Source organism: Mycoavidus sp. HKI (genome assembly GCF_020023735.2).
GTDB lineage: Bacteria > Pseudomonadota > Gammaproteobacteria > Burkholderiales > Burkholderiaceae > Mycoavidus.
The window spans coordinates 1769927-1885269 of record NZ_CP076444.2; the positions used below are offsets into that span (position 1 = coordinate 1769927).

General features: G+C 51.2%; 94 protein-coding genes and 1 pseudogene (1 of these 95 cut by a window edge). 28 read left to right on the forward strand and 67 right to left on the reverse strand.

What is annotated here, in order from left to right:
- Positions 1-60 precede the first annotated feature (60 nt).
- From acpP to KMZ15_RS06950, 7 genes are all read right to left on the reverse strand, one after another.
- Positions 61-300, reverse strand: coding sequence for an acyl carrier protein (gene acpP / locus KMZ15_RS06920; RefSeq protein WP_223691984.1), 240 nt, complete (start codon positions 298-300; stop codon positions 61-63).
- Between the two features lie 133 nt (positions 301-433).
- A complete protein-coding gene (fabG, locus tag KMZ15_RS06925) occupies positions 434-1180 on the reverse strand; it encodes a 3-oxoacyl-ACP reductase FabG (protein ID WP_223691986.1) in 747 nt (248 codons plus the stop codon).
- A 31-nt stretch (positions 1181-1211) separates the two neighbouring features.
- Positions 1212-2141 (reverse strand): ACP S-malonyltransferase, encoded by a 930-nt coding sequence (gene fabD / locus KMZ15_RS06930; RefSeq protein ID WP_223691989.1) that lies wholly within the window; start codon positions 2139-2141, stop codon positions 1212-1214.
- A gap of 22 nt (positions 2142-2163) precedes the next feature.
- Positions 2164-3153, reverse strand: coding sequence for a beta-ketoacyl-ACP synthase III (locus KMZ15_RS06935; RefSeq protein ID WP_223691992.1), 990 nt, complete (start codon positions 3151-3153; stop codon positions 2164-2166).
- On the reverse strand, positions 3153-4328 hold the full coding sequence (gene plsX, locus KMZ15_RS06940; RefSeq protein WP_223691997.1) for a phosphate acyltransferase PlsX: 1176 nt from the start codon (positions 4326-4328) through the stop codon (positions 3153-3155). Before plsX ends, KMZ15_RS06935 begins: the two co-directional genes overlap by 1 nt.
- Positions 4329-4478: 150 nt before the next feature.
- Positions 4479-4658, reverse strand: coding sequence for a 50S ribosomal protein L32 (gene rpmF, locus KMZ15_RS06945; protein WP_223691999.1), 180 nt, complete (start codon positions 4656-4658; stop codon positions 4479-4481).
- A gap of 59 nt (positions 4659-4717) precedes the next feature.
- Entirely contained in the window at positions 4718-5248 is a 531-nt protein-coding gene (locus tag KMZ15_RS06950; RefSeq protein WP_223692002.1) for a DUF177 domain-containing protein, read from the reverse strand.
- A 147-nt stretch (positions 5249-5395) separates the two neighbouring features.
- On the opposite strand from KMZ15_RS06950, the gene KMZ15_RS06955 reads away from it, so the two are divergent.
- Together KMZ15_RS06955 and KMZ15_RS06960 are read left to right on the forward strand one after the other, a co-directional pair.
- The gene (locus KMZ15_RS06955) at positions 5396-6004 is read left to right on the forward strand and encodes a Maf family nucleotide pyrophosphatase (RefSeq protein ID WP_223692003.1); all 609 of its coding nucleotides are present in this window, start codon (positions 5396-5398) and stop codon (positions 6002-6004) included.
- A complete protein-coding gene (locus KMZ15_RS06960; protein WP_223692005.1) occupies positions 6001-6717 on the forward strand; it encodes an SAM-dependent methyltransferase in 717 nt (238 codons plus the stop codon). Before KMZ15_RS06955 ends, KMZ15_RS06960 begins: the two co-directional genes overlap by 4 nt.
- Before the next feature lie 89 nt (positions 6718-6806).
- Here KMZ15_RS06960 and KMZ15_RS06965 read toward each other — a convergent pair whose 3' ends face one another.
- A complete protein-coding gene (locus KMZ15_RS06965) occupies positions 6807-7169 on the reverse strand; it encodes a hypothetical protein (protein WP_223692006.1) in 363 nt (120 codons plus the stop codon).
- A gap of 63 nt (positions 7170-7232) precedes the next feature.
- Here KMZ15_RS06965 and KMZ15_RS06970 point away from each other — a divergent pair, with 63 nt between their 5' ends.
- On the forward strand, positions 7233-8108 hold the full coding sequence (locus tag KMZ15_RS06970; RefSeq protein ID WP_223692007.1) for an IS982 family transposase: 876 nt from the start codon (positions 7233-7235) through the stop codon (positions 8106-8108).
- On the opposite strand, the gene KMZ15_RS06975 is transcribed toward KMZ15_RS06970, so the two are convergent.
- From KMZ15_RS06975 to KMZ15_RS07005, 7 genes are all read right to left on the reverse strand, one after another.
- Positions 8105-8824 carry a methyltransferase gene (locus KMZ15_RS06975; protein WP_223692008.1) on the reverse strand — a complete coding sequence of 240 codons (720 nt, stop codon included), beginning with the start codon at positions 8822-8824 and terminating at the stop codon, positions 8105-8107. The genes KMZ15_RS06970 and KMZ15_RS06975 overlap by 4 nt on opposite strands.
- A gap of 54 nt (positions 8825-8878) precedes the next feature.
- Entirely contained in the window at positions 8879-10570 is a 1692-nt protein-coding gene (locus KMZ15_RS06980; RefSeq protein ID WP_223692009.1) for a carbamoyltransferase C-terminal domain-containing protein, read from the reverse strand.
- 141 nt (positions 10571-10711) lie between these two features.
- Positions 10712-27532 carry a non-ribosomal peptide synthetase gene (locus KMZ15_RS06985; RefSeq protein WP_223692010.1) on the reverse strand — a complete coding sequence of 5607 codons (16821 nt, stop codon included), beginning with the start codon at positions 27530-27532 and terminating at the stop codon, positions 10712-10714.
- Between the two features lie 184 nt (positions 27533-27716).
- On the reverse strand, positions 27717-29354 hold the full coding sequence (locus tag KMZ15_RS06990) for a phenylalanine aminomutase (D-beta-phenylalanine forming) (protein WP_223692011.1): 1638 nt from the start codon (positions 29352-29354) through the stop codon (positions 27717-27719).
- Between the two features lie 884 nt (positions 29355-30238).
- On the reverse strand, positions 30239-31246 hold the full coding sequence (locus tag KMZ15_RS06995; protein ID WP_223692014.1) for a S49 family peptidase: 1008 nt from the start codon (positions 31244-31246) through the stop codon (positions 30239-30241).
- Positions 31247-31381: 135 nt separating this feature from the next.
- Positions 31382-31888 carry a CCDC90 family protein gene (locus KMZ15_RS07000; protein WP_223692017.1) on the reverse strand — a complete coding sequence of 169 codons (507 nt, stop codon included), beginning with the start codon at positions 31886-31888 and terminating at the stop codon, positions 31382-31384.
- Between the two features lie 46 nt (positions 31889-31934).
- Positions 31935-32966: an RluA family pseudouridine synthase gene (locus KMZ15_RS07005; RefSeq protein WP_223692019.1), complete on the reverse strand. Its 1032-nt coding sequence runs from the start codon at positions 32964-32966 to the stop codon at positions 31935-31937.
- Positions 32967-33454: 488 nt separating this feature from the next.
- On the opposite strand from KMZ15_RS07005, the gene KMZ15_RS07010 reads away from it, so the two are divergent.
- From KMZ15_RS07010 to KMZ15_RS07020, 3 genes are all read left to right on the forward strand, one after another.
- Positions 33455-36322 carry an Rne/Rng family ribonuclease gene (locus KMZ15_RS07010; RefSeq protein ID WP_223692021.1) on the forward strand — a complete coding sequence of 956 codons (2868 nt, stop codon included), beginning with the start codon at positions 33455-33457 and terminating at the stop codon, positions 36320-36322.
- Positions 36323-36445: 123 nt separating this feature from the next.
- The gene (locus KMZ15_RS07015) at positions 36446-37657 is read left to right on the forward strand and encodes a DUF2863 family protein (protein WP_223694769.1); all 1212 of its coding nucleotides are present in this window, start codon (positions 36446-36448) and stop codon (positions 37655-37657) included.
- Positions 37658-37847: 190 nt separating this feature from the next.
- Positions 37848-38732 carry a response regulator transcription factor gene (locus tag KMZ15_RS07020; protein WP_223692024.1) on the forward strand — a complete coding sequence of 295 codons (885 nt, stop codon included), beginning with the start codon at positions 37848-37850 and terminating at the stop codon, positions 38730-38732.
- Positions 38733-38757: 25 nt separating this feature from the next.
- Here KMZ15_RS07020 and KMZ15_RS07025 read toward each other — a convergent pair whose 3' ends face one another.
- On the reverse strand, positions 38758-40587 hold the full coding sequence (locus KMZ15_RS07025; protein WP_223692027.1) for an aminopeptidase P family protein: 1830 nt from the start codon (positions 40585-40587) through the stop codon (positions 38758-38760).
- A 128-nt stretch (positions 40588-40715) separates the two neighbouring features.
- On the opposite strand from KMZ15_RS07025, the gene hemA reads away from it, so the two are divergent.
- Positions 40716-42020, forward strand: coding sequence for a glutamyl-tRNA reductase (gene hemA, locus KMZ15_RS07030; protein WP_223692029.1), 1305 nt, complete (start codon positions 40716-40718; stop codon positions 42018-42020).
- A 125-nt stretch (positions 42021-42145) separates the two neighbouring features.
- On the opposite strand, the gene KMZ15_RS07035 is transcribed toward hemA, so the two are convergent.
- From KMZ15_RS07035 to KMZ15_RS07085, 11 genes are all read right to left on the reverse strand, one after another.
- On the reverse strand, positions 42146-42499 hold the full coding sequence (locus KMZ15_RS07035) for a c-type cytochrome (RefSeq protein ID WP_223692032.1): 354 nt from the start codon (positions 42497-42499) through the stop codon (positions 42146-42148).
- A gap of 62 nt (positions 42500-42561) precedes the next feature.
- A complete protein-coding gene (locus tag KMZ15_RS07040; RefSeq protein WP_223692034.1) occupies positions 42562-42891 on the reverse strand; it encodes a cytochrome c in 330 nt (109 codons plus the stop codon).
- 95 nt (positions 42892-42986) lie between these two features.
- Positions 42987-43856, reverse strand: a complete 870-nt coding sequence (rapZ, locus tag KMZ15_RS07045) for an RNase adapter RapZ (RefSeq protein ID WP_223694771.1) — start codon at positions 43854-43856, stop codon at positions 42987-42989.
- Between the two features lie 13 nt (positions 43857-43869).
- Positions 43870-44817, reverse strand: coding sequence for an HPr(Ser) kinase/phosphatase (hprK, locus tag KMZ15_RS07050; RefSeq protein WP_223692036.1), 948 nt, complete (start codon positions 44815-44817; stop codon positions 43870-43872).
- Positions 44814-45290 carry a PTS sugar transporter subunit IIA gene (locus KMZ15_RS07055; protein WP_223692038.1) on the reverse strand — a complete coding sequence of 159 codons (477 nt, stop codon included), beginning with the start codon at positions 45288-45290 and terminating at the stop codon, positions 44814-44816. Before KMZ15_RS07055 ends, hprK begins: the two co-directional genes overlap by 4 nt.
- Positions 45287-45619, reverse strand: a complete 333-nt coding sequence (gene raiA, locus KMZ15_RS07060; protein ID WP_223692040.1) for a ribosome-associated translation inhibitor RaiA — start codon at positions 45617-45619, stop codon at positions 45287-45289. The genes KMZ15_RS07055 and raiA overlap by 4 nt, the downstream gene beginning before the upstream one ends.
- 151 nt (positions 45620-45770) lie before the next feature.
- Positions 45771-46553, reverse strand: coding sequence for an LPS export ABC transporter ATP-binding protein (gene lptB, locus KMZ15_RS07065; protein WP_223692042.1), 783 nt, complete (start codon positions 46551-46553; stop codon positions 45771-45773).
- Complete coding sequence (gene lptA / locus KMZ15_RS07070) at positions 46550-47218, reverse strand: lipopolysaccharide transport periplasmic protein LptA (protein ID WP_223692045.1); 669 nt, start codon at positions 47216-47218, stop codon at positions 46550-46552. The genes lptB and lptA overlap by 4 nt, the downstream gene beginning before the upstream one ends.
- A gap of 9 nt (positions 47219-47227) precedes the next feature.
- Positions 47228-47824 (reverse strand): LPS export ABC transporter periplasmic protein LptC, encoded by a 597-nt coding sequence (lptC, locus tag KMZ15_RS07075; RefSeq protein WP_223694773.1) that lies wholly within the window; start codon positions 47822-47824, stop codon positions 47228-47230.
- Positions 47825-47829: 5 nt separating this feature from the next.
- A complete protein-coding gene (locus tag KMZ15_RS07080) occupies positions 47830-48378 on the reverse strand; it encodes an HAD family hydrolase (protein ID WP_223692047.1) in 549 nt (182 codons plus the stop codon).
- Positions 48378-49358 (reverse strand): SIS domain-containing protein, encoded by a 981-nt coding sequence (locus KMZ15_RS07085; protein WP_223692050.1) that lies wholly within the window; start codon positions 49356-49358, stop codon positions 48378-48380. The genes KMZ15_RS07080 and KMZ15_RS07085 overlap by 1 nt, the downstream gene beginning before the upstream one ends.
- Before the next feature lie 88 nt (positions 49359-49446).
- Here KMZ15_RS07085 and KMZ15_RS07090 point away from each other — a divergent pair, with 88 nt between their 5' ends.
- From KMZ15_RS07090 to KMZ15_RS07100, 3 genes are all read left to right on the forward strand, one after another.
- Positions 49447-51141: a glutamine--tRNA ligase/YqeY domain fusion protein gene (locus tag KMZ15_RS07090; protein WP_223692053.1), complete on the forward strand. Its 1695-nt coding sequence runs from the start codon at positions 49447-49449 to the stop codon at positions 51139-51141.
- A gap of 34 nt (positions 51142-51175) precedes the next feature.
- Positions 51176-51820 carry a pyridoxamine 5'-phosphate oxidase gene (gene pdxH / locus KMZ15_RS07095; RefSeq protein WP_223692056.1) on the forward strand — a complete coding sequence of 215 codons (645 nt, stop codon included), beginning with the start codon at positions 51176-51178 and terminating at the stop codon, positions 51818-51820.
- A gap of 168 nt (positions 51821-51988) precedes the next feature.
- A complete protein-coding gene (locus KMZ15_RS07100) occupies positions 51989-53218 on the forward strand; it encodes a cyclopropane-fatty-acyl-phospholipid synthase family protein (RefSeq protein ID WP_223692059.1) in 1230 nt (409 codons plus the stop codon).
- On the opposite strand, the gene msrA is transcribed toward KMZ15_RS07100, so the two are convergent.
- Positions 53215-53766, reverse strand: a complete 552-nt coding sequence (gene msrA, locus KMZ15_RS07105) for a peptide-methionine (S)-S-oxide reductase MsrA (protein WP_223692061.1) — start codon at positions 53764-53766, stop codon at positions 53215-53217. The genes KMZ15_RS07100 and msrA overlap by 4 nt on opposite strands.
- Positions 53750-55540 carry an ABC transporter ATP-binding protein gene (locus tag KMZ15_RS07110; protein ID WP_223692064.1) on the reverse strand — a complete coding sequence of 597 codons (1791 nt, stop codon included), beginning with the start codon at positions 55538-55540 and terminating at the stop codon, positions 53750-53752. The genes msrA and KMZ15_RS07110 overlap by 17 nt, the downstream gene beginning before the upstream one ends.
- A gap of 126 nt (positions 55541-55666) precedes the next feature.
- On the opposite strand from KMZ15_RS07110, the gene KMZ15_RS07115 reads away from it, so the two are divergent.
- From KMZ15_RS07115 to KMZ15_RS07125, 3 genes are read left to right on the forward strand one after another with little or no spacing between them, the layout of a single operon-like run.
- Positions 55667-55969, forward strand: a complete 303-nt coding sequence (locus tag KMZ15_RS07115; RefSeq protein WP_223692067.1) for a YqjD family protein — start codon at positions 55667-55669, stop codon at positions 55967-55969.
- Between the two features lie 17 nt (positions 55970-55986).
- Positions 55987-56364, forward strand: a complete 378-nt coding sequence (locus KMZ15_RS07120; protein ID WP_223692070.1) for a phage holin family protein — start codon at positions 55987-55989, stop codon at positions 56362-56364.
- Positions 56339-56701 carry a DUF3318 domain-containing protein gene (locus KMZ15_RS07125; protein WP_223692072.1) on the forward strand — a complete coding sequence of 121 codons (363 nt, stop codon included), beginning with the start codon at positions 56339-56341 and terminating at the stop codon, positions 56699-56701. Before KMZ15_RS07120 ends, KMZ15_RS07125 begins: the two co-directional genes overlap by 26 nt.
- A gap of 22 nt (positions 56702-56723) precedes the next feature.
- Here KMZ15_RS07125 and KMZ15_RS07130 read toward each other — a convergent pair whose 3' ends face one another.
- The 5 genes from KMZ15_RS07130 to KMZ15_RS07150 all read right to left on the reverse strand — a co-directional run bounded on the left by KMZ15_RS07130 (position 56724) and on the right by KMZ15_RS07150 (position 59693).
- Positions 56724-57161, reverse strand: coding sequence for a type IV pilin protein (locus KMZ15_RS07130; RefSeq protein WP_223692074.1), 438 nt, complete (start codon positions 57159-57161; stop codon positions 56724-56726).
- A gap of 117 nt (positions 57162-57278) precedes the next feature.
- Entirely contained in the window at positions 57279-57836 is a 558-nt protein-coding gene (locus KMZ15_RS07135) for a pilus assembly protein (protein ID WP_223692076.1), read from the reverse strand.
- Positions 57830-58678 carry a PilW family protein gene (locus tag KMZ15_RS07140; RefSeq protein ID WP_223692078.1) on the reverse strand — a complete coding sequence of 283 codons (849 nt, stop codon included), beginning with the start codon at positions 58676-58678 and terminating at the stop codon, positions 57830-57832. Before KMZ15_RS07140 ends, KMZ15_RS07135 begins: the two co-directional genes overlap by 7 nt.
- Positions 58679-58680: 2 nt before the next feature.
- Positions 58681-59085, reverse strand: a complete 405-nt coding sequence (locus tag KMZ15_RS07145; RefSeq protein ID WP_223692080.1) for a hypothetical protein — start codon at positions 59083-59085, stop codon at positions 58681-58683.
- 17 nt (positions 59086-59102) lie between these two features.
- On the reverse strand, positions 59103-59693 hold the full coding sequence (locus KMZ15_RS07150; protein ID WP_223692083.1) for a GspH/FimT family protein: 591 nt from the start codon (positions 59691-59693) through the stop codon (positions 59103-59105).
- Between the two features lie 210 nt (positions 59694-59903).
- Between KMZ15_RS07150 and KMZ15_RS07155 the strand changes: the two genes are divergently transcribed.
- Genes KMZ15_RS07155 through KMZ15_RS07165 form a run of 3 tightly spaced genes read left to right on the forward strand, consistent with a single transcriptional unit; the run spans position 59904 to position 62465 of the window.
- Positions 59904-60842 (forward strand): metal ABC transporter solute-binding protein, Zn/Mn family, encoded by a 939-nt coding sequence (locus tag KMZ15_RS07155; protein ID WP_223692087.1) that lies wholly within the window; start codon positions 59904-59906, stop codon positions 60840-60842.
- Positions 60839-61684, forward strand: a complete 846-nt coding sequence (locus KMZ15_RS07160; protein ID WP_223692090.1) for a metal ABC transporter ATP-binding protein — start codon at positions 60839-60841, stop codon at positions 61682-61684. The genes KMZ15_RS07155 and KMZ15_RS07160 overlap by 4 nt, the downstream gene beginning before the upstream one ends.
- A complete protein-coding gene (locus tag KMZ15_RS07165; RefSeq protein ID WP_223694775.1) occupies positions 61677-62465 on the forward strand; it encodes a metal ABC transporter permease in 789 nt (262 codons plus the stop codon). Before KMZ15_RS07160 ends, KMZ15_RS07165 begins: the two co-directional genes overlap by 8 nt.
- 126 nt (positions 62466-62591) lie before the next feature.
- Here KMZ15_RS07165 and KMZ15_RS07170 read toward each other — a convergent pair whose 3' ends face one another.
- Positions 62592-65930, reverse strand: a complete 3339-nt coding sequence (locus KMZ15_RS07170) for a pentapeptide repeat-containing protein (RefSeq protein WP_223692092.1) — start codon at positions 65928-65930, stop codon at positions 62592-62594.
- Positions 65931-65987: 57 nt separating this feature from the next.
- Entirely contained in the window at positions 65988-67484 is a 1497-nt protein-coding gene (locus tag KMZ15_RS07175) for an NACHT domain-containing NTPase (protein ID WP_223692094.1), read from the reverse strand.
- Between the two features lie 21 nt (positions 67485-67505).
- On the opposite strand from KMZ15_RS07175, the gene KMZ15_RS07180 reads away from it, so the two are divergent.
- Positions 67506-68828, forward strand: a complete 1323-nt coding sequence (locus KMZ15_RS07180; RefSeq protein WP_223692096.1) for an IS5 family transposase — start codon at positions 67506-67508, stop codon at positions 68826-68828.
- A 22-nt stretch (positions 68829-68850) separates the two neighbouring features.
- Here KMZ15_RS07180 and KMZ15_RS07185 read toward each other — a convergent pair whose 3' ends face one another.
- Positions 68851-69306: a hypothetical protein gene (locus KMZ15_RS07185; RefSeq protein ID WP_223692098.1), complete on the reverse strand. Its 456-nt coding sequence runs from the start codon at positions 69304-69306 to the stop codon at positions 68851-68853.
- Between the two features lie 315 nt (positions 69307-69621).
- Here KMZ15_RS07185 and KMZ15_RS07190 point away from each other — a divergent pair, with 315 nt between their 5' ends.
- Together KMZ15_RS07190 and KMZ15_RS07195 are read left to right on the forward strand one after the other, a co-directional pair.
- Positions 69622-69768 (forward strand): hypothetical protein, encoded by a 147-nt coding sequence (locus KMZ15_RS07190; RefSeq protein WP_258134779.1) that lies wholly within the window; start codon positions 69622-69624, stop codon positions 69766-69768.
- Between the two features lie 331 nt (positions 69769-70099).
- Entirely contained in the window at positions 70100-71113 is a 1014-nt protein-coding gene (locus KMZ15_RS07195; protein ID WP_223692100.1) for a hypothetical protein, read from the forward strand.
- A 151-nt stretch (positions 71114-71264) separates the two neighbouring features.
- On the opposite strand, the gene KMZ15_RS07200 is transcribed toward KMZ15_RS07195, so the two are convergent.
- The 7 genes and pseudogenes from KMZ15_RS07200 to KMZ15_RS07230 form a co-directional block, all read right to left on the reverse strand.
- Positions 71265-72590, reverse strand: coding sequence for an IS4 family transposase (locus KMZ15_RS07200; protein WP_223691058.1), 1326 nt, complete (start codon positions 72588-72590; stop codon positions 71265-71267).
- Between the two features lie 253 nt (positions 72591-72843).
- Positions 72844-74298: an efflux transporter outer membrane subunit gene (locus KMZ15_RS07205; protein WP_223692101.1), complete on the reverse strand. Its 1455-nt coding sequence runs from the start codon at positions 74296-74298 to the stop codon at positions 72844-72846.
- 17 nt (positions 74299-74315) lie between these two features.
- Positions 74316-77513: an efflux RND transporter permease subunit gene (locus KMZ15_RS07210; protein ID WP_223692102.1), complete on the reverse strand. Its 3198-nt coding sequence runs from the start codon at positions 77511-77513 to the stop codon at positions 74316-74318.
- Positions 77514-77542: 29 nt separating this feature from the next.
- Positions 77543-78751: an efflux RND transporter periplasmic adaptor subunit gene (locus tag KMZ15_RS07215; protein WP_223692103.1), complete on the reverse strand. Its 1209-nt coding sequence runs from the start codon at positions 78749-78751 to the stop codon at positions 77543-77545.
- A 127-nt stretch (positions 78752-78878) separates the two neighbouring features.
- A complete protein-coding gene (locus KMZ15_RS07220) occupies positions 78879-79718 on the reverse strand; it encodes an FTR1 family protein (RefSeq protein ID WP_223692104.1) in 840 nt (279 codons plus the stop codon).
- A 69-nt stretch (positions 79719-79787) separates the two neighbouring features.
- Positions 79788-80054 (reverse strand): annotated as a pseudogene (locus KMZ15_RS07225) (cupredoxin domain-containing protein); the annotation flags it as partial.
- Positions 80055-80318: 264 nt separating this feature from the next.
- Positions 80319-81383 (reverse strand): glycosyltransferase family 4 protein, encoded by a 1065-nt coding sequence (locus KMZ15_RS07230; RefSeq protein ID WP_223692105.1) that lies wholly within the window; start codon positions 81381-81383, stop codon positions 80319-80321.
- A 379-nt stretch (positions 81384-81762) separates the two neighbouring features.
- Here KMZ15_RS07230 and KMZ15_RS07235 point away from each other — a divergent pair, with 379 nt between their 5' ends.
- The 3 genes from KMZ15_RS07235 to KMZ15_RS07245 all read left to right on the forward strand — a co-directional run bounded on the left by KMZ15_RS07235 (position 81763) and on the right by KMZ15_RS07245 (position 85449).
- Positions 81763-83595 carry an ABC transporter ATP-binding protein gene (locus KMZ15_RS07235; RefSeq protein WP_223694779.1) on the forward strand — a complete coding sequence of 611 codons (1833 nt, stop codon included), beginning with the start codon at positions 81763-81765 and terminating at the stop codon, positions 83593-83595.
- 764 nt (positions 83596-84359) lie between these two features.
- Complete coding sequence (locus KMZ15_RS07240; RefSeq protein WP_223692107.1) at positions 84360-84983, forward strand: SCO family protein; 624 nt, start codon at positions 84360-84362, stop codon at positions 84981-84983.
- A gap of 16 nt (positions 84984-84999) precedes the next feature.
- A complete protein-coding gene (locus tag KMZ15_RS07245; RefSeq protein WP_223692109.1) occupies positions 85000-85449 on the forward strand; it encodes a copper chaperone PCu(A)C in 450 nt (149 codons plus the stop codon).
- Positions 85450-85462: 13 nt separating this feature from the next.
- Here the strand turns inward: KMZ15_RS07245 and rfbD are convergent, their stop codons facing one another.
- From rfbD to rfbB, 4 genes are read right to left on the reverse strand one after another with little or no spacing between them, the layout of a single operon-like run.
- Positions 85463-86356, reverse strand: a complete 894-nt coding sequence (gene rfbD, locus KMZ15_RS07250) for a dTDP-4-dehydrorhamnose reductase (protein WP_223692112.1) — start codon at positions 86354-86356, stop codon at positions 85463-85465.
- A gap of 37 nt (positions 86357-86393) precedes the next feature.
- Entirely contained in the window at positions 86394-86945 is a 552-nt protein-coding gene (gene rfbC, locus KMZ15_RS07255; RefSeq protein ID WP_223692114.1) for a dTDP-4-dehydrorhamnose 3,5-epimerase, read from the reverse strand.
- Positions 86930-87820 (reverse strand): glucose-1-phosphate thymidylyltransferase RfbA, encoded by an 891-nt coding sequence (rfbA, locus tag KMZ15_RS07260; RefSeq protein WP_223692116.1) that lies wholly within the window; start codon positions 87818-87820, stop codon positions 86930-86932. The genes rfbC and rfbA overlap by 16 nt, the downstream gene beginning before the upstream one ends.
- Before the next feature lies 1 nt (position 87821).
- Positions 87822-88895, reverse strand: a complete 1074-nt coding sequence (rfbB, locus tag KMZ15_RS07265) for a dTDP-glucose 4,6-dehydratase (RefSeq protein ID WP_223692120.1) — start codon at positions 88893-88895, stop codon at positions 87822-87824.
- Positions 88896-89205: 310 nt separating this feature from the next.
- On the opposite strand from rfbB, the gene KMZ15_RS07270 reads away from it, so the two are divergent.
- Positions 89206-90051: a symmetrical bis(5'-nucleosyl)-tetraphosphatase gene (locus KMZ15_RS07270; protein WP_223694781.1), complete on the forward strand. Its 846-nt coding sequence runs from the start codon at positions 89206-89208 to the stop codon at positions 90049-90051.
- 66 nt (positions 90052-90117) lie between these two features.
- Here KMZ15_RS07270 and KMZ15_RS07275 read toward each other — a convergent pair whose 3' ends face one another.
- Positions 90118-90333 (reverse strand): hypothetical protein, encoded by a 216-nt coding sequence (locus KMZ15_RS07275; protein ID WP_223692123.1) that lies wholly within the window; start codon positions 90331-90333, stop codon positions 90118-90120.
- Positions 90314-90889 (reverse strand): recombinase family protein, encoded by a 576-nt coding sequence (locus KMZ15_RS07280; protein ID WP_223692124.1) that lies wholly within the window; start codon positions 90887-90889, stop codon positions 90314-90316. The genes KMZ15_RS07275 and KMZ15_RS07280 overlap by 20 nt, the downstream gene beginning before the upstream one ends.
- Positions 90890-91108: 219 nt before the next feature.
- Between KMZ15_RS07280 and KMZ15_RS07285 the strand changes: the two genes are divergently transcribed.
- A complete protein-coding gene (locus tag KMZ15_RS07285) occupies positions 91109-96331 on the forward strand; it encodes an NACHT domain-containing protein (protein WP_223692125.1) in 5223 nt (1740 codons plus the stop codon).
- Positions 96332-96759: 428 nt separating this feature from the next.
- Here KMZ15_RS07285 and KMZ15_RS07290 read toward each other — a convergent pair whose 3' ends face one another.
- The 14 genes from KMZ15_RS07290 to surE all read right to left on the reverse strand — a co-directional run bounded on the left by KMZ15_RS07290 (position 96760) and on the right by surE (position 108712).
- On the reverse strand, positions 96760-97551 hold the full coding sequence (locus tag KMZ15_RS07290) for a 1-acyl-sn-glycerol-3-phosphate acyltransferase (RefSeq protein ID WP_223692126.1): 792 nt from the start codon (positions 97549-97551) through the stop codon (positions 96760-96762).
- Positions 97552-97650: 99 nt separating this feature from the next.
- The gene (locus tag KMZ15_RS07295) at positions 97651-98934 is read right to left on the reverse strand and encodes a dihydroorotase (protein ID WP_223692127.1); all 1284 of its coding nucleotides are present in this window, start codon (positions 98932-98934) and stop codon (positions 97651-97653) included.
- 61 nt (positions 98935-98995) lie between these two features.
- Positions 98996-99994, reverse strand: coding sequence for an aspartate carbamoyltransferase catalytic subunit (locus KMZ15_RS07300; RefSeq protein WP_223692128.1), 999 nt, complete (start codon positions 99992-99994; stop codon positions 98996-98998).
- A gap of 91 nt (positions 99995-100085) precedes the next feature.
- The gene (gene pyrR / locus KMZ15_RS07305) at positions 100086-100601 is read right to left on the reverse strand and encodes a bifunctional pyr operon transcriptional regulator/uracil phosphoribosyltransferase PyrR (protein ID WP_223694783.1); all 516 of its coding nucleotides are present in this window, start codon (positions 100599-100601) and stop codon (positions 100086-100088) included.
- A complete protein-coding gene (gene ruvX / locus KMZ15_RS07310; RefSeq protein WP_223692130.1) occupies positions 100588-100995 on the reverse strand; it encodes a Holliday junction resolvase RuvX in 408 nt (135 codons plus the stop codon). The genes pyrR and ruvX overlap by 14 nt, the downstream gene beginning before the upstream one ends.
- A gap of 75 nt (positions 100996-101070) precedes the next feature.
- The gene (locus tag KMZ15_RS07315) at positions 101071-101646 is read right to left on the reverse strand and encodes a YqgE/AlgH family protein (protein WP_223692131.1); all 576 of its coding nucleotides are present in this window, start codon (positions 101644-101646) and stop codon (positions 101071-101073) included.
- 90 nt (positions 101647-101736) lie between these two features.
- Positions 101737-101907 carry a rubredoxin gene (locus tag KMZ15_RS07320; protein WP_223692132.1) on the reverse strand — a complete coding sequence of 57 codons (171 nt, stop codon included), beginning with the start codon at positions 101905-101907 and terminating at the stop codon, positions 101737-101739.
- 218 nt (positions 101908-102125) lie between these two features.
- Complete coding sequence (gene groL / locus KMZ15_RS07325; protein WP_223692133.1) at positions 102126-103772, reverse strand: chaperonin GroEL; 1647 nt, start codon at positions 103770-103772, stop codon at positions 102126-102128.
- Positions 103773-103817: 45 nt separating this feature from the next.
- On the reverse strand, positions 103818-104111 hold the full coding sequence (locus KMZ15_RS07330; protein WP_223692134.1) for a co-chaperone GroES: 294 nt from the start codon (positions 104109-104111) through the stop codon (positions 103818-103820).
- Between the two features lie 246 nt (positions 104112-104357).
- On the reverse strand, positions 104358-105137 hold the full coding sequence (locus KMZ15_RS07335; protein WP_223692136.1) for a 3'-5' exonuclease: 780 nt from the start codon (positions 105135-105137) through the stop codon (positions 104358-104360).
- Positions 105134-106225 (reverse strand): RNA polymerase sigma factor RpoS, encoded by a 1092-nt coding sequence (gene rpoS, locus KMZ15_RS07340; protein ID WP_223692139.1) that lies wholly within the window; start codon positions 106223-106225, stop codon positions 105134-105136. Before rpoS ends, KMZ15_RS07335 begins: the two co-directional genes overlap by 4 nt.
- Positions 106226-106245: 20 nt before the next feature.
- Entirely contained in the window at positions 106246-107112 is an 867-nt protein-coding gene (locus tag KMZ15_RS07345; RefSeq protein WP_223692141.1) for a peptidoglycan DD-metalloendopeptidase family protein, read from the reverse strand.
- Positions 107113-107117: 5 nt separating this feature from the next.
- Entirely contained in the window at positions 107118-107957 is an 840-nt protein-coding gene (locus KMZ15_RS07350) for a protein-L-isoaspartate(D-aspartate) O-methyltransferase (RefSeq protein WP_223692143.1), read from the reverse strand.
- Positions 107954-108712: a 5'/3'-nucleotidase SurE gene (gene surE / locus KMZ15_RS07355; protein WP_223692145.1), complete on the reverse strand. Its 759-nt coding sequence runs from the start codon at positions 108710-108712 to the stop codon at positions 107954-107956. Before surE ends, KMZ15_RS07350 begins: the two co-directional genes overlap by 4 nt.
- Positions 108713-108743: 31 nt before the next feature.
- On the opposite strand from surE, the gene KMZ15_RS07360 reads away from it, so the two are divergent.
- The 3 genes from KMZ15_RS07360 (at position 108744) to KMZ15_RS07370 (ending at position 111847) form a co-directional block, all read left to right on the forward strand.
- Complete coding sequence (locus tag KMZ15_RS07360; RefSeq protein ID WP_223692147.1) at positions 108744-109601, forward strand: 23S rRNA (adenine(2030)-N(6))-methyltransferase RlmJ; 858 nt, start codon at positions 108744-108746, stop codon at positions 109599-109601.
- 196 nt (positions 109602-109797) lie between these two features.
- Complete coding sequence (locus KMZ15_RS07365; protein WP_223692150.1) at positions 109798-110757, forward strand: LysR family transcriptional regulator; 960 nt, start codon at positions 109798-109800, stop codon at positions 110755-110757.
- The gene (locus tag KMZ15_RS07370) at positions 110750-111847 is read left to right on the forward strand and encodes an ABC transporter substrate-binding protein (RefSeq protein ID WP_223692153.1); all 1098 of its coding nucleotides are present in this window, start codon (positions 110750-110752) and stop codon (positions 111845-111847) included. Before KMZ15_RS07365 ends, KMZ15_RS07370 begins: the two co-directional genes overlap by 8 nt.
- A gap of 57 nt (positions 111848-111904) precedes the next feature.
- On the opposite strand, the gene KMZ15_RS07375 is transcribed toward KMZ15_RS07370, so the two are convergent.
- Together KMZ15_RS07375 and KMZ15_RS07380 are read right to left on the reverse strand one after the other, a co-directional pair.
- Positions 111905-112966: an ABC transporter substrate-binding protein gene (locus tag KMZ15_RS07375; protein ID WP_223694785.1), complete on the reverse strand. Its 1062-nt coding sequence runs from the start codon at positions 112964-112966 to the stop codon at positions 111905-111907.
- Between the two features lie 33 nt (positions 112967-112999).
- Positions 113000-113938, reverse strand: coding sequence for a LysR family transcriptional regulator (locus tag KMZ15_RS07380; protein ID WP_223692155.1), 939 nt, complete (start codon positions 113936-113938; stop codon positions 113000-113002).
- Between the two features lie 303 nt (positions 113939-114241).
- Here KMZ15_RS07380 and KMZ15_RS07385 point away from each other — a divergent pair, with 303 nt between their 5' ends.
- Complete coding sequence (locus KMZ15_RS07385) at positions 114242-114769, forward strand: copper chaperone PCu(A)C (protein WP_258134745.1); 528 nt, start codon at positions 114242-114244, stop codon at positions 114767-114769.
- Between the two features lie 307 nt (positions 114770-115076).
- Here the strand turns inward: KMZ15_RS07385 and KMZ15_RS07390 are convergent, their stop codons facing one another.
- Positions 115077-115343 carry the 3' end of an IS1634 family transposase gene (locus KMZ15_RS07390; protein WP_223691866.1) on the reverse strand. 1413 nt of this gene lie beyond the right edge of the window, so 267 of the gene's 1680 nt are visible here — the last part of the coding sequence; the start codon falls outside the window, past its right edge; it ends in the stop codon at positions 115077-115079.

Genomic DNA, 115343 nt, shown 5'->3' on the forward strand with positions numbered 1-115343 from the left:
CAGAGTTCACAGAGAAAACCTCTGCGAGCTCTGTGGCCCACTTAAACCAATGTAAGGTGATTAAGCCTTAACGTTGGCACGTGCGTAATCAACTGCTTGCTGCACCGTAGTAATCGATTCAGCTTCCTCGTCAGGAATTTCCATACCGAATTCATCCTCAAGGGCCATGACGAGCTCGACTGTATCTAGCGAATCTGCCCCAAGATCATCAACAAATGATGATTCATTTTTGATTTCAGCTTCGGGAACACCAAGTTGTTCGGCTACAATTTTCTTGACACGTTGTTCAATATTGTCCATTCAGACCCCTCCGGGATAAGTTTATAAAGTTTCGAGTGCGCGCATTCTATCAGGTTTAAACAACAAATTATCACTTTGACAATATGGGTTGAATAACGCGCAGAATCAGGTTATATGAAATACAAAAGATGAATTAAGCCATAAACATCCCACCATTTACATGCAAAGTGGTTCCAGTAATATAAGCCGCCCGCGCAGAGGCCAGGAAAGCGACCGCATGAGCGATATCTTCCGGACTACCAAAGCGCCCAAGCGGGATCTGCGATTTGATTGCGGTTTGCTGTTCGGCAGGCAGAGCGTTGGTCATATCGGTCTCGATAAAGCCAGGCGCGATACAATTCACGGTGATGCCACGGCTGCCAACCTCACGTGCCAGTGCTCGTGTCATGCCCGCAACGCCGGCTTTGGCCGCTGCATAGTTCACTTGCCCTGCGCTGCCCATCGACCCCACCACGGAGGTGATGTTGATAATGCGCCCGCTACGGGCTTTGATCATCGGCCGCAGGACTGCACGCGATAGGCGGAAGACGGCTTTTAAGTTGGTATTGAGCACATCATCCCACTCTTCCTCTTTCATCCGCAAGATCAGTTGATCTCGCGTGATGCCTGCGTTATTGACTAGAATCTGCGGTGCGCCGAATTCTTTAGTCAAGTCTTCGATACGCTGATCTAGCGCTGGGTCATTCACGTCCAGCGCAATACCGCGGCCAGCAAAGCCAGACTCCGCTAAAGCTGTGGTAATAGAAGCCGCGCCCTCGGCGCTGGTTGCGCTACCAATCACCGTGGCGCCAGCACGCGCCAATTCAAGCGCTAGCGCACGGCCAATGCCACGAGAGGCGCCTGTCACCAGCGCGATTTGTTGATCCAGTATTTTTTCCATTGAGTCTCTATTTTTCAGCAAAATAAAGCTGCTAACGCAATAGCAGCAAAGCCTCGTCAAGCGAGGCAGTATCACATAAAGCTGCGCTCACGAGCGTACTATCAATACGTTTTGTTAAACCAGTTAGAACCTTGCCAGGGCCACATTCTACGATATGCGTCATGCCGGCATGCGCAATCGCTTGAATTGACTCAACCCAACGTACAGGCCCGGCGGCTTGTCGAGCTAGCGCGTTTTTAATCTCCGCTGGCTCAAACGCCATTGCAACATCAATATTATTGACGACCGGAATCTGCGGCGGGCGCACTTCAACCTGTGACAAATAGTCACGCAATTGATCCGCAGCGGGCTGCAGTAAAGATGAGTGAAACGGCGCCGATACCGGCAACAGCAACGCACGCTTCGCCCCTTTAGCTTTGGCTAATTCGCAAGCAGCTTCAACCGCCGCCTTATGTCCTGCGATCACGATTTGCGCCGGCGCGTTGAAATTGACTGGCTCTACCACGCCAGCCGCACTTGCTGCAACACAGACTGCGCTCACCGCAGCAGCGTCCAGGCCGAGGATAGCAGCCATGCCGCCCACCCCTACCGGCACCGCTGCTTGCATTACTTGCGCGCGAAAGCGCACCAACGACACAGCGTCGCTAAAGGTCAAGGCGCCGGCTACCACCAACGCCGTATACTCGCCCAGGCTATGGCCTGCGACCATAGCTGGCACAGGCCCGCCTACGCTAGACCAGGCGCGATAAACGGCATAAGCTGCGGTCAACATAGCTGGCTGCGTGTGGGTGGTGAGATTTAACGTATCAACCGGACCCTCAGCAATCAATTTGCCGATATCCTGATTCAATGCGTCGGACGCTTCTTGCAACGTCTCACGCACCACTGGCCAATCGGCAAAGGTCCCAAGCATGCCCACTGACTGCGAGCCTTGGCCGGGAAATACAAAGGCAAATTTCATCTTATTTTAAATCCTGACTCAATCAAAAACGAATAACCGAAGCGCCCCAAGTAAAACCGCCGCCAACGCCTTCGATCAAAATGTGATGGCCTCGTTTGATACGGCCATCCCGCACCGCCTGATCTAAGGCAAGCGGAATTGAAGCCGCAGAAGTATTGCCATGCTGATCGACAGTGACCACCATGCGCTCAAATGGTAAGCCAAGCTTACGGCAGGTACCTTGCATAATGCGGATATTGGCTTGGTGAGGAATCAACCAGTCAAGGTCCGCCGGCGACAGTTGCGCCTTAGCAAGGGCCTCAAGGGCAACCTTTTCAAGCACATTGACCGCCAACTTAAGAACCGCCCGCCCATCCATATGTAAAAACGCATTACCCGCAATCACGCCGGCATTCACCCGACCTGGCACACAGAGAATATCCGCATGACCGCCATCTGCATGGAGCGCGCTGGCCAAAATACCTGGCTCTTCAGAAGCGCGCAGAACAACGGCGCCAGCACCATCGCCAAAGAGCACACACGTTGAACGGTCATTAAAATCCAGTAAGCGCGAAAAAGTTTCTGCCCCGACCACCAATACCGTACTATATGTGCCGCTGCGGATAAACTGATCGGCTACCGTTAATGCATATGCAAAACCAGAGCACACTGCCTGCACATCAAATGCGGCACAGTTATTGCGAATGCCGAGCTTGTTTTGCAACAAACAAGCCGTGCTTGGAAAAATGCAATCCGGCGTTGAGGTCGCAACCAAAATTAAATCGACTGTTTGTGGATCAACCCCAGCAGCTTCCAGCGCCTGTTGAGAGGCGGTCAACGCCAGATCACTGGTATTTTGCTCAGCATTCACAAAATGCCGAGCACGGATGCCGGTGCGCGTGAAGATCCATTCATCGCTGGTTTCAATGCCACGCGTCGCTAGTTGGCTAGCTAACTCTTCGTTAGTGACACGCATTGGCGGCAAACAACTGCCCGTGCCAATAATGCGGGAATAAAGATTTGTGTGTGTCATTATGATTTGGATACAACTGTTTCTAGCTGCGTTCTGTGTCCATTATGAACTACAGTTTGGCTCGCTTCATAGCCTACTGCAGAAGATAGATTCGTGCCATCAGTCAATCGATCGCTTGCACCTGCCTGATTGGCCTGATGATCCGTTGGCGCGATGCGCTCGTCGCGGCCAAGATTGTTTTCCTCGATGGCGCGCTCAAGACGCTCTTGCAGATTATTTTTAATCGCATCATAACCGCGTTTAATCGCCCATTTAAAAGCATAGACATCCGCTGAACCATGGCTTTTGATGACTAAACCGCGCAGGCCAAGCAGCGCTGCCCCATTATAGCGCCGGTGATCAACTCGGCGCTTAAGGCGTGAGAGCACAGGCCAAGCCAAGCATGCCATCAATTTACTTAACCATGAGCGTGAAAATTCTTCTTTAATGATGCTATTGAGCATCTGCGCCAGCCCTTCGGAGGTTTTCAGCGCGACATTACCGGCAAAACCATCGCAGACAATCACATCCGTGGTACCTTTATAGATATCATTGCCTTCTACATTGCCATAAAAATTGAGGGTGCTGGCGCGCAATAATTCGCCCGCGCGCTTAATCGCCCCATTGCCTTTAATCGTTTCTTCGCCAATATTCAGTAAGCCAATCGTAGGCCTTTCTTTGCCTTCAACGGCCGCGACTAGGGCGTGGCCCATTTCAGCAAAGCTCAACAAATGATGGGGCTCGCAATCGACATTCGCCCCTAAGTCCAGCATCGTCGTATAGCCATACTGATTCGGCATGACCGCGGCAATTGCCGGGCGCTCAATGCCGGCAAGCGTTTTGAGCATATAGCGCGAAACCGCCATTAAAGCCCCGGTATTGCCGGCTGAGACACAGGCTTGCGCGTGGCCCTCTTTAATGAGACTGAGCGCCACTCGCATCGATGAATTTTTTTTCTTACGCAACGCGACTTCGATCGAATCATCCATAGCCACAACTTCAGTCGCAGCATATACGGATAGCCTAGGCTCATTCAGCGCCTTACATTTTTTGAGCTGAGCGCGAATCGAATCTTCCAAGCCGACCAGCAACAACTCAAGATCGTCATGCGCGCGCAGAAAACTGATCGCGGCAGGAACAGTCACGGACGGGCCATAATCGCCGCCCATACAATCAATGGTGATTTTAATCGTCATACTATTTGACGGCTTTTAATACAAAAGAGCGGCACACGAATGCCGCTCTTGCGCTGAACCGAAAACACTTGTAAGGCTGAAAATCTATCTTCACTGCAGACCAGCAAGCACGCAATAGAACCGCCGGCAACTTTATGCAATGAACCGTTCTTAGTCGTTATTAGACTTAACCACTTGCTTACCACGATAATAGCCGTTTGGGCTTACATGGTGGCGGCGGTGAACCTCACCTGACGTAGGCTCAATCGCCAGCGCCACGCCGCTCAAGAAATCGTGTGAACGATGCATGCCGCGTTTTGACGGCGATTTTTTGTTTTGCTGAACTGCCATGATTCACTCCGTAACTTTGAAAATTTTTCGGATTTTAACATAAGCTAACCGGGTTAGCTTCAATTAGATGTTTGCGCCCCATGTTCTGCGAGAGACTCATGTAGGAATGGACACACTGCATGCTTAGGTACAAGCGGTAAAGAGAGCAACAGTTCTTCATCAATCAGATCGATCAAATCAAAGCGACGCGACCCAACGATCACATCAACCTGCTCATCATTCACCGACACTGCATCAGCCTGCGCATTGCTTTCTACAATGCGATACCAGATATCAATGGCTAGCTGCTCCTCATAGGGTTCAAGGCAGCGCTGGCATGCAAGCCATAGTTGTCCTTGCAAGGCCAACCTTAAATAAGATACCGCAACTGTTTTGCCGCCGGTGGCCAGCTCCTGGCGTATTTCGCCGGTCACCGTCCAGCGCAACGCCGAATGATGGGCTAGCGTATCTGGCGTAACTTCGTTTAAGATTCGTGGCAGATCCTGCACTAAGACTTCACCGCATGCCTGCTGTTGATTGCGTACAAACGCAAACACATCAAACACACGCGGGTTGTCAAGCGCAGCCGAACTGCTTGGAGATTGACTCATGGATGCGACTCACCAACAATCAGCAGCCTCATGGCGGACACTACCGCTTAAGAAAAGCTAATGAAACTATGAAAAGCCCATCAGCTTATCGATTTTTAATTTTCAAGTCAAACTCTGAATATTTCTTTTTGTATTAACAAACGAATAATGTCCTCTTCGCTAACTCATCACACACGCTTAATTCTCGCTTCAAGCTCCCCCTACCGCCGCGCCCTGCTTGACAGGTTACGGCTCCCATTTGAAATCATTCTGCCCAATCTGGACGAAACGCCTCTGCCCAACGAAACGCCAGCCGCAACTGCCTTACGGCTGGCTGAAGCAAAAGCGCGCACGGTTGCAAATCATGCGCCAAACGCGCTGATCATCGGTGCCGACCAAGTGGCTCTTTGTGAGGGCCAACAGCTTGGCAAGGCCGGCACTCATAGCAAAGCGCTGATCCAACTACAATCTATGCGTGGCCGCATGGTTGAATTTCATAGCGCCCTGTGCGTTTATGACGCCCCGCGAGAGATCATGCAAAGCGCCGACATTATCACGCGTGTGCGAGTTCGCAACTTACCTGATGATGAACTGGATGCTTATTTGCGTTTAGAACAACCCTATGATGTTGCCGGTAGCGCAAAAGCGGAAGGACTTGGCATTGCTCTGCTTGAATCGGTTGAGAGCAATGACCCGACCGCCTTGATCGGCTTACCGTTGATTGAATTAACCCGCATGCTACGCGTCGCGGGTCTTAAACTCTTTGAGATGCAATGACAGGTATACTTTATTTAGTCCCCAATACGCTTGGCACAGGGGATGCCGACTCGCTCGCGGCGGTACTGCCACAAGGAGTTTGCGCACAAGCCGCTCAGCTAACCTATTACATCGGTGAAAATGCAAAGGCAACCCGCGCATTTTTGAAAAGAATCGGTACCGAACACGCGATTCAAAATATTGAAATTCGTGAATTGAACGTGCATACCCCCGCCGCCCAAATTCATGCATTGCTAGCGCCGATTGTCGCCGGCACAGATGGTGGTTTAGTCTCTGACGCCGGTTGCCCAGCCGTGGCTGACCCTGGTGCGTTACTGGTGCGCTATGCTCATCAATGTGGTGTACGCGTTGTGCCATTGGTTGGGCCTAGCTCGATTTTGCTTGCCTTAATGGCATCTGGCTTGAATGGGCAAAGCTTCGCTTTTCATGGATATTTGCCAGTCAATGCTAATGAGCGAGTGCGCGCTTTGCAGACCCTTGAGAAACAATCGCGCGAGACCCAGCAAACCCAAATTTTTATTGAAACGCCTTATCGTAATCAGGCTTTATTAGATGCGCTGCTGACGCATTGTGCAGCATCAACCCAACTATGTGTCGCAGTGGATTTGACCTTACCGAGCGAGTGTATTGTCAGTCGTACCGTGAGCCAGTGGCAGAGCAATTTGATTGATGTGTGTAAACGGCCAGCTATTTTTTTAATGCTGGGCTCATAAAGCAGAACCGCAGAATATATAGTGCGGTCAATATTCTGCGGTTCCGGCTGAACCCTCCTTGGCGCCTCTCCTCCTCCACTCTGGAGCCATCAATCCGCTACAGCTAATGCCATCATAGGCGACTCCTCTCCCAATGGAGAAGTCCAATCTTCATATACTTTGCGAGCGCTTATCTCGTTGATCACACCACACCTGCCCTTTTTATATTTCAATACAAGCATATGTAGATGAGTGACCCCATCATCATATGCGGTTTTTTTCATATGATTGATGACATCATCGGCGTAACCAAAAATATTCTTGAATCTGTCGACAAAATCAGAATAAAGAATCGGCTGTAGATCCAGCACGATATCCACTCCAAGCCCCGGCAGATACTTTTCTAACCTGAATTCGGGATAAGGAAATGCAGAGGTAAGGGAAGAAATTTTTCTAGAAAATGAAGCGGGCACTGAGTATTTCGAAGAGAATATAAGTTTTGCGAACAGAAACCTCTAAGAAAAAACGGAGCGCCCGTGGATAATCTTACAGAACTTTATTGCTTGATGGATGATTTTTGCAAAGAATTTGAGCCGGAGCTCAACAAAAAGTTGTTATCTAGCGGAAAACGCAAACGCTTGCGTGCTACAAGCCTATCTTTAGCAGAACTGATGACGCTAGTCGTGCTTTTTCATCAAATTCGCTATCGGCAATTCAAGTCATTCTACAGCAATCATGTTTGCCAGCATCTGCGTGAAGCCTTTCCGAATCTGCCTTCGTATAATCGCTGTATTGAACTGCTACCACGCTGTAACCTTGCTTTGGCCGCTCTGTTTGAAACCCTCAAAGGGCAATGTTCAGGGATTTCTATTGCAGACTCTACGCCTATTGCAGTGTGCGACAATCTGCGTATTAGTCGCCACCGTGTATTTGACGGCATGGCAGCGCGTGGTAAGAGTTCCACAGGATGGTTCTTTGGCTTCAAGCTGCATGCAATCATTAATCACCAGGGTGAACTGCTGAGTATTCGACTCACGCCGGGTAATGTCGATGATCGTAAGCCTTTGCCTGAACTAGCGCACTCACTGTTCGGCACACTTTATGCGGATAAAGGATATCTTTCAAAAAAACTCTCGCAGACCTTAAAAGAACTCGGCATTGATCTGATTACCAAGGTTCGACGCAATATGAAGCGCGTTACCTTGTCTGCTTTCGATCAAGCTTTATTGTGCCGCCGTTCAATTATCGAAACCGTCTTTGATGAACTGAAAAATCTTTGCCAGATTGAGCATACTCGACATCGCTCTCCTATTAATTTTGCCGTCAACTTACTCAGCGGCATCATCGCTTACTGCCTTATGCCAAATAAGCCTAAACTCCCTTTGGGACCTTGCCAGAATGCGTTGGCTTAACCCGAATTGAGGTTTTCTATGATCTCATATAGTTTGAACGGTTTCGTTGCATTTCCAGGCGCCATGGTCACCATCTGAAGTACCCCATCATCAACCAAATGTCGATCAACATTGGCTAAGATTTTATCTACAAAATCTAAGCCATAAATACCTGCTGCTGAGTTGATATAGTAATTAACGTCCGGAGGAGTAGGTTCAAATGGTGGATTAGAGCAGATAAATTCAAATTTTTTGTTAGCAACAGACCGAAAAATATCGAAAGGATCGCCATCAATCATCAAGAAATCTTTATCGATATTATTGATCATAGCGTTGTATCCAGCAAATAGCTTCGCCCGCGGATTGATGTCGAGGCCGATGCAAGATGCCGCTCCATTCAGCAAACAAAAAATACTGAGTGCACCTGACCCAAGTCCTATATCCAACACATTGGCATTTGCTAGATCCTCTTTGGACGTGTAGTCCATAAAAAACAATTGCTCTGGTTGTATCGGGAGGACTTGGTCATCGTGAAGATAATCAAAAGAATCGGTGACTATCCTCATGGAGCATGACGATAGAGGATTTCTGTTCTCATCAGCCCAGCGATTAAAAGCATTCTGTAATTGCCCTTGCTTGGTGACAAGCAAGGAATTTTCCACCTCATGGGAGTCATGCATCTGATCGTTCTTTTTAGTGATGGAGAAAAGAACTTTTTTCTGATTTGTATTGCTCATGCAACCTACTCCTTTTACTTAATCTGTCATTAGTCTCTATAGACGAAGGCTTTTTTATCTGGTGACAAACCTATCACCGATAAATAAAGCATCAATTGCTGTGCCCTGAAATGTTTTTATGGCATCAGATGGGGTGCAAACAATCGGCTCGCTGTCGTTGAATGAGGTATTCAGCACGAGCGGCACTCCCGTTTTATCAAAAAAATGCGAGATCAATGCATGGAACTCCGGATTGCTCTCTTTGCGCACCATTTGAACCCGGGCTGAATCATCTTTGTGTAATATCGCGGGGATCATTTTTCGACGATCCTGTTTCGCTGGACAGGTGAAAAGCATATATTGGTGGCTCAAAGAGTCTTGTCCCAACTCAAACCAGTCAGCTGCCTCTTCGGCCAACACGCTCGGCGCAAAAGGACGAAATTCCTCGCGGTGTTTAACCTTCACATTCAGCACTTCGCGGATTAACGGATTGCGCGGATCCGCTAGCAATGAGCGATTGCCAAGCGCACGTGGACCGAACTCCATCCGACCTTGGAACCAGGCAACAATCTTGCCATCGGCGATCATATGCGCTACGTCGTGTGCGGGATTGTTGGACTGCTTTGCCTGCAAACCAGCCTCCTGAAAGGCCTGCACAATATCGACATCTGAGAATTTCGGGCCAAGATAGGGATTACTATCCACATGCAATGAGCGTATATCGGAGTGAGAATAATAATGGTGAAGTGCCGCTCCAACCGCCGTCCCAGAATCATGCGGAGCAGTAGGGATATAGATATTTGAGAATATCCCGCTGTCTTTAAGCACCGAATTGCTCACGCAGTTCAGTGCTACGCCCCCTGCATAACATAGATTATCTGCCCCTGACAGCGCGCGAAGCTCGCGAGCCAGGCCGAGTATTGCTTGATCGGTCGCCTCTTGCAGCGCGGCAGCAAGATGGTAATGACGGTCCGTAATCGGCTCATGATCCGAACGAGCTACGCCGAATAATTTCTCGAGTTGACCGAAATCTGGCAGACGAAAACATGCAATCGCCGGATCAACCTGATATCGACCTTCGTTCAGATGCAAAAGCTTTTGGAAGTCTTCTCTAAAGACAGCCGGATCCCCATAAGCTGCCAAGCCCATGACTTTGCACGCATCATATTCTGAAAACCCTAAATATTTACTGAGCTTCTCCCACAAAAATCCGAGTGAATGCGGGTAATAGATTTGATCTAGGGTTGCGATGTGCGTCCCTTTCCCATGCGCAAACAATGTACATCCGGCTTCGCCAATGCCGTCAACAACTAGGATTGCGGCCTGCTCAAAGCCAGATGGGTAAAAACTGGAAGCTGCATGGGCGATGTGATGAGGCACAAATGAAAATTGATCACCAAAGTGTCGACCCAAGAATTGATCTATTGCTTTAGGGATTTGGCGAAGTTCGGAGAGAAATATTTTTTCACCCTCAGCACTTCCCCAATCACCTGGCTGGCTTAATGAATCGAGCTCAAATTCTTGCTGCCTCATGGAGGGATCAAATGAATACGCAACCCCATCTAAATCAGCGGCCGTCAAGCCTGCATGAGCAAGACAAAAACGAATACTGTTTTCAGGTAGTTCAGTTGGGCTAGTGACGCTTGCCTCTTTAGCATGTTTTTTTCGTGTGAATCTCTCTTCTTCTACAGCCGCTATGATTTTGCCATCTATGACAAGTGATGCGGATGACTCGTGATAGGCAGAATTAATTCCTAGAATACGCATAATCTTACTTCTCCTCCATTAGAAAATTGAATAATACGAACCTCTAAATGAGCTAAGCTTCCTAAAAAATACATCCCAATAGAACGCTCACTTCTTTATCTGCAAAGCAAAGACACGCCTATGATCCTCCAGTAGAATGGGTTAAGTTAAAAACTCCTCCTCGTTTTGGGGAGGCTGACGCCTCATTAACTCATTTAGCTTCTGTGCCAGAATACGACCCATTTCAATCATTGGCGCCGGCTGATCCATGTCATCGTGTGTACAGTGGATATCATAAGCTTCAATATCCCCAAGAACATAAGGCTTCCATAAATCAGGTGAGGGGAGCGGGATAGATTCATCCTCTTCTATTGTTGCCCTAAAGAAGAGCATGTCGCCGCAATAAATACGTGGGGAAAAACTCTTTAAAAGGTGTATATTATTTTTTAACGCATCTCGGGTTTTTTCCCATAAATATTCTCCCGCATCAGGCATATTTTCATCGCCATAGCGAGCAAGAAGCTTAATATAGAAAGCCTCTTGCATCGTTTCTAGTTCATCATCCTGCTGCGCAGAATCTGGGTAACTATCCAACAAAGCCAACAACGCTACTTTTTCACCTTGTTGCTCGAGTTGAGTGGCCATGGCGTGCACAACTTTGCCGCCAAAGGACCAGCCCAACAAATAGTAAGGTCCATTAGGCTGAATACGGCGGATTTGCCGGATATAGTCTGATGCCATGGCATCGATGGTTTCCGCAAGCGGCGGCACGCCATTAAGCCCACGGGCTTGCAGACCGTAGACCGGTTGGTCTGCGTCAAACTGGCTAACCAGGCCCATATAATGCCAACTCAAGCCATTAACGGCGTGCACGCAAAAAAGAGGCGGCTGGGTGCCTGTGGGTTTGATCGGAAGCAAGACATCAAATGAATCGTCTTGGGTACCATCTCGCTTAAGAAGGCGTTGTGCTAAACCTGCAATAGTAGGCACATCAAACAGCATGCGGATGGTGATCTCGATACCCAATGTGGAACGAATACGACTGATCAAGCGCACAGCGAGCAGCGAATGGCCACCGAGCGCGAAGAAGCTGTCGTGACGGCTGATTTGCTCGATATTGAGCAACTCGGCCCAGATGTCCGCGAGAGTAGTCTCGACCTTGCCTTGCGGGGCCTCATACGCCTGGCGGGCAAAGGCTTCACCATCCGGCGCGGGCAGCGCCCGGCGATCGAGTTTGCCATTAGGTGTCAGGGGCAGTGCATCCAAGCGCACGAAGGCGGCTGGCATCATATACTCAGGTAACCGGGTCGTGAGGTACGAACGTAGCGTGCTGGCGAGCTGTTCGTCAGGTTCCGCCACAACATAGGCAATGAGCCGCTTGTCGCTACCCTCGCCCAGCGCGAGCAGAGCAGCTGCGCGCACCTGCGGATGCTCAACGAGGCGTGCCTCGATCTCACCCGGCTCAATCCGAAAGCCACGGATCTTGACCTGATCGTCATTGCGGCCAAGGTATTCGAGAACGCCATTAGACAAGTAGCGAGCCAAGTCGCCTGTCTTGTACATGCGCGCCTCTTCATTCTTGCTAAACGGATCGCGAAGGAAGCGCTCTGCGGTCAATTCAGGACGATTCAGATAACCACGCGCGACACCAGCGCCACCAATGTACAGTTCACCTATCGCGCCCAGCGGCACGGGCTGGCCATAAGCATCCAGTAAATAAACCTTAAGATCCGGAATCCGCACCCCAATCAGGCTACCGGTTTGATGACTATCCTGTGGTTGCAACGGTCGATAGGTGACATGCACAGTGGTTTCCGTAATGCCATACATGTTCACCAATTGGGGAGAGTGTTCAGAGCGGGTGGCGTACCACGTCTGCAAGATGGTAGGCTCAAGCGCCTCGCCGCCGAAGATGACATAACGTAAACTGTCCTGTAATTCACTTTGCGCTTGGCTGACGATGAATGTCTTAAAAGCACTGGGCGTCTGATTCAATACAGTGATCCCTTGTTCGCACACCAAGCGGTAAAATTCCTGCGGCGAGCGGGCAATATGATGTGGTACGAGCACGAGCTTGCCGCCATAGCGTAAGGCTCCCCATAGCTCCCAAACAGAGAAATCGAAGGCGAACGAGTGAAATAGGCACCAGGTATCATGCGAGTTAAAGTGATACCAAGATTCTGTGGCGTCAAATAGTCGAACAATCTGAGCGTGTTCGACCATCACTCCCTTGGGCATGCCGGTGGAGCCGGAAGTGTAGATCACATAGGCAAGGTGATGAGAGGTCAGCTCAGGGACCTGCGGATTGGTAATAGGCAATTCCGGCAGTCTATTCGGATCAAGCACGGTCAACGAGGCAAGCGCCGTCTTGCCCAGTGCAGTGCGTCCAGCCACATCAGCGATCAGGATCGACGGCGTCGCATCGGCGAGGATGTGCGTAAGACGCTCGCTCGAATACGCTGGATCGAGTGGCACATAGGCGCCACCTGCTTTCAAGATCGCCAGTACCCCCGCCACTATCGCCGGTGAGCGCTCGACACAGATCGCCACACGCGTATCAGGTTGAACGCCCAACTCAATCAGCTGATGCGCAAGGCAGTTGGCGCGCGCATTCAATTCAGCATAGCTTAATACTTGATCCTCATACACTAATGCGGTGGCTTCTGGGGTGCGTTCGACTTGCTCTTCAAACAATTGGTGAATGCATGGGTATTCTGGAGAAGATACTGCTGTCGTGTTACAGCTCTGAAGCAAATGCTCGCGCTCCTCAATTGGCAATACCTCCAGTCGCCAAACCGGCATATCAGGTTCGTGCTCCAGCGCTTCAGCTAGGCTTTGCAGCGTTTGCTGCATATAGCCACACACCCGGGCCGAGTCGAGTGGCTGCACGACCTGGGCGGTCAGTCCGAGCGCTGTTCCAAAATCCTCTACAGACAACATGAACGGGTAGTTAGTACGTTCCTGTGCACCGAGGAATTCAATACCAGTCGCAATCGTGCTCTCGTTCGACGACATCGCATTATGCCGATAATTCAGGAGCGCGCTAAACAACGGCGTGCCAGCCGGCACGCTACTGCAGCGTTGCGCTAACGCGAGCGACGCGTGTTCATGCTCAAGCAACGCAGCCAGGTGCGCATGGACCTGGCGCACGCTGTCTTGAACACTGCGATTGTCCAAGTCAATACGCAGCGGCAATGTATTGATGAATAGACCCATGGCACGGTCAGCTCCCTCGCCGGCTTGCATGCGCCCGAATAACACGGTACCAAACACCACTCGCTGTTGGCCGCTGGCGCGGGCAATCACCTGAGCCCAGGCTAGATGGCATAAACTGGCCAAACTCACGCCCAACCGTTTGGCCTGAGCACGTAGGCGATTATTTAAATCCTGCGGTAGCATCCGGTGCGATTCTGTGACTTGAGATCCATCGCGATAGATTTCGGCCAGTCCAAAGGGCAGCGTGGACTCATCCACGTCGGCTAACATGTCTGTGAAGAAGCGCTCGTGCGCTTGCTGGCTCAACCCTAAACGCGCCCGCGCTACCAGGTTGCGAAAGGGTTGAGGAGACTGCAGGGCATCGCCCCGACCGTCAAGGAACGCCTGAATCTCAACACACATCTCTTCAGCCGTCGAGTGATCACCGATCAGATGATGCAGCAACTGGAACAATAACCAGCGACCATCACTATCTTGCGCAACTACGAAGCGCAGCAACGGGGCTTGAGTCAAATCAATGCGATGGTAACGGGGATCGAAACGCTGGGCTAATTGTTCAGTGATCAGTCCATTGACTAGATCCAAGGAGAGTTCTGTGATCGACAGCGGCGCGTGACGCCAGACCACCTGGGCGGGCGTAGATAAACCCTCCCAAACAAAGGCAGTGCGCAGGATGTCGTGGCGCTTGACTACCTGCCGGACAGCGTCCAGGTAGCAATCGAGCCGCTCTCGGTCGGCAAAAGCCATCTGAGAGGTCAGCAAATACGGATCACCTTTAGTCGCCAGCAGGTGGTGGAACAAAATGCCATCCTGCAGTGGAGACAATGCATAGATATCCTGGATATTGGCCACCCCATCTGGGGTTTGTTCTACGATACAGTCGATCTCAGCTTGAGCGAAGTCGATCAACGGCAACAAGTCGGGCGTTAGCTTAACAGTGTTAGGTGTAATGAGATTGGGCGGGGTGGGCACTTCGTGGTGTTGACCCAGAGATTGAGCCAACACACTGAGCGTGGGCGTATCGAACAGCGTGCGCACCGAGACTGTTAGGCCAAGGTGACGCAGGCGTTCGATCATCTGCACGGCAAGCAGCGAATGTCCGCCGAGTTCGAAGAAGCTGTCGTGACGGCTGACATGCTCCAGACCCAACAATTCAGTCCAGATCGCGGCGAGCGCAGTCTCGATCTCGCCTCGTGGCGCTTCATACGCCTGACGAGCAAAAGCCTCGTTGTCCGGAGTTGGTAGCGCTCGGCGGTCAAGCTTGCCACTGGGGGTCAGTGGAAGCATATCCAAGCGCACGAAAGCGGCCGGCACCATATACTCAGGCAATCCAGTCGCGAGGTACGCGCGCAGGGCACTCGCGAGCTGCTCGTCCGGTTCAGCTACGACATAAGCGACGAGGCGCTTGTCGCTGTGCTCGCCCAGCGCGAGTACAGTAGCCTCGCGCACCTGCGGATGCTCGACAAGGCGCGCCTCGATCTCGCCGGGTTCGATTCTAAAGCCGCGGATCTTGACCTGATGGTCGTTACGGCCCAAGAACTCCAAATTTCCGTCGGGCAGATAGCGGGCCAGGTCACCTGTCTTATACATGCGTGCCTCCTCACAATCGCTGAAAGGATCAGGGCGGAACCGCTCCGCGGTCAATTCTGGGCGATTCAAATAACCGCGCGTGACACCCACTCCACCAATGTATAGTTCGCCGACCGCACCCAGCGGCACGAGCTGCCCGTATGCGTCCAACAGGTAAATTCGTGTGTTCGCAATCGGTCGGCCAATAGGGACCGCTTTACTATTGAGGTCATGTGAGTAACGCCATATAGTAGCGCTAACGGTTGTTTCCGTTGGGCCGTAGGCATTGAAGATGACACCTTGGTGACTCAAGTTTCGAAGCAATGGTGCAGTGGGCGCTTCCCCCCCCAGAATCAGTGTCAGAGATATGCTCAGGCTAGGCAAATTCTCACCATTTCCGAGCAGCGCAGGCGTTAAATTAGCGTGAGTGATTGTATATCTTGCCAAATAGTCCCATAAAGCATTTCGATCACGACGGACACTATCGGGAGGTAGATACAAGCCGGCGCCGCAGCCTAAGGTCATGAAAATTTCCCCTACACTTATGTCGAAACTGAGAGAGGCAAACTGCAAGACCCGGCTGGATGGGAGAATCCCAAAATGAACCGTCTGCGCCTGGGCGAGATTCACTATCCCTCGATGCTCGACCATCACGCCCTTGGGCATGCCGGTGGAGCCGGAGGTGTAGATCACATAGGCAAGGTGATGTGGAGTCAGATCTGGGATCTGCGGATTGGTAATGGGCGCTTCCGGCACTCTATTTGGATCAAGCACCGTCAGCGAGGCAAGGGCCACCTCGCCCAGCGAGGCGCGTCCAGCCGCGTCGGCTAGCAAGATCGCCGGCGCCGCATCGGTGAGAATGTACGTAAGACGCTCGCTCGGATATGCCGGATCAAGCGGGACATAGGCACCGCCCGCTTTCAGGATCGCTAACAGCCCCACCACCAACGCCGGTGAACGTTCCACACAGATCGCTACGCGCACGTCCGGCGCAACCCCCAACTCAGTGAGTTTATGCGCGAGGCGATTGGCGCATGTATTGAGTTCAGCATAACTCAATACTTGATTCTCATATACTAGTGCGGTGGCATCCGGCATGCACTCGACTTGTACTTCGAACAACTGGTGGAGGCACAGACGTGCCGGATACGGTGCTGCTGTTGCGTTCCACGTCTGAAGCAACAACTCTCGTTCAGTGTCAGGTAACACCTCCAGTTGCCGCGCCGGGGTTTGGGGGGCGTGCTCTAGCGCCTTAACGAGACTTTCTAGCGCCTGCTGCATATAGCTACACACCCGATCAGGATCAAACGGTTGCACGATCTGAGCAGTCAGTCCCAGCGCCTCACCGAAATCTTCCACCGATAACCCGAACGGGTAGTTGTCACGCTCCTCTGCGCGCAACAATTCGATGCCTGGCATCATTTGACTCTCACCCGACGGCATTGCATTGTGCCGATAGTTCAGCAACGCGCTAAAAAGGGGGGTACCGGGCGGTACGCTACTGCAGCGTTGTGCTAATGCCAGCGACGCATGTTCATGTTCGAGCAGTGCGGCCACGCGCGCATGGGTATCGCGCACGCTGTCCTCGACACCGCGATCATCCAAATCAATGCGCAACGGCAGAGTATTGATGAACGGACCCATCGCGCGGTCAGCTCCCTCACCGGCTTGCATGCGCCCGAACAGGACGGTGCCAAATACCACCCGCTGCTGGCCACTAGTGCGCGCGAGCACCTGAGCCCAGGCCAGATGGCATAGACTGGCTAAGCTCACACCTAGCCGTCTGGCCTGAGCCCGCAGACGATCGTTCAAATCCTGCGACAGCATCCGATGCGAGTCAGTAACTTGGGATCCGTCGCGATGGATCTCGGCCAACCCAAAGGGCAGCGTGGGCTCTTCCAAGTCAGCCAATATGTCGGTAAAAAAGCGTTCGTGCGCTTGTTGACTCAATCCTAAGCGTGCCTGCGCCACCAGGTTGCGGAACGGCTGAGGAGCCTGCAAAGTGCCGCCATGACCTTCGAGGAATGCCTGAATTTCGGCATTCATCCTCTTCAGCGATGAGTTATCATCAATGAGATGGTGCAGCAACTGGATTAGCAACCAGCGGCCATGATTGTCCTGCGCAATCACGAAACGCAACAATGGCGCCTGGGTCAAATCGATACGATATTGGCGAGGATTAAAGCGCTGGGCTAGTTGTTCAGTGATTGGTCCATTGGCTGGATCCAAGAAGAGTTCCGTAATAGACAGCGACGCCTGACGCCAGACTACCTGGGCTGGCGTGGACAGATGCTCCCAGACAAAGGCGGTACGCAGGATATCGTGGCGATTGACCACCTGCTGAACTGCCTCCAGATAACGATCAAGCAACGCCCGGTTGGCGAAGGCCATCTGGGCGATCTGCAGATAAGGATCGCCCTCAGTTGCCAGTAGGTGGTGAAACAGCATCCCGTCTTGCAGCGGAGATAGTGCGTAGATATCCTGGATATTAGCCACCCCGCCAGGAGTCTGTTCAACGATACAATCGATCTCTGTTTGAGTAAGGTTGATCAGTGGCAACAGGTTTGGCGTCAGCGTAGCGGTGTCAAGCGTAATGAGATTGGGCGGTGCGGCCACTTCTCGATGTTGGCCCAAAGTCTGAGCTAACACGCTAAGCGTAGGCGTATCGAACAGTGCACGCACAGAGACCGTTAAACCGAGGCGACGCAAGCGCTCAATCATCTGCACGGCAAGCAGCGAATGGCCGCCGAGTGCGAAGAAGCTGTCGTGACGACTGATCTGTTCGATATTGAGCAGCTCGACCCAGATGTCCGCTAGAGCAGTCTCGACCTTGCCTTGCGGGGCTTCATACGCCTGACGGGCAAAGGCCTCACCATCCGGCGCGGGCAGCGCCCGGCGATCGAGCTTGCCATTGGGTGTCAGGGGCAGTGCATCCAAGCGCACGAAGGCGGCTGGCATCATATACTCAGGCAACCGGGTCGTGAGGTGCGAACGTAGCGTGCTGGCGAGCTGTTCGTCAGGTTCCGTCACAACATAGGCAATGAGCCGCTTGTCGCTACCCTCGCCCAGCGCGAGCAGAGCAGCTGCGCGCACCTGCGGATGCTCAACGAGCCGTGCCTCGATCTCACCCGGCTCAATCCGAAAGCCACGGATCTTGACCTGATCGTCATTGCGGCCAAGGTATTCGAGAACGCCATTAGACAAGTAGCGAGCCAAGTCGCCTGTCTTGTACATGCGCGCCTCTTCATTCTTGCTAAACGGATCACGCAGGAAGCGCTCAGCGGTCAATTCAGGACGATTCAGATAACCACGCGCGACACCAGCGCCACCAATGTACAGTTCACCTATCGCGCCCAGCGGCACGGGCTGGCCATAAGCATCCAGTAAATAGACCTTAAGATCCGGAATCCGCACCCCAATCAGGCTACCAGTTTGATGACTATCCTGTGGTTGCAACGGTCGATAGGTGACATGCACAGTGGTTTCCGTAATGCCATACATGTTCACCAATTGGGGAGAGTGTTCAGAGCGGGTGGCGTACCACGCCTGCAAGATGGTAGGCTCAAGCGCCTCGCCGCCGAAGATGACATAACGTAAACCGTCCTGTAATTCACTTTGCGCTTGGCTGACGATGAATGTCTTAAAAGCACTGGGCGTCTGATTCAATACAGTAATCCCTTGTTCGCACACCAAGCGGTAAAATTCCTGCGGCGAGCGGGCAATATGATGTGGTACGAGCACGAGCTTGCCGCCATAGCGTAAGGCTCCCCATAGCTCCCAAACGGAGAAATCAAAGGCGAACGAATGAAATAGGCACCACGTATCATGCGAGTTAAAGTGATACCAAGATTCTGTGGCGTCAAATAGTCGAACAATCTGAGCGTGTTCGACCATCACCCCCTTGGGCGTGCCGGTGGAGCCGGAAGTGTAGATCACATAGGCGAGATGATGAGAGGTCAGCTCAGGGACCTGCGGATTGGTGATAGGCGATTCCGGCAGCCTATTCGGATCAAGCACGGTCAACGAGGCGAGAGCCGTCTTGCCCAGTGCAGTGCGCCCAGCCACATCAGCGATCAGGATCGACGGCGTCGCATCGGTGAGGATGTGCGTAAGACGCTCGCTCGAATACGCTGGATCGAGTGGCACATAGGCGCCACCTGCTTTCAAGATCGCCAGTACCCCCACCACTATCGCCGGTGAGCGCTCGACACAGATCGCCACACGCGTATCAGGTTGAACGCCCAACTCAATCAGCTGATGCGCAAGGCAGTTGGCGCGCGCATTCAATTCAGCATAGCTTAATACTTGATCCTCGTACACTAATGCGGTGGCTTCTGGGGTGCGTTCGACTTGCTCCTCAAACAATTGGTGAATGCATGGATACTCTGGAAACGACGCTGCTGTCGTATTACAGGTCTGGAGCAAATGCTCGCGCTCCTCAATTGGCAATACCTCCAGTCGCCAAACCGGCATGTCAGGTTCGTGCTCCAGCGCTTCAGCTAGGCTTTGCAGCGTTTGCTGCATATAGCCACACACCCGGGCCGAGTCGAGTGGCTGCACGACCTGGGCGGTCAGTCCGAGCGCTGTTCCGAAATCCTCTACAGACAACATGAACGGATAGTTAGTACGCTCCTGTGCGCCGAGGAATTCAATACCAGTCAAAGCAGGGCTCGCGCTCGACGATATCGCATTATGCCGATAATTCAGGAGCGCGCTAAACAACGGCGTGCCAGCCGGCACACTACTGCAGCGTTGCGCTAACGCGAGCGACGCGTGTTCATGCTCAAGCAACGCAGCCAGGTGCGCATGGACTTGGCGCACGCTGTCTTGAACACTGCGATTGTCCAAGTCAATACGCAGCGGCAATGTATTGATGAACAGGCCCATGGCACGGTCAGCTCCCTCGCCGGCTTGCATGCGCCCGAATAACACGGTACCAAACACCACTCGCTGTTGGCCGCTGGCGCGGGCAATCACCTGAGCCCAGGCTAGATGGCATAAACTGGCCAAACTCACGCCCAACCGTTTGGCCTGAGCACGTAGGCGATTGTTTAAGTCCTGCGGTAGCATCCGGTGCGATTCTGTGACTTGAGATCCATCGCGATAGATTTCGGCTAGCCCAAAGGGCAGCGTGGACTCTTCCACGTCGGCTAACATGTCTGTGAAGAAGCGCTCGTGCGCTTGCTGGCTCACCCCTAAACGCGCCTGCGCTACCAGGTTGCGAAAGGGTTGAGGAGACGGCAGGGCATCGCCCCGACCGTCAAGGAATGCCTGAATCTCAACACGCATCTCTTCGGCCGTCGAGTGATCACCAATCAGATGGTGCATCAACTCGATCAATAACCAGCGGCCATCACTATCCTGCGCAACTATGAAGTGCAGCAACGGAGCTTGAGTCAAATCAATGCGATGGTGACGGGGATCGAAACGCTGGATGAGTTGCTCGATGACCGGTCCATCGGCTGGATCTAAGGTGAGCTCCGTGATCGACACTGGCGCGCGACGCCAAACTACCTGAGCTGGCATAGACAAGCTCTCCCAGACAAAGGCGGTGCGCAGGATATCGTGGCGCTTTACCACCTGCTGGACAGCGTCCAGGTAGCAATCGAGCCGCTCTCGGTCGGCAAAAGCCATCTGAGAGGTCAGCAAATACGGATCACCTTTAGTCGCCAGCAGGTGGTGGAACAAAATGCCATCCTGCAGTGGAGACAATGCATAGATATCCTGGATATTGGCCACCCCACCTGGCGTTTGTTTAACAATACAGTCGATATCCGCTTGGGTGAGGTCAATCAGTGGCAGCAAGTCTGGTACCAGATTCAACGTATTGAACGTTATAGCATTGGGCGGTACAACTACTTTCTGGTGCTGGCCCAGAGATTGGGCCAACATGCTGAGGGTGGACGTATCAAACAGAGCGCGTACTGAAACTGTCAGGCCTAGGCGACGCAGACGTTCGATCATCTGCACAGCAAGCAGCGAATGGCCACCAAGCGCGAAAAAACTGTCGTGACGACTAACGCGCTCGACCCCGAGCAGTTCGGCCCAGATCGTGGCAAGCACAGTCTCGATCTCGCCTTGCGGGGTTTCATACGTGGGACGGGCAAAAGCCTCATCATCCGGCGTTGGCAGCGCCCGGCGGTCGAGCTTGCCGTTGGGTGTGAGCGGCAACGCATCCAACTGCACGAAGGCGGCCGGCACCATATACTCAGGCAACCCAGTCGCAAGGTGCGCGCGCAGGGTGTTTGCAAGCTGTTCGTCCGGTTCGGCCACGACATAGGCGACCAAGCGCTTGTTGCTGTGTTCACCCAGCGCTAGCACGATAGCTTCGCGCACCTGCGGGTGCTCAACAAGGTGCGTTTCGATCTCGCCAGGTTCGATCCGAAAACCGCGGATCTTGACCTGATGATCATTGCGCCCGAGGAACTCCAGATTGCCATCAGGCAGATAGCGAACCAAGTCACCCGTCTTATACATCCAGGCATCCTCACAATCGCTGAACAGATCGGGAAGAAAACGCTCAGCGGTCAATTCGGGACGGTTCAGATAGCCGCGCGCAACACCAGCCCCACCAATATACAGTTCTCCAGCCACCCCTACCGGGGTCAACTGCATTGATGTGTCCAAAATATAGATACGTGTGTTCGCTATCGGTCGACCGATCGTGCGCCAGCGGCAATCACCAGCTGTCACCTCATGGACCGTGGCGCTAATCGTTGTTTCGGTCGGACCGTAAACATTCAACAAGCGCGGTCTATGGCCGGCGACAGCAAACCACGCGGCACGCGCTGATGCACTTAAAGCATCTCCACTAATCATGATCACGCGTGCGCTGCTCGCGATAGGTACACTTTCCTGGGCCAACTGCGTCCAGAATTGGGTAGGCAAATCCATCACGCTGATGCGGTTGGCCTCGCACAGAGACCAGAATTGCTGAGCCCCAGCCAACCAAGCATCAGTGCGCAGCAGCAAGGCTGCGCCAGAGATCAACGTGACAAAAACCTCTCCAACTGAGGCATCGAAGGACAGCGAAGAAAATTGCAACACCCGGTCCTGCGAGCTAAGCTCAAGCCGCTGAGCCATTGCCGTCACTAGGTTAACCACGCTCCGGTGTTGGACCATGACCCCTTTGGGCCGACCTGTAGAACCTGAGGTATAGATCACATAGGCCAAATGCTCGGCACTCAGTGCAAGCTTATGCGGATTAGGATTGCGACTGCTTCGGCGCTTCCATTGACCTGCGTCAGCCTGCAAATCCAGAACTGGCACATCGACTCCCAGACATTGGACCACAGCAGCGTGCGGCGGACCGATGCTGAGTAGGACCACCGGCGCACTGTCCGTCACCATGTCAACTAAACGTTCAGGGGGATAGTTAGGGTCCAACGGCACGTAGGCTCCACCCGCCTTGAGCGTGGCGAGCATCCCCACGACCATCTCTATGCTGGGCTGTGCGTACAGGGCTACGCGGCTGTCAGGGCACACGCCTAGGAGTATCAAATGGTGGGCGAGGCAGTTAGCCCGCGCATTCAATTCCGTATAACTGATTACCTGGTCCTCATGCACCAGTGCAGTATTGTCCGGTGTGCGCTTGACCTGCGCTTCGAACAACTGGTGGAGACACTGATGTGCCGGATACGGCGTCGCCATCTCGCTTCCCATCTGAAGCAGCAATTCACGTTCGGTGACAGGCAATACTTCCAGCTGTCGCGCAGGGATTTGAGGGGTGTGTTCTAGCGCCTGAGCTAGGCTTTCCAGCGCTTGCTGCATATAGCCACATACCCGATCGGGATGGAACGGCTGAACGATCTGGACAGTCAGCTTCAGCGCCTGTCCAGAGTCATCTATCGATAGCCCTAACGGGTAATTATCACGTTCCTCTATATGCAACAATTCGATGCCGGGCATCGTTCGACTTTCGCCCGATAACATCGCATTGTGCCGGTAGTTCAACAGCGCACTAAAGAGAGGAGCACCGGCCGGCACGCTACTGCAGCGCTGGGCTAATGCCAGTGACGCATGTTCATGTTCGAGCAATGCAGCCAGACGTGCATGGGTATCGCGTACGCTGTCCTCGACACCGGTGTCATCTAGATCAACGCGTAGCGGCAGCGTGTTGATGAACAGCCCCATCACACAATCGGCTCCCTCACCGGCTTGCATGCGCCCAAACAGGACTGTGCCAAATACCACCCGCTGTTGGCCGCTGGCGCGCGCGAGTACCTGAGCCCAAGCCAAATGGCACAGACTAGCCAAACTCACGCCTAACCGTTTTGCCTGAGCCCGCAGACGATCGTTTAAGTCCTGCGGTAGCACCTGGCGCGTTTCGGTGACCTGGGATCCGTCGCGATGGATCTCAGCCAGTCCAAACGGCAGCGTGGGCTCTTCAATATCGGCCAGCATCTCCGTAAAGAAGTGCTCGTGCATTTCCTCGCCTAGTCCTAAGCGCACCTGAGCTATCAGGTTGCGGAACGGCTGTGGAGCTGGCAGCGCATCGCCCCGGTTTTCCAAGAAAGCTTGCACTTCGGCATTCATCAATTCCAGCGTCGAGTGATCGCCAATCAGATGGTGCAGCAGTTGGACCAGCAGCCAGCGGCCATCGCTGTCCTGTGCGATTATGAATCGCAGTAGTGGAGCCTGAGTCAAGTCGATACGATATTGGCGGGGGTCAAAGCGCTGAACCAATTGCTCGATGACCGGTCCATCGGACGGATCCAGGGTGAGCGTCGTGATCGACAGAGGCGCCTGACGCCAGACCACCTGGACTGGTGTGGATAAATTTTTCCATACAAAGGCGGTACGCAGGATATCGTGGCGCTTAACCACTTGATGGACCGCGTTTAGGTAACGATCGAGCAACGTCCGGTTGTCAAAAGCCATCTGGGCAACCAATAGATATGGATCGCCCTCGGTCGCCAGCAGGTGATGGAACAGAATACCGTCTTGCAGCGGTGACAAGGCGTAGACGTCCTGGATATTGCCCACCCCGCCTGGGGTGTGTGCAACAATCCAGTCGATTTCAGTTTGCGTGAGGTCGATGAGCGGCAGCAGGTCTGGCGTTAGCGTGCTAGTGTCAGGGGTAATAAGATTGGGGGGGGCAGCCACTTCGCAATGTTGACCTAGAGATTGAGCCAGCACGCTAAGCGTAGGCGTGTCGAACAGGGCGCGCACAGAGACCGTTAGGCCGAGGTGACGCAAACGTTCGATCATCTGCACAGCGATCAGCGAGTGGCCGCCGAGCGCAAAGAAACTGTCATGCCGACTGATGCGCTCCAGACCGAGCAGCTCAGCCCAGATTAAGGCCAGCGCGGTCTCGATTTCGCCTTGCGGTGCCTCATACACCTGACGGGCGAAAGCTTCATCGTCTGGCGCCGGTAGCGCATGGCGGTCGAGTTTACCGTTGGGCGTTAGCGGGAAGGAATCCAAGCGCACGAAGGCAGCCGGCACCATGTATTCGGGTAGCTTAGCCGCGAGGTGCACGCGCAGGGTATAGGCGAGCTGCTCGTCGAATTCGGCCACGACATAGGCAACCAGCCGTTTGTCACTGTTCTTGCCTAACGCAAGTACAATAGCATCATGCACCTGTGGCAATTCAACCATGCGCGCCTCGATCTCGCCGGGCTCGATCCGAAAACCGCGGATTTTGATCTGGTGGTCGTTACGGCCAAGGAAAACCAGATTGCCGTCAGGCAAGTAGCGGGCCAGGTCCCCTGTCTTGTACAAGCGGGCATCTTCAAGATCGCTGAACGGATCAGGAAGGAAGCATTCAACTGTCAATTCAGGTCGGTTCAGATAGCCGCGCGTGACACCAGCACCGCCAATATACAATTCTCCCACCGCGCCTGACGGTACCGGCTGGCGATTGGCATCTAACAGGTAGAGCCGGGTGTTAGCAATCGGCCGGCCAATCGGAACCACTTCACTGCTGAAATCGCGCGAGCAACGCCATACTGTTGTGCCAGCAGTCGTTTCAGTTGGGCCGTAGGCATTGAAGACGGCGCATTGATGGATCAAGTTTCGGAGTAATGTCGTACTAGGCGCCTCAGCTGCCAGAATCAACGTCAGAGGAGTGTCCAGACGGGGCAAATCCTCACCATTCTGCAGCAGCGCGGGGGGTAAGGTAGCGTGGGTGATTGTATGTTTCGCCAAATAATCCCATAGTTTATTCCGATCAAGACGGACCGTATCAGGAGGCAGATATAAGCCTGCGCCACAGCCCAAGGCCATGACGATTTCCCAAACGCTTACATCGAAACTGAAAGAGGCAAACTGCAAGACCCGGCTTGATGAACAAACCCCAAAACAAGCAATCTCCGCCTGGGTGAGATTCACAACGTTTCGATGCTCCACCATCACACCCTTGGGCATGCCAGTAGAACCGGAAGTGTAGATTACATAGGCGAGATGATGGGGAGTAAGCTCAGGGATCTGTGGATTAGTGACGGCCAACTCTGTTAGCGCATGTGGATTGAGTATGGTCAGTGACGCGAGGGCCGCTTCATCTAACGCGGCCCGGCCAGCTGTATCAGCTATCAGGATTGTCGGTGCCGCGTCAGCAAGCATGTGCGCGAGTCGCTCGGGTGGATATGCTGGATCAAGCGGTACATAAGCGCCTCCTGCTTTTAGGATCGCCAGCAGCCCGACCACCATTGCTGGTGAGCGTTCCACACAGATCGCCACGAGCATATCCGGCTTGACGCCCAATTCGATTAATTGGTAAGCAAGGCAGTTAGCCCGCGCATTCAGTTCCGCATAAGTCAGTACCTGATTCTCGTACACGAGCGCAACGGCTTCTGGCGTGCGCTCGACCTGCTCCTCGAACACCTGATGAATGCACTGGTGTTTCGGATACGGCGCTGCCGTTGCATTCCAATCGACTAGCAATTGTCGCCGCTCTGCGGCATCGAGCAGGTCGATGTCACCAATTAGTTGCGTGGGCTCAGTGGCAAAGGCGTTTAGGAATTTTAAAAAACGCCGTTGGTGTGCACTCAGTTCATCTGCTGTATAAAGCGCGGGGTTCGCTTCGAAGTCGATCCGTAACGAACTGTCCTCGGGTAGTACATAGACCGAGATCATCAGATCTTCGACTGGCCCATTGACAAGATTATGATTGGTCGACGAATGCTCGCCAAAAGATAGGCCGCAATCAAATAACATGAGATTGATCATAGGACCAAACAATAGTTGGCTTGACGCTAGCCCAAGCCCTCGCCTTAAGTCTTCACTGCGATAGCGTTGGTGCTGAAGTCCACCTTGAATCTCTTGCGCCGCCTGTTCAAGCAATGAGGATAGGCTCATATCCGACCGCACGGTGAATCGCAGAGGCACAATATTAGACACCATGCCGGGAATGCACCGATTTTCACCAAAACGGGCCGTCACCGGAAGGCCCAACACCACGTCCTGAACGCCTATCCAACGATGAAGATACGCCGCCATGGCAGCCGTCATCAGCTGCGCCAAAAAACGCTTTGCACCAGCAGCGTGAGTGCGCATCGCTTGAGAGGAAAGATAAGTTGTCTGACGAAGATGATAATACAAAGCGGGGGCTTGCCGATTTGCAAGCGTCACCGGTTCGGGCCAGTCCACGCAGTGCTTAAGCCAATAGGTATGATCTTTCGTAAACTGTGCAGAAGCGCGGTAATGAATATCACTTTTCAGCAGTACCGATACCGGTCCGAAGGGGCACTTGTTCGCCACCAAACCGTTGGCCAGCGCGCTATACACCTGCGCCATGCGTTGCACAATGAGGGCACGTCCGGTTCCATCGATCACAATATGGTGATAGCGCTGATACCAAAAAAAACGCTGCGGTGCGATTTGTAACAATGCATAGCCAAACAGCGGGCCATGCAGAAGGTCAATTGGCTGATTGTAGTCGGCTCTCATCCAAGCTTCAGCGGCCGCCTGAGGATCAGCGTCTGCACTGACATCAATCAAAGGTAACGACCAATCCGGTGAACCGACAAATTGTTGAAAGCCATCACCACTTTCAATGAACTGAAGGCGTAAACTTTCTGCTTCTTCGACCACCTGCCGCAAAGCTGCCTCAAACAAAACCGGGTCAACAGCACCCTGGATTTCCGTAAACTGACCAATATTGTAAGCCGGGCTATCGAGATTGAGTTGCTGCGCGAGCCATATCTCCGTTTGCGCAGCAGATAAAGGATAGACTACCGGATTGGAGCAAGCAGGCATAAGTCACCTAGAGAAAAAGTTAGAGGTCGGCCACAGATTGGTGGACCGTACTAAAAAAACTTAAACCACTACAGAATTAAACAGATGCCAGCACACCAACCGAAGAATCAGCGCGCTTGGTAAACAATACTATTTCAAACTCACATATCAATCATTTCACTTTTATACGGTGGCTGAACTGAAATTAATGGAATTCGGGAGTCAGCGTACACCCTACCTTATTAAAGCCCTGGGACACGTTCACTCTCTCGGTCGGCACTGAAAGTTGAATCATCCCACCCCGGATAAAGCTGGCAATATTTTCCAGATATGGAGTGAGCGGCTTATCCTGATCAAAGAACGGTACAAAACGTCGCACAGCATTGTAGAGCGTAGTCGTGTGGGTCCCGAGTTTATCCGCACCACGAATGTCGGCGGCTTGACATCCGCACAGAAGTTCAAAGCTTATGACATAAACCGCATTGTCAAAGATTTCTCGGGCACGCCGAGCCGCTACAAGACCAAGCGAGACAATATCTTGAAAGTCAGCCGTGGAAGGTAGCGACTGAATGGAAAGTGGCACACACAGAGACCGATTTTCCGAGGTGAGGGATGCACTCATGAATTGACCTCCCATTAATCCCAAGCGAATTCCCTGCTCGCTAGCACAGAGAAAGGGCGGCAAACCATTACTATTATTGCTGTCCATGAATCGATCAATACGTCGGTCTGATAAATTACTCAATGTCGTTAAAGCAAGAGACAAATGGTCCATCGCCATGGCGATGTATTGGCCATGGAAATGACCATTATGATAAGCATCACCATGTTTCGGGATAATCAGTGGATTATCGCTACTAGAATTTAACTCATTTTCCACGACACGCTTAACATACTCGACGGAATCCCTGATTGGCCCAAGAATCTGTGGTGTGCAGCGCAAAGAATAGGCATCTTCAATTTGGTCCTCTGCACTATCGACCACATCATCAGAAAGCTTTGACCGAAGCTCTTTTGAAACACTATCTTCATCACTGAGCATGGTACTGTCTGCAAGTAGATTATAGATATTCGTTGCGGATGCCATCTGGCCTGGATGTGGCTTTTCTGCGTGTACCAACGGTGAAAATGCTTTGCGTTTTCCTTTTAACGTCTCCAGCGTTAAGGCCGTAATCGATTCATACGATTCAATAATTTTTTCTGTATCGTTTATCGTCAGACAGGCGAGCCCAGTCATGGCTGAAGTACCATTGATCAATGCCAGACCTTCTTTATAACTAAGTTTTAGGGGTTCGATCCCTGCCGCTTTGAGTGCGTCTGACGCGGCCATGACTTCACCACGATACCGGACCTGCCATTTTCCAGTTAATGCCAATGCAATTGCGGCAAGCGGCCCCAAATCACCGCTTGTGCCGAGAGAACCCTTCTGCGGTATGCAAGGACATATGCCATGATTAAATATCGCGACAAATTTTTTCATATTATCCAGCGAGATCGCAGATACGCCACGGGCGAGCGAGTTGATGCGCGCCAACATCGCCGCGCGGACTATAGGATCGTCGAAATATGAGCCGACGTTTGTTGCAACTGCCGCGATGAGATTGTCTTGCATGTGTGCAGCATGCTTTTCTGGGATGAGATATTTGACGAAGCCTCCCATGCTTGTATTCACGCCATAAATTACTTTTCCTTGTGCCAGGAGATCGTCTAATAACTGACGTGACTTCACAATGGCTTCACACGCACCTTCACTCAGCTTGATCTTAATATCAAAATCATAGGCTACTCTAGCAATGTCCGCAGCCTTCATCGATTCGCCGGAAATTTCAAAAATATTACTCATTTAATGTCTCCTTTAATTAGAATAGTTAAGATAGGTTGCTGGATTGACGCAAGCAGACATGAGCACCTAGAGCAAAAGTTAAAGGGGCGCTCTATGCTGATGAGCCGTACAACAGACATCAATACGACAGGCGAAAAATATGAATTAGAAAGATCTCAATCGTATTCCCAGTTTTATTCAGACTGTGAACAGTTCCGCTTTCTTTAGACAACGTAAAGTAGGCGCGGCAGTACTTAGCCGATTTAAAAATATGCTGGTTTTCTTGATCCATCGTGCAATTACCTTTCTTCTTGTTTCGGGTGGGCTCTCAACCCTGCACGTATTCATTTAGGCGACGATACTCAGCCTGCACAGATACTCCTTCCCTGCACTTGCCAAGCAACATTCTCCACCTATCTCCACGCTCGACTTTTACGACTGAGAGCAGCCCCTAGTTATATTAAAGAGGTCAGACAACAGTACTTTTTTTACTTTGAAGCTAATTTTCAGACGACTATAGCAAAGGACTTAAAGTTTAACAAGACGAAACTTCAGCTTTGTCAACCCAAAATAGATGGAATGGAAGGCTCCCTCTCTACGGGGAAATATGATATGGGGAAATATGAAAGCCGTTAAGACTAAATCGAGGTAAGTGTAATGGACAGCTTAAAGCTCAGGGGAATTAAAGAGCGCTCCAGGACCGAACGGCATCAATGTGTCGGAGTGGAAATGCTACTTACCACTAGAGAAACGGAGCGCTCAAATGAATGCTACTACATACGGGTTGGATATTGCAAAACGTTGTCCCGCTTTGCAGCATATAGATTGTTTGTTTTTTAAGCGTTATACATAACGTGTCCCCATCTACATACTACGACACGGCTGTTGTCCCCTACGCATAGCTATTAATGCCACTGCACCTGCTCTTGAACGATCAACGCGCGCACGGCCGAGGCTCCTGCTGACAGCCCAAATTTGCGGGCGAACCGGTCGAACACCCCTTCTTTCACCGTGTAATCAACCAATTTTTCCGCTTTTAAGACGTCACGGGCAACCGAGCGCGTATCGCCCAAACCATCTACCAGCCCAAGCTCAATGCTGCGTTGACCGGTCCACACTAGACCCGAGAAAATTTCTGGTATTTCCTTTAAGCGCTTACCGCGGCCCTGGCGGACTACATCAATAAACTGCTGATGAACCTCATTCAGCAAGCTTTGCATGTATTTCTTTTGCGCGTTGTCTGCTGGTAAAAAAGGATCGTTCAGCGCTTTGTTACGGCCAGCGGTTAACAACCGGCGCTCAACGCCGAGCTTATTCATTAAGTTGGTAAAGCCAAAACTATCCATGCGCACCCCGATTGAGCCAACAATACTTGCCTTATCAACGAAGATTTTGTCAGCCGCAACAGCAATGTAATACGCACCCGATGCGCAGATATCATCAACCACAACATAGAGTGGCTTATGCGGATAGCGAGCCCGTAGCCGGCGGATTTCGTCATTGACCATGCCGGCTTGGACTGGACTACCCCCTGGGCTATTCATTTGCAACACCACGCCCGCTGCTTGTTCAGCGGAAAATGCCCGCTCGAGCGCAGCATTCAGGTTGGCTGCATTGCTTTGCTTATCCGCCGCAATTTCGCCTTCAAGCGTAACCAGCGCCGTATGCTTGCCCCCCGCCCCGCCAGCTTTGCCGCTTGAAACAGAAACGGTGCGCCATGACATGACGACAAAAATAATTAAAAATGCTAAGCGGAAAAATATCTTCCAGCGCCGTGCCGCCCGTTGTTCATGCACGGCAGCCAGCACAGTTTTTTCGAGTAACTCGCGTTCCCAGGGTAGCGCCACTGGCGCTGCCGTGTCAGTTCCTACCTTGCCAGAACTAGAATTGGTAATCGAATTATCGTCAGACATGGTAAAAATGATCGGTTGCAGTTAAAGATAAGCTACGATAGCACACAACCTCACAGAATTAAAAAACTATCATCTAAAACCCTGCTGTTACCTAAAGTAGGCTCGTTTGAGCGAACTCTTTATCAATGGCCGAAACTATAAAATTTTTATGAGGGTTACCGTCGCACTGACAACAATACCGGCCACACTTGCTAGCATTATCCCCATCTTAACGAGTAAGCTCATTTCAAGTTTTTCGAGCTTGATGTCAAAGCGCTGCTCCATGCTCACCATATCTTTACGGACGTCTTGAATTTCGTGTCGCACATCTTGGATTTCATGTCGCACATCCTTAATTTCAGCTTTGACTTCATCGCGCAGTTCATTTATGTCGGCTTTGACTTCATCGCGCAGTTCATTTATTTCACTACGAACCTCTTTAATTTCATGCCGCAACTCTTCTTTAACTGCCTGCAAATCTTCTTTAGTCGGCAGCTCTTGCAAATTGACCGCAAATATCTCCGACAAAACTTCCGCTTCAGCCTCGGCTTGAGCACTCGGAACACCTGCTTCTTTTAAGCGTTTAGAAAATTTTAAAGTATCAAATATAACCATAGCCATCACAAGTCTCCTGAGCCCTTTCAAATCCAACACATGCGCCATTTTTACCTCACACACCGTCTTAACTGGTTAAATTATCAACCAAAATTTAAAGGGGTGCAAGTGATTTTTTGTCGCTCATGTGTTTTTTTTGCGGCGGGCTCAATTGCGCAAGAAAGCGCTCGCACTCTTTCGGCAAAGGCGCTTCGAGCGCCAGCACGGCGCCGCTGACGGGGTGCACAAAACTAACCTTATACGCATGCAAAAACATCCGTTTAAGCCCGGGCTTAGCTCCCGCGCGGGCGAGCTGGCGATTCAATGCAAAGTCGCCATATTTGTCATCCCCCACAATCGGCGCGGCTAAATGAGCCAGATGCACACGGATCTGATGCGTACGCCCGGTTTTTAACTCGGCTTCTAGCAATGCATACCCGGCAAAACGCTGAATCAAATTAAATACCGTATGAGCCAATTGACCTTGTTCGTGGATGCACACCCGCCGCTCACCTTCAGGCGTCAGAAATTTATGCAACCGTTCTTTTACAATTTGCCGCGGCGCCTGCCAATCAGCGTGGACACAGGCTAAATAACGTTTATCAACTTTATTGTCGCGTAATTGAGCATGCAATGCAGTCAATGCCGAACGTTTTTTAGCCAATAACAAAATACCCGATGTTTCGCGATCAAGTCGATGCACCAATTCGAGAAATTTGAGTTTGGAGTAGGTCTGCCGTAATTGTTCGATGACCCCGAAGGCAATGCCACTGCCACCATGTACCGCCACTCCGGCTGGCTTGTTAATGACCAGGAGACAATCGTCCTCGTACAGCACTGGAAAGTTCGCCACAGGCGCGGTGCTGCCTAAGCGCTGAGTCCCCTCATTATCTTTGTGCGCGATACGCATCGGTGGTAAGCGTATAATATCCCCTATTGCCAATCGATACGCGGTATCTACCCGGCCTTTATTGACTCGCACTTCACCGCTGCGCACAATGCGGTAAATATGGCTTTTGGGTACGCCCTTGCAGATGCGCAGCAGAAAATTGTCGATGCGTTGTCCAGCAGAAGCATCGTCAATTGTGAGCAGTTTGACCGAGTCGGATAATGGGCGCTGCACAGATATTTTGCCTAAGTTATTCATTCTGCATATAATTTGCCTTCAGCAAGTCCGCGTAGAGAGTGAATGTGCCCTCTACCCGTAGATTGCACCCGGCATGAGCATTCAACAGCCCGCCATTTTACTTGGATAACCGGAGGCTGTCGCTTATTTAAGCCGGGCAATATGTTGCACGCACGGATTTTATTTTAGCAAGAACACCCTTATAGGCAAGTTCAGCTAAGAAAAAGTACCGAAAGGCAACGAAGATTTGGTTGAAAAGAATTTTTATTGATTAGCCTTTAGCTTAGCTAGTCAATTGCGAAAATCGATACGACGCTTGGCGCGGAACAGATAAAAACTCAGCGCCAGCGAATTCGCATACGCCCTTACGCCGCTCAAAATAAGAGCCGCCAGGAAGGCAATTCTTTACCAAATCTTCGGCCCTAGCGTGTTTTTAGACACTAAAAGTGCAGCGTGCCATGCTTTGCCACCTAGCGCAAAAATTGGCCCAGCTGCTCCGGAGCCGTTCCATGAAACGCATACTTTTTAACGCCACGCAACGAGAAGAACTCCGTGTGGCCATCGTCGTTGGACAAAAGCTCATCGATATTGATATTGAAACGATTGGCCAAGAACAACGCAAAGGCAATATTTATAAAGGGGTGGTCACTCGGATTGAACCTTCGCTCGAGGCTTGCTTTGTCAACTACGGCGAAGAACGCCACGGCTTTTTACCCTTTAAAGAAGTCGCGCGCCAGTACATGAAAGAAGGGATCGATATGCGCTCGGCGCGGATCCAAGATGTACTGCGTGAGGGGCAAGAACTGATCGTTCAGGTCGAGAAAGAAGAGCGCGGCAATAAAGGCGCCGCTCTGACAACCTTTATTTCGCTTGCCGGCCGTTATTTGGTGCTCATGCCAAATAACCCACGTGGCGGTGGCGTCTCACGTCGCATTGAAGGCGATGAACGCCAAGAGTTACGCGACATCATGGCGCAACTGCAACTGCCAGATGGCATGAGTATGATCGCCCGCACGGCAGGCATTGGCCGTAATATCGAAGAATTGCAATGGGATCTCAATTATCTGATGCAATTGTGGCGCGCCATTGAGGAGGCGGCCAACGGCATGCAAGGCCCGCTCCTGATTTATCTTGAATCCAGCTTAGTGATCCGGGCAATCCGCGACTACTTCCAGCCAGATATTGGCGAAATCTTGATTGATACGGCAGAGATTGAAGAACAGGCACGCGCCTTCATGGGCATCGTAATGCCCGACAATCTGCATAAGGTCAAGCGTTACCACGACGATGTCCCGCTTTTTTCCCGCTTTCAGATCGAGCACCAAATTGAGACGGCTTATGCACGTACCGTCTCTTTACCTTCTGGCGGCGCGGTCGTCATCGACCATACTGAAGCATTGGTTTCAATTGACGTCAATTCCGCCCGCTCAACGAAAGGTGCTGACATTGAAGAAACGGCGCTGCGCACCAACTTGGAGGCCGCGGATGAGGTTGCACGTCAACTTAGACTACGAGACCTAGGCGGATTGATCGTTATCGATTTTATCGATATGGAGTCAACCAAAAATCAGCGTGAAGTCGAGCAGCGCCTAAAAGACGCGCTAAAACATGATCGGGCACGCGTGCAGATGAGCAAGATCTCGCGCTTTGGGCTGATGGAACTCTCCCGCCAGCGACTACGCCCGGCCTTGTCTGAAGGCAGCCACGTCACATGTCCGCGCTGTAATGGTACTGGCCATATTCGTAATGCTGAATCTTCAGCGTTGCAGATATTGCGTATCATCCAAGAAGAAGCCATGAAAGAAAACACCGCGGCCATTCATTGCCAGGTGCCAGTCGAAGTAGCGGCCTTCTTGCTCAATGAAAAACGGCAGGAAATCAACAAAATTGAAAGCCGCTTTAAAGTTGGGATCATTTTAATCCCTAACAAATATCTCGAAACTCCGCACTATAAGCTAGAAAGATTGCGTCACGACGACCCTCAGATGGATGAGGTGCATGTCAGCCACCGGATGGCCGAAAAAGCAGCTCTTGAGATGGAAATGGAAATGGGCTACAGCAAGCGCACTGAAGAGACCCGCCCTAAACAGGAGGCAGCCGTTAAGGGGATTTCGCCTGAGCGGCCTGCGCCACGCAGCAAACCCGGCCGTACAGCTGGGGCACACGCACTAGAGATAAAAGACACGGGTTTATTCAATTGGTTTAAGCGCTGGTTTAGTTCTGCATCAGCAGACTTGCCAGCTGCCACCGACAAACCCACAGCGCAACAAACACGCACCGCAACTGCTGCCGCTGAGAGCGCTGCGAATCAAGGTAGCGGACACGAACGTAATCAAAGCGGCCGCTCGCGCCGCGGTAGCAACTCTAACCGTACCGGCGAGCATAGCAGTGGCCGTACGCCGCGTAGCAGTTCACGTACTGCGCAAGCGGAAACTCCCGACTCTACAGCTACAGCCCAGGAGCATAGCGAACGTCAAGAGCGCGGTGGACGCCAAGAACGTGGTGAGCGTCAAGAACGTGGCGAACGTCCAGAGCGCGGTGAGCGTCAAGAACGTGGTGAACGTCAAGAACGTGGTGAACGTGGTGAACGTCAAGAACGCGGCGAACGTCAAGAGGACGGTGAACGTCAAGAACGCGGCAGACGTCAAGAACGGACCGGACGCCAGGATCCTAAACGAGCACAAACCGCTGCTACCGCTAATCAGGCTGTCGGCTCGCCCCCACTTGATGCGCCAACAGACCGTTCCCAAGCAAATAGTACTCATGAATTTGCCGAATCCTCAACGGCACAGCCAAGTCACACGCCGGCGTTCGTTCCACACACTACGGTGGCCCCCGAAGGCGAAGAACGCCGTCGCCGCCGGCGTGGGCGTCGCGGTGGGCGCCGTGAACGCGATGACACACATGTTCGCACCTCAGATGCAGGCTCTACTGAAGTTGCCGGCGCCGTGTCCGTGGAGCAAGCGACAGACTATGCGCCCTCCTCGCAGACTCAACCGCAGCAATCTGTGCAACCACAGTTAGAGAGTACGCAGTCAAGCAATCAATCGAGTAGGCCTGCCGCCGCCCCATTACCTGAAATCGCCGTGGCTTCTAGTCAACCGGCTTTTAAGGATGCTAATCCGGTGCAAGCTATCAGCCGCCCTGCTGCAGCTAGGCCCGCGCCTGAGGTGGTGTCAACCTCGAAAATGCTTGAGTCCACAGGCCTTGTCCTAGTCAATACAGATAGCAACAAACTGCGTAGCGCCGATGAAGCAAGCGCCTCAACCACTAAGTCCCGGCATGTCGGGCGCGAACGTAAGCGCTTGCCGTCAACAGACGCAGCCCCAATACAACAAGTTGAGACCTCAAAAACGTCAGATACAAGTCAGGAATGAGAGGGTTGAAATAAGTAGTGAAACCCAGCCTAGTGCACAATACGGCTAGGCTGGGTTTTTTGCATTCTTATAATTCCTCATAAAAACGCATAAAATACTTAAACTTGTGTTTAAAAATTTTCCATACGCTCGCAAATGACCAAACGCCTTTCTCCGGATGCCGAAAAACTCGTCGGCTTATGCCTTGCATCTTATGCGTCAGGCAGCCGCACTGAAGACCTTTTTTGGGAAGCTCAAACCGATATCCTCTTGTCAAAAATTCTGCGTAATGGGAATCAAGTTATCCTCGATACCGTGCTTGATCATCTGCAGCAGAATCATCCAGGTGCGTACGGTGTTTTAGCCGATATTGCCGATGCCCACAGCGAATCGTTCACGCTCTCTCACGAGAATCACAACTGGGACGCCGTGCTCATCGCGGCGCCCGTGCTAGCCTGGACGCGCTACACGATACCCTCTGGCCCGCTCAAACCCGATGCAGTCAATGCGCTCCATACTCATTTGCAAGCCCATGTACTAGCCAGTGGTGCCCGGCTAGCCATGGCCCCTTATTTATACAGTATCGATCAGCTGCCACAGCAACATATTGAGACCTATCGACTTACCCAACAGTTGGCTCAAGCCGCGATTGACCAGCGCCCAGTTCAACTGCAACCTAATCTCCGAGAGTTGCCGGAAACTTCTGCAGTCCTTGCGGACCCCCGCTTTCTATTAGCGGTTGCCGTTGCCCCCAAGACTCATGCCCTCTTTCGCTGGCAAGAAGAAGAAAACGGCATCCGCATCGAGCGTCATGATTGTCTTAAGCAGTGGGCCGTCCAAGGGGGGGCGAATTTCACACAGATATTACCTGGTTGTGAATTAGAATGCCTCTTGCCTGATGCTTACCATTCAGCCTGCCGCAATGCAGACGAGCAAATTCGGCCGCACACTTTGCGCACCGCGATACGCTATCTGAACGATGCCCTCGCGCCCAATGCCAACGGGCTGCGCGCCGTTATCGCGGGCTTTGGCGAACACCGCGTTGATGAATACCGCATTGGTTTTACCCAGCGAGGCGATAATACTGTGCTGTATGGTATTGTCTGGCCGCTTTACGGTCACGAAGATATTGCTGCGCTGGCGGCCGAACAAGATGAAACGGCGAATAGCCCACTTGAAGATATTGTCGCGCTCTTAAAAGCTGCGAATATCCTTGATATCCGCCGCCATGCGGGCCGCTTTGAACCCGAGTACTGCGAAGATTGTAATGGCCCGCTTTATGCCAACCCGCTTGGCGAAATCGTTCATGCAGAAATGCCTGCAGATATTGAACCCGCGCAACCACATTTTCATTAAATTTTTAGGCGTCGCCCACGGCTGGCCGCGATACAAAATTATGCCTTTTGGATAGGAGGCAAACATCCAGAAAATTTGTCAAGATACGCCCTAGGTTGCAATCTATCGATTGCAACCGTCTTGACACTTGAAAACCGGGCTTTTACAGCACAATCACCGTTAGCAATATTAAATTGGAGGGGGCATTCCAATGAAATTCTTTGTTTTAAACGACCAACCCGAACGGCGCGAGGGCCTCAAAGCACTGCTGCGTCAAATTGATCGCCGCGCTAACTTTTCCGAAGCAAAAGACTGGCGACAGGCAAGTCATCGATTAAAACGCGATTTACATGATTTATTTGTGATTGATTGGCAACTGCGTTGGATGCGAGTGGCTGATTTATTATGTTTATTACGCGAGCATCCAGCGCTACCCGTGGCGATTTTAACAGACGACACCACGCGTGCCACGGTCAATGCACTACTGCATGTGGGGGTGCTCGGGATCATTCCACGTAGTCTGAATCCACACCTGATTTTACGAATCTTTGAACTGGTTCTGCTAGGCGGACATTACGTCCCCGTATGCGCGTTGAACCCTACTTTATCCAGCGCCTTCCGAGTACCTGCTAGCTGCAGCGAGTTGCCAGCTGCACCTAAACCTCTACCGCGCAATACGCCGGTAAAGCTTTCGCCGCGCCAGCATCAAATTATGCGTCTGTTAATTATGGGTAATACCAATAAAGTGATTGCGCGGGCTCTCAATATCAGCGAAGGCACCGTCAAAATTCATTTAACTAGCATCTTTAAAATGCTAGGGGCCGCCAATCGAGCAGCAGCTGTAGCCATTTATAATGGCTGGCAATTCCAGACCCTAGAGGTGCTGCACAATACTGCGCAGACGATCAAGCCTAATGCTATCCACGATCTACGCTCACCGATTCCACTGAGGCAGTCTAAGCTAGCCCCAGCCGCGACATCAGAAAATGGGCCGGCGCTACTGATTGCAGCGCAAACAACCACCCCTTACAATGCGCTAGAGACGCAATCCGTCTCACCACAAAACGCGCCGACCCTGGCTCATGACAACGAGTGAAATCAACCCTGTGCGCGTACCCATTTTAGGAACCGCCATTTAACTCAAGCGGGCAGGTGCGCGCCTTTAGCCATTCTCGTGCAGCCCCGCTAACATGAGGCGCAAGCCGTGCATGCACCATTCTATGGTAGTCATTAAGCCAAGTTATGTCGCTAGCATTTAATAGGCTTGGCTCAATACAGCGTGTGTCAATCGGACATAACGTCAGGGTTTCAAATTCGAGGAATTCGCCAAATTCAGTAGGTGGCGCAGAGCGTGTTAACACCAGGTTTTCAATCCGTATGCCCCATTGCTCTGGCCGATAAATCCCCGGCTCAATTGAGGTGATCATGCCGGCTTCCATGGCGGTAGTAGGCTCAGCGGCCGCATAATGGGAAATAGCGTGCGGGCCTTCATGCACATTCAAAAAATACCCCACGCCATGGCCAGTACCGTGTCCATAGTCCACCCCTGCCGCCCAAATCGGCGCGCGCGCCAGCGCATCTAACATGGGCGCGCGAATAAAACGGGGAAAACGTGCGGCAGACAGCGCAATCATGCCTTTTAAGACGAGCGTAAAATCGTGCTTTTGCGCGGCGCTCGGGATGCCCACAGGCACCACGCGCGTAATATCGGTGGTTCCCCCCCAATACTGTCCGCCTGAATCGATCAACAATAGTCCTTGCCCCGCGATGGTGGCATGTGCCGCCGTTGACGCGCAATAATGCGGCATCGCTCCATTCGCGTTAAAACCTGCAATCGTACTAAAACTGAGGGTCACAAAACCCGGCCGGCGCGCACGCGCAGCACTCAGTTGCTCGTCAATGGTTAACTCGGTAATCTCCTCATGACCGAGCGCTTGCTCAAACCAGGCAAAAAATTCACACAAAGCAGCGCCATCTTGCTCCATCGTCGCACGAATATGCGCCACCTCAAGCTCGCTCTTACGAGATTTAAGTAAGGTGGATGGATTAATCGTTTCGATCAAGCTCACCTGAGCCGGAACATATTTGAGCATCTGATAATTGCTCCGGCGCGGATCGGCCAGTAACTTTGCACCAGTTGGCAGGCACGCCAATGCTGCGGCAGCCTGCTCATACGGCGCCAGAGTTACGCCATCGGCGAGCAGGGCGCGCTTGAGTGCCGCCGGCACTTTGCCGGCGGCAATAAATAAGGTTGCAGAACTTGGACCGATCAGGGCATAGGCTACAAACACCGGGTTATAGCTCACATCAGCCCCCCGCAGATTAAAAATCCACGCGATGTCATCAAGGGTTGATAGCCAATGCCAATCCGCTCCCTGCGCACGGCTTTGGGTCCGTACGCAGGCCAGTTTAGCCGTGCGCGTCATTGAGATATATGGCGCCGGATGCTCAAACACCTCTGCTGTCGGTAAGGCTGGACGATCTCGCCAAATCTCAGCGAATAGATCAAGGTCTGTGCGTAACGTAATCTTGCGAGCACTCAGTGCGCTCTGCAACGTCGACGCGGCCAAGACGCTGAGTACCAAGCCATCGACACCCACCACGCCGCCCGCTGGCACCTGCGTGGCGAGCCAAGCAAAATGCGCGTGTGCTTGACCTGGGACGATTTTCATTAAGGTGATGCCACTTCCTGCGAGTTGCGTATCGGCTTGACTCCAGTAACGGCTATCCACCCATAAACCAGCGAAGTCTGCAGTCACGACTAAAGTACCCGCCGAGCCTGTAAAACCGGATAACCATGCGCGGCTTTGCCAGTGCATTGGCGGATATTCCGAAAGATGCGGATCAGCCGATGGCACCAGATAGGCATCAAGGCCTGCCCGCTGCATCACGGCGCGCAATTGCGCAATCCGCTCAACCACAGGGGTGGTGGCTTGCTTGGTTAAATTCATTAAAATTAGCTCCTGTTTGACACACGCTCGATGAATCAATAAAAAGAATACTGCAGACGAAGAACATAAACATCAAGCAAAAGTTAGAAAAAGTTATAATTGCGTTATTCTTTTTAAAATACTTTCTAATGCAACTGCTTGCCATTGGGGTTAATCATCACACGGCGCCTATCGCCTTGCGCGAGCGGCTGGCTTTTTCGGTTGAGCAGATCAAGCCGGCACTGCAGATGCTGAAATCCGCATGGCTTAAGCGCGAGCATGCGCAAATTAAGCATGGCGTCTCGCCCTCACTGCTGGAAGCGACGCTCCTCTCGACGTGCAATCGCACCGAAATTTACTGCGTCACACATGGCCAGACGGCACGTGAGCACGCCATTTCTTGGCTGGCAGAATATCATCAATTTCCGGCTGACAAACTCGCTTCTCATATTTACACCTTGCCGCAATCCGAGGCAGTCCGCCATGCATTTAGAGTTGCCTCAGGGCTTGATTCGATGGTGTTGGGCGAAACTCAGATTCTTGGGCAATTAAAAGAGGCAGTGCGCACCGCCGCTGAGGCCGGGGTGCTTGGCACTTATTTAAATCAGTTATTCCAGCGCACCTTCGCCGTGGCTAAAGAAGTTCGCGGCCAGACCGAAATTGGTGCTCACTCCATCTCCATGGCGGCGGCTGCAGTGCGGCTTGCGCAGCGCATTTTTGAAGATATCGCCAACCAACGTGTACTGTTCATCGGCGCAGGTGAAATGATCGAGCTCTGCGCCACCCACTTCGCCGCTCATAAGCCGCGTACGCTGGTGATCGCGAATCGCACTCCCGAGCGTGGCAAAAAATTGGCCAACCGCTTAAACGGCCAAGCGATCACTCTGTCAGAACTGCCTGCTCGGTTGCATGAATTTGACATCATTGTCTCTTGCACGGCCAGCACCCTGCCGATTATTGGCCTCGGCGCAGTCGAGAGTGCGTTGCGGGCGCGGCGGCGGCGGCCCATCTTTATGGTTGACCTGGCGGTACCACGCGATATTGAACCTGAAGTGATGAAACTACAGGATGTCTTTTTATATACCGTTGACGACCTCGGCGCGATCGTGCGCGAAGGCCATGACTTACGACAAGCTGCCGTCACCCAAGCAGAAGCGATTATTGAAAGCCGGGTGCAGCATTTTATGCAATGGTTAGAAGCGCGTAGTGTCGTACCCGTGATTCGCGCGCTACAAAACCAAGCCGACACCTTCAAGCGCATTGAACTCGAACGCGCGCAAAAAATGCTGGCGCGCGGCAGCGACCCCGCTACCGTACTTGCCGCACTCGCTCAAGCCCTGACGAATAAATTCATGCACGGCCCAATGCAAGCGTTAAATCAGGCGCAAGGCGATAAACGCGAGCAGATTACCGAACTGCTGACGCAGTTAATTAAGCAAACCAAGGCCGAGTGACGGGCCTTGAGGCGACTTGCGCACACCTATAACTTGCTCACTATATATACGCTAGCAGATTCAGCTCTGCTTGCTTTAGATTCAATTCTACTTGCTTTAGATTCAACTCTACTTGATCTGCTCAATCATTTCTGCAAGATCAAATCGCTAGGCAACGCTTGCAAATAGGCCGCAATATCGTGCAAATCCCGCTGAGATAGGCCCTGCATTTGCGCAATCATAATTGGATTATTGCGCCCAAAAAGCGGATTATTGCTGCCGACTTGATATGAGCGCATCGCAAAATAGGCATAGTCAGCATGCTGACCGGCAAGCTTAGGGTATTCAGGAGTGATCGGATGATTCATGCTCAGGCCATGACAAGCGGCGCAATTGTTACGTTCTACTAACAGCTTGCCATTGGCAATATCGGCAGCATCCGCGCGCACGCTCAGGTGCATTGCACCGATTGCCGCCAGCGCCAACAAAAACTTTTTCATCGTTCTTATCCCGTGTACTTTAAAAGGCACCAAAATTATTTATTTGGATGGTTTGGGCTCAATCACTTTTGCGCCGCATAATACTCAGCAATGTCAGCGATATCCTGGTCACTCAGTGAAGCCGCAATCGCATACATGGTTGAATATTTACGGTCGCCATTCTTGTAACCGTGAAGCGCCATTTCAATGTATTTCGCATTCTGTCCACCGAGTATCGGCACCCGATAGACTTCAGGAAAAGCCGTGCGATAGCCGGCAATCCCGTGACAGCCAATACACATTGCCACTTTGTTTTGGCCAGCCTTTGCATTGCCGGTTATTTCGGTCGCAACGGCGCTGGCTGTGGCGGAGGAAAGCAGCACCAACGCAGCCATGGTAAGAGTTTTTTTCATAGGGCCCCAAGCGCAAACTAAAAACCGGGCTATTGTAGCTTGCTTGGCACTTAACCGTCCATATACAGACGCCCGGCATACCTTAACAGCGACAGCTAGCCATCGAGCGCGTCTATTTCTCGATGTCGCACCAAGACCTCCGCTTCACCCAGCAAACGCTGACCCAAAACTTGCGCAATATGGACCGAGCGATGCTGACCGCCGGTACAGCCCACCGCCACGGTTAGATAACTGCGATGATCAGCACGAAAGCGCGGTAGCCAGGTCAGTAGAAAACGCTCAATGTCATCAATAAACATTTGGACCTCAGGCAGCGCGTCCAAAAAATCAGCTACCGGCCGGTCTAGGCCCGTCAATAGACGGAGGCGCTCGTCATAATAGGGGTTGGGTAGCGCGCGCGCGTCAAACACAAAGTCGGCATCAAGCGGCAGGCCCCGTTTAAAGCCAAAGGATTCAAACATTAGCGTCATGCCCACATGCTCATGCTCGATAAATTGCCTGACCCAAGCGCGCAGGGTATGCGCTCGCAGGTTACTGGTGTCAATCTGATGACCAAACGAAGTCAGGCTAGAAACCAACTCGCGTTCAGACTCTATGGCATCCGCCAACGAAGTTTGTCCACGAGCGGTATGGTCACTTGAATTTAACGAGAGTGGATGACGCCGCCGAGTTTCCGAAAAACGCTGAATCAGCGCTTGTGTGCTGGCATTTAAAAACAACACATGGACTTCGTGGCGGCCCTGCAAGACATCGACGATAGCGGGCAACTCGGCCAAAGAACTGCCAGAACGCGCATCGATCGCCACCGCGAGTTGCGTATAGCCATCGCGAGCTAAAAAATCGCTTAACTCCAATAGAAAACGGGGCGGTAAATTATCCACACAATAATATCCCGCGTCTTCCAGCGCATTTAGCGCCACCGACTTACCAGAGCCAGAAATGCCCGTAATCAGAATAATCCGCATAGCAGAAAGCCGCCTATCGGTTTTCATTCATCGCCGCTCGTTGCTGCTCCATAAAATCCTGCAATGTATTAATCCCGCGCAACTGCAAAATTGTATTACGCACAGCAGCTTCAACCAGTACTGCCAAGTTCCGGCCTGCCGCGACTTGCAAAGTCACTTGGTTAATCGGCAACCCTAAAACATCTATCGCCTGCTTTTCCAGCGGCAGTCGCTGAAACTCTCCATCGGGCCGGCGCACCAGCCGGACCGCGAGCTTTAGCTTCATTTTGCGGCGCACTGCTGTTTCACCAAAAATGGTCTTGATGTCGAGCAGACCCAATCCTCGCACTTCAAGCAAATTTTGCAACAGTGGAGGGCAGCGCCCTTCGATAAAGTCTAAACCCAAACGCGTGAAATCCACCGCATCATCTGCGACCAAACCATGGCCGCGGCTAATTAACTCTAGCCCAAGTTCGCTTTTGCCTAAGCCTGAGTCACCGGTGAGTAGTACCCCCATACCAAGGATGTCGAGAAACACGCCATGCATCGTGATAGAGGGCGCTAGAATACGTGACATATAAAGTCGCAGGCTATCAATCACCGCCGCCGCAGATATCGGCGTTGTAAACAGCGGCGTAGATGAGCGTGTGCAGCGCAGCACCAAATCATCCGAGGCGTCAATGCCCCCCGCCACGACCAGAAACGGCGGCACCAAGGCAATTAATTCAGCCATTTGGCGCTGGCGCTCTTCATCGGATTGACGCGTGTAATACAACATCTCCGCTTCACCTAGTACTTGAATCCTATTTGGATGAATCAAGTTAAGGTGACCCACTAAATCCGCGCTTGACGTTGCATGAGCTACGGTTTCGCTTGAGAAACCACGTTCCCAGCCTTCATGGCCGGCGAGCCAACTCAGTTTAAGCGAGGCTGCGTTATCATCGAAAATACTTTGCGCATTAATGCCGTCTGACGAGTTCATAGAGTGAGCGGATCGCTATCAGGCGTCCATTGAGTCAGAAAATGACGAATAGCTACTCTATCTTGCTCATGAGTCAAGGTGGCGCGAGCTTTTTGATCAGAGAGCAACTGCGCAATCTCAGACAGAATATCAAGATGGTGCTGAGTCGCTTGTTCAGGCACCAGTAAAAAAATCAAGAGCGCTACCGGCAACTCATCCGGTGCTTCAAATGGAATCGGCTCAGCGAGTCGAATAAAAGCGGCTAGTGGGTGCTTAAGCCCTGCGATACGCCCATGTGGAATAGCCACCCCCTGGCCCAAGCCGGTCGAGCCTAGCTGCTCGCGGGCAAATAAATTATCGGTAACCACGCTGCGCGCGATCCCATGATGATTTTCAAAAATTAAACCGGCTTGCTCAAATACCCGCTTTTTGCTGGTTACAGCCAAATTCAAAACAACATTTTCAAGTGGTAATAGTTTGCTAAGGCGGTTCATTCTATCTGGTGTTTAATGGCTTCATGATGATGATTTTGTATCTTTCCTTTATAGCGAATCACTTGACGGTCAAGTTTATCGATCAGCAAATCGATCGCCGTATAAAGATCGCCCTCTGTGGTTTCAGCAAAAATATCTTTACCCTTTAGTCGCAGTTTAATTTCTGCTTTTTGGCGTTTATTTTTATCTTTATGATTATCGAGCGCTAACACCACCGCGCCATCAATCACATGATCAAAATGACGTGTCACTCTTTCCAATTTATTGACCACGTATTCACGTAATGCAGGCGTAACGTCAAGGTGGTGTCCACTGATTTGCAGATCCATAAAACCTCCGTGTTGAAAATTTAATGCAGTTCAATACTGTTGGCTTACTTAACTCCAGCGTATCAGCAATTTTGGATAAAACCAAGAACTGTATTACAATTTCACCCAATACGGACAAATTTCATCTGAAAACGTTACAGAGATCTAATTTTTACATACGAAAATGTTCGCCCAAATAGACGCGCCGCACGGATTCGTTTTCGATAATCTCTTCGGGTAGACCAGCCGCTAATACACTGCCATCGCTAATGATATAAGCATGGTCACAAATACCCAGGGTTTCACGCACATTATGGTCGGTAATCAAGACACCAATCTCGCGCTGTTTTAGGAAACGCACAATTTTCTGAATTTCCAAGACAGCAATTGGATCGACGCCCGCAAAAGGCTCATCCAACAAAATAAAGCCCGGATTTGTCGCTAACGCCCGCGCAATTTCCACGCGGCGCCGCTCACCACCAGAAAGCGATAGGGCTGGATTATCGCTTAAGTGAGTAATCTGCAGCTCCTCCATCAAAGCCTGGGTGCGCTCGCTGATGATATCCTCTGGCAACCGCTTGCCGTCCTCACCAAGCTGCAACTCAAGCACTGCACGAATGTTTTGCTCGACCGATAACTTACGAAAAACCGACGCTTCTTGTGGTAAGTAAGACAGTCCAAGCCGCGCTCGCTGATGAATCGGCAATAAGCTAATCAGCTTGCCATTCAGGGTAATTTCACCGCGATCAAGCGGCACCAACCCAACAATCATATAAAAAGAGGTCGTTTTGCCCGCACCATTGGGGCCTAGCAGCCCCACCACTTCGCCGCTTTTTACTTCCAGCGAGACATCCTTGACGACGGTGCGTTTACCATAACGTTTTTGCAAATTGCGGGCGGCGAGAATACTGTCTCTACCGACTGGGTAGCGGCTAGAAAAAGCGCTGACGTTCACTGCGAGATCTTCCTTTCGATGGGGCTTGAAGTACCTAATGATAGATTGGGGTCCGCGGGCGACAGCGTCTTATGACGCACGGCGTTGTGAGGAGACAACATTGCCCGCACACGAGGACTCGCTTGGCCCGCAGCGGCGCCATGACCCGCGCTGGCCCAGTAACGTTCTTTCTGTCCGTCGTAACTGATGACACTACCGCTCACCTCATCTAGCACTCGTTCACTAGGAAGCAGTCGCCGCCGCACCATGGCACGGCGCGTTAAAGTCGTGACCTCGCTTTGACTATTGTAATCGATTTGTTTGCCATAGCCCTCGATATAGCCTTGAGCGCCATTCAGCTCCTGCCGAAAATAAGCCAGGTTTTCTCGACCTTCGGCATAACTGGTCATAGATTGATAGCCCTCTGCATCTTGTTTCACGATGACTCGATCGCCTTTGATCGTCAGTTTGCCCTTAGTGATGATAACGCGCCCGGTCAGGACATTCACTTGTTTTAAATCATCATAAGTCCAACGATCTGCTTGCACATAAACGGGTTGCTCACTATCTGGGCGCACAGCATAGGCAGATTGGCCAAATAATACGGAAGACAACACTAGACAGAGCGTAAATATAGCTTCAGCCATGAAGCGTTGCGCAGCACAATAGGGGAACACACTGCTCATAAATTGACCCTAGCGCTTAGGGCTATTAGATATAAACGTATCCGCAGCAATCACGCCACGCACCTGCCCCACCAACTTGACCACCCGGGTGAGGTTGTTATAAGACATGCCACTCGCGGTCACCATTGACGCTCCTCGCTTCAATTTAACGGATTGTTCAGTTTGGACGATATCATCGTTGATCAAAAAGCGGAAATGTTGTGAATCTGCTTCCAGGGCAGGATCCTGATCCCCTTGTGCGCGCCGCACATGAGCATCGTCATACAAATCGAGAATGGAGCCATCGCCATTGATTTTGCCACGCTTTGCAAAACTGGTTACATCCGGCTGGCCGGCTACAAACGCGCGCACCGCAGGCAGCACTACATCCGTATTATCATTATCCTCGTAATGCACCATCTTTGCCGCGTTAATTCGATATTGGGTAGCGCCAGTTTGGTCAAGCAATGTAATCGAAAAATGCTCCGCAAAGTAATCGGGACGATGCATCTTGACCTGCGGCGCAGAAGATCTAGACGGAGGCAGGTGCAATTGCAGCAGCCAATAGCTGACGCCAGCTAAAAGGGCGATCAACAACAGCGGCAACCATTGTACCCGTGTGCGCATGATCATCAGACCCGACCACACGCCGCCAAAAGTAGCGTGTCATAGCTGTGCTGCGCTCGCAGTATCAGATCACACACTTCACGGGCAGCGCCATACCCCCCACGAGCATGCGCGACCCAATGGGCCCGAGCCAATACCTCCGCATGCGCATTTGCCGGCGCGGCGGCAAAGGCTACCTTCATCATGACCGGCAAATCGGGCCAATCGTCGCCCATATAACCGCATTGTTCAGCCGTACAGTGCGCACGTGACAACAACTCAGCAAAAGCGACCGCCTTATCGTGCACCCCCTGATACACCCATTCAATGCCAAGCTCTTGCGCACGCGCAGTCACCATCTGAGAAGCTCGCCCGGTAATCAATGCAATCTGCACGCCAGCGGCTGCTAGCAGCTTGATCCCTTGCCCATCGAGAATATCAAACGATTTGCTGGATTCTCCCGCGGCACTAAAATACAGACGCCCATCGGTCAACACGCCATCTACATCAAAAATCATGAGCCGGACCCGCGCTGCGCGTTCATTCACCGCGGCACTAACAGATGCCCTCTCCATCAAATCACCTTGGCACTAAAAAGATCGTGCATATTGAGCGCACCAAGCAGCTTATTCGCTTCATCCACCACCAACATTTGATTAATGCGGTAGCGCTCCATTAACTCGACCGCCTCAATCGCCAGCCGATCTGGGCTAATGGTGTAAGGCTGGGCGGTCATCACCTCGGCGATGTTCAGCGTGGATACATCGTTGCGTTTTGCAAGCAAGCGCCTTAAATCACCATCGGTGAAGACCCCTTTGACATACCCAGCATGATCGACTACAGCGGTCATGCCCAAGCGCTTTTCGGTAATCTCAAAGAGCGCATCATGCACGGTTGCGCTTAACTCTACACACGGTAATTGCCCATCGGCCCTCATCACATCACGCACATAAGTCAGCAGCCGGCGTCCCAGCGTACCCCCTGGATGAGAACGCGCAAAATCCTCCGGCCCAAAACCACGAGCATCTAACACCGCCATGGCAAGAGCGTCACTCAGCGCCAACGCAGCCGTGGTGCTCGCCGTTGGCGCAAGATTGAGCGGACACGCTTCTTTCTCAACCCGAGCATTCAAGTGGACATCGGCGAGTTTAGCTAGGCTGGATGCTGGGTTGCCGGTCATGGCAATCAAGCGCGCACCGGTGCGTTTGATTAACGGAAAAATATCAACCAACTCTTCGGTTTCGCCGGAGTTAGAAAGAACAATCACCACATCTTCCGTCATGATCATGCCAAGATCCCCGTGGCTTGCCTCGGCGGGATGCACAAAGAAAGCAGGCGTGCCGGTACTCGCGAGAGTCGCCGCGAGCTTACGCGCGATATGGCCGGATTTGCCAATGCCTGACACAACAACCCTGCCGGTGCAAGCCAGGAGCAGTTCGACTGCCGCGATAAAATTCTGGTCAAGTTGACTGGCCAGCGATAAAATTGCTGTAGCTTCAGTCTCGAGTACATTACGCGCGAGGGATAATACCCGGTTAGTGTGGCTTGTTATCATGCAGCGAGTATAGCAAAAACTAGACAACCTCAATGAGTTAGAATACTCGTCTTTGATTTGCGCTTCTTAAGCATAGACACTCTAAAACATGAGTACCACCAGCCACAGCCCGACCAATTTTATTCGCGCCATCATCGACCATGATCAGCGTTCAAGCAAACAACAAGGCCGCGTGACCACGCGCTTTCCGCCTGAACCCAACGGTTATCTCCATATCGGTCACGCCAAAAGCATTTGCTTAAATTTCGGCGTTGCGCGCGACTATGATGGCGTTTGTCATTTGCGCTTTGATGATACAAATCCAGAGAAGGAAAGCGTTGAATACGCCCAATCCATCATTGATGCCGTACACTGGCTCGGCTTCTCTTGGCAAAAAGATAATGTTGAGCACTTGTATTACGCCAGTGACTATTACGACACCCTGTACCATTTTGCAGAAATTCTGATTGAGCATGGCTATGCTTACGTAGATAGCCAATCCTCCGAAGCAATTCGCGCAATGCGCGGCACGCTCACCGCACCCGGCACGGCATCCCCTTATCGTGAACGCTCCGCGGCTGAAAACCTCGATCTTTTCCGGCGCATGCGCGCCGGGGAATTTAACGAAGGCGAGCACGTGCTGCGCGCAAAAATCGAGATGGCTTCGCCAAATCTCAATTTACGCGATCCTGTGTTGTATCGGATTCGCTATGCGCATCATTACCGTACCGGCGATACATGGTGCATCTACCCGATGTACGACTATACGCATTGTATTTCGGACGCGCTTGAAAACATTACTCACTCTCTCTGTACACTTGAATTTGAAGATCATCGGCCGCTCTATGATTGGATCTTGTCTCGACTCGCTGAGGCCGGTGTATTCAAACAGCCATTACCGCAACAAATTGAATTTGCGCGGCTTAACTTAAATTATGTTGTAACCAGCAAACGCAAGCTTTTGCAACTCGTTCAGGAGCACCATGTAGAGGGCTGGGACGATCCGCGTTTACCTACCCTTGCTGGCTTGCGCCGGCGCGGTTTTACGCCGACGAGCATTCGCTTGTTTTGCGAACGCATTGGCGTTGCAAAAGCAGACTCATGGATCGAGATGAGCGTACTTGAACAGGCGCTACGCGATGATCTAGAGCCGCAGGCACCCCGCGCGATCGCCGTGCTTGATCCGCTTAAATTGATTATTGATAACTATCCAGCGGGTCAATCCGAGCTATGCAGCGCGCCGATTCATCCGCATCATCCAGAACGCGGCACACGCTCCTTCCCATTTAGCCAAGAACTATGGATTGAGCGCGAAGATTTCAGCGAACAGCCCGCCAAAGGCTATTTCCGGCTCTTTCCAGGTAACCGTGTACGGCTGCGCTATGGTTTCGTGGTTGAGTGCACGAGCGCAGAAAAAGATGCAGAGGGCAAGATCATTGCGGTGCATTGCAATTATTTCCCAGATAGCAAATCAGGCACTGAAGGCTCGAATAATTACAAGGTTAAAGGTAATATTCACTGGGTCAGTGCAGCACATGCCTATGCGGCTGATGTGCGACTGTATGACCGGCTCTTTATCGAAGCGCAGCCTGATGCAAATGGACGAGATTTTTTGAGTGCGCTCAATCCGAATGCAAAACAGCTGGTACGCGCTTATCTTGAACCCGGTGTGCAAACCATGCAGCCTGAAGAGCGTGTACAGTTTGAGCGGCACGGTTATTTTGTGGTGGACTATGTCGATTCAAAACCACAACAACCGGTGTTTAATCGGATTGTCAGCCTCAAAGACAGCTGGGGTAAATAAGCCATTTGGTGTCCATGACCTTTTAAAATTGAGCATGACTGAATCTGACCTTGCCCATCTTCGTACAGAGTATGCGAGCCACTCATTGAGTGAAGCTGAGCTCGAAGCCGACCCGATCCGCCAATTTGAGCGCTGGTTTAAGCAGGCACTCGCAGCTCAAGTGCCAGAACCCAATGCAATGACGTTGGCTACAGCAGGCGCCGATCTCCGTCCATCAGCACGCATCGTGCTGTTAAAGGATTTTGACCCGTGCGGTTTTGTTTTTTTCACCAACTACGACAGTCGTAAAGGCCAGGAACTGGCCGAAAACCCTTATGCGAGCTTGCTTTTTCATTGGATCGCATTAGAACGCCAAGTACGCATTGACGGCATTGTCGAAAAAACCGATTCAGCACAAAGCGATGCCTATTTTGCAGTTCGCCCATTGGCCTCAAAAATTGGCGCTTGGGCGTCTGAACAAAGTGCGGTGATCCCAAATCGGGCGACGCTTGAAGCACGCATGACGCAATTCACCGAACAGTTTAAAGACAGTGCGCCGCGCCCGCCCTGCTGGGGCGGCTATCGGCTGCGGCCTCATAGAATCGAATTCTGGCAAGGCCGACCCTCACGGCTGCATGATCGCATTCAATATCAACGTAACACTGATGATGACTGGCACCTGGTGCGGCTGGCGCCCTGACCGCCTTTACCCGAATATGCTGGTTACGTATGGCATATTATGCTCCTGCTCTAATTCCTTGATTAGTGCCAAATGGATTGGCTATTTCCAGTAACAGCGCTTCCTGGCCGCGATAATCAAGCATAAACTATAGACTACTCGATGTCCTTAATTTGAAAAGGAGCGCGTATGTTGTGGGAGAAAAAGCTAGCGCAGTGGGCTGCCGAGATCCAAGAGCGAGCCAATATCAGCGCACGCCTAGTCTTATGGAATGGGCAACACTATGACTTTGGGCACTTTGCAACGCCCCAAATCATCTTTCATATCAATAGCGCTGCCGCTTTACCTTATTTAATTAAGCCAAATCTAAGCACGCTTGGCGAGGCTTATATAAAGGGCAAAATCGACGTCACAGGAAAGCTGGCGGATCTGATTGAGATCGCTTATTCACTGGTAGAAAACACCACCAAACCAAGCGCCAAACTCAGCCACATATACCGTCGTTTCGCGCACTTATTTGCGCATACCCGCACCACAGATAAAAAATCGATCCAGTATCACTACGATCTTTCCAATCAGTTCTACCAGTTGTGGCTTGACCAAAACATGGTGTATTCATGCGCTTATTTTGAGAACGGCGACGAAGACCTGGACACCGCCCAACTCAAAAAGATCGATCATATCCTCACCAAAATTCAACTCAAGCCAGGCCACACTTTGCTGGATATTGGTTGTGGCTGGGGTGCATTAGTGATGCGCGCGGCGCAAAAATTTGGCGCAAAATGTGTCGGCGTCACCCTCTCCCAAAAACAATTTGAGTTGGCCACTGAACGCATCAAGCAAGCCGGCCTTACCCACCAAATTGACCTGCGCTTGCAAGATTACCGTGACATTACACCAGCATTGAGTGGACAGTTTGACCGTATTACCAGCGTTGGTATGTTTGAGCATGTAGGTCGTAAAAACCTACCCTCGTATTTCTCTAAAATCAGCGCGCTATTAAAAGAGGGCGGCATCATGATGAATCATGGCATCACCTCAACGGCGCTTAAGCCTGGAGAAAATTCATTGGGAGGCGATGAATTTATTGATCACTACGTGTTTCCAAATGGCGAATTGCCCCATTTAAATCTTGTGCTTGCCGCCATGCAGCAAGGCGGGCTTGAAACATTTGATATCGAAAATCTGCGGCGCCATTACGCGCGCACACTCACTTTTTGGAGTGAGAGATTTGAACAGCAGGCACCCCAAATTAAAGCATGGGTCAATGAAGAGAAATTTCGCATTTGGCGTGTTTATCTGGCGGGCAGCATCTACGCTTTTGAACATGATGATGTTGCCATTTATCAAATCGTATGCGGCAAAGCAGGCCGCAGCGCACACTCATTGCCATGGTCGCGCCGCTATATGTATAGTTAATGCGGCGAGATCAAACGGTTCGCAAATTTTTTACGGAATTGCGCCAGCTTAGGCGCCACCACCAATGCACAATAGCTTTGTTGCGGATATTTTGCAAAATACTGCTGATGATCCGCTTCAGCAGGCCAGTAATTGGTATGAGATGGGACCACCTCAGTCACAATTGGGTTAGGATAAATGTGTTCTTCAGTGAATCGATTGATCACCGCATAGGCACTCTCATGCTGCGCCCGCGAATGGGTAAAAATCACTGACCGATACTGAGTTCCTATATCATGGCCTTGCCGGTTCAATTGCGTCGGGTCATGAATCGCAAAAAAGATTTCAAGCAACTCTGTATACGATATTTGCGCTGGATCAAATTGCACCTGTACCACTTCCGCATGACCTGTATTGCCGGTACAAATTTGCGCGTAAGTAGGGTTAGGTACCAGGCCGCCCGCATAACCTGCTTCAACTAAGTGTACGCCGCCCACTTCACGAAAGACTGCCTCTAAACACCAAAAGCAGCCGCCCCCTAAGGTTGCCGTTTCAAGTTGTGCCTTCATCGCCGGTTTCCGCAGGCACAAAACCACCACGTTGCATGCGCCATAATTCAGTGTAGCAGCCTTCATTCGCCAGTAAGCTGGCATGCGAACCATCTTCCACAATCATGCCATTTTGAAAAACTAAAATTCGATCCATTTCAACCAATGTAGATAAACGATGTGCAATCACAATCGTAGTACGCCCAGGCATTAATTGCGCTAGGCCATCTTGGACATATTTTTCTGTAATTGAATCCAACGCAGAAGTGGCTTCGTCCAAAATTAAAATCGGCGCGCCTTTTAATAAAGCACGGGCAATTGCAATCCGTTGACGTTGCCCACCCGATAATTTAGTTCCTCGCTCTCCCACCAACGTTTGATAGCCGTCCGAAAGTTGCTGAATAAATTCATCGCAATGGGCCAACCGAGCCGCTTCATACACTTCCTTATCGCTGGCTTGTGGCTTGCCATAGCGGATATTTTCCAGTACATCACGATGGAACATCACTGGCTCTTGCGGGATAAAGCTAATTTGTTCGTATAAAGAGGCTTGTGTCACCTGACGTATATCCTGCCCATCAATTAAAATACGGCCTGCGTCCAGATCGTAGTAACGCAGAATAAGCTGGACAAATGAGGTTTTACCACTGCCTGATAAACCTACTAAACCCACCTTTTGTCCCGCCGGCACCACGATTGATTTATCTTGAAACAGATTACGCTTAGCGTGATAGCTAAAAGTTGCACGTTCAAAGACAATTTCCCCACGAGTGACCTTTAAAGGGACAGCATCTGGCGCATCTTGCACTTCTGGCTCAGCCTGGATAAAAGTCAAGGCTTGACGACAGACGCCAACTTCCTTGAATAAATTAGGCAATTGCGCACCTGCCATCCAAGCCATACCCATGATGCTAAATGTAGCGTTTAGAATGAGCAAAGTCTCGCCAATTGACAAATGCCCTTCACGCCAAGCATAGATGATCCCACCCATCTGCACCATGCCAATACATACAAAAGCGGCAACACCCAGTGCGAGCTTCATTCTTTCAATATAAAACAACGATGTGGTTTGTTTAGATTGCTCATGCTGCTGGTAAGACAACAGGTTTCGATATTCAAACCGTTGCCGCGCGAAGATACGCACACTCACCACATTGCTAATCACATCAACAATCCTGCCTTGTAAGGTGCTCCGTGCTTGTGCATGCTCTTCCGAGCGCTGATTGCAACCGTCCGCAAAATACATACAAATGCCGATATGGATCACAATCCAAACCGCAAAAGTAATCACAAAAAATGGTTTGAAAGTGGCGAACACCGCCAACACCACTAACGTAGAGACGATGGTGGGGATAAACAGAGCCATCACCATTTCAAAGATACGGACTGGACTTTGCGTAATATCCGTAATCTTATTAGACAAGCTGCCCGCTAAGTTATTCGCGAAAAAACGATGAGAGTGCTGCAGCAAGTAATCGAAAACCGTCGTGCGCACCTTAGCCTCAAAGCGGGGGAAAAGCCAGGCAAAACAAAACCCTTGCAAACGGTACATCCCTTCAATCAGCAGCCAACCTCCCACCAGCATAATAAATAATGGCAGAAAGGTTTTGTCAAACGACATGAGCGCGGGTTGATAGCTTTCCATCGCATCAACCAGCAACTTGACCAAATAAGGCCAAAGAATCGCATCGCCAGTCCAGGCTAACGCGCACAATTGACTACCGACGAACTGCCAACGGTAGGGCCGAATGAAATACCAGAGAAAAGCGGAGAGTTTTTTGGGGAGTATTAGCATAAACTAAAATGGTTTGATCTATCAAACTAAGGACTTTTTATTTAAAAACACTCGCTATTAGCAGTCAATTTCGCTAAGATAAAGATGTAACTTGCATCAAATTTTAATCAAAAAGGAACTTATACCATGTTAAAAGTTGATAAGGAAAAACTCATGACCGATATCAAAACTATTTTGCTCGATGCTGAGGACCTCCTAAAGCAAGCATCCACTGCTACCGGCCAACAAGCTACTGAGTTGCGCGAAAAAGCCCTTGCACAACTTGCACAGGCAAAAGAAAAAGCAGCCGATATACAAGTTGTCGTCGTCGAAAAAGGCCGAATGGCTGCTCGCGCCACAGATGATTATGTACACAACCATCCGTGGCAAGCAACTGGGATCGCGGCTGGTGTTGGTATTCTAATTGGCCTGTTGATTAACCGCAAATAAGCATAGCGGCGGCCAATATGCAAGATAAACAACCTCAACCCGGCGCACTCAACCGTCTCCTCAGTTCGATTTTAGCGCTCGCCCAAACACGTCTTGAGTTAGCAGGAATCGAGTTGGCTGAAGAAAAAGCACGATTATTTTCCCTGCTCTTTCTCAGTTTCATCGCCTTATTATTTGGCACGATCGCGCTCACTACGTTGACGGCCTTAATTGTAACAGTGCTGTGGGACACACATCGGTGGCAAACGCTGGCAGCGCTGGCTTCTGTATACTCGGTCGCCGCCTTATTTTGCCTGTGCGCTATCCGTGCCAAATTGCGCAAAGCAGCGGTGCCTTTCGAGGCCACCCTTGCAGAATTTAGGAAAAATCATGAGGCATTCGGGAAAACACCTTGAGCGCGTAATGCGTAAAGAGTTGCTGCTCATTCGCGCTGATCTTGAACGCGCTGAGCTTACTCAAGCAAGAGCGGAATTAAATAATAAATTCGGGTATTTCAGTTGGCTCAAGGGGTTATTGCCCCAGCCAGCCGTCGCTAGCGCGCTAGGTAAGAGTCCTTTGCGCTGGCGCGATTACCCTATGCTGAGTTCAGCGTTATCGTTATTGCTACTTGTTCGCCCAAGCTGGCTAGGCGCATTCCGTACGGTTAAACCACTCGCAAAATGGACCGCCCTCGGAGTAACTGTCTGGAAGGGGATTCGTCTCTGGCGTCGTATCGTCCCCCATCGGCGCTGATCCTACGCTTTAGGCAACTCTGTTAGCGCCCCTGCCAGCAATACGTCACGATTTCAGCGCTTGTTTGAGGGGCTTTGCCCGCTACCTCATTCGAGCGCCGTCCATTCGCATCAAGCAAATATTTACCGCAAACATCGCCACTCATCGGCCCCGCGCTGACCGGCTCAGCTTCTATTGTATAGCCCCCGTTCACCTCGTTTTGGGCGCGCACGCGTAAACTATATACCGCCGTTGCGTCTGGCGGCGCTTGCTCAAAGCCGATAGGCAATGCCCTCGCTTTACTGCTGGCGATTCTATTAGGATCTGCAGCTCTATATTCAATCATCTGTGCCGCCCGATAGAGAGCGGTACAAGCCGCCAAACGATGTCCGCGCCGGCTATAATTTTGATAGCTAGGAATAACATAAAAATTGACTAGCGCAATAATCGCCAGCGCCACCATTAATTCAAGCAGACTCATGCCAGACAAATCATGAGGTTGGCAGTGTTTCTTTTTTATCACTGGATCCTACCCGTGCTAAAGCACAGTAACCCACGCTGCGGCCTAAATATGAGCCGCACCATGGCATTATGAAAATTAATCGGGCCGCGCCACTATCGAACGCCATCTATGGTGTAGGGCCCCCCGGTCAAATACGATGATAGATTGCGCCCATGCCTGTGCTTCAAGCGTTGCGCCAAAGCCACGAACGGTTACCAAATAAATAGCTTGTTTAGCTTGCGTCGGCACCAATGATGGGGATGATGGCAATGAGGACAGCTGCGCTGGCTTGGTCTCAATCAAACATTGCGGCGGTTTGGCCGTATCTGGCCATGAGATGGCGAGGCTAAACGCCGCCGGCTGTAGACCATTAAATGCAGCAGGCGTACGCCAATAAGCTGGCTCACCCTCACCTAGCCAGTTGCGTACTGGCGCATGTCCGTTGACCAGCCTGCGCAGACATAAGATCAAGCCGGCATCCGCTGCGTGCAGCGCTCGCACATTGTCTTCTCGATTCACCGCAGTACGCGTATCCAATATCACTCTATGCAGAGTCGAGATGGCAAGTAATTGCAAAATAGCCACTAAAGTGAGTACTAACAACAAGACTGTACCCAGCTGGCGAGCAGGCCAATCGTGACAGACCACTACCATGCTAGGCCACGCTGATTACGCAAGGCAACCCACGCCGTCAAAGCCTCACGCGGCAGGCCATCAGAGGCCACCATACGCACCCCATCACAATCAATATACGAGGTTGCCAAACTCCGTTGCACCCCGCGTACAACTACGCACAGCTCAACCGCGACCACCTGCGGCCACCCGGCAGGCGGCACTTCACTCGCCGCCACCAGCCGGCTCGCGCCTATCAGCCAATAGCGTACGCGTAAGCGCTCGATGCCTTCAGCCACCGGCTGGGCAACCCCATAGCGGCCACTTCCCTCACAATATAATTCTGGCTCGCCGGTCGATCGACTAACGCGCACAAAAAATCGATTGACGGCAAGCGCCGGCATACCTGCTCTGTGTTCATCCTCAATCGCGATAGCTTGCCCCAAACAATCTGTAGCGGACCCCTCCGCACTGGCCCAAGTGCTGACCTCATCAGCCATATAGCGCACTTCAATGCCATCTGAGCGACCTGCTGCAGTTGGCTCACAGACCGTTGCATGAGGCGTTGAACCTAGCGTATTGCGCGAATGCCCCAAGCCACATCCTAAAATAGCTGCGCCCGGAATGGCATTGCCTGGCGTGGCAAAACCCGCTAGGCGCACATGCACACTGATTAGCTGCAAAGCAGCCAAGCCGGCATCAATACGGCGCGCGCGTTGCGCAATATGCTCAAATAGCTCGCGCTGCCCACGATAGAGTGTCAAAGCCACCAATGTAATCAAGCTCCCTAGGGCAACAGCAATAATCAACTCTAATAGAGTGTGCCCATAGATGCCGCGAGGTTCTGCGAGATTTACCCGGCGCACTTTATTCAGCTGACTCATACTTATTTGGCAACGGCCAGCACGACACATTGCTCTATCGCCTCTGTGGCGTTGGATGGACACTCATCAGCAGCACTCCGTTCCGGATCAAAGTGACTCAACCATTGGGCGGGTCTTTGCCAATGCAACACAATCAATCGAGTCTCAGGCGCTTGGTCAATAATGCGTATCCCACCAGACGGCAGTAAGTTAGCGGCACGTGTTTGCCACTCCGTGGCAACACGAGTGGCCGGATAACCAGCGCGCAGCGCTTCAGCCGCAGCATCGGCTAAGTTCAGGGCATGAGTACGCCAAAGTATCGACTGCTGGGAACGCACGGCCCATAGCTGGATACGCATTGTGCCAAGCGCCGCCAGCCCAATTAGCCATAGGGCGAGCATCACTTCAAGCAGAGAATCGCCCGGCATAAAGCGCACCCAATGCTTTAGCTGGCGTAATTTGCAGCGACACATGAGCCATTCATAATCCGGCTGCGGCCGCCTGCCGCAACCCGCACACAGCGGCACACTCTAACGTGACAAGAGCCAGCAGCGGCCGTGCGAGCAGCAATTTCAAAACTGCGAAAGCCACCTATCACCTGCCCAGCAGGCGGCGTGAATGAGAGGGGTGCAGACGCACCTTGAATCGTAACCGCCTCAATCGGTGCTTGTATTCGCAAAACCTGAATATCTCTACGCTGCTCAAGATGAGTTGGCAATTCAGCGAGCACCAAATAACCGCTGGCCCAGTTGTTGAGTCCCGTTGCTGCCCGCTGTTTATGATTTGCGGAGCAGCGCCCCTGACCGTCATCACGGCAGACGGTAATGCGCATGGCACGCCGGATTGCTTCGCTGCGCGCATAGGTCAATGTCGCCAGCAACGCCTGCGCTTGCATCTCTACATGATCACGCACCAGCCAATCCCTAACCGATGGCGTTGCCGCCACTGCCATCGCTGCTAACACGCTCAGCACAAGCAAAAGCTCAAGCAGCATAAAACCCGCGTTGACCGGCCAGATCACGTAACGATACCGCATCAAAATTTCCCTTTCAGCACCGCATCAACTCTGCGCGCCCCAAAATACGCTAGCGCCACCCTTTTACCTACGCCTTTGCTGCTCACTGTACGCAACTGAACACGCTCGCGCAATCGGCCAAAAGATAGAGTTAAAGCAGTCATTCCAGTAACGAGGCGTTATCTGGTATATCATCTGGCCTACTCAAGCTTTTTCTTTTTCGGTTGCCTCATGTCTATTTCGATTCAGCGCATGTCCGCTTGTATTGCCCGTTTTTTATTGTCGATAAGCTTATTTGCCGTTAGTACATTTGCACTAGCGCAGAGCACGTCGCAACCCGCTGCTGCCTCAGCCGACGCGCCACCACGCCTGCTGCTGGTTGCCGCGGAGAATTTTTATGGCGATGTCCTGGCCCAACTAGGCGGTGAACATGTCACCGTCACCAGCCTCATCACTCAGCCCAATCAAGACCCACACCTCTTCGAGGCCAGTCCATCCACTGCGCGCCAGCTGGCTAATGCTCGCCTGGTGGTATATAACGGCGCTGATTATGATCCATGGCTACCCAAGCTGTTAGCTGCCTCAAAAGCGCCGCAGCGCGAGCAGATTGTGGTGGCTTCACTGGTCGGCAAGAAAGCCGGGGATAACCCCCATCTTTGGTATTTACCGGAAACAATGCCCGCGCTGGGTGCTGCGGTTACCGCTTTTTTAATTCGCGCTGATAAAACTCACCAAGATGATTACAACGCACGTCTTACAGCATTTCTTGCTTCATTAAAGCCGATTGAGACAAAAATTGCCGCACTACGGGCAAAATATCGCGGCACACCGGTCACGGCGACAGAGCCTATCCTGGGTTATCTCATGGAAGCACTTGAACTCAAAGTCAGCAATGCGCGCTTTCAACAGGCCATCATGAACGACACCGAGCCAAGCGCTGCCGATATCGCCGCCTTTGAAACAGATCTCCGGCAACGGCGAGTAAACGTATTGATCTACAATGCGCAGACCTCGGATGAAATGACCCGGCATATGCTCAAACTCGCTCGTGCGGCTCAAATTGCCGTGGTCAATGTTAGTGAAACCAAACCTGCTGATATCTCGTATCAAGCATGGATACTGTCACAATTAAACGCGCTCGAACAAGCACTCGCAGGACCGCCAAAATGAACCCCAATAGGATGCCCGATCAGGGCGCCAACCACGGTAAAAACGCGATTGAGCTGGCACACGTCACGCTTGACCTTGGCAAGCACACCGTTTTGCGTGACATTACCCTGTCCATTCAACAAGGTGAATTTATCGGCTTGCTGGGTCCAAATGGCGCAGGTAAAACGACGCTATTGCGCGCCCTGCTAGGCCTGATTACACCACGGACAGGCACACTGCGGGTACTCGGCGCCAACGTCATGCGCGGCAATCCGGTGATTGGCTATATGCCGCAAGCGCGCAGTGTCAGCGCTTACCCGCACCTATCTGGCTTTGATTTTATTGCCTGCGCAGCCAACGGACATCGCTGGGGCTTACCTTGGATGGATCGTGCGGCGCGGCGTTCAGTTGAGCACGCGTTAGAACTTGTCGACGCTCAAGATTTAGCAAAACGAGCCCTCTCCAATATGTCTGGCGGCGAACGACAGCGGCTTTTGCTCGCACAATGCTTGCTTGGCCAGCCACGCTTGTTATTGCTTGACGAACCTTTAATCAGCCTTGACCCCTCGCATCAACACAGTATCGTTGAATTAGTCCGCCGTATCCAACAGCAACTTGATATCACGGTATTATTTAGCGCCCATGAACTTAATCCGCTGTTGCATGTACTTGACCGCGTGCTCTATCTCGGCCGCGGCAGTGCGGCTTTAGGTGAGATTGATGAAGTCATTACCCGCCCTGTGCTGTCCCGGTTATATGGTTCAGCCATCGAAGTATTACGTATGAATGGCCGCATCTTTGTGATGTCTGGCACCAGCGAAATTGAAAAAGACGAGCACCGCCACCACCATGACCATGTTTGAATATGATTTTATGATTAATGCCTTCGCCGCTTCTGGGATGGTTGCGGTAGTCGCAGGTATGGTTGGCTTTTTTCTTGTGTTGCGACAGCAAAGCTTTGCTGGACATGCGCTCTCACATGTCGGCTTCACGGGCGCTACGGGCGCAGCATTATTCGGCATTGCGCCACTATGGGGTTTACTGGGTTTTACGTTAGCCGCCGGTATGGCAATGGGCGCCCTAGGTGAAAAGCTAAGCGGGCGTGATGTTGCAATCGGCATGATTTTATCGTTATCGCTTGGCTTTGGTTTGCTTTTTTTGCATTTTTTTACTGCCTACGCAACGCAAGTGAGTGCGCTTTTATTTGGCAATGTCCTTGGCGTCAGCACCTCGATGCTAAGCATTCTGGCAATCCTTAGCTTTTTCTGCTTAGCGGCACTCGCACTGATTATGCGACCGTTAATCTTCGCCACGCTGCAGCCTGAACTCGCACAAGCCAAAGGACTCTCTTTACGGCTTGTATCCGTGCTGTTCTTGGCCCTAGTTGCGCTAGCCGTAGTCGCGTGTACACAAATCGTCGGCGTGCTACTCGTCTTCACTTTAATGGTGGGTCCAGCAGCTGCCGCACAAAACTTGACCACCCGACTAGGCATGGGTATCGCGGTCTCGGCACTTTTTGCCCTGCTCCAATCATGGGCTGGCATTACTCTCGCCTATTACACTGATTGGCCAACCAGTTTCTGGATCACCGCATTAAGCGCATTAGTCTACGGCTTAAGCCTCGTTAGTAAGTGGCGTAACTGATTTTTGTGCAGCCAGCGGTCACAACGATATAAGGAAATTGCTTATGAGGTGGGTATCGAAACCAAAAATATGGCAAATCGGCCCGCCGGAATTGGATATTTAGTATTTGCATCGCATCATCATCTCTCAAGAAAAATGAGAAAATAAGCACTGCTTGTTCGTCGAGGATACTGACTTCCCAGTCGATGGATTGGATTGCTTCGTAGACAGAATATCGAGTGCTCCGCGGTTTGACGGCATGCTAGTGATCTTCTTATCTGTCTCGTGTAGATTTAAAGGTAGAGACGGCTCACTTATCGCGCCGCGCTGCTTTAAAAGCTGCTTATTCATTCGGCTTAAGCCCTGTACGCCTTGGGTAGAGGTATCCGTCACGGTAAGCAGAGCATGTGTCGAACTCCAGCGCAAGCGCACCTGATATTGATCCCCTTCTTTTATCACCTGCCACAAGCGAACTGATCTATCTCTACAGCCGGTCACCAAATAGTTGCGGTCGCGGGTTACGTTCCAGGCGACACTCAAGACTGTTTTGTGAAAACCTCGAATCACAGCTATACACTGGCCCGAGGCAACATCCCATAGCCTCACGGTGTGGTCCTGACTGCCAGAAACGATTTGCTGGCCGTTCGGCGAATACACCACGCTCCAAACTGGACCGCTGTGGCCGCTTAAAGTGTGGCCAGGCTTGCCGGATTGCGCGTTCCACAGCCGCACGGTGGTGTCCTCACTGCCGGAAGCGATCTGCTGGCTGTTCGGCGAATACACCGCACTCCAAACCGTGCCTTTATGGCCGGTTAAAGTGTAGGAAAGCTGGCCGGATTGCGGGTCCCATAGCCGAACAGTGGCGTCTGCACTGCTGGAGGCGATCTGCTGGTCGTTTGGTGAATACACCACACGCCAAACCGTGCCTGTATGGCCGCTTAAGATGTGGCAGGACTCACCGGATTGCGCGTTCCACAGCCGCACGGTGGTGTCCTCACTGCCGGAAGCGATTTGCTGGCCGTTCGGTGAATACACCACACTCAAAACCTTGCCTTCATGGCCGGTTAAAATGTGGGAAAGCTGGCCGGATTCCGGGTCCCATAGCCGAACAGTGTTGTCCTCACTGCTGGAGGCGACCTGCTGACCTTCGAGCGAATACACCACGCTCCGAACCGGCCCTGTATGGCCGCTTAAGATGTGGCAGGGCTTACCGGATTGCGCGTCCCACAGCCGCACGGTGGTGTCTGCATTGCCGGAGGCGATCTGCTGGCCGTTCGGCGAATATGCCACGCTCCTAACCCAGCCATTATTTCCGCTTAAGGTATGACAGATCTGCCCGGATTGTACATCCCACAGATGCACTATCCCGTCATAACTGCCAGAAGCGATTTGCTGGCCGTCGGGTGAATACATCACGTTCGGAACCCAATGTGTATGGCCGTGTAAGGGGCGGTTAGGCGGATCGGTTTGCACGTCCCACAGCCGCACGGTGGTGTCTTCACTGCCGGAGGCGATCTGCTGGCCGTTCGGCGAATACACCACACTCCAAACCGAGTCTTTATGGCCGGTTAAAGTGTGGGAAAGCTGGCCGGATTGCACGTCCCATAGCCGCACGGTGGTGTCCTCACTGCCGGAGGCGATCTGCCGGCCATTGGGTGAATACACCACGTGTACAACCTGGCGGGTATGGCCGACTAAAGAACTGAGGAGCTTACCGGATTGCACGTCCCACAGCCGCACGGTGGTATCCTCACTGCCAGAGGCGATCTGATCGCCGTTCGGCGAATACACCACGCTCCAAACCGAGCCTTTATGGCCGGTTAAAGTGTAGCCGTGATTACTGGATTGCGCGTCCCACAGACGTATGGTGGTATCCGCACTGCCGGAAGCGATCTGCTGGCCGTTCGGCGAATACACCACGCTCCAAACCGGATCTTTATGGCCAGTTAAAGTGTGGGTAAGCTGGCCGGATTGCACGTCCCACAGGCGCACCTTGGTGTCTACACTGCCGGAGGCGATCTGCTGGCCGTTCGGCGAATACACCACGCTTCGAACCGGGCCGCTATGGTCGCTTAGGGTGTGGCCGGGCTTACCGGATTGCGCGTCCCACAGACGTACGGTGGTATCCGCACTGCCGGAAGCGATTTGCTGGCCATTCGGTGAATACACCACGCTCAAAACATCGCCGGTATGGCCGTGTAAAGTGTGAATTTTTTTCCAGTTCGAGGCCTCATACACACTGATCGTGCCATTGTAAAGACCAACGGCGCAGCGTTTCCCATCCGGTGAATACATGCAGGTTATCACCGCACTGTCTTCTTCGAGAAAAGGCCATTCACCAAACTGCACACCGGTCATTTTCGCACCATCTAAATTTGCTTGGCGCAGCCATATCTTCCGAAGAATAACCTTTCTTAAATCAGCACCCTGCAACTGAGCATGATCGAATACACCCTCACTCAGATCCGCGCCTGGAATCCGAATTCCCTTTAAATCTGCTCCATTAAACTGCACGCCTGCTCGGATCAATATCGTGATCGCATTGGCGGCAGCTTGGCGGACATCGGCATCGGTTTTTGAGCGCTCGACAATCATTAAGAGCTTTTCCTTAAAGAGAGGCTCTTGCTCAACCCGCTCAGTTAACCATCGCACAACGCCCAGGTCGCCGAGCCAATGCTTTGGGGCTAATGATACGTCTGGCAGCGTTCGGGTGGGCAAAACAGATTGGTTTTCAAAACTATAGACGGAAGCGTCGCTACCACGGCGGTGGTGGGTATCTGACACGCTGCACGCATCGAACGACTCGAAGAGCGAGCGTGCCACACAATATTCAAGTAGCGATTTATGGATAAAGCGATATTGATTGCCGCTTCGGGTCAGGGGCCAGGCTTCTCGTAGCAGTTGTTGTTTGTCTTCCAGCCCGAAAAAGGCTTCCGGCCAATTTCCCTTGTCGTTGAACAACGAATAGTGGAGCACCGGGTTACCCGCATTCTCTATATAGAGATGCACCGCTAAGTCTTGCACAAATTGGAGACCGTGCCGGGCAAAACCATCGTCGGATAACTCCCTGAAGATGACTCCTCTGGTCCCCGTTAAATCTTGTGTGCTTAAACGCTGCTGGTTACGCTCAAACCAAAGCTTAACGAACTGGTCATACAGGTCCAGGCGTAACTGGACCACACTGCGCACTTTACCTTCGTTTTCCAAGTACGGCAAGGCATCGAGCACCACGCGTAATAAAAAGGGGTTGCTGACCAAGGCTTTTAAATGTGGTTGTTGTTCAAGGGCTGCTTGATAGCGTTGCGACGCCCAGCCCAACTGGTTGTGGGCCACATATTTTTTGAGATAGCATTCGCGCTCTGCTTCTGAAAATGGCTCAATCACGACTTCTTGGAAAAATGAGTCCTTACCCTTCAAATTCGGATTCGGTTGAAAACGGCTTAGGTAGTCCTGGCCCAGATATTCACTGCGACAGCTGATCACCATCTGTCCCTGCCAACCGTCGGACTGGTTGATCCGATTGCTCAGATACAGATTCTGCGTCTACCGAATCTCATCGTAGCCATCTAAAACAAAGATAAATTTTTGTTGTTCTTTCTTTAAGGTCTGAATCTGAAATTCGGATAGCCCTTTTTTCTTTAACGCTTTGGCGATTAGATCGTGCTCAGGCTTGTCAATACTAGCCAGAGAGATAAATAGCGGAATTGCACCCGGTTCTTCTTTCTTTTCCCATAACTGCTTTTCGAGCAGACGATTCAAGGTAGATTTGCCCGCCCCAGAGTCTCCTGTCAACAGCACCACCTGTTTATCTGTCAGCAGCGCTTTAATTTTAGATAAAAGGTCAAAGGTTTCGGCCTTTCCATCTAAACTCGCTTTGCCGCGCGGTTCAACATACAGCTTTTCAGTTTCCTTAAACGCTTCATCTTGTTTGAGCGCAGCAAAATATTGTGCCTTCAGTGCCTCTCTGGGATCCGCATTCAGCACCCATAGTTGGTGGTGGTGTTGCTGCACGGTGGAGGCCAGCCGACTGTGCAACCCGGTACGTATATCATCGAAGATACTGTCTATTAATCGGGCAAACTCAAGATGACCAAGTGAAGGCTCTTTTTTTAAACGAGCTATAAAATTGCCGTACCCCTCCCAAAACTTGCTCAGAAACGTTTTGGCCTCATTGTTGCCAGCTAAAAGCCGCTCGATTAGCTTAAAAATGACTCCATGCTGTTTTTTTTGATTAGGATGCACGTCTTGTTCTGCTTTGCCCTCCACATCAAATCTAAGCATACCCTCCATGCGCACCGTGGTCGATGTAATAAAACGCGCCAGGCATTGCTGATAGCTATCTGGGGTTAAGGAAACCGGAATAATGCCGTACCGATCCTCTCCCCGTTCCTCTGCTCGAATTTCCAAAAAAGCCATTTCCGTTAACACATGATGGAACCCAGCTTTATAGTCCGGATCTTGTGAAAATTTCTTGACCACCTGACGTATTGCCATAGCGCTCGCTCGTTCAGCGTCTTCGAGATAGGCTTTTCGATCTTCGGCATAAGCTTTTTTAAGTTCCTGATAAAACTTTTCATAGTCCGACCATTCTTTCAGGTAGCTTCCTAATACCGCGGAACAACAGACCACGACCTTATCGACCGGTTTCACTCCTTTTTTTAACTGATCGGGCAACAAACAGAGCTGATTGCTTAAGATATTTTCTAACCGTGCGTCCTCTTTCAGCTCTTCTTCAGAGCTTGAATACGGTTGCGCCATTGGTGCTTGATCGGAATATAAAATGACTTGGATTTCAGATAGTTTTTCGATTAAATATTTAGACGTAGAGGCTTTGGCCTCTCCGTGATCTTGATTATCGTGGGCATACACCAGAAAAAGACTCGGTTTATTCGACACCTCTAAAGAGCTAAGCGTCAACAGCGCTTTTTCAAATAGATAGTCGGTCCTGAATAATTCGTAAGTTCTTTTGTGGTAAAGGCTTTGCGTCGAGATAGGGTGGCATAAATTGCAAGAAAATGGCATATTAAGAAAATAAATCATGCAATTTGTGATGAGGCAAGAATGGGTCCAAAGGCAACGGCGAGCACAGGAGATTTATTCCGGCATCCGCTAAACGAACAGATCAATATGAAGCATCCGTTGGTGCGACTGGCGGGTTTAATCAACTGGGATCAGCTTAGCGCGTTGATGAGTGAGAGCTTCACCTCAAACAGAGGTCGACCTGCGACCTCGCCGAGGCTCATAGCCGGCTTACTGTATCTGCAATACGCATTCAATTTGTCTGATGAAGAGGTGGTGTTGGGTTGGCTGGAAAACCCCTACCAACAATTTTTTACAGGGGAAACGTACCTTCAAACTGAGGCACCGATTGACCCGTCAAGTCTAACGCGTTGGCGTAATCGGCTTGGTGAAGCGGGCGTAGAAGAGCTATTAGCGGAGACGATCGAAGCGGCCAAACGTAGTGATGTCATCAAAGCATCGAGCGTAAAACGAGTGATCGTTGACACCACGGTGATGGAGAAGGCGATATCGCATCCTACCGATTCGCGATTGCTAGAGCGTTGCCGAGAGCATCTGGTGAAAGTGGCGGCACAATACGGTTTAAAGTTACGGCAAAACTACAACCGAATTGCGCCTCGCCTATCAACCCAGATCAGCCGTTATGCGCACGCGAAGCAGTACAAACGAATGAACAAGGCGTTGGGTACACTACGTTCGCGAGTGGGGCGAGTGATGCGTGACGTTGAGAGACAAATCGAGTCAGTGGCCGTACAAGGCCGTGATGCATTGAGAGAGTTGATATCCCGCACAAAACGAATCATTTCGCAAAGGCCCAAGGATAAAGACAAACTCTATGCTCTGCATGCCCCAGAAGTGGAATGCATAGCCAAGGGCAAGGCGCGTAAGCCTTACGAGTTCGGTGTGAAAGTATCGATCACGACGACTCACCAGGAAGGGTTGGTGGTTGGCGCACGCTCAATGCCAGGAAATCCTTATGACGGTCATACGCTGGCCGAAGCACTAGAACAAGCAGCGATCCTGTGTGATGTGACTCCAGAGGTTGCGATCGTTGATCGCGGTTACAAAGGCATTGAGATCGATGGCGTAAAAATCTATCACTCTGGTATGCGTCGGGGTATCACCCGTACGCTACGCGCGGTCATCAAACGACGCAGTGCCATTGAGCCCACTATTGGCCATATGAAAGCGGATGGGAAACTCGGTCGAAATTGGCTCAAAGGCGCGTTAGGCGATGCCATGCACGCGGTGCTCTGTGGTGCTGGGCATAACTTACGTATGATCCTCAGAAAGCTTCGGCTTTTTTACGTCTTTCTTTTATCCGTTTTATTCCGTCATACCTTTACTGTTGGTTTGAGTTTTTAGCTCACATAGTACGCAAAACGATTTATTCAGGACCGACTAGATAATCTACCAGTTCGCTTTTTTGCTGGGCAGATAGGGAGGTAGAGGTGGCCGTCTGAGCCACAGTTGGCGCACTGCGCGCAGACAGCGACACACCGAGAACAGTTGAGGAACTTTCCTCAGGGCCCCACTTTTTCGCCTTTTTATAGCTTGCCTGCGCCCTATCAGTTTGCTCTAACTGCTCTAACACCTTGCCATGCTCTAAATACACGGTGGCGATTTTATCCCGCAGAGTTTGATCTGCTAGGGTTTCAGGAGCGTGCGCCTTTCTCACGGCTTTTTTCATCTCGGATAACGAGGCTTCTGCGTCGTCACATAACACCAACGCGATCTTGGGATCCTTAGCCTTGCGGGCAGTCTCTAAGTAAGAGCTAGCGAGATCCAGCGTTTCCTGTAGCGAAAGCACGCTTCGTGATGACGAAAAAACGCTGCCCAACATAGTGTTCTCCTATTATTTTTTATAATTTGTCATTGTAATATGGCATCGATTTGAGCAAACCCACCCCGAGACAATACGAGTTTGCTCTTATTTTTCAAGGAATTAGTGACAAACTTCAACAGCCCCTAATGAATATGGTAAATTAATTAAGACATCGATGGTCTTGGAGACGAAAATGAGCAGCGGTGTTGAAAAGCGTTTCGAATCGTATTGTCATGAAATCGTGAAAGCCTTGTCGCATGCAGATCGTTAAGCGCCGACGCAGTGGTAGCAAAGGGCGTGATGCTACCTAAAGGCAGGAAGAGCGTAGAGCCGATGGCAGCGCGAGTGCATCTTAAGGATATTTGCTCGGTGCATCATCTGGTTACGCGGTCAGAATGGAGTGATCGGTCGTTGTTGGAGACAGTAAGCGGTAAAGTGTTGTCGGCCTTGACTCAGTCAGAGATTGAGAAGAGTGTATAGATACTTGATGACACGGGTTTTCCAAAGAAAGGTAGGTATTTGTGTACGCGCCATTTTTCAACTCTGTTGACCTCTAATTCTTTATGAAAATTCCTTCTTTTATTTCACTTTTGTTTACAGGTGTCCCACTAGGCAGTCCGCCTCCTTCTATGGCACGCCATGCGCATACTAATGCAGTATCCCAAGAGAATATGGTAGTCGACAGCTTGGATGGTCCCGTCACTAAAAACGAAATTCAATCATTTATCAGTTATACGCAGACATTAAATCCAGTACCCACGAATGAGCATAATGAGTGGGTCCAAGGTCACAGCGGTGAAATTTTAAGTCCATGGCATTGGTCTATGAGATTGCGCCAAAAAAAGAAATTCTGGACAAAACGGTGTCGTTCTGTGACACGCTTTTGTCCATACGCAATGATCTGAGTGGTAAGCGTGTTATCTGGACGGGGCGTGTCGATCCAGTTTGGCCCAATCAACCTAATGCAAATCCGATTCAAACTGGTGGAGAACAAGGTGACCCCGTTGGACACCTTGCCACTTGCGCTAAACAAATTCTGCAAACATGTGCTACCTATAATGAGGTCGTTCCTGATGGGGACCCTCATCATTTTGGAAAAACCTATCTGAAACGCGCTAAGCGCTATGTGATTGAAGCGGACAAAACGGTCGATCAGCATATTCTGAAATCATTACTCACGCTGCGTAATGGCAAGCATATGTACTTCTCAAATGCCTCACCGTATAAAACCGGGCTGCCAGTACCGTGGAATCAGCAAATGATGTTCGATTATGGCTTTATGAATCTAGCCCAAGCGCATGAGTTGCTAAAGGATGCGCCAGAGCGAGTCAAGCTTTACGATCAGATTGTTAAATCCAACATTGATTGGTTCTTTAAAGATGGCGTGTCACGCTATACCGATAAAGCGCATCTTCCCGCGGATGACTGGGGCTATTCGATGCCCCAGAAAACGGCCGAAGATTGCAATCACGGCAGTCTTGACGTAGCAGGCGTCTATCGGCTGTATGCGAGTGGTCGGTACGGCATCCATGCCCAGCAGTTAGCGCCTATCGCTAACACCGTTATGGACGTGGTTCCTCTCAGCGGAAAGGAATATGCAGGCCGCTTGAACGGCACCAGTGGCTCTGGTAACTCGAAAGATACCAAGCAATTGCGCAGCGGCTATTTATTTACGGCGCAGTTTAAGCCACAGGCCTATCAACAGATGATGGCGGATGCCGGAATCAAGAGCGGAGATAGTACTAACAGGATTGATGCCTACTCTCGCTTCTTGTGGGTTAAGCATGAGCGCTCACGAGGCAATGCGTCGGCAGCACAGGATTGAGGGCAAGCCCTAGTACTATTTGTTATGAAATTCTCAGAACACGATTATTCTGTGTCCCGCAACGACAGCCGCGGACCTGATGCTCCTGTTGACGACGGCTTATCAGCAAAACAATATGAAAGCCACTTTACACCATATCCTTATACACAACTCAAAATATCTGGTTTTGGCGCGCCCAGCGTAGACCCTGAGCAAAGGCAGTAACCTGCTGTAATCCTTGCCAGATGGTTTTTACGCCGGGCTCGCCATCCCCTTTTCGGCCTAAGAATCCACCCAACATCGCAATAAGCCGCACTACTTCATTGAGTCGAGGCGTCTTTTTTGGCACAGGTTTTTTCATGAGAAGATACGCGGCTTGCCATTCCTCTGGCTCAAACAGCAGTTCTGCTTCCAGATCAGGGCAAGTACGGCCTAGTCTCATCAAGCGAGCGATTCGCCAAGCCACCACCATATAGACCGCCAGCGCCCTCTCTAACTTTTCGATAGCCCCTAGTTGCAGCGCCTCGACGCGACAGCCGTTTTTGAGAACGTGGAAGAACATCTCAATCTCCCAGCGAGCCCGATACCAGTCAATCAACTCCACTGCTGCGTCGAAATCAAGTACCACGCGATTAGTGAGCAAGCGCCACTCCACAGGCTTACAGCCAGACGGTACCTCCACTTCTTGGGCTATTACGCAGGTCACTTCTAACGGGGAGCCCTTTCTATCATCAAGGACAACGCGTTTCATTCTGACTTGCTGACGTACCGCTCGAGCCTTTTGGCCATGCCGTGAGGGCATCATAAAATGCAATTCGCCTACCGCTGCCTGCGCACCGACTGCCTCCCACAGGCGAGCACCATCTGGTAGCACCCGGTTGTGACACGAGCGAATTAACCAATCCACCGGATTCCCCAGTTCGGAGGCTTTGCATATCAGTTCTAGCATGTCGGATTCACGGTCTGCCATATACACCAAACGTGTCTCGGGTAACTCGGCTGAGAGTTCTGCCAGTCGGCTATACCCTTCGATCCAGCGTATACTTTCCTTGATCCCAGACCGATTCTCTACGTCTTCTTTGGATGCACGTGCCCACATCCACGCATCTAATACGCCTAACGGTTCACGCTCCAACGATACCGCATACGTCGGGTGCAGGTACATACCTCGTTGCGCTTCGTAACACAGGGGACCCAAGCCTTCTATCGATTGTCCGTTGAAGTTCAGTTCCGTGGTGTCTTGGATGCACAAAACGGTACGCTGCTCTTGTAAGCGCGCACGCGAACAGGACCAGTGCGGCTCTAAAATAGACTCCCAACCTATATCCTCTTGAGATAAAAATCGATACGCCCCCTGGGTTTCCGCCCACCCTTTACATGCCCCAGGCAGACTCGCCGTCGGCTTTTCCCCAAGACGCTCTGCAAGCAACATCAGCCTCTTGTTTAACCGCTTGTCACCTAAATCTACTGTCTTAAATTCTTTCGCTGCCCAGCTCATCTCTGCCTGTCATCTCTTTCTTTTAAAGGTTTATTGTACTTGGCTGTTTATAGTTGTGTGTAAGGACATGACTTTACACCGGGCCATCAGGGCTTATCGGCTGATGATTATTGACGAAGTAGGCTATGTACCGATGAATCTAGAGAAACTTATTGACCGTACCAATGATCCATTAGGCCTAGATATAAATGAAAAGATAAGGTCCAATAGCGCCTAAAAAGTCCTTACGCGATTGGACCCAACCTATATTTCTTTATGATGCGATAGGCACATCCGCTGGCCGCGGCGTATCACCAGTACGCTCAAGCCAGCCTCCGCCTAAATATTGATATAGATTGACCAGATTAACCAGCCGTGCCAAGCGGCTTGAAATCAGTGCTTGCTCGGCTGCATATAAGCTCGTCTGCGCACTCAACACCCGCAGATAGCTATCAATGCCATTGCGATAACGCAAGGTGGACAGATCAAGCCGACGTTGTTGAGCTGCGGTGTAGCGCTTAAGCGACGCAATTTGTTCATCGTAGGTACCGCGCGCGGCAAGCCCATCCGCTACTTCGCGAAAGGCCGTTTGAATCGCTTTTTCATATTGTGCAACAGAGACCCGCTTACCTGCTTGCGCCGCATCAAGATTGGCAAGATTCGCACCACCGCTAAAAATAGGCAGTGAAACCTTTGGCACAAAACCCCAAGCAATCGAGCCTGGTTTAAACAACCCACCCAGGTCCGGGCTCGCACTGCCAAACTGTCCGGTGAGCGAAATACTCGGAAAAAATGCAGCCCGAGCCGCGCCAATATTGGCGTTAGCCGCCCGCAAATTTTCTTCAGCTGCGGCAATGTCCGGGCGACGCACCAGCAAATCCGATGGTAAGCCTTCTGGAATATCAGCCAGTATCGACTGGTGATCAAGCGGCAATGGCTGCGGTAAATCGGCGGGCAACGGTTCGCCGACTAAGAGCGTGAGCGCATTTTCAGACTGGGCCCGTAGACGCAGTTGATTTTGGTGATTGGCCTGGGCTTGCTCAACAGTACTCTCAGCCTCTTGCAAATCAAGCTCAGAGCCAACGCCTGCGTCAAACTGCACGTTGGCAAGCCGGTAAGATTCCTGAGCAGCGCTAAGGGTTGCTTGGGTGACTTTGAGCTGCTCGTCATAGGCATGGGTGGTTAAATATTGGTTAGCTAACTGCGCCACTAACGAAATTTCAACCGCCTTGCGGGCCTGAGCCGTCGCTAAATATTGCGCCAGGACTTGATCTTTTAAGCTCCGTAGCTTGCCAAAAAGGTCAATTTCCCACGCCGCAGCCGCGCCCACCTCATACTGGCTAGCCACCACTGCACGGTTAAGCATGGAGAGCTCAGCGGGGGTGCGACTACGATTGCCAGCCCCTTGCGCACGCAAATCCGGCACCAAGCCTGCGCGCTGAATCCGATATTGTGCACGTGCTTGTTGCACATTTAATGCCGCTACGCGCAAATCACGGTTATTGCGTAACGCCAGCTCAATCAACTTTTGCAAACGCGGGTCTGCAAAGAACTGGCGCCAGCCCAAATCAACCGGCGCTGAGGCTGACTCGGTCAGCAAGGTATACGCATCCCCCGTAGGATAGGTGGCGGCAACCGGCGCTGCTGGGCGCTCATAACGAGGTGCCAGCGTACAGGCAGCTGAAACTGCTGCGATTGACAATGCAGCTAAAAGAGAAAATTCACGCATTTACATGTTCCTGAGGTTCAAATTTTCGGGTGAGTATCTGCATCCGAATTGCTCTCATGACTCGAAGCGTTCACCATCGGGTCAGCGCCAGCTTGCACCTTCTGCTTTGATTTAGATTGACAGAATTTGCTACGCACCACCACAAAGAACATTGGGATGATGAAAATGGCGATAAAGGTGGCGCTCAACATCCCGCCGATAACCCCCGTGCCAATCGCATGTTGACCAGCAGAACCGGCACCACGGCTAATTGCCAAAGGCAGCACACCAAGCACAAAAGCCAATGAAGTCATCAAGATTGGCCGCAAACGCAAACGCGCGGCTTCGATGGCAGCTTCCATTGCAGTTCTGCCCTGTGCCTGCAGTTCTTTGGCGAACTCAACAATCAAAATTGCGTTTTTTGCAGACAAACCAACAGTGGTCAATAAGCCCACCTGGAAATACACATCATTAGATAGGCCGCGACCTGTCGCCGCCAATAAAGCACCAATGATTCCAAGTGGCACCACCAAGATCACCGAGAATGGAATCGACCAGCTTTCATAAAGCGCAGCTAGGCTTAAAAACACCACCAAGATTGAAATGGCATACAGTAATGGCGCTTGCGAGCCGGATAAAATCTCCTGGAGCGACATACCGGTCCACTCATAGCCAATGCCATGCGGCAATTTTGCTGCCAGGTTTTGCATTTCTTGAATTGCATCCCCCGTGCTTTTGCCAGGAGTTGCTAAGCCCTGGATGGCTACCGAGGAAACACCGTTATAACGCTCAAGCTTAGGCGAGCCATAACCCCAATGCGAACTGACAAATGACGAGAACGGCACCATCTCGCCTTGCGCATTGCGGATATACCAACGCTGAATGTCTTCCGGGGTCATACGAAAAGGGGCGTCGCCTTGGACCAGAACCTTTTTGATGCGGTTATCCCTATCTAGGAAACTGTTAACGTAAGTTCCGCCCCAAGCAATCGAGAAACTCCGATCAATCAAAGACAATGGAATCCCCAGCGCGCTGGCCTTCTCACGATTAATATCCACATGAAATTCCGGCGTGTCATTCAGACCGTTCGGGCGCACCTGCATCAATATTGGGCTTTGTGCCGCCATCCCTAGCAACTGATTGCGCGCTTGCATCAAGGCATCATGGCCGAGACCGGCGCGATCTTGCAATTGCATATCAAAGCCAGAGGCTGTGCCAAGCTCGATAATCGGCGGTGGATTAATCGGAAACACCATGGCATCTTTAATCTGCGAAAAACGCATAAAAGAGCGCTGCATGAGTGCTTGTACCGATTGATCCGCTCTCGTACGCTGTTTCCAATCTTTTAATCTAACAAAAACCATACCCGAATTTTGGCCACTGCCAGCAAAACTAAAGCCATTGACCTCAAAGGCCGATTCAACCAGCTGGCTTTCATCTTGCAACAGGTATTGGCTAACTTCGCTCAGGACTGCTTGGGTCCGCTGTTGGGTTGAGCCTGGCGGGGTTTGCACCAGCACAAATAAAATCCCTTGGTCTTCATCCGGCAAGAAAGCCGTAGGCATGCGCATAAACAGCACACCAACGACCACGATAATCACCGCATAAATGCCAAACCAACGTCCAGAGCGAGCGATGACACCACGCACGCCTGACTGGTATTTATCGCGACCACGCTCGAAAGTCCGGTTAAACCAGCCGAAAAACCCTTTTTTCTCTTCGTGGTGTCCTTTAGGAATCGGTTTGAGCAAACTCACGCATAAAGCTGGCGTCAGAATCAGTGCCACTAATACTGAGAGCACCATCGCCGACACAATGGTCAGTGAGAACTGACGATAGATTGCTCCCACTGAACCGCTGGAAAACGCCATCGGTACAAATACCGCGGATAAAACAAGCGCCACGCCAACCAGCGCACCCGTAATCTGGCCCATTGCTTTACGGGTTGCCTCGCGCGGTGAAAGCCCTTCTTCCGCCATGACCCGCTCGACGTTTTCAACGACCACAATCGCATCATCGACTAATAACCCAATCGCCAGCACAAGGCCAAACATCGACAAGGTATTAATCGAAAAACCGACCGCCGCCATCACGCCAAACGTACCCAACAACACAATTGGCACGGCAATGGTTGGGATCAGCGTAGCACGCCAATTTTGCAGGAATAAGTACATCACCAAAAACACCAGCACAATCCCTTCAAATAGTGTCTTGATCACTTCTTCGATCGAGATGCGCACAAAGGGCGTGGTGTCGTATGGATATTTCACGACTAAACCGGGCGGGAAGTATTTCGATAATTCTTCAATCCGTTCACGTACCAGCCGCGCGGTTTGCAAGGCATTCGCGCCCGTCGCCAGTTTAAGCGCAAAGCCAGCGGTAGGCTGGCCGTTATAGCGGGTATCTACGTTATAGCTTTCACCGCCGAGTTCAATCCGTGCGACATCGCGCAAACGTACTTGTGAACCGTCTGGCATCACCCTTAATAAGACATTGCTAAATTGTTCCGGCGTCCTTAACAAGGTTGCTTCGGTGATCACCGCATTGAGTTGTTGCTTGTCCACGGCCGGTAAGCCACCTAACTGACCCCCTGGCACTTGGACATTTTGCTCAGAGAGTGCGTTGGTGACATCGACTGGTGTTAGGCGGTAGCTAGCCAGTTTATCTGGATGCAACCACACTCGCATTGCATACTGGGTGCCAAACAGCGTCGTGGTGCCGACCCCATCAACCCGGCTAATTGGATCTTGCACATTGGCCGCAACATAATTGGCCAAATCAAACTTATTCATGCTACCGTCGGTAGACACGAAGGCTAATACCATCAAGAAACTACCGGACGACTTAGTAACTTTGATACCTTGTTGCTGCACGGTTTGCGGCAATAGGGGTAAGGCCAGTTGTAGTTTGTTTTGCACCTGCACTTGCGCCACATCCGGGTTGGTACCCGGCGCGAAGGTCAGCGTAATATTTGCGCCCCCCGAGTTTTCACTGGTGGAGGACATATACAGCAAATGGTCGATCCCATTCATTTGCTGTTCAATCACCTGGGTGACTGTGTTTTCAACGGTTTGGGCCGATGCGCCTGGATAGGCTGCGCTGATTTGCACTGCGGGCGGCGCTACCGATGGATACTGTTCAACAGGCAAGGTGCGAATCGACAACGCTCCGGCCATCATCAAAATAATGGCCAGCACCCATGCAAAAATCGGTCGATCGATAAAAAACTTAACCATGGAAATGGTTTTCCTTATTTTTAATACGGTTATTCTGCGTTGGCGTTAGCGTCCGCGGCGTCGCTGGCCGCAGGCTGTGGCCCAGCAGCAGCTTCAGTCGTCGGCGATACCTGTGTGGTTACCGGTTTGACGGTCATCCCAGGCTGCACTTTTTGCAATCCTTGCACAATAACTCTGTCGCCTGCGTTCAATCCACTCGCTACCAGCCAATTATCATCAGCCGCTCGCATCGTGGTCAGTACACGCAAAGCGACTTTATTATCTTGATCGACAATCAAGGCAGTCGGTTGGCCTTTTGCGTCATGAGTCACGCCAACCTGCGGCACCACCAGCGCACGATGGTTCACGCCTTCTTGGATGCGCGCACGAACAAACATACCAGGCAGCAAGGCTTTTTTCGGATTTGGAAAGAGCGCGCGTAAGGTGATCGTGCCCGTACCCGGTTCGACCGCGATATCGGAAAACTGCAACTTTCCTTGGAACGGATAAGATGAGCCATCTTCCAGCACGAGGTCGACCTTGACCTCGTTACGACCAGTCATTTGTAATTGGCCGTCTGCCATTTCACGGCGCAAACGCAAAACGTCACTGCTCGATTGCGTCACATCAACATAAATCGGGTCGATTTGCTGCACCGTGGCTAACAACGTTGCCTGGCTGGCTTGCACATAAGCGCCTGGAGTGACATAGGATTTGCCAATCCAACCTGCAATCGGCGAGCTCACTTCGGTATAGCCAAGGTTAATGCGCGCCACTTCAAGCGCGGCCTTAGCAACACCAACGTCCGCCATCGCTTGGCCATGCTCAGCCAGCGCATTGTCATATTCTTGCTTGCTAATCGCATTCGCTGCAAGCAACGGTTTGTAACGTTCGGCCTTAGCCGCGACTGCATTTAAACTAGCGTGTGCTTTTGCCAACGCAGCTTGGCTACTCTCAAACTGAGCTTTATAAGGAGCTGAGTCAATTTTGTAGAGGCGCTGGCCCGCTTTCACTTCGCTGCCTTCTTTAAATTCACGTTTAAGCACAATGCCATTGACACGTGCGCGCACCTCAGCAATCTGCCAAGCAGAGGTGCGTCCAGGTACATCAATTGTCACTGGCACAGTTTGCGGCTCTAGGGTGACAATCCCCACTTCCGTTACCGGCGGTGACGGAAGGGCCTGTTTTTTGCCACAAGCGGCCAGTGCAAGTAGCGCAACAAGACCAATCAAATTGAAAAAGAACCGATTGATATGCATGGAGCGACCTCTTGTATTAATCATTATTGAAAGAATTTCGAATGGCTTATTATATAGACGGATGGCATACCAAGCTAGCGCATGTATTAGAGCAACGTATCATGGGCTAGAATGCGCCCTTGTTGATTCATGCCGGCCGATTTTTAACCGTCAGGCACCGCTGTGTACGTCTCACTAACCAAGCCACCACAGCCCAATAAATAAGATACGCCAACACATTCATTAACGATGGATACGCACGATAGCCGGTCAATGCCGCCAACAATGTACCCACAGCATTAGAATCATCGAGTAACGCTGAAGTATTCCACAGTGGGTCAATCAGAGCAGGAAGTATTTCTTTATCAATGAGTTTATCAACGCCTGCTTGGACCAATCCCGCAGCGAGAAAGAGCAACATCATTTCAGTCACGCGAAAAAAAGCGCGCCAAGAAAACAATTTGCCACCCAGCTGCAATAGGTAAAACGTTAGGAGGGCTAGACCAAAGCCTATCAATACGGCAGCCAGGTGCATAGGCAAAATATATCCTGCTTGCCCAAAACCCAGTCCATAGAGAAAGATGACCGTCTCACTTCCTTCGCGCGCAACTGCTAATGCAGCAAGCAGCGTCACCCCCCACCAATGCGCATTTTGAGTACTTTTTTGTAAAGATGCTTCGATGCCTTGTTTTAAGGTACCGCCGTGATACCTCATCCACAATACCATCTGTACAATCAGCACAGCCGCAATCCAGACCATTGCGGCCTGGAAATAATCCTGGGTTTCACCGGAGAGGGTTTCACTAAAGTTCACTAATGCCGCGCCAAACGCAACCGCCACTAGCAGACCTAGTCCAACTCCTAGCCACAGATAAGGCAGGCCCTGCCGCGCCGTCTTGTCACCATTGCGCAACCACGCATATAAAATGCCGATCACAAGCAATGCCTCAACACTTTCACGCCATACTACAAACAGCACCTGCCCCATTGAGCTCTCCAAAGCTACCTGATTACCGCCTACGGCTATCCCTATCCTTGTTTCTACTTAAACTCAAATTTATCTCGCGACGATTACCCCTTGTGCCGTCGCTTGATGAAAATCATCGAAAAATTTGTATTCGCCCGGTGCCATTTTTTTAATCACAACAAAAGATTTGGCGCCAGGGCTGAGCACCTTCTCTTTACGCAATTGAATGCTTTCAAATTCAACCGCGCTTTTGCCGGTATTTTCAATTTCAAGTTTGATCGCCTGATTAGCCGGCACCTCGATGCGAGAGGGCATCAATTTCCCGTCAGCCATCTCAAGTTTGAAGGTCGGTAACTCTTCTTTTGTTTCTGTGCGCGCGTGTACACCATTGGACAACGCACAAGTCAGCGTGAAAAGAGTAATTATGAGACTGATTTTCATTTAAATATTCCTTGATGAGAGGATTTAATATTGAGTTGGACAAACGGGCAGTACTAAAAAGCAATGGTAGCGCTAATGCGAATCATTCTCAATGAGAAATAAGTATACCACCCTTTTAATTTATCTCACGCTTAGATCTGAATAAAAAAAGGGCCACACGAAGTGTGTGCGGCCCTTTTTCTAACCTACTGCGACTTCACGTAACACAGTGCGGTGTTGTTGATGCAGAAGATGTTCGTAAGCAACAATATAATCTTCCGCCATCCGTTGCGCGGTAAAGCGTGCTTCAAATTGTTGGCGCACTGTATCGCGCGACACTGTATGCAAGCGCTTCACCGCAGCCACCGCCTCCATTTCATCACTCACTAAAAAGCCCGTCACGCCGTGGTCGATCACTTCGGGGACTGAGCCACGCTTGAAAGCAATCACCGGCGTACCACAGGCCATCGCCTCAATCATGACTAAACCAAATGGCTCAGGCCAGTCAATCGGAAACAGCAGCGCATGGGCGCCGGACAAGAAAGCGGCTTTTTCCGCTTCAGAGATTTCACCGATATATTCAACGTGCGGCTGCGACATCAATGGCTTGATCTGCTCGTCGTAATAGGCCTGATCGGCGCGGTCAATTTTGGCTGCAATTTTGATTGGCAAGCCACATTTAGCGGCAATCGAAATCGCTGTATCAACTCGCTTTTCAGGCGAAATACGACCCAGAAAAGCTAAATAGCCAGGCTGGATATCAGGACGAGGCATCAACATTTTTTCCGGCAAGCCATGATAAATGGTTGACAGCCAATTTGCCTGGGGCAGTGGCGAACGTTGACTATCGGAAATGGACACCACCTGAGCTTGCGTAAACAGATTGAAAACCGGCTGTAACTCAGGTAAATCAAGACGGCCATGCAAGGTCGTTAGAAACGGTGTGGACTGGCGGCTAAAAAGTGCGAACGAATGGTAATCAAGATGAAAATGCAGGATATCGAATTCGTCGGCGCGTTGCCGCACCTGTTCGAGCATCCGCATATGGGGTGCGAACATATCGCGAATCTTTGGATCTAAGCGAAGGGCTTGCGGCCATACTGGTTCGAGTTGCGCTGTGGTGACTGAGTCACCACTGGCGAACAAGGTCACATCGTGGCCCAACTCAACTAAGGCCTCTGTCAAATAAGACACCACTCGTTCTGTACCGCCATACAATTTCGGCGGCACAGCCTCGCATAACGGCGCAATTTGAGCGATTCGCATGACATGATTCTCCTAATATAAAGTCAGGGCAAAAGTTGAAGTACGGCTACCCAGTAGTCAATCACTTCATCACGGATTATTTGCTGCTTAAAATAAATTCAAGCGGTGAATTTCAAAGTATTTAACTTGTTACAATACAGAAACACTTTGTCGGTCTTTGTTTTACAACGCTGCTTTAAATTATCTGTAGTGATTTGATAAACAAGTTACTTGCTTTGCCGCTTGTCGATTCCGACATAAAAAGGATCAGGAGCATGGACGCATCCATGTTCCACCCAACAAGTAGCAAGTAGCTTATTTCACGCAGTCAAGCCGAGGCCATATGATAAACGTCAAGCTTGCAGAAGCCCACTCTTTTGTAGGCACGAATGAAATGAAGATGCGCTCGTCTACGACTCAGAGCGATGCGTATAACGCTAAGCTCGCTAGCTATGCTGATCGGCCGCTGGCTTTTCTGTATCAATATATTCGCCGTCACCCAGTCGCCCATGGCGCCGTGTTCATCAGCGTACTGGCCGCAGTAGGTTGCTCGCTTGCTGCTCAATATGGGATTAAGCATCTGATCGATATACTGAGTCAAGGACGCAGCCACTTCACGCAACTATGGAGTGCATTTCTGCTGTTAGCGGGCTTAATCGCTGCCGATAATCTACTCTGGCGCATAGGCGGCTGGGTCAGCACCCACGCGTTTGTCACCGTGACCGGCGATTTACGGCGAGATCTATTTCAATATTTGAGCGGCCATGCGCAAACCTGGTTTACAGAAAAGCCGCCCGGCCTGCTGGCCAGCCGGATTACGGCAACCTCAAATGCGGTGTTCACGGCTGAAAATACCATGGCGTGGAATGCTCTGCCGCCCTGCATCGCAGTAGGCGGCGCCATTGCCATAATTGCCGCAGTCAATCCGCTCATGGCCGGCGGTCTGCTATTGGTATCGACGGTGCTCGCGCTGATCCTCTTCAAATTGGCGAGTTACGGCGCCAAACACCACCGTGGCTTCGCCAAAGAAGCCGCAGCAGTCGATGGCGAGCTCGTCGATGTCATCAGCAATATGGGGCTAGTACGCGCCTTCGGAGCGACGGTCCGCGAGCAAACCCGCTTTGGCGCGAAGCTCCAAGAAGAAATGCGCGCCCGCCGCAAAAGCTTGCTACATCTTGAAAAATTAAGGCTGTTCCATGCTGTTTCGACGGCTTTTTTGGCCGCGGGATTGCTCGGCTGGGCCCTTTGGTTATGGACACGCGGCCAAGTCAGCACGGGCGATATTGTACTGGTCAGTTCACTTGGCTTGACGATTTTGCACTGCACGCGCGACCTTGCCGTCGCCCTAGTGGATGTGATTCAACATATTGCACGGCTTGCCGAAGCCATTGAGACCTTGCTTGAACCTCATCAATTGCCCGACCATCCACAAGCACAGACGCTGGTTGAACAAGGTGGACGCGTTGATTTCAATCAAGTTTGTTTTGCCTATCCAAATCGGACGCGCACGCTCGAGGCATTTGACTTGCACCTCGAGCCAGGCCAGCGGGTTGGCTTAATCGGCAGTTCTGGAGCCGGCAAATCCACGGTACTTGCGTTGTTGCAACATTTTTATGAACCCCAAGCGGGCCGCATTTTGATCGATGGTCAGGATTTGAGCATGATTACGCAAGAAAGCTTGCGTCAAGCCATCGCCGTCGTGCCGCAAGATATTTCGCTCTTACATCGGACGATTTTTGAAAATATCGCTTATGGCCGACCTCATGCTAGCCGCGACGAAGTTCTTGCCGCCGCTCATGAAGCACGCTGCACTGAGTTTATCGAAGCGATGCCGCAAGGGTTTGACACCCTAGTGGGCGACCGTGGCACGAAACTCTCAGGCGGCCAGCGGCAACGCATTGCGATTGCCCGCGCGATTTTGAAAAATGCACCTATCCTGCTCCTCGATGAAGCCACTTCCGCCCTCGATAGCGCCTCAGAAGAAGCAATTCAACAGGCGCTCGATCGACTGATGCGCGGCCGCACGGTGATTGCCATCGCCCATCGACTGTCCACGCTACAAAACTTTGACCGTATTATTGTGATGAGCGATGGCAAAGTCATTGATGATGGCGCCCCCGATGCTTTGCGCGCACAAGCGGGTCTTTATCGTGAACTACTGATGAAGCAATTGGGCAATGGTATGAGCGCCGTCAATTACGATGATGCGCACAGTGCTGAACACGCGGCATAATTTCCTGGCACAGACATAACCTGAAGCGGCTCAAGCACGCATTCACTTGAACCGCTGCCAAGCAAAAGTAAATAGTAAGTTTAGCTAGTCTCTCTCTGTGTGTCTGTGCGTGCGTGCTTCCAAACAAGCGCACGATCTTGATTCTGAGGTCATTGAGAATTGAAGCTTTTGTTTCTTTAACGCACCTTGCGGCCGATAGGCCGATGACTACGCTTGCTTGGCAATGCGCTTTTGCAAGGTCTGGGTTTCCCATTGGTACATCGCCTCCGAGAAGACGAGCACCAGCGCTATTGGATGCCAGCATAGTTGATATCGAACGAAGTGTGTCGATCAAAAATCAAATTTTTAGATGGGAGATAGCGGAAAGTAGGCTATAAGTGAGTGACGCTTATGGACACTCGAATGTCTGAAATTGTCTGAAATTTGAATCCCATTGAGAAAATGTAGAGTAAGGTGAGACCCTCCCTACATGGGGCTAAAGCTCGCACACATCAGGCTTTACAACAGGCCGTATCACACGCTTTGGATTCCATATGTATCACATGCTGGCGTTATATTTTAAGTATCTCCACCCTCTTGCCCTTGCTGCAGGCGAATCAGTTCACCCAATACCGAGATCTTGCTTGCCTAGACCCCGCACACCTGACTCCGATGAACGGAAAAATTTTAGGGGGTCTGTTAAAATAGCGTGCCTAACACATACATGCGCGCGCACCAGCGCGACTGTCCGCTATTCAACAAAATCGAGTTAGAAGGCTTTTATCATGCAGCGAGTCATGTTCCAGCAGCGAGCGATACTTTACTGTGCGCTCTTGGCCGGCGTCTTATCAATGCTCTTTCTTGGCTGTAGCCGGCAGCGCGATGAAAATTGGCAGTTAACCCAAGTGCGTCACCACCTGCCTGATCTTGATTTTGCTTTGACTGACGATCAGGGACAAAAGGTTAGCGCGCAAACTTACCAAGGCCAAATCACCCTCGTCTACTTTGGCTATACGCATTGCCCGGATGTTTGCCCTGAAACCATGGCGCGCCTCATGCTTGCGCTCTCGAAACTGGGCGACGATGCACGCGCTGTACGCATTCTGTTTATCTCGATCGACCCAGCACGTGATACGCCTACCTCAATGCACCGTTACGTCCGGGCATTTGATGCGGAACATGTCACAGGTCTGACCGGCACACTCAGTCAAGTCGAGGCATTAGCTAAACGCTACCGCGTCGCGTATCAATCTGAAAAGCCCGATACTGACAACCGCTATGAGGTGATGCACAGCTCAGCGATTTATATCTTCGATCAAAAAGGTCGGGCGCAATTGATGGCGACCGCCGCCGATTCTGCGGATAATATTGCGCACGATTTGCGTATTCTGCTTCAACCATCATCATAACGGGGAGTATCAACTCATGAAATGGATTACTTTTCTTTTAGCCAGTCTATGCTTTAGCGCATCTTCTTCAAGCGCCATCGCCGCGGCCTCACCAGAAGTGGTAGCCGAAGCCGGCTGGGTGCGCTGGCTACCTGACGGACGGCCAGCCGCCGGTTATATGACATTGCGCAACAACAGCGCTCAAGCTATCGATGTCGTCGCCGCCTCCAGCCCTGATTATGGCCATGTGATGCTACATCAGTCGATATCGGATGGCACACACAGCAGGATGATTCACCTCAAAAAATTAACCCTGCCAGCTCACAGCGAGGTCAGGCTCGCCCCTGGTGGTTACCATCTGATGCTTGAAAAAGCGCGCGCGGAACCGGCGATCAAACCAGGCGACACCGTGCAGGTTACACTCACCTTATCAGATGGCACATTCCTCCAGCTAACCTTGCCAGTACGTCCGCCCGCGACTTTATAGCTTGCTTTAAGCCCTATTCAGGGCGCAGACATAAGCGTAACGCGTCATGCCAATGAGGCGCAAATAAGTTAAAAGTCCGCGCCAATTTATCGTTAGATAGACGAGAATTGGCTGGGCGCTTGGCCGGTGTCGGATACTCTAGCGCCGAAATCGGCGTCAACTTTGGTTGCCTAGCAGGTGGCGCAAGCGTAAAGATCGCTTGCGCAAATTCATACCAAGAAGTCGAGCCGGCGGCGCTTAAATGATAGATACCTGATTTTTCTTGCCACCAACTCCGATCTTGATGGCCTAGCGCGATGCCTTGCGCCAAGATTTGCGCACTGAGGGCGGCAATGGTCGTCGACCAGGTCGGGGCGCCATATTGGTTAGCCACAATCCGCAACTCAGGCTGCTGCGCCGCCAGTTGCAACATCGTTAACAGAAAATTCTTGCCCCGCTTGCCGTAGATCCAGCTCGTGCGCAGCACGAAATGCGCCGCGCCTACTTCAGCCAGCGCCCGTTCGCCAGCCAGTTTACTGCGACCATAGGCATTTTGCGGCTGCGCGCTATCCTCTTCGGTATAAGCACCATCCTTGTCTCCAGCAAATACGTAGTCGGTTGAATAGTGGAATAAAACTGCATTGAGCCGCTTCGCCTCTTCAGCCAGCACGCCCGGTGCTAAAGCATTAATGCGCAGCGCTACAGGCTCTTCAATTTCAGCTTGATCGACCGCTGTATACGCGGCCGGGTTGACAATTAAAGCCGGCCGCAATTCGCGCACCACACGCCGAATTTGATCAAAATCTGCCAAATCCAGTGCTTGCCGATCCAACGCAACAATCCGGCCAAGACCTTGTAAACTACGCGCTAACTCAAAGCCAAGTTGGCCTTGAGCGCCAGTGATTAAAATCGTTCGAGAAGACGTCATGATAGAAATCCGCTCAGCGAGCGTTCAAATTCAAACTTTAAGCAAATACTTCCGCCGCTGCTAAGCGCACTCCAGCGATGTCCTTTGCGCTCAACACCGGCTCCCCATCAAGCGGCCATGCAATGCCCAACTCTGGGTCATGCCATAATAGAGTACGCTCATACTCTGGATAGCAATAATCGGTTGTTTTATAGAGAAATTCAGCCTCTGCCGAGAGCGTCAAAAAACTGTGAGCAAAACCCGGTGGCACCCATAACTGGCGTCGATTATCAGCCGATAAATGGACCCCGACCCATTGCCCAAAGTGAGACGAGTGCCGACGCAGATCCACAACCACATCAAAGACCGCTCCCGCCACCACCCGCACCAGTTTGCCCTGGGGGTGCTGAATTTGATAATGCAAACCGCGCAGCACATTTTTAGTCGAGCGTGAATGATTATCTTGCACAAACTCGAACCCTGTTGCCACTTGCACGGCAAATTCACGCGCATTGAAACTCTCAAAAAAAGAGCCCCGCGTATCATTAAAAACCTTAGGCTCGATGATTTTAACTTCAGGCAATGCAGTAGTGATTACGTTGATGGCCATATCAGCTGGTCCGACAAAATGCGTTTTAAATATTTTCCATAGCCGTTTTTTTCAAGCGGCGCGGCCAGCCGGTTAAGTTGCTCGGCGTCAATCCAGCCACGATAGTAGGCAATCTCTTCCGGGCAAGCGACCATCAGGCCTTGCCGCTTTTGCAAGGTTGCGATAAAGCTGGCGGCATCAATCAGTGAGTCATGAGTACCCGTATCAAACCATGCATAGCCGCGGCCCATCATTTCAACCTTGAGCTGCTGGTGTTGCAAATAATGCAGATTAATATCCGTAATCTCAAACTCACCGCGTGCTGAAGGCTTAATCTCGGCAGCAATATCGCAGACTTGCTGGTCGTAGAAGTAAAGCCCAGTCACCGCATAATTGGAACGGGGCTTAACCGGCTTTTCTTCAATCGACAAGGCGTGAAAATCCTCATCAAACTCAACCACGCCGTAACGCTCAGGATCGTGCACATGATAAGCAAATACTGTCGCTCCCTGATCACAAGTGCTGGCGCGTTCAAGCTGCCCGGTTAAACTATGCCCATAAAATATATTGTCGCCGAGAATTAAAGTCGATGGATGATTGCCAATAAATTGCCGGCCAATCATAAATGCTTGCGCTAATCCCTCTGGGGAAGGTTGCACTGCATATTGGAGATTGAGTCCCCACTGGGCGCCATCGCCCAGTAGCGTCTGAAAGCGCGGCGTGTCGGCCGGCGTAGAAATCACCAAGATGTCACGTATGCCCGCCATCATCAAAGTGGACAGCGGATAATAGACCATTGGTTTATCGTAGATTGGCAGCAGTTGTTTAGAGACTGCATGTGTAATCGGATAAAGCCTGGTACCCGAGCCTCCGGCTAAAAGAATCGCTTTACGCATCTTAGGTGTCTCCTGATGCGCGTAGCGCATAATGCGTTTCAAGCCATTTAAGGTAATCGCCTGAGATAACGTTATTCACCCAATCTGGATGCTCAAGATACCAGCGCACCGTTTTCTCGAGCCCAGTTTCAAATGTGTGCGCGGGCCGCCAACCCAATTCACGCTCGATCTTCGTCGCATCTATTGCATAGCGGCGGTCATGGCCTGGGCGATCTTGCACAAAGGTAATCTGCTCGGCATATGAACCAGACGATTTCGGCTTCATCTGATCCAACAACGCACACAGCATATGCACAACCTCAAGATTGGTTTTCTCATTCCGACCGCCAATATTGTAGGTTTGACCAGGACCGCCACGCGCCAAGACTTCTCGTAGCGCCGCACAATGGTCCCCCACATAGAGCCAGTCGCGCACATTACCGCCATCGCCATAAACTGGCAGCGGTTTATCAGCAAGTGCATTGGCGATAAGCAATGGAATCAGCTTTTCTGGAAACTGATAAGGGCCGTAATTGTTTGAGCAATGGGTGGTCAATACCGGCAAACCATAGCTATGATGATACGCTCGCACCAGGTGATCCGAGCCCGCCTTGGTGGCCGAGTATGGACTATTAGGCGCATACGGCGTAGTTTCACAAAACGCTGGATCATGGGGCTCAAGCGAACCATAAACCTCGTCGGTGGAAACATGCAGGAAGCGGAAGTTAGCTTGCTCCACGCCGGCCAACTGAGTCCAATAAGCACGAGCCGCCTCAAGCAACGTAAAAGTGCCGACTATATTCGTGTGCACAAAATCAGCCGGTCCATGCAATGAGCGATCAACATGGCTTTCCGCGGCAAAATGCAGTACCGCGCGTGGTTGATGTTGAACAAAGAGACTTTTAAGCGTAGCGGCATCAGCAATATCAGCCCTGACAAACAGATGACGGTGGTCCGCTTGTAACGAATTTAAAGTATTCAGATTGCCTGCATAGGTCAGTTTGTCAACGTTCACCACTGCTTCGTTGTGACCCGCTAGCCAGTCGAGCACAAAATTGGCGCCAATAAAACCAGCGCCACCAGTTACTAAAATCATCAAAAACCCTTCATTGAATTCAAATGCGACCGGCTAACGCTAGCGCCTCATCATGTAGGTGCTGCGGCCCAAATAAACCGCTCATTGATGCTACGGCAACTCTTATATGACAAACACCGCCCATTATCTCTTCAACACCTTAGCGCAATTTTTCTTAGTCTATATAATAATTATAACTTTGAAGAAAGATTAACTTCTTTAATATTTTACAAACGCTGCGGAAATAAGCTTATTCATCGTTTTTTAGATGATGGCGAACAATTCAAGCAGGTCCTTTGAATCACAGACTTCAGATATCCTCACCATCCAAATGAGCGTCAATACAGCGTCCTCCCCTCCTCCTCTTGCCTTCGGCGACCTACAAGGCTGCCATGACGCTTTTCATCATTTGCTCGCTAAAGCAGCGCCCACGCCTAACACACCGCTTTGGTTCGCTGGTGATTTGATTAACCGAGGGCCTAGTTCACTCGCTTGCCTACGTGATGTCATCGAATTTGGTCAGCGCGCAGTGATGGTGCTAGGTAACCATGAATTGCATTTATTGGCCATTGCAGCAGGCACACAACGTCTGCGCAAAGGCGATACCATAAGTGAAATCCTCGCAGCTCCTGATGCGGCCGATTTAATCGATTGGCTACGCCACCGGCCGCTGGCGCATTACCAAAACGGTATGCTAATGGTGCACGCTGGTGTGCTGCCGCAGTGGGATCTGGCGCTCACCCTCGAGTTGGCGCATGAGTTGGAACAGGCGTTGCGCGGCCCCAATTGGCGAACCTGCATCGCACAGCTGAGCCAGCCTACGCCGGCTCGTTGGCATCATGGCTTGAGCGGCGATGAACGGCTACGCATCATTGCTCATACGCTGACGCGGATTCGTTTCTGTAATCCAGAGGGGGGGCTAGAATTCCATGCTAAAGGCGAACCCGACACGGCACCGCCAGGCTATATGCCATGGTTTGAGGTGCCAGGACGGCGCACCTCTGAGCTAACGGTTATCTTCGGGCACTGGGCAGCGCTCGGTCTCTTGCTGCGCGATAAGTTGTGCGCACTGGATAGCGGTTGCGTCTGGGGCAAGCAACTCTCAGCCATCACGCTCAACGCTGAGCCAAGCAAACGGACACTCACCCAGGTTACCTGTCCAATCACGAGCGGCTAATTGCCTGGCTAATAAAATCAACCTCTAGCTGTAATAACCCGCGTTTAAAAACGCCCCGACCTGCAATCAACGCGGTTTGCCATAGTCGATACGGTGTGTCGCACGGGGCTTAAGAAAGTCTTTTAGGGCACGATACACTGAACTGGTCGAGATCCCATAAAGTTCGGCTACGGCCGATATTTGTGCAGACCGCTCCGTACTTTTGTGAGGTAAACGATCCAGCAGCTGTCGCAAACGCAACAGCGCATCGAGCGGAATTTGCTTACACCACCCCGATGACATGGCTCGCATCCTTGTCGAGATAGTTATACAACGTCGACTTGGAAATGCCCATCATTTGGCAGATTTCATCGATCGTATGATGACGTTCGTGATATAGCTTGAGCGCTAGCGCTAGCTTTATAGGATCGAGGCGTTTGGGACGCCCACCCATACGTCCCCGTGCGCGCGCTGCTGCTATACCTGCTTGTGTGCGTTCTCGGATAAGATTTCTTTCGAATTCAGCTAATGCGCCGAATAGGTGAAATATCAGCTTCCCACCGCTCGATGTGGTATCAATGTTCTCCTGCAAGCTGCGCAATCCAACCTTTGCAGTTTCAAGATCTTCCACCAGTTGAATCAAATTTTTTAGCGTCCGGCCAAGCCGGTCCAAGCGCCAGATGACAACCGTATCACCGGCACGTAGCACATTCATAAGCCCTGTCAGTCCAGTACGTTCTGCTTTGGCACCGCTCACTGTATCCTCGAATATCCGCTCGCATCCGCTTTCTTTTAGCGCATCTCGCTGAAGATTGAGATTTTGGTCGTCAGTGGATACCCGTGCATAGCCGAACAGCATGGTGGAAGGTCCAATAAGCCCTAAATTTTAAGTATAGCTATACTTTGAATATTGGAAAGGGATTTTGGAATGGCACTGAAAGGCTTGCCGGCACATCACGGGTGCTGTTGACAACAGTGCAAAAAACGGCCGTTTTTTGCACTGTTTGGATTGGGGTAGGTTTGCTCAACTAGATGTCATATTAGAATGCTCAATTATAGGAAATAACAGGATAACCCTATGTTGGACAGCATCTTTTCGTCATCCCGGAGCGTGCTTTCGCTACAAGAAACTCTGGATCTCGCTAGCTTTTACTCAAAGACTGCCAGCGAGGCTAAAGACCCCAAGATCGCGTTAGTGTTATGCGATGACGCAGAAGCCTCGTTATCCCAGATGAAAAAAGCCGTAAAAAAGGCGCTCGCTCCTGAAACCCTAGCAGATCAAACCCTGCGGGATAAAATTGCCACCGTGTATTTTGAGCATGGCAAGGTGTTGGACAAGTTAGGGCAACCCGATAGGGCGCAGACGAGCTATAAAAAGGCGAAAAAATGGGGCCATGAGGAGACTAAGCCAGCCACTACTATGCCAGTCATGCCGCTGTTTATGAACAGTGCGTCGGCTGTGACTCAGGCGGCTACATCGACCTCAATGTCTGCCCAGGCAAAAAGCGATCTGGTGGACTATCTATTTGAAAAGGCGCTATTGACGCTGAGCTCCTTAGAAGTATCGAATAAACCCAGCCTTTTTTTGGTGTATGCCCATGATAATCCAAATCTAAAACATCCAGATCTAAAGCAAGTGGAGGCGAAGGCCTCAACGTCTAAATATTTAATCGAAAAGTTATCTCAAATTCGAGGCTTGACGCTTTATTCGGATCAAACGCCGATAGGGCAAGCGTATTTAAGCTCGGATGAAAATCTGAAAGAGGATGGCAAGCTAGAAGACATCTTAACCAATCAGCTCTGTTTGCTACCCCATCAACTGCGAGCGGATGTGAAGCCGGTCGATAAGGTGATCGTGTGTTGTTCTGATGTATTAGGAGGCTACCTAAAAGAGCAGTCCTATAAAGAGTTTTGCGATGAGCTTAAAACAGCCTATGAAAAAGATCGAGAAGCCTACGTCAAAGACAGCAAACAAAAGAGTACTACAGCTTTACGTGAGGTGGTCAAAAAATTTTCCGAAGAGGAAGACTATAAGGCAGGGTTCCATCATGTGCTGACGGAAATGGCGTTTTTGGAAATTCGTGCAAAGTATCGCGAAGGTCAGCACGGGATAATCCCGGTTTCGTTAACGCCCAATAGCTATGACTACTGCCTGAAGGATTTTATTAGATCGACAACGGTACGGATGGAGGATTCTCTGCGCTTTGATTTGCAAGCCAAAAAGGGAGAAGAAATCTATCTGAACCAAGGTTCACATGGTGTACTGTTTAAGGTGATAGAGCGGCTGTTAGCGGGCAGCAATGAAGCGAAAACTTTTCTGGACAAGTTTTGGACGGGGCACAGCCATGTTATATCTCGTTTAAAGAGTGATGCAAATTTTGGCAAGCTAGAATTTGCGAAGCTATTAGACGGTATCTTCGACGACATACGGACCACGCTGCACAAGCAGCTTGCCTCGACCGTGCAGCAAGAACACGAACAATTGCAGGCGTTCCGTGCCGACCCTAGGACCGCGCTGAAGGAGCAGTATTTTGCTGCCTTAACGCAAAATGAGGCGTTTCAAGAGACCCTAAATCTCTATGTCGAGCCGCGCTGCCGAGCGAGTATGAATGGGGAGAGCAAAACCTTTGAACTCTTACCCCAAGTTCAAGCGTTTCTAAAAGATAAAAAAGTGATCTTGTTGACGGGAGACTCTGGGGCGGGCAAAACCACCTTCAATCGCCGTCTAGAAAAGCACTTATGGGAGCATAAAAAAGAAGGTGATGCGATTCCGCTGTTTATTTCTCTGTCGAGCATTGACAAGCCTGAGCACGATCTGATTGCCAAAGCGCTAAAGAAACGAGGCCTGTCAGAATTTCAGATTCAGAAATTAAAAAAAGAAAACCAAAGGTTTGTTTTTATTTTGGATGGATATGATGAGATACGTCAGACGCAAAATCTGTATGTGAGCAACTCCATCAACAAGTCTGACGGCTGGCGGGGTCAGATGGTGATCGGTTGTCGCAGCGAATATCTGGGCCAGGACTATCGAAGCCGTTTTCAACCGAATCCGATTGAGAAGGACAAAGACACGGCGTTTCAAGAAGTCGTGGTCTTGCCGTTTTCAAAAGAAGAGAGCGATCAATACCTAGAAAAATATGTGGAGCACAATCCAACGGGCTGGACGGCGCAAGCCTACCAAGAAGCCTTCTCCAAACAATCTAATTTAAAAAATTTGATTAGCAACCCATTTTTGCTACGTGTGGTACTAGAAGCCTTGCCGTACGTCGAAAAAAAAGGGAAAGCGGTATCTGCCATCCAGTTACGGATGGACCTGTATGATCAGTTCGTCAGACAATGGTTCGAGCGTAACCGGCAGCGCTTAAGCACGCAAAGTTTAACGGAGATGCAAAAAGAGGTATTTAGAGAGTTGCATGATGATGGTTTTGCGCAGCATGGGATCGGCTTTGTGAAAGAGTTAGCGGTGCATCTGTATAAAGAGAATGGAGGTAATCCGCTTGTCGAGTACTCGTTGTTCAAAGACAAGGGGAGTTGGAAGGATGTTTTTTTCGGTCGAGAAGAAGAAAATCGACTTCTGCGAGAAGCGTGGCCGTTGATCCGAAGTGGCACAGAATACCGATTTATCCATAAATCGCTGCTGGAATATTTTGTGGCGAGGTCGCTGTTTGAGTCGTTCGATGAGTGTATGGATCTAAGCACCCGCCAGCGTCGAGGTAGCGCTGCTTCAGTCTATAGTTTTGAAGAGCACGCTGTTTTGCCCCCCAAAACGCAGCGAGATTTATCGTTAAGCCCAAAGCATTGGATTGGCGATTTGGGCGTTGTGCGTTTGTTGACTGATCGCGTTCAGCAAGAGTCCATATTTAAGGAACAGCTGTTAGCGATAATCGAGCGCTCGAAAGTGGATAAAAGCGTACGGCAAACGGCGGCGAATGCAATGACGATTTTGGTCAGAGCGGGAGTACAGTTTAATGGTGCGGATTTAAAAGGTATCCAGATACCCGGAGCAGATCTGAGTTTTGGGGTATTTGATTCAGCGCAGTTGCAAGGGGCGGATTTAAGAAAGGCGACGCTTCGCACGATTTGGCTACGCAGCGCCAATTTAAGCGGAGCGCAGATGGCCGGGGTGCAGTTTGGCGAATGGCCGTATCTACAGGAAGAGGGCGGGGCACGGTCCTGTGCCTATTCTCCGGATGGAAAAAGCTGCGCGGTAGGGCTTGAAAACGGTAAGGTCAGCGTGTATATGACCTCGAATTGGGAAAAAATGCACACCTTAGAAGGACATAGAGGCGGTGTTAATAGCGTGGTGTATTCGCCGAGCGGAACGCAGATCGCCTCGGGCAGTTGGGACCATACGGTACGTCTGTGGGACGCGGAAAGCGGAGTCCTTGGTCACACCTTAGAAGGACATACCTGGCTTGTTACTAGCGTGGTGTATTCGCCGAGCGGTTTGCAGATTGCCTCGGGGAGTAATGACAAGACGGTACGTCTGTGGGACGCGCAAAGCGGAACCCTTAAGCATACCTTAGAAGGACATACCTCCATTGTTAATAGCGTGGTGTATTCGCCGAGCGGTTTGCAGATTGCCTCGGGGAGTAATGACAAGACGGTACGTCTGTGGGACGCGGAAAGCGGAACCCTTAGGCATACCTTAGAAGGACATACCTCCATTGTTAATAGCGTAGTGTATTCGCCGAGCGGAAAGCAGCTTGCCTCGGGCAGTGATGACAAGACGGTGCGGGTGTGGGATGCGCACAGCGGAGCCCTTGAGCACACCTTAGCAGGACATACATCCACTGTTAGTAGCGTGGTGTATTCGCCGAGCGGAAAGCAGCTTGCCTCGGGCAGTGATGACAAGACGGTACGTCTGTGGGACGCGGAAAGCGGAGCCCTTGAGCACACCTTAGAAGGACATGCCTCCATTGTTTGGAGCGTGGTGTATTCGCCGAGCGGGTTGCAGATCGCCTCGGGGAGTACTGACAAGACGGTACGTCTGTGGGCCGCACCCAGCGGAGTCGCAGGGCACACCTTAGAAGGACATACCTCCATTGTTAATAGCGTAGTGTATTCGCCGAGCGGAACGCAGATCGCCTCGGGCAGTAGAGACCATACGGTACGTCTGTGGGACGCGGAAAGCGGAGCCCTTGGTCACACCTTAGAAGGACATAGAGGCGGTGTTAGTAGCGTGGTGTATTCGCCGAGCGGAACGAAGCTCGCCTCGGGCAGTAGTGACAAGGCGGTGCGGGTGTGGGACGTGCATAGCGGAGCCTTTGGTCACACCTTAGAAGGACATAGAGGCGGTGTTAGTAGCGTGGTGTATTCGCCGGGCGGAACGCAGATCGCTTCGGGCAGTTGGGACCATACGGTACGTCTGTGGGACGCGGAAAGCGGAGCCCTTGAGCACACCTTAAAAGGGCATACCAACACTGTTAGTAGCGTGGTGTATTCGCCGAGCGGTTTGCACCTCGCCTCGAGCAGTTCTGACCAGATGGTGCGGGTGTGGGAGGCGGAAAGCGGAGCCCTTGTACACACCTTATACGGACATACCTCCTGGGTTAATAGCGTGGTGTATTCGCCGAGCGGTTTGCAGCTTGCTTCGGGCAGTTTTGACAATACGGTGCGAGTGTGGGACGCGCACAGCGGGGCGCTCGACCACACCTTACACGGACATACCGACGATGTTAGTAGCGTGGTGTATTCGCCGAGCGGAACGCAGATCGCCTCGGGCAGTTGGGACAATACGGTGCGGCTGTGGGACGCGCACAGCGGAGCCCTTGGTCACACCTTAGAAGGACATACCGACTCTGTTAGTAGCGTGGTGTATTCGCCGAGCGGAACGCAGATCGCCTCGGGCAGTTGGGACAATACGGTGCGGCTGTGGGAGGCGGAAAGCGGAGCCCTTGTGCACACCTTAGGAGGACATACTGACTGGGTTAATAGCGTGGTGTATTCGCCGAACGGCTTGCATCTCGCCTCGGGCAGTGAGGACAAGACGGTGCGGCTGTGGGACGTGTCCTCGGGTGAATGTCTCAGGGTGATTCAAGAATTTACCGGGGCGGTCAATAGCGTTGAGTGGAAAGCGATGCCCGACGGTGCCTATCTAGTGACCGGTAGCGAAGATAAGTCCGTGCGGACGTGGGCGGTAAAACAAGACCGAGAAGGCTATCAAGTGGCGCTGCACTGGAGTTCAGGTCATGACGTTCTAACCGTGCAGGGGGCCTTATTGGACGGCGTACACGGCTTAAGCGAGGTGAATCGAGCGCTGTTGAAGCAACGGGGAGCGAATGATAGGGTTGTATTGTAGGATTCGGAAGAGTGCTCTCCCGAAGAGGAAGAAGCGTACTCTTTTGGATACGTGGGACAAGCGATCGACCGGAGGCAGGGGTTCCCTGCCTCTAGGGGCGTTCAATTGAACATAATGCCCGATTAGAGACAGTTTTAGAATTTTCCTATTAAAGTACTTTTAACAGCATTTAAGCGGTCTACGCGTTCATAGGCCGACATTAACGTCAACTATGACCTGACTTAAATGTCCCCGTTGATCCATCCTCTCTGCATTTGAGTCCGTTGCCCATACTGCGGGTTTGCGCCGATGGAGTGCAGGTCAGCGCGGATAAATACAGGTTCATTTGCAGTGGATGTCGGTTTGGACATCCCGTCATTCTCGGTTATTTCGGGTCGAAAATCCCGCTGATTGCAGGTTGGAACATTTTCAATTGCAGGTTGCAACCTCTAGCCACTGACTTCAGCCTTCACCACCGCCGTGTCAGATAGCACCACCCGCTGGCGCTGCAACTTTTGCAGCGCGCCCTGGACTGCTGCCTGTGCACGCATAGCCAGTTCCCGCCGCTGGTCACACGCCTCAAGCGGGGCCGTCACATATAAATGAGCGGTGAGCGGAGCGGCACGCAAAATCGATATGAGTGAAGCGAGTAATGAGATGTCACCGATATAGGCGGGCGCCAGTGACTGCCGGCCTTGCGCATCTTCATACAGCAAACAGATTGGCTGCACCGCAATCATCGCTAATACCGGCGCTTGCAGCAAATTAGCGTGAAATGGCAATAGGCTTGTACCATCAGAAGTCGTCCCTTCTGGAAAAATACAAATCGTTTCACCGCTTTTTAATACATCGGCTAACTGCTGCACAATCCGTCGGGCATCGCTACGCTTGTCACGCCGAATAAAAATCGTACCGATGGTTTTTGCCAACCAACCCAGGATCGGCCATTTCTCAACTTCAGCTTTAGCCACAAAAGGGACCGGCTGCCAAGCATTAATCACATAAATATCTAGCCATGACACATGATTGCCAACCAACATCACACCGCGCTCAAGCGCTTCGCCCGGCTGGTGTACGATCAACGTAACACCGCACGCCTTAAGTAAACCCTGCGACCAATCACGCACGAGCTGCTGTTGGCGAGCCCGTGCCGCACGCGGAAAAACAAAAGCCGCCAGCGCCATACCACGAACCAGATGGAATATGAGCCGCACGATGCGTAGGCTGACTTGCATCATCATCTATTTCCTTTATTGCGAACCCAATCAAATGCAACCATTACAACATCTAAGTAGAATAACTTTATGTTTTGCTTGCCTGATAAACAAAGTAGCAGCGCTTTAAGTTTTACTTTCCTGATAGACAAGCTGGCCGGAGATGATCGTAGAACGCACACGCACTGGCAGTTCATACCCTAAGAATGGTGTATTGTGGCCCTGACTCTTGAGCCGGTTTGGCGCAACCAGCCAATGCGCAGCAGGGTCAAATAGCACCAGATCAGCCGGCGCGCCTAACGCCAAACGACCGCTGTTCAAATTCAGTACATCCGCTGGCGCGCAGGTGATTTTTGCTAATGCTTTGGTTAATGGTAGTTGCTTTTCTTGCGCCCATTTCACGGTCAGTGATAGCAGCAACTCAAGCCCCGTGGCGCCGGCTGAAGCTTCGCCAAATGGCAAGAGTTTTTCATCGTCGTCAACTGGCGTATGGGCAGAACAAATTGCGTCGATGGTGCCATCCATTAGCGCCGTGCTGATGGCATCCCGGTCACGCTGCGAGCGCAGCGGCGGATCAAAACGGTATTGCGCATCAAAATAACCAATATCTAGATCAATCAGATGCACATGATTGATGGTGACATCACAGCTTAAAGGCAAACCTTCCTGTTTTGCCGCGCGTACCAGCTCAAGCCCTGCGGCCGAAGAGAGATGTGATATATGGACCCGCGCACCGGTGATGCGCATCAATTCAATGATGGTATGCAAAGCGATGGTTTCCGACGCTTCCGGCACGCCTCGCAAGCCAAGCCGCGACGCCAAAGCCCCGCTTGCAGCGACACCACCTTGCGCCAAATACGGATCCTGCGCCCGCAGCCAAACCGTATAGCCATAAGTCGTGGCATATTGCAAAGCGTGCAATAACACCTGGGGATTCAGCATCGGCGCATCCGCCTGAGAAAAGCCGATACACCCCGCATCAGCCAATTCAGCCATTTCAGTGATGGCCTGCCCTTTGAGTCCAACCGTCAGCGCACCCAACGGATACACACGCGCTTGGTTGAGAGTACGGGCGCGGAACTTCAACATTTCAACTAAACCTGGCTCATCCAGCGGTGGGTCCGTGTCCGGTGGACACACTAAGCTCGTGACTCCGCCGGCAAGGGCGGCGGCCATTTCGGATTCAAGCGTTGCTTTATATTCGTAGCCAGGCTCACGCAACCGCGCCAACAAATCAATCAAGCCCGGCAGCACGATCAAACCGCTAGCATCAATTGTTTGATTGACCTCAAAAGCGGTGGGCGCCTTACCAATACTGGCAATTTTGCCTGCTGCAATGAATAAATCGGCCTCGGTGTCCAGCCCTGTCGCAGGGTCAATTAATCGGCCACGCTTGATATGAAGATTCATTGTTTATTTTTTGATCAATTGATATTTGACAAAGAGACTGGCTCAACTCAACGGCGCAGCACTAACCATTATTCCCAGCAATAATCCCCATGACCGCCATCCGCACCGCAATGCCAAAAGTGACTTGATGCAAGATCACGGATTGCGCGCCATCGGCGACAGATGAACCAATTTCAACTCCGCGGTTCATTGGCCCGGGGTGCATCACAATCGCATCAGGAGCCGCCAGTGCAAGGCGCTCAGGGGTCAGCCCCCAACTTTTGAAATATTCTTGCGCAGAGGGCAAGAGGGTGCTATTCATTCTTTCATTTTGCAAACGCAGCATAATGACGACGTCCACCCCCTTTAAGCCCTCGCATATATTATGAAAAACACGCACGCCAAATTGCTCAAGCCCGTTGGGCAGCAATGTGCGTGGCCCAATCACATGCACTTCTGGCACGCCCAGCGTAGTCAGCGCATGAATATCAGAGCGCGCAACGCGAGAATGTAGAATATCACCCACAATCGCCACTTTAAGCTGCGTAAAATCTCGCTTGTAATGGCGGATTGTGTACATGTCTAGCAGGCCTTGCGTCGGATGCGCATGCCAACCATCACCCGCATTAATCACATGCAAATGGGGTGGGCAATGTTGTGCGAGCAAATAAGGAGCGCCGCTTTGCGCATGACGCACGACAAACATATCGGCCTGCATGGCGGATAAATTAGCGGCGGTATCCAGTAACGATTCACCTTTGCTGGTTGATGATGCATTGATATTCAAATTCAGCACATCAGCCGATAAGCGCTTTGCGGCAATTTCAAAAGTCGTACGAGTGCGGGTCGAGTTCTCAAAAAAGAGGTTGAATACTGATTTGCCACGCAATAGCGGCACTTTTTTGACCTCACGTTCAGCGACCCCAACGAATTGCTGAGCGGTGTCGAGGATGTGCGTAATGATATCCCTTGGCAAACCATCGATCGTCAACAGATGCTTAAGTTCACCATTTTTTGTGAGTTGCGGATTACCTTTAAAACCAGGGCGCAAGGTTGGCGCAGGTGGCCAAATGTTTGACATCTACTCTCCAGCGAAGAAAGCTACGCAAGGCTGCACAGCTTTAATGCATGTGTGTTTGTATAGTTTAGGACGCACCCACACAACCCTATCTTTAATCGGTACGTGTTTCACTATGAAACTCAAATAGGCCGCTCTCATGACGTCCCAATACCAGGGTACGATCAACCGGCAGGTCGGCTGCGGCACCCACAAAACGGGCAGCGATTGGCAACTCGCGCCCACCTCGATCAACCAATACGGCTAGGTCAACGGCAGCAGGCCGGCCAAAATCATACAGCTCGTTTAGCGCAGCTCGAATCGTACGGCCAGTATAGAGCACGTCATCTAGCAACACAATCCGGCGGCCCTCGACTTGAAAGGGCAATGAGGTTGGACGCGCTTGTCCATGCAAACCTTTTTCTGCGTAATCATCGCGATGCAAGACAACGCTCACAACGCCAAATTCAGCCAGCTTCAGATCGTGTGCAAGCCGCTCGGCAAGCCAAGCGCCGCCACTCCAAATGCCCACCAGCGCAACCCCATCTGGCTGATACAAACTATCGCCATAGGTGGTGTGAATTTGGTCACGTAAAACATGGTACAACGACTCAGCATCAGGCAAGTGCATATTCATCAAAAAATTGTTGCAAAATAATGCGGGCAGCTTCGGCATCAAGCTGCGTTAAATCACCACCCAGCGCAGCCGCCGCCGCGACCGACGAATAACGTTCATCTACCCAACTTACGGGCAAGCCGAAACGGCCATACAACTGTTGGCCAAAGCGCTTAGCCCACTGGGTCATTTGGTGCGCTGCGCCATCTGGATACATCGGCAAACCAACCACCAATTGTTGTGGTTGCCATTCTTGAATCAGTGCGCCAATCGCCTTAAAGCGATGCTCACGGTTAAGATTCATGATCACGGTTAAGGCTTGTGCTTGCCGCAGCAGCAAATTGCCTACCGCAACGCCGATTCTTTTCTCGCCATAGTCAAACGCCAGAAGCGTTGCCATGTGGCTCATAGCGGCCTGCGGGCTTGCAGCTTGCTCAGCATTAACCTTAACGCAGCTACGCCACGGACTTGGCCGACACTCGCTTTATGCATGGCCCACTTCGCCAGACAAGGTTGCGGGCGACACGCCTAATAGCGATAACGCTGCCGTAAAGCGCTGCTCAGCTGGCACGTCAAACACAACGTTTGGATCCGCTTCTACAGTCAGCCAACCATTGCGCAAAATTTCGTCTTCGAGCTGGCCAGCACCCCAGCCAGCATGGCCTAGCGTTAGCAAAAATCTCTTCGGTCCTTGACCAAATGCAATCTCCTCCAACACATCTTTCGAGGTGGTCATAGCTAAGCCGCCAGGCACTAACAGGGATGAAGTATAGTGCGTGGCGGTGGGCTCATGTAAGACAAAACCGCGCTCCGCTTGAACCGGGCCACCAAAATAAACCGGTAAGTGCAGCAAAGGCTCGATTTCGAGCTTGAGATCGATACGGTTAAACAGTGCTTGCAACATGATATCCGTCGGCCGGTTGATCACTAAACCAAGCGCACCGCGTTCACTATGCTCGCAAATATAAAGCACCGCGCCAGCAAAAACCGCATCGGCCATGCTCGGCATAGCGATCAAAAACTGGTTCGTCAGATTAATACGATCAGAGGATTTGGACATATTGAATTCTAACCCGTGCATTCCGTTAGCAAATAGCCATGCCGTCAAATCAGCCCGCACGTCCCAAGGCTTTGTTTTGCTCACAGCTGCTCAAATTGACACCATTTCAAAATCCTCTTTACGGGCACCACATTCTGGGCAAGTCCAGTTGATTGGGACATCTTCCCAACGCGTACCCGGTGCGATCCCCTCTTCTGGTAAGCCGGCTTCTTCATCATAAATCCAGCCGCAAATCAGGCACATCCAATTTCTATATTCCATACTATGATTATCGCTATGTCTCACAAACTATGATTCAAGCGTTACCAGAACACCTCAAAAAGGTGATGGTACCCCGGCTGCAACGCAATTTGCTCATATTTTGAGATAAATCTTGTCAAAAAAGGTACAAAAAACCCGCATCGCTGCGGGCTTCTTGTTCAGACATTCGCGCAGTGTGCCCGAAAGCACACCGCTCAAACACAGGCGAACCTGGGCTATTACATATCCATGCCCATACCACCCATGCCGCCCATACCACCAGGCATGCCACCTACAGCCGCTTCTTCTTTCGGCAATTCAGTGACGGTGCAGTCCGTGGTGAGCAACAAACCGGCAATTGACGCTGCATTTTGTAATGCAGTGCGGGTCACCTTGGTTGGGTCAACCACACCAGCTTGCACCAGATCTCCGTACTCACCAGTAGCCGCGTTATAACCAAAGTTGCCTTTGCCATCGGCCACTTTTGCAACCACTACGCTGGCTTCTTCACCACCGTTTGTAACGATCTGACGCAGTGGCTCTTCCATCGCACGCAGTACGATTTTGATACCAGCTTGCTGATCAGCGTTATCGCCTTTCACGTTAGCCACTGCGTGGCGAGCGCGGATCAGGGCAACACCACCGCCTGGCACGATCCCTTCTTCAACCGCTGCGCGGGTTGCATGCAAGGCATCTTCAACACGCGCTTTCTTTTCTTTCATCTCAATTTCAGTCGCCGCACCCACTTTGATCACGGCTACTCCGCCTGCCAACTTGGCAACACGCTCTTGGAGTTTTTCGCGATCATAGTCAGAAGTTGCTTCATCCATCTGCACACGGATTTGCTTAACGCGAGCTTCGATATTTTTTGCATCGCCTGCGCCATCAATAATCGTGGTGTTTTCTTTGGCAACTTCAATGCGCTTGGCTTGACCCAACTCGGCCAGTGTCGCTTTCTCAAGCGTATGCCCAGTTTCTTCAGCAATCACTTGACCACCGGTCAAGATCGCAATATCTTCAAGCATTGCTTTGCGACGGTCGCCAAAGCCTGGCGCCTTCACTGCAGCGGACTTCAAGAAACCACGCATATTGTTCAGAATCAGGGTAGCCAATGCCTCGCCCTCAATATCTTCAGCGATGATCAACAATGGACGGCCTGACTTCGCAACCTGATCAAGCAAAGGCAACAAATCGCGAATATTGGAGATTTTTTTGTCGTGCAGCAACACATATGGATTATCAAGAGCAGCAACTTGCCGATCTTGATTATTAATAAAGTAGCCAGACAAGTAACCGCGGTCAAACTGCATACCTTCGACCACATCAAGCTCGTTCTCTAGTGATTTACCATCTTCAACGGTAATCACGCCTTCTTTGCCTACTTTATCCATCGCTTCAGCAATCAGTTTGCCGACCAATTCATCGCTGTTAGCCGAGATTGAGCCAACTTGAGCGATTTCTTTAGTGGTCGTGCATGGCTTGCTGATGTTACGCAACTCTTCAACCGCAGCGGCTACCGCTTTGTCGATGCCGCGCTTCAAATCCATTGGGTTCATGCCCGAGGCAACAGATTTCATGCCTTCACGCACAATCGATTGCGCCAGCACGGTTGCTGTTGTAGTGCCATCGCCAGCATTGTCGCTGGTTCTTGACGCTACTTCTTTAACCATCTGCGCGCCCATATTTTGCAGCTTGTCTTTGAGCTCAATTTCTTTTGCAACCGAGACACCATCTTTAGTGACAGTTGGGCCACCGAAGCTACGCTCGAGCACAACATTGCGTCCCTTTGGACCCAATGTAACCTTAACTGCATTGGCTAGAATATTAACGCCTTCAACCAGTTTGGCACGGGCCAAATCACCGAATACAACTTCTTTAGCTGCCATCTTTAACTCCTTGAATTCTTTAACTTGATGAACTGAAAACTACGCTTAGCTAACTAGCACAGCCATGATGTCTTCTTCGCGCATCACCAGCAACTCATTACCGTCGATCTTGACCGACTGGCCGGAATATTTGCCGAATAGCACGCGATCGCCCACTTTAACGTCAAGCGCAATCGAAGCACCTTTGTCATCTTTTTTACCTGGCCCAATCGCCATCACTTCACCTTGATCAGGCTTTTCAGCAGCAGTCTCAGGAATAACCAAACCTGAGGCGCTTTTGGTCTCTTGGTCCAAACGCTTGATAATCACACGATCGTGCAAAGGACGCAGCTTTTTCATACAGACTCCTCTCAATAAATACTAGAAATACTAGAGAACAACTAAATTTTTAAGCTTCAAAGGGAAAAGTATCCCCGAGCCCAAAAGGGAAGATTTATTAGCACTCCTTGCTAACGAGTGCTAATTATACTTAATATGGAGATACATTGCACAAATTCAAGGGTGATGCGCAGCTTTACAAGTTATCGTCATTAAGCGCGGCTCGCCGATCAGCCAATACGCTAGGCTGGCTGGGCGGCGCCTCTGCTACTTTATCGCAAAGGCGGCCAGATATTCAGCCCAATGCGCGCCAACTTCAGCGGCTAACGCCTCTTTAACCAGCATCACTTCCTGCTCATATTCTTGCGGCGTAAAGCCCCCCCGCATTTGCTGGAAGCGGCAGTACATTAAATACGTATTGACCACATCCGTTTCGCAATAACGACGAATTTCATCGATCCGCCCTTCGCTAAAAGCCTGCCAGACCTGGCTCCCATCCATCCCCAGTTTGCCAGGAAAGCCACAGAGCTTAGCCAGTGCATCAAGCGGTGCGTTGGCGCGTGGCTGATAGAGGGCAAGTAAATCCATCAAATCCGTATGGCGAGTATGGTAACGGCTGATGTAGTTATTCCATTTAAAATCGCGATCATCTTCGCCCAGGTCCCAGTACTTTGGCGCCGCGACGCCATTCACCAATGCACGATAGTGCAGTGCCGGCAAATCAAACCCGCCACCATTCCAGGACACCATCTGCGGGCTATATTTTTCGATGATGCGAAAAAATAATTGGATCAGCGTCGCTTCCGAATCTTTGCCGGTACCGAGCGATTTTACCCGGAAACCTTCCTTGTCTCTGAAGACACAAGCAATCGCAACCACCCGATGCAAATAATGCGGCAAAAAATCGGAGCCGGTTTTTTCGCGGCGAGCAGCAAACGCACGTTGCGCCACTTCTTCGTCAGACAGGGTTGCGGGCCAACCTTCCAACTGGCGCACGCCCGCAATATCAGGAATCGTTTCAATATCAAAAACTAAAATAGGTGTCACAGCATTGCGTCCTTACGTACGCCATTAGAGATGAAATAACGCTTTAAGCGCACCATTGCTTCTTGCTGAATTTGCCGCACCCGCTCACGCGTCAAGTCCATTTCGTCAGCCACTTCCTCAAGGGTCGCAGGTTCAACATTACCTAAGCCAAAACGGCGCTCAATCACATGCCGATGCTTGTCCGGCAGACGCGCTAACCAAGCACGCATCAATTGCTCAAGCTCGCGTTGCTGGATCTTAGCCTCAGGCAATTGGCTCTGCTCGTCAGATAGAAAATCAAGCAAACTACTGCCCGGATCTAATTCTAGCGGCGCATCGAGCGAAGTCGTGCGTTCGCCTAAGGCCAGAATATCGGACACTTCATCGACCGTCTTGCCCGTCAGATGAGCAATATCATCCACACTCGCGTCACGTTGATCAGAGGGGCCGTCGGCATTCGCCGCGCTTTTTTCTAAATGACGTTTAGCTCGCAAGACTTGATTTAACTCGCGAATGACATGGACCGGCAAACGCACAGTGCGCGCTTGATTCATAATGGCACGCTCAACACTTTGCCTAATCCACCACGTCGCATAAGTAGAAAAACGAAACCCTCGCTGCGGCTCGAATTTGCTGATTGCGTGCATCAGCCCGAGGTTGCCTTCTTCGATTAAATCCAGTAGCGGAACGCCGCGGTTTAAGTAACCTTTAGCAATGCTGACGACTAGACGCAAATTACGCTCAATCATGATTTGCCGGGCTTCAAAGTCTCCCTGCTGCGCACAGGTTGCATAGTGCTGTTCTTCGAGCACCGTCAGCAAAGGCTTAGCGCTAATTCGATTTAAGTAATGCTGAATCGTGTCGGCAGTTAATTCAGACCGTAACAGCGCTTTAAAATCACTTGGGTCTGGCTCATCAACGGCCAACGCATCTGGCTCACGTTGGTTTTCATTTTCGTCGATTGCCTCTTCGTCAAGCGCCTCTTCAGCCGCCTCACTGTCTCGCTCAAATAGCAAATCAGTGGCCTCTTCCGAGTTTAATACCTCATCCAGCTGACTCAATCGTGAATCAGCTATCGGGTACGACTGCGAGCGCTTTGAGTTCGGCATATTGACTTGAAAGAGCTAACTTATTGGGGAGTGGATAAATACTTCATTGGATCTACCGGCTTGCCCTGCTGACGCACTTCAAAATGCAACATCACGCGATTTGCATCGCTATTTCCCATCTCGGCAATTTTTTGCCCCTTGGCTACGGCCTCACCTTCCTTAACGAAAAGCGCTCTATTATGCGCATAAGCCGTTAAAAATGTAACATCATGCTTGATAATGATCAAATTGCCGTAACCTCTCAAGCCATTGCCGGCATACACCACCCGGCCTTCAGCCGCAGCTGAGATTGGCGTTCCGACAATACCACCAATATCCAAGCCTTTATTTTTTAACTCATCAAAAGTACCCAGGATTGGGCCCCGCACCGGCCATGCAAAGGCAATTGCACTCGCGGCCGGAAGCGCTGTCTGCGTAGTACCTGGCCCAATATTTGCGACAGGGGGAGCCGCGCCGTAAAGGTTGGCGCCGCCGCCATCCAGCGAACGCACCTCAACCGCGCCATCTGCCACCGGCGCCGTCGAGACACCCGGTGTATTCGGCGCGGGTTCCGCACCTGGCGGCACGACGCGCAACAGTTGGTCAACTGCGATTTGAGACGAGCTTTGCAGATTATTCCACGCCACAACATCCTGATAATGCTGACCATGTTCAAGGGCAATTCGATAGAGCGTGTCACCTAACTTCACGCGGTAGTAGCCGGGAGGCGGCGACGATGGCGCCAAGGCTAACTGGCTAGCCAATGCACTCGCCTCAAAACGGTCGCTGATGGGCGCATTGATAAGTCGCGTCGAACACGCACCAAAGGCCAGCAGCGACAAGGCGCAAAGGATGCCCTGAAAAATCGCTGGACCGCGGGATATACCCAATCTTTGCAACGTAACCATCAATTTCAAATCACTCCGGATTTCAAGGGGACAAAAAAAACGCGATCGAGTCTTGACTCGCGCCATTGGGTGGCTGAGACACGTTCAATCAGCGTCAAAACTTGTGTTTCATTGCTTGTTTCTTGCTCGGCGGGGATCACCACGGGTGCGATCAAACGCCCGCCAACCGCAAGCTGCTCAAGCAACCTATCGGGAATACCGATGCCAGCCGCGGCAATAATAATCGCATCAAACGGCGCCGCCGCCGGCAAGCCCAAGCAACCATCACCATAATGTAGCCGAAGATTCGCTACGCGTAGCGGGCGCAGGTTTTTTTTAGCGCGCTCAAACAACGGCCGCACCCGCTCAATCGAATAGACTTCGCTCGCGACATGGCTCAGCACGGCAGCCTGATAGCCGCAGCCGGTGCCAATTTCAAGCACTTTTTCCAGCGCCCTGTCGGCAGCGGCCAGTTCAATCATCCGCGCCACCACTGCGGGCTTAGAAATCGTTTGTTGATGACCAATCGGCAACGCGAGCTCTTGATAAGCTTGTGCCGCTAAACCCGGATCGACAAACAGATGTCGTGGCACCGCGTTCATCGCCGCGAGCACCCTCGCATTGCTCACACCACCTGCCCGTAAGCGCTCAACCATGCGCTCACGCACCCGTTCTGAGGCCAAGGCTGGATGTAACACGGTGACCCGCTTAGACAGGCTGGGTTGAGAAGCCATCGTCTCCATCCGCGCAAGCGTACTTACCCAGCTCTTTGCAGTAGGCATGGCGCCGACTCCGAGATGACCCCGATTAGCCTGGCTGGCACGTACTTCAGCCAAGCCAAGCGGAAAACGCTTAGCTTGCGTCATAACTCTGACTCCACCATCGATACCCAGTCTTGCACTAATGGCAGCAATTGCGTGTGAGTGAGATCCAGTTGCAGCGGAGTAATGGATACGCGACCCTGCGCCACGGCATGAAAATCCGTGCCCTCACTGGCATCGCAGACATCGCCCGCAGGCCCAATCCAATAAATTGGCTCGCCACCTGGACTCATCTGCTGAATCACGGGTTGCGACGGGTGCCGCTTACCAAGTCGCGTCACACACCACGGCCCTAATTCATGATAAGAGCGGTTGGGGATGTTAATATTCAACAAAAGTGGCGCCGCTAACGGGTTTTCAAGATAGTGTGCCACGATATCGCCGGCTACACGAGCCGCGGCCCCTAGATGCTCCCAGCCTTTATCGGCCAGAGAAAAAGCCAATGAGGGAACACCGAACATAAACCCTTCCGTGGCCGCTGCCACCGTGCCTGAATACAACGTGTCTTCGCCCATATTCTGCCCATTATTGATACCCGAGACAACTAGGTCCGGTTTGTAATCAAGCACCCCCGTGAGCGCAATATGAACGCAATCCGTTGGCGTACCATTCAGGTAGCGGAAGCCATTAGCCGCGGTCATCACTGACAGCGGCCGCGATAAAGTCAATGAATTAGACGCGCCGCTACAGTTACCCTCAGGCGCGAATACCGTGACTTCGGCCAATGGTTTTAAAGCTTCATAGAGCGCGGCTAGGCCAGGAGCCAGGTAACCATCGTCATTACTGAGTAGAATTCGCATATTTACGATTGTAACTGAGGAAACACCACACATGCTAAGCTACCGCCACGCCTTTCATGCGGGCAACCACGCCGATGTGCTCAAACATAGCATTATCGTGCATATCTTGCGTCATCTCGCCCAGAAAGATAAAGCCCTCTGGTATCTCGACACACACGCAGGCGCAGGTGTCTATGAGCTATTTAGCGCATATGCAACAAAAAACGCCGAATACGAAACCGGCATTGCACGACTATGGACACAACGCGATTTGCCCCCTTTGCTAGCGGAGTATGTCGCTCAAATTCGCGCCCTTAATCCAGCTGGGGATTTACGCTTTTATCCAGGCTCACCCTGGCTTGCATGGCAGCTAACTCGAAGCCAAGACAGGCTGCGGCTGTTTGAGCTCCATCCAACCGAAATTAAAGTGCTACGCGATAATTTTAGCCAGCTGGAAACTGACCAAAAGCCGCGTGCTTTATTGTCTGCGGGCGATGGCTTTACGGGACTCAAGACCTTGCTGCCACCCCCTCCCCGACGGGCGTTGGTGCTCCTTGACCCGTCTTATGAAGATAAACAAGACTATCAGCGCGTACTGGATACACTACAACAAAGCTTACGCCGCTTTGCAACAGGAACCTATGCGATTTGGTACCCGCAGGTGCAACGCCTTGAGTCGCAGCGCTTTGCCGAGCAGCTAAAAAAAATCTCGGAAAAAAGCTGGCTGCACGCCTCGCTGCAAACGTGCCAACCCTCGCTAGACGGCTATGGCTTATACGGCAGCGGGATGTTTATCCTGAACCCACCTTACGCATTAGCAGAAAACTTAAAAGTCGCTTTACCTTACCTCGTGCGAATACTCGGGCAGGATGCGACGGCAACCTTCAAGCTTGAACAGCATACAATATGATGACGACCCTTGAGACGCTTAAATGTAGCCGTATAAAGATACCTCAATGGCAAAAAAATCGCTAAACGCCGACTAAGGTAAAATAAACTTATAATTGACTGAACGGCAATAAAACAAATTAGGTATGCGCTAATATTTGGTAGGCTGGAGACATGTTTCAAAGCCACTTAATCGTAGCATCTTAAAAGGGCCTGCGGTGATAGAAATTAATCAACAGCGGCTACGTTACTTCTACGAGGTCTGCATTCGTGGAAAAATTCGTAGCGCCGCCGACAGTTTGAATACAAGCGCATCCGTGATTACGCGCCAGATCAAATTGCTGGAAGAAGAAATCGGCTTCAAGCTGTTCGAGCGGCGTCCCCGCGGGGTTGTGCCAACTGACGCAGCTGAGTTATTACTCGAATATTACCGCCACAATCGTAATGCGCAAGTCGATTTCGAAATGGGGTTACAAGAGCTACGCGATATGCGGCGAGGCACGATTCGTCTTGCCATGCCCGCTACTTTTGTCGGTGCGCTGATGAGCGTATTCAATGACTTTCGCCAACAATATCCTAATATTAATCTACATATCGAAGAGATCTTCGAATCGATTCAGATCGTGAATCAAATTCTCGAGGACATTTCGCATATAGGGGTGGTTCATGTTTGCCCAAACTACGCAGACCTTCACTATTATGCACGCGTGCCTTTGCCCTTATACATGTTAGTTGGTAAAAATCATCCGCTCGTTCATCAGCACAAAGTCACCTTTGCAGAAGCCATCCGCTATCCGCTGTCGTTGCCCGCTTCAGGTGTTTTGCCGCAAATGGTTCAATCGATCGCACGCGCGGAAAAAATCGAGTTTCCTACGCCAGTGTTTGTGAGTAATTCAACCACCGCTCGCAAAGAATTTGCCTGCGCCGGCTCAGGGGTAATCTTTATGTCAGTTTTCTCAGCGCGCAAAGAAATCGAAGCGGGCGAATTGATTGCGTTGGAAATAGACCATCCGGTTTTTAAGTCTACTGACCTGTCTTTAATCATCAGACGCGGCAAACCGCTTTTGCCAGCCACTGAGGAATTACTCAATTTACTCTCCGCGCACTTATCTATTTTTACCTTTGAGCCCAAAATTAGCCATCCCCTAACCACGATGTCAGGAGCCTCACATGAGTGATCAAAAGCAACCTCGCAACTTTAGCCGCCGCAACACTATCAAAAAAATGGCCGCTTTAAGTACCGCAGCACTGTGCGCGCCATTTATTATCATCCCCTCCAGAGGACTTGCCAAAGAACGCCAACAAAAAATCTTCATCCGCACTTCAGGCGGCTATATTCAGCAGGCCTACACAGAAATATTATTCAAACCCTTTTATCAAGCATCTGGGATTGAAGTGATTGGCATTCCATCCAATGCGGAGCCTACTGCAGAAGTTAAAGCAATGGTCGAAACCAACACTTACAATTGGAATATGGCGTGCCTCAGTCATCGGGCGATCCAGTTTTTGGGCCAGCGTTACCTCGAACCGCATAGACTGGAGCAAGACCCCATCATTGCAACGATTATGCCGCAATTTATGACGCCTTATAGCGTTGGGACAAACGCCTTTACTATCGTGCTGGCGTATCGTACGGATGCCTTCAAAGGACGCCAAGCACCCAAAACATGGCGGGATTTCTGGGATGTGAAAAACTTCCCTGGCCGCCGCGGGTTGCGTAAATCCCCCTTCGATACCATCGAGGAAGCATTAATGGCGGATGGCGTATTGCCAAATGCCGTCTACCCGTGCGACCTCGACCGCGCCTTTCGCAGTCTGGACAGAATCAAGCCGCACATCTCCGTCTGGTACCAAAATGCCCCGGAAACCGAACAACTCCTGAAGTCTGGCGAAGTCGATTTAATCCCAGCTTTTACCGACCGCGTGCTGTCTGCCATCGATGCGGGCGCACCCGTTGCCTATTCCTGGGATCAACATATCTATGGATACGATAATTGGACCATTCTGAAAGGCACGCCCAACGCCGACGCCTGCCGTGAATTCATCAAATTTGCCTCGCACCCGAAACGACAAGCGCTGCTCGCACCCTATGGGATTGGCCCGACGCAACCTGAGGTTTTAAAACCGGGCTATATTGATCCAAAGCACGCAAAACTCCTGGCGACCTATCCAGACAATTTCAATAAAGGCCTGGCCAGCAATGGTGTGTATTGGATGAACAACCAAAGCTCAGTGATTGAGCGCTATAACCACTGGCTGCTAGACTAATTTTGATTTTTTGAGCCGCAGCTTAATGGTAGCCTGTTGACCACAGCTTCATGGTAATCAACTGAGCAACCAATGGTTAAATTGTTGGATGATGGCATCTTGCTTAAGCCAATACGACGCATCGATGAATAAACCTTTCTTAAGATTATCGGGATGGGTCGGAAGACGCTTGGCATAGTTCGGATCAATCCGGTTTGGCTTGAAAGCGCCAGGATGGGTAGGCCCAATTCCGTACGGCGCGAGCAGCGCTTGCCGCTCTGGTTGACAGGCAAATCGAATAAATTTTCGGCACGCATCGGCGTTAGGCGTACCTTTTAAAATCGCCCAATTGTGGCATCCATAAAGATGCTGTTCCCATGAAATGGCAACCGGCGCACCGGCATCGATGGCAGACTGCGCCCAAATACTAAAAACTGGAACTAAATCGATCTCACGGGTTTTCAACAGGTGCTCGGCGTGAGTCCCACCGCCTCCCCACCAGACCGGGACTTGAGATTTAATTTTATCGAGACTGCGCAATGCCCTATCCAGATCACACGGATAAACGCTGCCTGCCGGCACACCATCTGCCATTAGTGCAATTTCAATGGTGTCAAAAGGAAGCTTACGTAGACTACGGCGGCCTGGAAAATTCTCCACATCCCAAAAATCCTGCCATGATTTCGGCGCTTGACGCCCTTTGAAAGCGTCCGTCCTGTAGGCCAGCACAGTCGCATAGGCATTCGTTCCAACCCCGTAGGCAGATCTAAAATGGGGCGGCAGCGATGAAACAATAGGATCATCTTCAAGCCCGTGCTTTTCCAGATAGACCTTGCCAGTTGTCATGAAGTGCACGGCCCGATGACTGATCGCCACCATATCCCATAGGTAACTCTGGGTCTCGACCATCGTCCGAATCTGCGCCGTAGGCTCTGCATCTGACTGGATGCTCACCACGGCGATACCGGTCTCTTGCGTAAACGGTTGATATAAAATTTCGTTATATATTTTGGTGTAAATACCGCCAGGATCGCGTAAGACGATGCGCTGTGCAGCCGCCCGCGAGGGCGTAAAGATAAAAGGGGCACTGATTGCAGCGGTAGCCGCGACTATTTTTTTAAGGGCGTTGCGACGAGTCATCAAAGGTTTCTCCACATTTCATCTGGCGATGTATTAATGAACGCTCAAATCTTTGGCCGCATGTGCACAAACCAATAACTTGGCTTCAAGCACCCTCAGCAGTTGATTCACCGCTGGCGGAAACGGCTTACTCTGCTTAACGGCCAGACAGAACTGGAACGATTTAAAACTGGGATGGTCCACTTCAAGCGCGACCAGTTGGCCAGCCTTAATTTCCTGACGCGCAGCAAGCGCTGACATAAATGTTCCACCCTCGCCAATACTAGAGAATTTTTTCCGACTAGAAATAGAATCACTGACAAAAACCGGAGCCAACTGGACATTCTCAGAGCGCTCAGCCTCTCGAATCACCGACCATAGGTTAGAGGCCGCGGATGGCAAGGCAAGAGGATAGCGCGCCGCCTCCAAAAAAGTCACCTTTTTCTGGCTGGCCAACGGGTGATTGCAACTCACCACCAAGCAAATAGGGAGCGGTACACGTAAACTATATTTAATATTGGGCTCATTGAGCGAATAATGACTCATGATTCCCATATGCGCTTCGTCCGCCACAACTGCAGCCACAATTTGATCCGCTGTACTGGCTTCTTTAATACAAATATTTAAACCAGAACGCTCCTTACAGAAATCGTGCAGAACATCTTCTACCAGAATCTCACTATACGCTTTGAGCACAATAATATTAATCATGCCCCGCTTCATGCCGCGTAATTCTTGTAAGCCGGTCTCTAAATTCTGCCGTAGCGTATAGCAAACTTGATAATATTTTTGCAGCAATTCAGCGGCCTCAGTGGGCGCCACCCCACGCGGGCGACGCTCAAAGAGCTTAGCCCCGACCTCCTCCTCCAAGAGCCTAATTTGACGCGTGACAACCGACGTGTCCGTATTCAAATTGGCAGCTGCTCCACGGATTTTTCCGCAGGTGTATACCTCATGAAAATAGCGTAGTCTGCGCTGATTAATTTCTTTCATCGCGCATTCCTTTGAAGGTTGGTATGTACAGTTTTAAAAACCATGAGTGTGGTCGATAAAGTGGGAAAGATACACTATCATATTTATTCTTGTTCAGCGGATAATACTGCACCCTATCTTTCTCGCAATTCCGGTACCCGGCACGTTCTTTCTTGGCGAATTGAAAATTAAAAATTTATTGCTTAATATTTCTCGCCCCCTTATAGTAAACAAACACATAAGGTAAGCGCCGCGTGTGGTGATGTTTGTATCTTAGTTTTGGCAGTGCTAATTAACATTTGACCATTCTTCAACTAAGGAAATATGATGAACAAAAAGAACTTCACTCATCTAACCGGGACAAAAACGAAAAGAAATCGTGTATTTGCTTGTCTCGCATTAGTGTGCGCCAGTCTTTTCGCCGCACCTTTTTTTACCACCCACGCGGTAGCAGAAGGGAGCAAAAAAATGAGAGTGATTAGAGTAGCACCACACACAGCTTGGGCGCGCTGGCTACCTAATGCGCAGCCTGCGGCTGGCTATTTCACACTTCAAAATCCAAGTAAGAAAATCTTGACAGTGACCTCTGTTACGAGCCCAGATTACGAAAAAGCATCATTCAAACAAAGCGTTGAAAACGACGATGGCACCACAACACTGGTCAATATTGATACGCTGACTGTCCCTGGACAGGACCAAATTTCCCTCAAACCGGGTAGCTACCATGTCTTTCTTGAGACCCCTAAACGTCTCATTGCCCCTGGCGACAATGTGCGCGTGAAATTAATTTTTTCAGCAGGTGAAACGCTCACCATCAGGTTACCAGTGCGTACCTCGCCTGAACTTTATTAATGCCATTTCTCACCTGCCCCTGCCCGCGCTAGACATCTTCAGTATGCATGTAAGCCCAGCGCGGGCTTGCTTTCTTTTCCTTGCCGCAACAGTTTCCCCGAGCGATTTTGCTTTAGTGTGACAACCGTTAACATCACGCCCTACCGTTTACAAGCGAAATTCGTTACGTCGCGCGAACAAGCTGCTCCGCCGATCTTGACGAAGCCAGCCGACCAAACAGCGCAGCGTTGTGCGATGGTTGCCCGGGTTATTGAGAAGATACCGGATAAGGTCGTCAGTGCAGGCGGGGCTGCAAACCGACATTCCGCTACTCCCTTTCCTCAATCTGATAGATTTTACAAGCGGTATCGCCAAACAACCGGATAATCTTGATTCTGACGTCATTAAGGTTGGAAACGGCTTCATGGATTAACGCGCGTTGATGATCGAAGATACGCACCAACGCAACGCCTTCCATTAACTGGAATATCCATCGCAAGGTAGGTGTACTGGTGGGTTTGCCCAGTTGATTGGGTAAGGTGTCAGCATAGGCCTCGAGCTTTGCACGCACTTGAAATTGTGCGAGGTTGTAGAC

What these genes read in the sequence shown, in the direction of transcription:
- acpP (WP_223691984.1), bottom strand. Translation starts at nt 300, where the DNA reads ATGGACAATATTGAACAACGTGTCAAGAAAATTGTAGCCGAACAACTT.
- KMZ15_RS06960 (WP_223692005.1), top strand. Translation starts at nt 6,001, where the DNA reads ATGACAGGTATACTTTATTTAGTCCCCAATACGCTTGGCACAGGGGAT.
- rpoS (WP_223692139.1), bottom strand. Translation starts at nt 106,225, where the DNA reads ATGCCGAACTCAAAGCGCTCGCAGTCGTACCCGATAGCTGATTCACGA.
- KMZ15_RS07245 (WP_223692109.1), top strand. Translation starts at nt 85,000, where the DNA reads ATGAAATGGATTACTTTTCTTTTAGCCAGTCTATGCTTTAGCGCATCT.
- rfbB (WP_223692120.1), bottom strand. Translation starts at nt 88,895, where the DNA reads ATGATTTTAGTAACTGGTGGCGCTGGTTTTATTGGCGCCAATTTTGTG.
- KMZ15_RS07380 (WP_223692155.1), bottom strand. Translation starts at nt 113,938, where the DNA reads ATGAAAGAAATTAATCAGCGCAGACTACGCTATTTTCATGAGGTATAC.
- KMZ15_RS07145 (WP_223692080.1), bottom strand. Translation starts at nt 59,085, where the DNA reads ATGCCGGGCGATTCTCTGCTTGAAGTGATGCTCGCCCTATGGCTAATT.
- KMZ15_RS07230 (WP_223692105.1), bottom strand. Translation starts at nt 81,383, where the DNA reads ATGCGAATCGCTCAAATTGCGCCGTTATGCGAGGCTGTGCCGCCGAAA.
- KMZ15_RS06990 (WP_223692011.1), bottom strand. Translation starts at nt 29,354, where the DNA reads ATGAGTAATATTTTTGAAATTTCCGGCGAATCGATGAAGGCTGCGGAC.
- KMZ15_RS07330 (WP_223692134.1), bottom strand. Translation starts at nt 104,111, where the DNA reads ATGAAAAAGCTGCGTCCTTTGCACGATCGTGTGATTATCAAGCGTTTG.
- rfbC (WP_223692114.1), bottom strand. Translation starts at nt 86,945, where the DNA reads ATGGCCATCAACGTAATCACTACTGCATTGCCTGAAGTTAAAATCATC.
- KMZ15_RS07385 (WP_258134745.1), top strand. Translation starts at nt 114,242, where the DNA reads ATGATGAACAAAAAGAACTTCACTCATCTAACCGGGACAAAAACGAAA.
- KMZ15_RS07005 (WP_223692019.1), bottom strand. Translation starts at nt 32,966, where the DNA reads ATGAATAACTTAGGCAAAATATCTGTGCAGCGCCCATTATCCGACTCG.
- KMZ15_RS07290 (WP_223692126.1), bottom strand. Translation starts at nt 97,551, where the DNA reads ATGATGATGCAAGTCAGCCTACGCATCGTGCGGCTCATATTCCATCTG.
- pdxH (WP_223692056.1), top strand. Translation starts at nt 51,176, where the DNA reads ATGACTGAATCTGACCTTGCCCATCTTCGTACAGAGTATGCGAGCCAC.
- KMZ15_RS07080 (WP_223692047.1), bottom strand. Translation starts at nt 48,378, where the DNA reads ATGGAGAGGGCATCTGTTAGTGCCGCGGTGAATGAACGCGCAGCGCGG.
- KMZ15_RS07360 (WP_223692147.1), top strand. Translation starts at nt 108,744, where the DNA reads ATGCTAAGCTACCGCCACGCCTTTCATGCGGGCAACCACGCCGATGTG.
- KMZ15_RS06985 (WP_223692010.1), bottom strand. Translation starts at nt 27,532, where the DNA reads ATGCCTGCTTGCTCCAATCCGGTAGTCTATCCTTTATCTGCTGCGCAA.
- KMZ15_RS07185 (WP_223692098.1), bottom strand. Translation starts at nt 69,306, where the DNA reads ATGTTGGGCAGCGTTTTTTCGTCATCACGAAGCGTGCTTTCGCTACAG.
- KMZ15_RS07320 (WP_223692132.1), bottom strand. Translation starts at nt 101,907, where the DNA reads ATGGAATATAGAAATTGGATGTGCCTGATTTGCGGCTGGATTTATGAT.
- KMZ15_RS07160 (WP_223692090.1), top strand. Translation starts at nt 60,839, where the DNA reads ATGAACCCCAATAGGATGCCCGATCAGGGCGCCAACCACGGTAAAAAC.
- KMZ15_RS07215 (WP_223692103.1), bottom strand. Translation starts at nt 78,751, where the DNA reads ATGCATATCAATCGGTTCTTTTTCAATTTGATTGGTCTTGTTGCGCTA.
- fabD (WP_223691989.1), bottom strand. Translation starts at nt 2,141, where the DNA reads ATGAAATTTGCCTTTGTATTTCCCGGCCAAGGCTCGCAGTCAGTGGGC.
- hprK (WP_223692036.1), bottom strand. Translation starts at nt 44,817, where the DNA reads ATGAACTCGTCAGACGGCATTAATGCGCAAAGTATTTTCGATGATAAC.
- KMZ15_RS06935 (WP_223691992.1), bottom strand. Translation starts at nt 3,153, where the DNA reads ATGACACACACAAATCTTTATTCCCGCATTATTGGCACGGGCAGTTGT.
- KMZ15_RS07010 (WP_223692021.1), top strand. Translation starts at nt 33,455, where the DNA reads ATGAAACGCATACTTTTTAACGCCACGCAACGAGAAGAACTCCGTGTG.
- KMZ15_RS07345 (WP_223692141.1), bottom strand. Translation starts at nt 107,112, where the DNA reads ATGGTTACGTTGCAAAGATTGGGTATATCCCGCGGTCCAGCGATTTTT.
- KMZ15_RS07235 (WP_223694779.1), top strand. Translation starts at nt 81,763, where the DNA reads ATGCGCTCGTCTACGACTCAGAGCGATGCGTATAACGCTAAGCTCGCT.
- KMZ15_RS07180 (WP_223692096.1), top strand. Translation starts at nt 67,506, where the DNA reads ATGGGTCCAAAGGCAACGGCGAGCACAGGAGATTTATTCCGGCATCCG.
- KMZ15_RS07090 (WP_223692053.1), top strand. Translation starts at nt 49,447, where the DNA reads ATGAGTACCACCAGCCACAGCCCGACCAATTTTATTCGCGCCATCATC.
- KMZ15_RS07100 (WP_223692059.1), top strand. Translation starts at nt 51,989, where the DNA reads ATGTTGTGGGAGAAAAAGCTAGCGCAGTGGGCTGCCGAGATCCAAGAG.
- raiA (WP_223692040.1), bottom strand. Translation starts at nt 45,619, where the DNA reads ATGGATCTGCAAATCAGTGGACACCACCTTGACGTTACGCCTGCATTA.
- KMZ15_RS07035 (WP_223692032.1), bottom strand. Translation starts at nt 42,499, where the DNA reads ATGAAAAAGTTTTTGTTGGCGCTGGCGGCAATCGGTGCAATGCACCTG.
- KMZ15_RS07170 (WP_223692092.1), bottom strand. Translation starts at nt 65,930, where the DNA reads ATGGTGATCAGCTGTCGCAGTGAATATCTGGGCCAGGACTACCTAAGC.
- KMZ15_RS07000 (WP_223692017.1), bottom strand. Translation starts at nt 31,888, where the DNA reads ATGGCGCATGTGTTGGATTTGAAAGGGCTCAGGAGACTTGTGATGGCT.
- KMZ15_RS07165 (WP_223694775.1), top strand. Translation starts at nt 61,677, where the DNA reads ATGTTTGAATATGATTTTATGATTAATGCCTTCGCCGCTTCTGGGATG.
- KMZ15_RS07315 (WP_223692131.1), bottom strand. Translation starts at nt 101,646, where the DNA reads ATGTCCAAATCCTCTGATCGTATTAATCTGACGAACCAGTTTTTGATC.
- KMZ15_RS07085 (WP_223692050.1), bottom strand. Translation starts at nt 49,358, where the DNA reads ATGATAACAAGCCACACTAACCGGGTATTATCCCTCGCGCGTAATGTA.
- KMZ15_RS07140 (WP_223692078.1), bottom strand. Translation starts at nt 58,678, where the DNA reads ATGAGTCAGCTGAATAAAGTGCGCCGGGTAAATCTCGCAGAACCTCGC.
- KMZ15_RS07210 (WP_223692102.1), bottom strand. Translation starts at nt 77,513, where the DNA reads ATGGTTAAGTTTTTTATCGATCGACCGATTTTTGCATGGGTGCTGGCC.
- KMZ15_RS07280 (WP_223692124.1), bottom strand. Translation starts at nt 90,889, where the DNA reads ATGCTGTTCGGCTATGCACGGGTATCCACTGACGACCAAAATCTCAAT.
- KMZ15_RS06980 (WP_223692009.1), bottom strand. Translation starts at nt 10,570, where the DNA reads ATGCGTATTCTAGGAATTAATTCTGCCTATCACGAGTCATCCGCATCA.
- KMZ15_RS07155 (WP_223692087.1), top strand. Translation starts at nt 59,904, where the DNA reads ATGTCTATTTCGATTCAGCGCATGTCCGCTTGTATTGCCCGTTTTTTA.
- KMZ15_RS07270 (WP_223694781.1), top strand. Translation starts at nt 89,206, where the DNA reads ATGAGCGTCAATACAGCGTCCTCCCCTCCTCCTCTTGCCTTCGGCGAC.
- plsX (WP_223691997.1), bottom strand. Translation starts at nt 4,328, where the DNA reads ATGACGATTAAAATCACCATTGATTGTATGGGCGGCGATTATGGCCCG.
- hemA (WP_223692029.1), top strand. Translation starts at nt 40,716, where the DNA reads ATGCAACTGCTTGCCATTGGGGTTAATCATCACACGGCGCCTATCGCC.
- KMZ15_RS07175 (WP_223692094.1), bottom strand. Translation starts at nt 67,484, where the DNA reads ATGATTTATTTTCTTAATATGCCATTTTCTTGCAATTTATGCCACCCT.
- KMZ15_RS07200 (WP_223691058.1), bottom strand. Translation starts at nt 72,590, where the DNA reads ATGAGCTGGGCAGCGAAAGAATTTAAGACAGTAGATTTAGGTGACAAG.
- KMZ15_RS07120 (WP_223692070.1), top strand. Translation starts at nt 55,987, where the DNA reads ATGCAAGATAAACAACCTCAACCCGGCGCACTCAACCGTCTCCTCAGT.
- KMZ15_RS07240 (WP_223692107.1), top strand. Translation starts at nt 84,360, where the DNA reads ATGCAGCGAGTCATGTTCCAGCAGCGAGCGATACTTTACTGTGCGCTC.
- KMZ15_RS07135 (WP_223692076.1), bottom strand. Translation starts at nt 57,836, where the DNA reads ATGGTAGTGGTCTGTCACGATTGGCCTGCTCGCCAGCTGGGTACAGTC.
- rapZ (WP_223694771.1), bottom strand. Translation starts at nt 43,856, where the DNA reads ATGCGGATTATTCTGATTACGGGCATTTCTGGCTCTGGTAAGTCGGTG.
- KMZ15_RS06975 (WP_223692008.1), bottom strand. Translation starts at nt 8,824, where the DNA reads ATGAGCAATACAAATCAGAAAAAAGTTCTTTTCTCCATCACTAAAAAG.
- KMZ15_RS06995 (WP_223692014.1), bottom strand. Translation starts at nt 31,246, where the DNA reads ATGTCTGACGATAATTCGATTACCAATTCTAGTTCTGGCAAGGTAGGA.
- KMZ15_RS07055 (WP_223692038.1), bottom strand. Translation starts at nt 45,290, where the DNA reads ATGAACCGCCTTAGCAAACTATTACCACTTGAAAATGTTGTTTTGAAT.
- groL (WP_223692133.1), bottom strand. Translation starts at nt 103,772, where the DNA reads ATGGCAGCTAAAGAAGTTGTATTCGGTGATTTGGCCCGTGCCAAACTG.
- KMZ15_RS07025 (WP_223692027.1), bottom strand. Translation starts at nt 40,587, where the DNA reads ATGAATTTAACCAAGCAAGCCACCACCCCTGTGGTTGAGCGGATTGCG.
- fabG (WP_223691986.1), bottom strand. Translation starts at nt 1,180, where the DNA reads ATGGAAAAAATACTGGATCAACAAATCGCGCTGGTGACAGGCGCCTCT.
- lptA (WP_223692045.1), bottom strand. Translation starts at nt 47,218, where the DNA reads ATGAGCAGTGTGTTCCCCTATTGTGCTGCGCAACGCTTCATGGCTGAA.
- KMZ15_RS07020 (WP_223692024.1), top strand. Translation starts at nt 37,848, where the DNA reads ATGAAATTCTTTGTTTTAAACGACCAACCCGAACGGCGCGAGGGCCTC.
- msrA (WP_223692061.1), bottom strand. Translation starts at nt 53,766, where the DNA reads ATGAAGGCACAACTTGAAACGGCAACCTTAGGGGGCGGCTGCTTTTGG.
- rpmF (WP_223691999.1), bottom strand. Translation starts at nt 4,658, where the DNA reads ATGGCAGTTCAGCAAAACAAAAAATCGCCGTCAAAACGCGGCATGCAT.
- KMZ15_RS07205 (WP_223692101.1), bottom strand. Translation starts at nt 74,298, where the DNA reads ATGCGTGAATTTTCTCTTTTAGCTGCATTGTCAATCGCAGCAGTTTCA.
- KMZ15_RS07285 (WP_223692125.1), top strand. Translation starts at nt 91,109, where the DNA reads ATGTTGGACAGCATCTTTTCGTCATCCCGGAGCGTGCTTTCGCTACAA.
- KMZ15_RS06950 (WP_223692002.1), bottom strand. Translation starts at nt 5,248, where the DNA reads ATGAGTCAATCTCCAAGCAGTTCGGCTGCGCTTGACAACCCGCGTGTG.
- KMZ15_RS07115 (WP_223692067.1), top strand. Translation starts at nt 55,667, where the DNA reads ATGTTAAAAGTTGATAAGGAAAAACTCATGACCGATATCAAAACTATT.
- KMZ15_RS07375 (WP_223694785.1), bottom strand. Translation starts at nt 112,966, where the DNA reads ATGACTCGTCGCAACGCCCTTAAAAAAATAGTCGCGGCTACCGCTGCA.
- KMZ15_RS07295 (WP_223692127.1), bottom strand. Translation starts at nt 98,934, where the DNA reads ATGAATCTTCATATCAAGCGTGGCCGATTAATTGACCCTGCGACAGGG.
- rfbD (WP_223692112.1), bottom strand. Translation starts at nt 86,356, where the DNA reads ATGACGTCTTCTCGAACGATTTTAATCACTGGCGCTCAAGGCCAACTT.
- pyrR (WP_223694783.1), bottom strand. Translation starts at nt 100,601, where the DNA reads ATGCACTTGCCTGATGCTGAGTCGTTGTACCATGTTTTACGTGACCAA.
- KMZ15_RS07040 (WP_223692034.1), bottom strand. Translation starts at nt 42,891, where the DNA reads ATGAAAAAAACTCTTACCATGGCTGCGTTGGTGCTGCTTTCCTCCGCC.
- KMZ15_RS07275 (WP_223692123.1), bottom strand. Translation starts at nt 90,333, where the DNA reads ATGTCATCGGGGTGGTGTAAGCAAATTCCGCTCGATGCGCTGTTGCGT.
- KMZ15_RS07300 (WP_223692128.1), bottom strand. Translation starts at nt 99,994, where the DNA reads ATGTCAAACATTTGGCCACCTGCGCCAACCTTGCGCCCTGGTTTTAAA.
- KMZ15_RS07110 (WP_223692064.1), bottom strand. Translation starts at nt 55,540, where the DNA reads ATGCTAATACTCCCCAAAAAACTCTCCGCTTTTCTCTGGTATTTCATT.
- KMZ15_RS06955 (WP_223692003.1), top strand. Translation starts at nt 5,396, where the DNA reads ATGTCCTCTTCGCTAACTCATCACACACGCTTAATTCTCGCTTCAAGC.
- KMZ15_RS07350 (WP_223692143.1), bottom strand. Translation starts at nt 107,957, where the DNA reads ATGACGCAAGCTAAGCGTTTTCCGCTTGGCTTGGCTGAAGTACGTGCC.
- KMZ15_RS07220 (WP_223692104.1), bottom strand. Translation starts at nt 79,718, where the DNA reads ATGGGGCAGGTGCTGTTTGTAGTATGGCGTGAAAGTGTTGAGGCATTG.
- surE (WP_223692145.1), bottom strand. Translation starts at nt 108,712, where the DNA reads ATGCGAATTCTACTCAGTAATGACGATGGTTACCTGGCTCCTGGCCTA.
- KMZ15_RS07370 (WP_223692153.1), top strand. Translation starts at nt 110,750, where the DNA reads ATGAGTGATCAAAAGCAACCTCGCAACTTTAGCCGCCGCAACACTATC.
- lptC (WP_223694773.1), bottom strand. Translation starts at nt 47,824, where the DNA reads ATGCGCACACGGGTACAATGGTTGCCGCTGTTGTTGATCGCCCTTTTA.
- KMZ15_RS07130 (WP_223692074.1), bottom strand. Translation starts at nt 57,161, where the DNA reads ATGAGTCTGCTTGAATTAATGGTGGCGCTGGCGATTATTGCGCTAGTC.
- KMZ15_RS07190 (WP_258134779.1), top strand. Translation starts at nt 69,622, where the DNA reads ATGGCAGCGCGAGTGCATCTTAAGGATATTTGCTCGGTGCATCATCTG.
- ruvX (WP_223692130.1), bottom strand. Translation starts at nt 100,995, where the DNA reads ATGAGCCACATGGCAACGCTTCTGGCGTTTGACTATGGCGAGAAAAGA.
- rfbA (WP_223692116.1), bottom strand. Translation starts at nt 87,820, where the DNA reads ATGCGTAAAGCGATTCTTTTAGCCGGAGGCTCGGGTACCAGGCTTTAT.
- KMZ15_RS07150 (WP_223692083.1), bottom strand. Translation starts at nt 59,693, where the DNA reads ATGCGGTATCGTTACGTGATCTGGCCGGTCAACGCGGGTTTTATGCTG.
- KMZ15_RS07195 (WP_223692100.1), top strand. Translation starts at nt 70,100, where the DNA reads ATGGCATTGGTCTATGAGATTGCGCCAAAAAAAGAAATTCTGGACAAA.
- KMZ15_RS07125 (WP_223692072.1), top strand. Translation starts at nt 56,339, where the DNA reads ATGAGGCATTCGGGAAAACACCTTGAGCGCGTAATGCGTAAAGAGTTG.